General features: G+C 34.0%; 65 protein-coding genes, 1 rRNA gene and 1 pseudogene (1 of these 67 cut by a window edge). 37 read left to right on the forward strand and 30 right to left on the reverse strand.

All coding sequences use genetic code 11. The features are described from left to right. The 3 genes and pseudogenes from secA to katG all read left to right on the forward strand — a co-directional run. Positions 1-1,691: the 3' portion of a preprotein translocase subunit SecA gene (gene secA / locus C4S35_RS09045; protein WP_103999867.1), read on the forward strand. The gene continues 1,684 nt to the left of window position 1, outside the view; 1,691 of the gene's 3,375 nt are visible here — the last part of the coding sequence; its start codon lies beyond the left edge, outside the window; its stop codon occupies positions 1,689-1,691. 89 nt (positions 1,692-1,780) lie between these two features. Then, positions 1,781-2,298, forward strand: a pseudogene (locus C4S35_RS09050) (MepB family protein). Between the two features lie 439 nt (positions 2,299-2,737). Then, complete coding sequence (katG, locus tag C4S35_RS09055; RefSeq protein ID WP_103999868.1) at positions 2,738-5,005, forward strand: catalase/peroxidase HPI; 2,268 nt, start codon at positions 2,738-2,740, stop codon at positions 5,003-5,005. A 167-nt stretch (positions 5,006-5,172) separates the two neighbouring features. On the opposite strand, the gene C4S35_RS09060 is transcribed toward katG, so the two are convergent. Then, positions 5,173-5,979, reverse strand: coding sequence for a haloacid dehalogenase type II (locus C4S35_RS09060; protein ID WP_103999869.1), 807 nt, complete (start codon positions 5,977-5,979; stop codon positions 5,173-5,175). 125 nt (positions 5,980-6,104) lie between these two features. Further along, the gene (locus C4S35_RS09065; RefSeq protein ID WP_103999934.1) at positions 6,105-6,767 is read right to left on the reverse strand and encodes a TrmH family RNA methyltransferase; all 663 of its coding nucleotides are present in this window, start codon (positions 6,765-6,767) and stop codon (positions 6,105-6,107) included. Positions 6,768-6,984: 217 nt separating this feature from the next. Between C4S35_RS09065 and C4S35_RS09070 the strand changes: the two genes are divergently transcribed. The 4 genes from C4S35_RS09070 (at position 6,985) to C4S35_RS09085 (ending at position 12,357) form a co-directional block, all read left to right on the forward strand. Further along, positions 6,985-7,677: an SIR2 family NAD-dependent protein deacylase gene (locus tag C4S35_RS09070; protein ID WP_103999870.1), complete on the forward strand. Its 693-nt coding sequence runs from the start codon at positions 6,985-6,987 to the stop codon at positions 7,675-7,677. A gap of 68 nt (positions 7,678-7,745) precedes the next feature. Then, positions 7,746-9,092 carry an adenylosuccinate lyase gene (gene purB, locus C4S35_RS09075; RefSeq protein WP_091208041.1) on the forward strand — a complete coding sequence of 449 codons (1,347 nt, stop codon included), beginning with the start codon at positions 7,746-7,748 and terminating at the stop codon, positions 9,090-9,092. Positions 9,093-9,122: 30 nt separating this feature from the next. Further along, entirely contained in the window at positions 9,123-9,896 is a 774-nt protein-coding gene (locus tag C4S35_RS09080) for a polysaccharide deacetylase family protein (protein ID WP_103999871.1), read from the forward strand. Positions 9,897-10,116: 220 nt separating this feature from the next. Further along, entirely contained in the window at positions 10,117-12,357 is a 2,241-nt protein-coding gene (locus C4S35_RS09085; RefSeq protein WP_103999872.1) for a cation:proton antiporter domain-containing protein, read from the forward strand. A 59-nt stretch (positions 12,358-12,416) separates the two neighbouring features. Here the strand turns inward: C4S35_RS09085 and guaB are convergent, their stop codons facing one another. Next, a complete protein-coding gene (gene guaB, locus C4S35_RS09090) occupies positions 12,417-13,889 on the reverse strand; it encodes an IMP dehydrogenase (protein ID WP_103999873.1) in 1,473 nt (490 codons plus the stop codon). 157 nt (positions 13,890-14,046) lie between these two features. Here guaB and C4S35_RS09095 point away from each other — a divergent pair, with 157 nt between their 5' ends. Further along, positions 14,047-16,563 (forward strand): cation-translocating P-type ATPase, encoded by a 2,517-nt coding sequence (locus C4S35_RS09095; protein WP_103999874.1) that lies wholly within the window; start codon positions 14,047-14,049, stop codon positions 16,561-16,563. Positions 16,564-16,588: 25 nt separating this feature from the next. Here the strand turns inward: C4S35_RS09095 and C4S35_RS09100 are convergent, their stop codons facing one another. From C4S35_RS09100 to C4S35_RS09130, 5 genes are all read right to left on the reverse strand, one after another. Beyond that, positions 16,589-17,995, reverse strand: coding sequence for a DUF5723 family protein (locus tag C4S35_RS09100; RefSeq protein WP_103999875.1), 1,407 nt, complete (start codon positions 17,993-17,995; stop codon positions 16,589-16,591). After that, entirely contained in the window at positions 17,992-18,543 is a 552-nt protein-coding gene (locus C4S35_RS09105) for a hypothetical protein (protein WP_103999876.1), read from the reverse strand. Before C4S35_RS09105 ends, C4S35_RS09100 begins: the two co-directional genes overlap by 4 nt. Positions 18,544-18,652: 109 nt before the next feature. Next, entirely contained in the window at positions 18,653-19,516 is an 864-nt protein-coding gene (locus tag C4S35_RS09110; protein ID WP_103999877.1) for a hydroxymethylglutaryl-CoA lyase, read from the reverse strand. Between the two features lie 306 nt (positions 19,517-19,822). Next, positions 19,823-20,857 carry a quinone-dependent dihydroorotate dehydrogenase gene (locus C4S35_RS09120; RefSeq protein WP_103999878.1) on the reverse strand — a complete coding sequence of 345 codons (1,035 nt, stop codon included), beginning with the start codon at positions 20,855-20,857 and terminating at the stop codon, positions 19,823-19,825. An 840-nt stretch (positions 20,858-21,697) separates the two neighbouring features. After that, a complete protein-coding gene (locus C4S35_RS09130; protein ID WP_103999880.1) occupies positions 21,698-22,054 on the reverse strand; it encodes a DUF6799 domain-containing protein in 357 nt (118 codons plus the stop codon). A 961-nt stretch (positions 22,055-23,015) separates the two neighbouring features. Here C4S35_RS09130 and C4S35_RS09135 point away from each other — a divergent pair. From C4S35_RS09135 to C4S35_RS09150, 3 genes are all read left to right on the forward strand, one after another. Beyond that, positions 23,016-23,567 carry a hypothetical protein gene (locus C4S35_RS09135; RefSeq protein WP_103999881.1) on the forward strand — a complete coding sequence of 184 codons (552 nt, stop codon included), beginning with the start codon at positions 23,016-23,018 and terminating at the stop codon, positions 23,565-23,567. A gap of 177 nt (positions 23,568-23,744) precedes the next feature. Then, positions 23,745-25,025 carry a peptidase T gene (pepT, locus tag C4S35_RS09140; RefSeq protein WP_103999882.1) on the forward strand — a complete coding sequence of 427 codons (1,281 nt, stop codon included), beginning with the start codon at positions 23,745-23,747 and terminating at the stop codon, positions 25,023-25,025. Positions 25,026-25,895: 870 nt separating this feature from the next. Continuing rightward, positions 25,896-26,339 (forward strand): hypothetical protein, encoded by a 444-nt coding sequence (locus C4S35_RS09150; RefSeq protein ID WP_103999883.1) that lies wholly within the window; start codon positions 25,896-25,898, stop codon positions 26,337-26,339. Between the two features lie 66 nt (positions 26,340-26,405). Here C4S35_RS09150 and yajC read toward each other — a convergent pair whose 3' ends face one another. From yajC to C4S35_RS09165, 3 genes are all read right to left on the reverse strand, one after another. Continuing rightward, on the reverse strand, positions 26,406-26,690 hold the full coding sequence (yajC, locus tag C4S35_RS09155; RefSeq protein ID WP_103999884.1) for a preprotein translocase subunit YajC: 285 nt from the start codon (positions 26,688-26,690) through the stop codon (positions 26,406-26,408). A gap of 32 nt (positions 26,691-26,722) precedes the next feature. Beyond that, positions 26,723-27,634 carry a transcription antitermination factor NusB gene (gene nusB, locus C4S35_RS09160; RefSeq protein ID WP_103999935.1) on the reverse strand — a complete coding sequence of 304 codons (912 nt, stop codon included), beginning with the start codon at positions 27,632-27,634 and terminating at the stop codon, positions 26,723-26,725. Between the two features lie 209 nt (positions 27,635-27,843). After that, positions 27,844-28,953 carry a Glu/Leu/Phe/Val family dehydrogenase gene (locus tag C4S35_RS09165; RefSeq protein WP_103999885.1) on the reverse strand — a complete coding sequence of 370 codons (1,110 nt, stop codon included), beginning with the start codon at positions 28,951-28,953 and terminating at the stop codon, positions 27,844-27,846. Positions 28,954-29,155: 202 nt separating this feature from the next. Between C4S35_RS09165 and C4S35_RS09170 the strand changes: the two genes are divergently transcribed. The 3 genes from C4S35_RS09170 to C4S35_RS09180 all read left to right on the forward strand — a co-directional run bounded on the left by C4S35_RS09170 (position 29,156) and on the right by C4S35_RS09180 (position 32,243). After that, positions 29,156-30,916 (forward strand): ABC transporter ATP-binding protein, encoded by a 1,761-nt coding sequence (locus C4S35_RS09170; protein ID WP_103999886.1) that lies wholly within the window; start codon positions 29,156-29,158, stop codon positions 30,914-30,916. Positions 30,917-30,987: 71 nt separating this feature from the next. Continuing rightward, positions 30,988-31,368, forward strand: coding sequence for a PUR family DNA/RNA-binding protein (locus C4S35_RS09175; RefSeq protein ID WP_103999887.1), 381 nt, complete (start codon positions 30,988-30,990; stop codon positions 31,366-31,368). Between the two features lie 317 nt (positions 31,369-31,685). Continuing rightward, positions 31,686-32,243, forward strand: a complete 558-nt coding sequence (locus C4S35_RS09180; RefSeq protein ID WP_103999888.1) for an RBBP9/YdeN family alpha/beta hydrolase — start codon at positions 31,686-31,688, stop codon at positions 32,241-32,243. A 96-nt stretch (positions 32,244-32,339) separates the two neighbouring features. Here the strand turns inward: C4S35_RS09180 and C4S35_RS09185 are convergent, their stop codons facing one another. The 3 genes from C4S35_RS09185 to C4S35_RS09195 all read right to left on the reverse strand — a co-directional run bounded on the left by C4S35_RS09185 (position 32,340) and on the right by C4S35_RS09195 (position 34,178). Then, positions 32,340-32,831, reverse strand: a complete 492-nt coding sequence (locus C4S35_RS09185) for a YbhB/YbcL family Raf kinase inhibitor-like protein (RefSeq protein WP_244175231.1) — start codon at positions 32,829-32,831, stop codon at positions 32,340-32,342. Positions 32,832-33,148: 317 nt separating this feature from the next. Next, a complete protein-coding gene (locus tag C4S35_RS09190) occupies positions 33,149-33,475 on the reverse strand; it encodes a four-helix bundle copper-binding protein (protein WP_103999890.1) in 327 nt (108 codons plus the stop codon). A 367-nt stretch (positions 33,476-33,842) separates the two neighbouring features. Further along, a complete protein-coding gene (locus C4S35_RS09195; protein ID WP_103999891.1) occupies positions 33,843-34,178 on the reverse strand; it encodes a tRNA-binding protein in 336 nt (111 codons plus the stop codon). 160 nt (positions 34,179-34,338) lie between these two features. On the opposite strand from C4S35_RS09195, the gene C4S35_RS09200 reads away from it, so the two are divergent. Beyond that, positions 34,339-35,232 (forward strand): alpha/beta fold hydrolase, encoded by an 894-nt coding sequence (locus tag C4S35_RS09200; RefSeq protein WP_103999892.1) that lies wholly within the window; start codon positions 34,339-34,341, stop codon positions 35,230-35,232. 171 nt (positions 35,233-35,403) lie between these two features. Further along, entirely contained in the window at positions 35,404-35,958 is a 555-nt protein-coding gene (locus tag C4S35_RS09205; RefSeq protein WP_103999893.1) for a thioredoxin family protein, read from the forward strand. A gap of 231 nt (positions 35,959-36,189) precedes the next feature. On the opposite strand, the gene C4S35_RS09210 is transcribed toward C4S35_RS09205, so the two are convergent. From C4S35_RS09210 to C4S35_RS09220, 3 genes are all read right to left on the reverse strand, one after another. After that, positions 36,190-37,122 (reverse strand): peptidylprolyl isomerase, encoded by a 933-nt coding sequence (locus tag C4S35_RS09210; protein WP_103999894.1) that lies wholly within the window; start codon positions 37,120-37,122, stop codon positions 36,190-36,192. A gap of 686 nt (positions 37,123-37,808) precedes the next feature. Next, on the reverse strand, positions 37,809-38,615 hold the full coding sequence (locus C4S35_RS09215) for a hypothetical protein (RefSeq protein ID WP_146059531.1): 807 nt from the start codon (positions 38,613-38,615) through the stop codon (positions 37,809-37,811). Positions 38,616-38,942: 327 nt separating this feature from the next. Then, complete coding sequence (locus tag C4S35_RS09220) at positions 38,943-41,072, reverse strand: M3 family metallopeptidase (RefSeq protein ID WP_103999896.1); 2,130 nt, start codon at positions 41,070-41,072, stop codon at positions 38,943-38,945. 155 nt (positions 41,073-41,227) lie between these two features. Between C4S35_RS09220 and trmD the strand changes: the two genes are divergently transcribed. The 10 genes from trmD to uvrB all read left to right on the forward strand — a co-directional run bounded on the left by trmD (position 41,228) and on the right by uvrB (position 55,106). Beyond that, positions 41,228-41,905, forward strand: coding sequence for a tRNA (guanosine(37)-N1)-methyltransferase TrmD (gene trmD / locus C4S35_RS09225; RefSeq protein ID WP_091166587.1), 678 nt, complete (start codon positions 41,228-41,230; stop codon positions 41,903-41,905). Between the two features lie 211 nt (positions 41,906-42,116). Then, positions 42,117-42,335, forward strand: coding sequence for a four helix bundle protein (locus C4S35_RS16275; protein WP_341865129.1), 219 nt, complete (start codon positions 42,117-42,119; stop codon positions 42,333-42,335). 203 nt (positions 42,336-42,538) lie between these two features. Continuing rightward, complete coding sequence (gene rplS / locus C4S35_RS09235) at positions 42,539-42,889, forward strand: 50S ribosomal protein L19 (protein ID WP_103999897.1); 351 nt, start codon at positions 42,539-42,541, stop codon at positions 42,887-42,889. Positions 42,890-43,174: 285 nt separating this feature from the next. Further along, positions 43,175-44,398 (forward strand): NADP-dependent isocitrate dehydrogenase, encoded by a 1,224-nt coding sequence (locus C4S35_RS09245; RefSeq protein ID WP_103999899.1) that lies wholly within the window; start codon positions 43,175-43,177, stop codon positions 44,396-44,398. Between the two features lie 130 nt (positions 44,399-44,528). Next, positions 44,529-46,937 (forward strand): TonB-dependent receptor, encoded by a 2,409-nt coding sequence (locus C4S35_RS09250; protein WP_103999900.1) that lies wholly within the window; start codon positions 44,529-44,531, stop codon positions 46,935-46,937. 2 nt (positions 46,938-46,939) lie between these two features. Beyond that, entirely contained in the window at positions 46,940-47,764 is an 825-nt protein-coding gene (locus tag C4S35_RS09255; protein ID WP_341865128.1) for a DUF4249 domain-containing protein, read from the forward strand. Positions 47,765-48,032: 268 nt separating this feature from the next. Further along, on the forward strand, positions 48,033-48,695 hold the full coding sequence (locus C4S35_RS09260) for a thiamine diphosphokinase (RefSeq protein WP_103999901.1): 663 nt from the start codon (positions 48,033-48,035) through the stop codon (positions 48,693-48,695). Between the two features lie 96 nt (positions 48,696-48,791). Continuing rightward, positions 48,792-49,736, forward strand: coding sequence for a 23S rRNA (adenine(1618)-N(6))-methyltransferase RlmF (gene rlmF, locus C4S35_RS09265; protein ID WP_103999902.1), 945 nt, complete (start codon positions 48,792-48,794; stop codon positions 49,734-49,736). A 217-nt stretch (positions 49,737-49,953) separates the two neighbouring features. Beyond that, positions 49,954-52,986, forward strand: coding sequence for a TonB-dependent receptor (locus C4S35_RS09270; RefSeq protein WP_103999903.1), 3,033 nt, complete (start codon positions 49,954-49,956; stop codon positions 52,984-52,986). 128 nt (positions 52,987-53,114) lie between these two features. Beyond that, positions 53,115-55,106: an excinuclease ABC subunit UvrB gene (uvrB, locus tag C4S35_RS09275; RefSeq protein ID WP_103999904.1), complete on the forward strand. Its 1,992-nt coding sequence runs from the start codon at positions 53,115-53,117 to the stop codon at positions 55,104-55,106. Here the strand turns inward: uvrB and C4S35_RS09280 are convergent. Continuing rightward, positions 55,103-55,504, reverse strand: a complete 402-nt coding sequence (locus C4S35_RS09280; protein WP_103999905.1) for an excinuclease ABC subunit B — start codon at positions 55,502-55,504, stop codon at positions 55,103-55,105. The genes uvrB and C4S35_RS09280 overlap by 4 nt on opposite strands. Positions 55,505-55,555: 51 nt before the next feature. Here C4S35_RS09280 and C4S35_RS09285 point away from each other — a divergent pair, with 51 nt between their 5' ends. The 4 genes from C4S35_RS09285 to C4S35_RS09300 all read left to right on the forward strand — a co-directional run bounded on the left by C4S35_RS09285 (position 55,556) and on the right by C4S35_RS09300 (position 58,646). Further along, on the forward strand, positions 55,556-56,368 hold the full coding sequence (locus tag C4S35_RS09285) for an alpha/beta hydrolase (RefSeq protein WP_103999906.1): 813 nt from the start codon (positions 55,556-55,558) through the stop codon (positions 56,366-56,368). A 56-nt stretch (positions 56,369-56,424) separates the two neighbouring features. Beyond that, positions 56,425-57,444 carry a dipeptide epimerase gene (locus C4S35_RS09290; RefSeq protein ID WP_103999907.1) on the forward strand — a complete coding sequence of 340 codons (1,020 nt, stop codon included), beginning with the start codon at positions 56,425-56,427 and terminating at the stop codon, positions 57,442-57,444. Positions 57,445-57,519: 75 nt separating this feature from the next. Next, positions 57,520-57,987: a DUF1456 family protein gene (locus C4S35_RS09295; RefSeq protein WP_103999908.1), complete on the forward strand. Its 468-nt coding sequence runs from the start codon at positions 57,520-57,522 to the stop codon at positions 57,985-57,987. A 2-nt stretch (positions 57,988-57,989) separates the two neighbouring features. Continuing rightward, positions 57,990-58,646 carry a Rossmann-fold NAD(P)-binding domain-containing protein gene (locus C4S35_RS09300; RefSeq protein ID WP_103999909.1) on the forward strand — a complete coding sequence of 219 codons (657 nt, stop codon included), beginning with the start codon at positions 57,990-57,992 and terminating at the stop codon, positions 58,644-58,646. A gap of 63 nt (positions 58,647-58,709) precedes the next feature. Here C4S35_RS09300 and C4S35_RS09305 read toward each other — a convergent pair whose 3' ends face one another. Together C4S35_RS09305 and sucC are read right to left on the reverse strand one after the other, a co-directional pair. Continuing rightward, the gene (locus tag C4S35_RS09305; protein ID WP_103999910.1) at positions 58,710-60,275 is read right to left on the reverse strand and encodes a protein adenylyltransferase SelO; all 1,566 of its coding nucleotides are present in this window, start codon (positions 60,273-60,275) and stop codon (positions 58,710-58,712) included. 231 nt (positions 60,276-60,506) lie between these two features. Further along, complete coding sequence (gene sucC, locus C4S35_RS09310) at positions 60,507-61,700, reverse strand: ADP-forming succinate--CoA ligase subunit beta (protein WP_103999911.1); 1,194 nt, start codon at positions 61,698-61,700, stop codon at positions 60,507-60,509. Between the two features lie 406 nt (positions 61,701-62,106). Here sucC and gltB point away from each other — a divergent pair, with 406 nt between their 5' ends. The 3 genes from gltB to lysA all read left to right on the forward strand — a co-directional run bounded on the left by gltB (position 62,107) and on the right by lysA (position 69,495). Further along, on the forward strand, positions 62,107-66,624 hold the full coding sequence (gene gltB / locus C4S35_RS09315) for a glutamate synthase large subunit (RefSeq protein ID WP_103999912.1): 4,518 nt from the start codon (positions 62,107-62,109) through the stop codon (positions 66,622-66,624). 2 nt (positions 66,625-66,626) lie between these two features. After that, entirely contained in the window at positions 66,627-68,081 is a 1,455-nt protein-coding gene (locus tag C4S35_RS09320; protein ID WP_103999913.1) for a glutamate synthase subunit beta, read from the forward strand. Positions 68,082-68,268: 187 nt separating this feature from the next. Then, the gene (gene lysA / locus C4S35_RS09325) at positions 68,269-69,495 is read left to right on the forward strand and encodes a diaminopimelate decarboxylase (RefSeq protein ID WP_279627789.1); all 1,227 of its coding nucleotides are present in this window, start codon (positions 68,269-68,271) and stop codon (positions 69,493-69,495) included. Between the two features lie 68 nt (positions 69,496-69,563). Here lysA and pafA read toward each other — a convergent pair whose 3' ends face one another. After that, positions 69,564-71,180 (reverse strand): alkaline phosphatase PafA, encoded by a 1,617-nt coding sequence (gene pafA, locus C4S35_RS09330; protein ID WP_103999915.1) that lies wholly within the window; start codon positions 71,178-71,180, stop codon positions 69,564-69,566. Positions 71,181-71,402: 222 nt separating this feature from the next. Between pafA and C4S35_RS09335 the strand changes: the two genes are divergently transcribed. Next, the gene (locus C4S35_RS09335; protein WP_146059532.1) at positions 71,403-71,723 is read left to right on the forward strand and encodes a hypothetical protein; all 321 of its coding nucleotides are present in this window, start codon (positions 71,403-71,405) and stop codon (positions 71,721-71,723) included. A 346-nt stretch (positions 71,724-72,069) separates the two neighbouring features. Here the strand turns inward: C4S35_RS09335 and C4S35_RS09340 are convergent, their stop codons facing one another. The 6 genes from C4S35_RS09340 to C4S35_RS16195 all read right to left on the reverse strand — a co-directional run bounded on the left by C4S35_RS09340 (position 72,070) and on the right by C4S35_RS16195 (position 78,237). Next, on the reverse strand, positions 72,070-73,116 hold the full coding sequence (locus tag C4S35_RS09340) for a CaiB/BaiF CoA transferase family protein (RefSeq protein WP_159916703.1): 1,047 nt from the start codon (positions 73,114-73,116) through the stop codon (positions 72,070-72,072). A 30-nt stretch (positions 73,117-73,146) separates the two neighbouring features. Further along, positions 73,147-73,578, reverse strand: coding sequence for an acyl-CoA thioesterase (locus C4S35_RS09345; RefSeq protein ID WP_103999918.1), 432 nt, complete (start codon positions 73,576-73,578; stop codon positions 73,147-73,149). Further along, complete coding sequence (locus tag C4S35_RS09350; protein WP_103999919.1) at positions 73,578-74,750, reverse strand: acyl-CoA dehydrogenase family protein; 1,173 nt, start codon at positions 74,748-74,750, stop codon at positions 73,578-73,580. Before C4S35_RS09350 ends, C4S35_RS09345 begins: the two co-directional genes overlap by 1 nt. A 30-nt stretch (positions 74,751-74,780) precedes the next feature. Next, a complete protein-coding gene (locus tag C4S35_RS09355; protein ID WP_103999920.1) occupies positions 74,781-76,928 on the reverse strand; it encodes a 3-hydroxyacyl-CoA dehydrogenase NAD-binding domain-containing protein in 2,148 nt (715 codons plus the stop codon). Positions 76,929-77,038: 110 nt separating this feature from the next. Then, a complete protein-coding gene (locus C4S35_RS09360; RefSeq protein ID WP_279627787.1) occupies positions 77,039-77,839 on the reverse strand; it encodes an acetyl-CoA C-acyltransferase in 801 nt (266 codons plus the stop codon). Further along, positions 77,839-78,237, reverse strand: coding sequence for a thiolase family protein (locus C4S35_RS16195; RefSeq protein WP_279627788.1), 399 nt, complete (start codon positions 78,235-78,237; stop codon positions 77,839-77,841). Before C4S35_RS16195 ends, C4S35_RS09360 begins: the two co-directional genes overlap by 1 nt. 155 nt (positions 78,238-78,392) lie before the next feature. Between C4S35_RS16195 and C4S35_RS09365 the strand changes: the two genes are divergently transcribed. Both C4S35_RS09365 and C4S35_RS09370 read left to right on the forward strand, forming a co-directional pair. Continuing rightward, entirely contained in the window at positions 78,393-79,049 is a 657-nt protein-coding gene (locus tag C4S35_RS09365; protein ID WP_103999921.1) for a transglutaminase-like domain-containing protein, read from the forward strand. Further along, positions 79,049-79,618 (forward strand): TetR/AcrR family transcriptional regulator, encoded by a 570-nt coding sequence (locus C4S35_RS09370; RefSeq protein ID WP_103999922.1) that lies wholly within the window; start codon positions 79,049-79,051, stop codon positions 79,616-79,618. Before C4S35_RS09365 ends, C4S35_RS09370 begins: the two co-directional genes overlap by 1 nt. Before the next feature lie 105 nt (positions 79,619-79,723). On the opposite strand, the gene C4S35_RS09375 is transcribed toward C4S35_RS09370, so the two are convergent. Further along, positions 79,724-79,963 (reverse strand): integrase core domain-containing protein, encoded by a 240-nt coding sequence (locus C4S35_RS09375; RefSeq protein WP_279627790.1) that lies wholly within the window; start codon positions 79,961-79,963, stop codon positions 79,724-79,726. Between the two features lie 93 nt (positions 79,964-80,056). On the opposite strand from C4S35_RS09375, the gene C4S35_RS09380 reads away from it, so the two are divergent. Further along, entirely contained in the window at positions 80,057-81,286 is a 1,230-nt protein-coding gene (locus C4S35_RS09380) for an IS4 family transposase (RefSeq protein ID WP_103999924.1), read from the forward strand. Positions 81,287-81,531: 245 nt separating this feature from the next. Here the strand turns inward: C4S35_RS09380 and C4S35_RS09385 are convergent, their stop codons facing one another. Together C4S35_RS09385 and rrf are read right to left on the reverse strand one after the other, a co-directional pair. Further along, positions 81,532-81,804, reverse strand: a complete 273-nt coding sequence (locus tag C4S35_RS09385) for a transposase (RefSeq protein ID WP_103999925.1) — start codon at positions 81,802-81,804, stop codon at positions 81,532-81,534. Positions 81,805-82,074: 270 nt separating this feature from the next. Then, positions 82,075-82,184: ribosomal RNA gene (gene rrf / locus C4S35_RS09390) — 5S ribosomal RNA — on the reverse strand. Between the last annotated feature and the right edge of the window lie 215 nt (positions 82,185-82,399).

The raw sequence follows: 82,399 nt of genomic DNA on the forward strand, positions 1-82,399 counted from the left end.
TCAGAATGTATAACAAACTTGGTGGTATGACAGGAACAGCTTCAACTGAAGCTGGCGAGTTATGGCAAATCTACAAACTGGATGTGGTAGAAATTCCTACTAATAGAGGAATGGCTAGATTAGACAAAGAAGATTACATATATAAAACTACTCGTGAAAAATTCAATGCGGTAATCGAGGATGTAACTCAATTATCAAATGCAGGAAGACCGGTGCTTATTGGAACAACTTCTGTGGAGATTTCGGAATTATTAAGCCGAATGCTTAAAATGAGAGGTGTTACACATAATGTATTGAATGCAAAAATGCACAAACAAGAAGCTCAGATTGTTGAAGAAGCGGGGAAACCAGGTGTTGTAACAATTGCTACGAACATGGCTGGTCGTGGTACCGATATTAAATTATCTGCCGAAGTAAAAGCAGCAGGTGGATTAGCGATTGTAGGTACGGAACGTCATGATTCACGTCGTGTTGACCGTCAGTTACGTGGTCGTGCCGGTCGTCAAGGTGATCCGGGAAGTTCTCAGTTTTACGTTTCTCTTGAAGATAACCTAATGCGTTTGTTTGGTTCTGAAAGAGTAGCTAAAGTAATGGACAGAATGGGATTACAAGAAGGTGAAGTGATCCAACATTCGATGATGACAAAATCTATCGAACGTGCTCAGAAAAAAGTAGAAGAAAATAACTTTGGTGTTCGTAAACGTTTATTGGAATACGATGATGTTATGAATGCACAACGTGAAGTAGTTTACAAACGTCGCCGTCATGCTTTGTTTGGAGAGCGTTTGAAATTGGATATTGCCAACATGCTTTACGATACTTGCGAATTAATCGTAGCTGAAAATAAAGGGACTAACGATTTCAAAAATTTTGAATTCGAATTGATTCGTTATTTCTCTATTACCTCTCCGGTTTCTCAAGCAGAGTTTAGTAAATTGACAGAAATAGAATTGACTGGTAAAATTTACAAAGCAACTCTAGAATTTTATACCGAGAAAACAGAAAGAAGCGCCAGAGAAGCATTTCCTATTATAAAAGATGTTTACGAAGATAAAAACAATCAATTTGAGCGCATTGTAGTTCCATTTACGGATGGTATCAAAACCTTGAATGTGGTTACTGATTTGAAGAAAGCATACGATACCAAAGGGAATCAATTAGTAGCTGATTTCGAAAAGAATATCACTTTGTCAATTGTTGATGAAGCTTGGAAAAAACATTTACGTAAAATGGACGAGTTGAAACAATCTGTTCAATTAGCCGTTCACGAGCAAAAAGATCCATTGCTTATTTACAAACTGGAAGCATTCAATTTGTTTAGAGCTATGTTAGACAACGTAAACAAAGAAGTCATTTCATTTTTATTTAAAGGTGATTTACCGGCTCAAGAAAATCAGCAAATTCAGGAAGCAAAAGAAGTTCGTCAAAAAGAAGATTTTAAATTGAGTAAAGACGAAATTTTAAATTCTGATGAGCTGGCAGAAAAAAACCGTGAAGCCGGAGGCTCGAGCGAACAGGCGAAGCAAACGCAACAACGACAAGTAACCGAAACTATCGTGAGAGATATGCCAAAGATCAATCGTAATGACAATGTAACGATTCAAAACGTGGCGAACGGACAAACACAAGAAATGAAATACAAAAAAGCCGAAAGCTTAATTGCTTCAGGACAATGGGTTATCGTTAACTAATAACCGTTTCGATACCTTAAATTAAATTCCCCAATTACGAAAGTAGTTGGGGAATTTTTTTATATTTAAAAATAGTATAATCATATAAAATGTCTACGTCAAATTCTGTTACAATTCCTCACGACCTACTTGTCGCCAAAGAACTTATATATAATAAGTATCATTACAAATGTTCTTTTCCAATAAAAGAAAAAGAGAATTCTGAATATGGCGCTTACACTTTTGAGATTAGCACGTTGTCCGTTAAATTTCTTACTGCTAAAATTACTCCAACTATGATTGGACAATTCGTTACTTTATGAAAAGAAGCGGAAAAGGCCCGATTCAACCTTTTGATTTTACAGATCCAATTGATCTTGTTATTATAAACACTAGAAAAGATGATCGCCTTGGCCAATTTATCTTTCCAAAATCAGTGCTTTGTGAACAGGGTATTATTTATACTAGCAAAATAGAAGGCAAACGCGCAATTCGAGTCTATCCTCCTCGGGATATAGCAACCAATAAACAAGCACAAAAAACACAAAAATGGCAATTGGAATTTTTCTTAGAAATCCCATTTGATAAGAAAATCGATATAGAACGCGTAAAATTGCTTTTATTGTAAAGATTAGGGCTTGAAAAGAGATTTTTTTTATAAAGAAATCCAAAATTCTACTACAATTTTACGGATCAAAAAGTATCTTCTAAATTTTTAAAAAAAATAGATTAATACAACTTTATTGCTAGATTGCATTATTAAAAACCGAACTCATTTACCTTTTATCCAAGTATTTTCGTATTTTTGAGAGAAACAAAAGCAGCGTTTTTTTATCTTAGATTAAAGTTAAAAGTCAGTCCCAAAAACAAGTTAATTTTCACATTCTATCTATTAGATTCTTTTTCTTTAATTCGTTAATAATTATACGAATAATCTATTTTAATTTTTATTGTGATAAATAATATCTATAACGAAATAAAACATGAAGATGAATGCTATCGATTTATAAGATACATTATCGTTAATTTTGCTAAATAAGAAACACCGTAATTTTATAAAAACAAATATGGAAAATAATAACAATACAGATCTATCCAACGGTCAAGGTAAATGCCCAGTCAATCATGAACAGCTTCCACTAAACGAAGGCGCGACTATAGTTGAAGGCAACCATGATGCATCAACAGGAAAATGCCCAGTAATGCATGGTGGAAATACTTCAACCAAAGCAAATGTTACGGGGTGGTGGCCAAATGCACTTAACCTTGACATACTGAGCCAAAATGATACTAAAACAAATCCTTTAGGACAAGAGTTTAATTATCAAGAAGAACTTAAGAAACTCGATATTGAAGCCTTAAAGAAGGACATGCATGCCTTAATGACGGATAGCCAAGACTGGTGGCCTGCAGATTGGGGTCATTACGGTGGATTAATGATACGCCTTTCTTGGCATTCTGCTGGATCGTACCGTATTTCTGATGGTCGTGGCGGTGGTGGCTCAGGTAATCAACGTTTTGCCCCTTTAAATTCGTGGCCTGATAATGTTAGTTTAGACAAAGCCAGAAGGTTACTATGGCCTATCAAGAAAAAGTATGGTAATAAAGTAAGTTGGGCCGATTTACTTGTTTTGGCCGGTACAATTGCTTATGAAGACATGGGATTAAAAACCTTTGGATTTGCCTTCGGACGTGAAGATATTTGGAGCCCAGAAAAAGACACCTATTGGGGATCTGAAAAAGAATGGTTAGCACCAAGTGACGAACGTTATGCTGATGTAGAGAATCCTTCGACGATGGAAAATCCATTAGCTGCTGTTCAGATGGGGCTCATTTATGTAAATCCAGAAGGAGTAAACGGAAATCAAAACCCTTTGAAAACTGCTGGACAAATGCGTGAAACATTTGCTCGTATGGCAATGAATGATGAAGAAACGGTTGCATTAACTGCAGGTGGACATACAGTAGGTAAAACGCATGGGAATGGTGATGCCAGTCTCCTAGGTGATGATCCTGAAACAGCAGGAGTTGAAGAACAAGGACTAGGTTGGAAAAATCCAACTAATTCTGGTAAAGGCCGTCATACTGTAACAAGTGGACTTGAAGGCGCATGGACTACACACCCAACGAAGTGGGACAATGGATTCTTCCAAATGTTGTTCAATCACGAATGGGAATCTCGCAAAAGCCCTGCAGGTGCATTGCAATGGGAACCAATCAGTATTAAAGACGAAGACAGACCTGTAGATGTCGAAGATCCACGTATTCGCCAAAATCCAATGATGACTGACGCTGATATGGCATTGAAGGTCGATCCTATTTACAGAGAAATCTCTTTGAAGTTCATGAACGATCAAGAATATTTTTCAGACACTTTCGCTCGTGCTTGGTTTAAGCTTACGCACAGAGATATGGGGCCAAAAGTAAATTACTTTGGTACTGATGTTCCACAAGAAGATTTAATATGGCAAGATCCTATTCCTGCTGGAACTACCGATTACGACCAAAATGCTGTAAAAAATAAAATTGCTGCATCAGGATTATCTATCCCAGAAATGGTAAATACAGCTTGGGATAGCGCACGTACATTCCGTGGTTCAGATATGCGAGGTGGTGCCAATGGTGCACGCATTCGATTAGCACCACAAAAAGATTGGGAAGGAAATGAACCACAACGTTTAGCATATGTTTTATCTATTCTTGAACCTATTGCAGCTGAGTTTAGTATTAGTATCGCTGACACTATTGTCTTAGCAGGTAATTTAGGAATAGAACAAGCGGCTAAAGCGGCCGGCGTACCTATTACAGTCCCATTTTTAGCAGGTCGTGGAGATGCAACTGATGAAATGACAGATGCTGCATCTTTTATACCTTTAGAACCATTAGCTGATGGCTACCGTAACTATAGTAAAAAAGATTTCGCAGTAAGCTCTGAAGAAATAATGCTGGACCGCACACAATTATTGGGATTAACGGCACCAGAAATGACTGTTCTTGTTGGTGGAATGAGAGTATTGGGAACCAATTATGGCAATACAAAACATGGTGTTTTCACTAATACAATAGGCGCTTTAACTAACGATTTCTTTGTCAACCTAACAGATATGGGCAATACATGGAAACCAACAGAAAAAGGTGTTTACGAAATTTGCGACCGTAAGACCGGAGTAGTAAAATGGACTGCAACAGGCGTGGATCTGGTTTTTGGGTCTAATTCTATTTTACGTTCTTACTCCGAAGTTTATGCACAAGACGACAGCAAAGAAAAATTTGTAAATGACTTTGTAAAAGCTTGGTCCAAAGTAATGAACGCTGATCGTTTCGATGTAAGATAATATTCTTCCGCTGCTTATTCATAATAAAGATAACAGATTATCATCATATACTACTACAAATCCCCAATTACGAAAGTACTTGGGGAATTTTAGTTAAAATTTCTTCTAAAAAGTAGAATTTAATTTTAATAGTAAAGCAGAATAGATTGATTTTGCCAATGCAAATATCACACTAAGATTAATTTTTGGGCAACTGATAAAATATTTTTTTCATTAATTTCTGGCAAATTTGCAAGTGGAAACAATTGTTGTCCAGGGCGGCTAACAAATGCTGTTTGCCAACCTGCCCAATTTGCACCGGCAACATCCCAACCATGCGCCGCTATCAACATACAATCATTCGATTTTAATCCCATTTTTCTAGCAGCCCAATTATAAGTATCTACATGTGGCTTGAATTTACCTACGTCTTCTATACTTAAAACATCGTCAAATAGATCATGAATTCCCGCATATTTAAGTTGCGTTTCTACCGCTTTATTGGATGAGTTAGTGAAGGCAACCAATTTAAAACCTTCTTTTTTCAAAAGTAAGAGTGCTTCTTTCACTTCTGGATGTGCAGGCAATGATAAAATTGCGGCAACTGCATCTTTAGCTCGTTTATCCGTTATAGTAATCCCATTTTTGTGGGCAACCATTATAAGTGCAGCGGCTCCAATTGTTCCGAAATCTTGATATTGGTTTGCGACTGTTGTAACCAACGAATACTGAAGCATTGTAGTGAACCACAACGACATCAATTCAGGATGACCTCCAAGTGCTGTGCCAATACTTTTTTTCATCATATTAAGATCCAGCAACGTTTCATTTACATCAAAAAATAAAACCTTGGGTCTTTGTAAATAACCAGCGCTATTCTCCTCCTCATTGTCTGTCTCCTCTTTTACAATTAAAATAGGTGCGCTAATTTCTTCTTCTCCAACAGTCAATGTGGTATTTACTAAATCTTGGTTGCTATTTTTAAATTCTTTCATTGTTTTTCTTTTTAAATCATGCGTTAAATAAAATATACGACAAAGTGTCTTGTTTCGTGAAAACAGTACAAGTTACATGATATTTTTTAAAATAAAAAACATTACCGTACCATTATATGAAACAACTATTTCACGTTTTCAGAAAAATAGCGTTCTTCAATTCGCTTGATGTCTTTTATAGAATTTTTGACCCAAGCCAAACGCTTTTCTAAAATTTCGTTTTCAGATAAATGCCAATTAATTTCGGAGTTGCGCAATCGACTGGTCAAGTTTTGAATGATGATTGCCGCCGAAACCGAGATATTCAAACTCTCAGTAAAACCTACCATCGGAATTTTAAGAAAACCATCAGCGCGCTGCAAAATTTCTTCGGACAGTCCGTCTCTTTCTGTTCCAAAAAATAAGGCACTTGGTTTCGAAATGTCAAAATCTTCCAGCAAACAGTCAGTTGAATGTGGCGTCGTTGCAATGATTTGGTAGCCTTTACTTTTTAACGTATCTACACAATTCGTAATGCTGTCGAAGGTATTAATGTCAACCCATTTTTGGGCACCCATCGCAATTTCCTTATCTATACTTTTTCCGTATCGTTGCTCGATAACATTCAATTCCTGAATTCCAAAAATCTCACAACTGCGCATAACAGCACTCGTATTGTGCATTTGAAAAATATCCTCGACAACAATCGTAAAATGCTTGGTTCTGTTTTCCAATACTTTCAGAAATTTTTCTTTGCGGTTATCAGTCAGGATATTTTCAAGAAAAGCGAGGTAATCGATGTCGACCATTAGAATATTTATTTTTGCAAAAATAGTAAAAAAGACTAGCTTTATACCTTCAAAAGTAGATTCTGATTGCTGCTTTTGAGATTGTTCAATAAAAGCTGAATTAGGAATGTTTACGGAATTTGCGTGAGGGATAGAGGCGGTATCCTTTTTTGGCTTTTTAGCCAAAAAGATAAAGCCGAAAGCCCGACCCTTGTGGTCACGCCCAAATTGATATAAAATGAAAAAGAAATTAGTGGTTTTGACAGGAGCAGGAATTAGTGCCGAAAGTGGCATCAAAACCTTTCGTGATAGTGATGGGCTTTGGGAAGGCCATAATGTCAATGATGTGGCAACTCCAGAAGGCTGGCATAAAAACCCTGCTTTGGTTTTGGATTTTTACAATCAAAGACGAAAACAACTCAAAGAAGTGCAACCCAATTTGGGTCATCAGATTCTGGCTGAATTAGAAAATGAATTCGATGTTTTCATTATTACACAAAATGTAGATAATTTACACGAACGCGCCGGAAGTTCGAATGTGTTGCATTTGCACGGCGAATTATTGAAAGTAAGAAGTACCAAAAACCCAGATTACATTTTGGATTGGCAAGATGATTTAAATTTTGGCGATTTCGATGAAAATAAAAATCAATTGCGTCCGCATATTGTTTGGTTTGGAGAGGAAGTTCCAGCGCTTGAAGAGGCATTAACACTTACTCAAAGTGCGGATTATTTTGCCGTCATCGGAACTTCGTTGCAAGTATATCCTGCCGCAGGATTAATTGATTTTACAACTCGGGAAACGCCTATTTTTTATATTGATCCAAAACCCATTAAAATCCCGAATCTTCGAAATCCATTGGAAGTAATTCCACAAGTTGCATCCGAAGGAATGAAAATACTAAAAAAGATGCTGACTGAGTTTATTTAAAAAACCATTCGTTTTCTAGTTTGTCTCTAAAGGTTTATATTTGTGCCTTTCGAACAAACAACTAAACAATGACTACTTTAAACGAATTGAATGCTATATCGCCAATCGACGGAAGATATAGAAACAAGACTATTTCGCTGGCTCCATTTTTCTCGGAAGAAGCCTTAATCAAATACCGCGTATTGGTTGAAATTGAATATTTCATTGCTTTGTGCGAAGTTCCTTTGCCACAACTAAAAAACGTAAACCCAGATTTATTTGAAAGTTTACGCAATATTTATAAAAATTTCTCCACTGAAGATGCGCTTTGGATCAAAGAAACAGAAAAAGTGACCAACCACGATGTAAAAGCGGTGGAGTACTTTATCAAAGATGCTTTTGAAAAACTGGGCTTGTCCCAATATAAAGAGTTTATTCACTTTGGATTGACTTCTCAAGATATTAATAACACAGCGATTCCGCTATCTACAAAAGAGGCTTTCGAAAAAGTATACATGCCATCTTTGATTACTTTGACATCAAAATTGAAAGATTTAAGTGTTGAATGGCGCGATATTCCAATGCTCGCCCGTACGCATGGACAGCCGGCTTCTCCAACGCGCTTGGGTAAAGAAATTGGTGTTTTTGTAGAGCGTTTAGAAGAGCAAATGCGTTTGTTGTTCAACATCCCGTTTGCAGCTAAATTTGGTGGTGCAACTGGAAATTACAATGCGCATCATGTGGCGTATCCACAAATTGACTGGAGAAAATTCGGAGCGAAATTTGTGGAGGATAACCTTGGTTTACACCACTCCTTCCCTACTACACAAATTGAACATTATGATCATTTCGCTGCATTTTTTGATGCTTTGAAAAGAATAAATACTATCATCATTGATTTAGACCGAGACATTTGGACGTATGTTTCGATGGAATATTTCAAACAAAAAATTAAAGCAGGAGAAATAGGATCTTCGGCGATGCCACATAAAGTAAATCCTATTGATTTTGAAAATTCAGAAGGAAATTTAGGAATTGCCAATGCGATTTTCGAACATTTATCGGCTAAATTACCATTGTCAAGATTACAACGTGATTTGACTGATAGTACCGTTTTGAGAAATATCGGTGTACCAATGGGACACACGCTAATCGCTTTTGAAGCTACTTTGAAAGGATTGAACAAATTGTTATTGAACGAACCTAAATTCCATGAAGATTTAGAGAAAAACTGGGCTGTTGTTGCTGAAGCGATTCAAACAATTTTGCGTCGTGAAGGATATCCAAATCCGTATGAAGCATTGAAAGGATTAACCAGAACCAATGAAGCGATTGATAAAAAGGCAATTCATGGCTTTATCACAACCTTAGATGTTTCGGATGAAATTAAAGCGGAATTAATGCAAATTACTCCAAGTAATTTCTTGGGAATATAAAAACAAAACATTTACAAAGTACAAAGCAATATGAACAAAAACACCTACAAATTCATATTCCTTTGTACTTTTTTTTTATTTTCTTGTCAAAATAAAAACACTTCTCAAAAAAATAATTTTAAAGAAATTACGCCTGGAGTTGTAATCTCATTTGATGATGCGAGTATAAATGAATGGTGTCAGGCTGATAAAATATTGCGCCAATATTCCTGGAAAGCTACTTTTTGCGTTTCTAAAATAAATACTTTAAATCATTCTGAAATAAAGGAACTCAAGCAATTGCAGAAAGACGGACACGAAATTGCAGGACATGGTTTCCATCATTTTGACGCTCCTAAATTTGTTGCAAAAAATGGAATAGACGCCTACATTAAACAGGAAATAAATCCAATGCTTACTTTAATGCATTTTTATAATTTTAAAGTAACGGCATTTGTTTATCCTTTTGGTTTTAGAAATGCCAACATTGATAATGCCCTTTTGAAAAAATTTGAAATTATCAGAGGAACAACTTATGGCGCTGAAGATCCATTTTTTCAAAATTGCTATTTTAATAACTCCACGCTAGTTTATGGAATAGGTATTGATACGGACCATCCCAATTTCAGCATTCCGTATCTTTTAAAATTATTGGATTATGCTAAACGAAAGCATAAAATTTTAATCCTATTTGGACACAAACCGGTAAAGAAAATCACTGCCAATTATCAGACTACAATGGAAACATTAAAACTGATTTGTAATTATGTCAAACAACATAATATGACGTTTTATAAATTGTCTGAATTAAACAATTTAAAATAACATTTCATTGCAAGAGTGAAAAGCATTAATTTTATAAAAACACAAATGCTTCTGACAATTTAGCCCAGACAAAAGTAAAAAGCCTTGAGGGAAAAAATCATTTTTTCTTGCACTTGCAGAGCGACCAAAGGAAGCTCCTGCAAGGGGAATAGAAAAAACGATTTATGACTGAAAGCTTGAAACGGATGGCTGGAATAGCTCCTAAATTAAAACATAAACTATGGAAACTGCTGCAATAGTTACGGAAACGACACATCACCTACAACCATTGATAAGCGATTTGGGATTAATACTTATGACAGCCGGGATTGCCGTTTTATTATTTAAAAAATTAAAGCAACCGCTGGTTTTGGGTTATTTGATAGCGGGATTTTTGGCTGGAAATCATTTTGATTTTTTCCCATCGGTGACTGATATTAAAAGTGTAGATCTTTGGGCAGAGATTGGCGTAATCTTTTTATTGTTCAGCCTTGGACTGGAATTCAGTTTTAAGAAATTGATGAAAGTGGGCGGAACAGCTTCAATCACTGCGATTACACAAATTGTGACGATGGTCATAATTGGTTATTTTGTTGGTCAATGGATGGATTGGTCCAAAATGGACAGCATTTTTTTAGGGGTAATTCTTTCGATTTCATCGACTACTATTATTCTCAAAACATTTGAAGAATTAGGGGTTAAGGCTCAGAATTTTGCTGGTATTGTCATTGGTTCCCTTATTGTTCAGGATATTGTTGCCATACTAATGATGGTATTATTATCGACTGTTGCCGTTACCAATCAATTTTCGGGTGGAGAATTATTGCAATCAGTTTTGAAACTACTATTTTTCTTAACGATTTGGTTTGTTGGAGGCATCTTTTTTATTCCCACTTTACTCAAAAGAGCAAAGCATTTACTATCCGATGAAATGTTGCTTATTATTTCGCTGGCACTTTGTTTGATGATGGTTATTCTGGCTGCAGATGTTGGTTTTTCACCTGCACTTGGTGCATTTATTATGGGTTCTATCATTGCAGAGACCACGCAGGCAGAACATATAGAGCATTTAGTAAAACCGGTTAAAGATTTATTTGGAGCCGTTTTCTTTGTTTCTGTTGGAATGTTAATTGATCCTGAAACCTTGTATGATCATGCAATTCCTGTCCTCATTCTGTCCCTAATAACCATTTTTGGTCAATCGATAAGCTCTACTGCTGGCGCATTACTTTCGGGTCAACCCTTAAAACAATCCGTGCAAACGGGAATGAGTTTGTCTCAAATTGGGGAATTTTCCTTTATCATTGCGACGTTGGGAATGACATTAAATGTAACGAGTTCATTTTTGTATCCTATAGTGGTAGCGGTTTCGGCAGTAACGACATTCACGACGCCATTTATGATAAAATTGTCCACGCCGTTTTCAGAATATTTATCCAAAAAATTGCCTAGAAAATGGACTAAAAGAATTGAACGTTACAGTGCGAATGCCCAAGCCATTAAATCGGTTAGCAATTGGCAGATTGTAATTAATGCTTATCTCGTTCAAGTCATTGTTCACTCGGTAATAATCGTTGCGGCAATTTTACTCTCCTCTAAATATCTTTTGCCGTTGGTTACTGATTTTCAATTTGGTAATGCCTTAGGCGCATTAATTACTTTGGTGGTACTTTCCCCTTTTTTATGGGCGCTTTCTTTACGTCGTGTTGCGGTAAATGAAGTCGCTATATTGCTCGAGGAACGAAAATATCGAGGACCAATTCTGATGATGCTTCTCTTGAGAGTACTTCTCACCACATTTTTTATTGGATTTTTATTAAATATTTTCTTTTCTCCAATTTTTGCTTTTATTGCTCTGATTGTAGCTTTGGTCGTCTATTTTGTTTTCCAAAAAAAATTAAATGCACAATACCATCGGATTGAAAATCATTTCTTAAAAAACCTAAATGCAAGAGAAATCACAAAAGCCAAAAGAAGCCGAAGCGATTTATCTCCCTGGGATGGACACATGACTTTTTTCGATATTGCCACGGAGTCCAATATTGCAGGAAAAACATTGGAGGAATTAAAAATTAGGGAACAAATAGGAATAAATATTGCGTTTATTAAGCGAGGCGATATTATGATCAATATTCCCAATAAAAACGAACGATTATTTCCAAATGATGAAATATGCGTGATAGGCACTGATGCGCAGGTAAAAGAATTCAAATCGTATTTGGACCAACATGAAATTGATGTTCCTGATACGCTTACCGAAACCGAAATTGTATTGCGACAAATAGAATTGAAAAATGAATCCTACATTGGAAAAAGTATTCGGGATTCCAAATTGCGGGAGAAAACAAGTGGTTTGGTTGTAGGTATCGAAAAAAAGGGAAAAAGAATCTTAAATCCCGAATCAGATGTAGTATTAGAGAAGGATGATATTCTCTGGATTGTTGGAAATAAAAAATTATTAGCTGATTTGGTTCATAATTAGACATAAAAAAAGTGCAAGAAATGAATCTTGCACTTTTTTTATGTCTTTTTCAGACTATTTTATCTCGAGTAATTTGGAGCCTCTTTAGTAATCGTTACATTATGAGGATGACTTTCGTTGATACCACTTGCAGTGATACGAACAAAGCGACCTGTTTCCTGTAAAGTTGGAATATCTTTTGAACCACAATATCCCATTCCGGCGCGAAGACCACCAATGAATTGTTGCATGCTTTCATTCAATTCTCCTTTGTAAGGTACACGGCCTACAATTCCTTCCGGAACCAATTTCTTAACGTCATCTTCCACATCTTGGAAATAACGATCTTTTGACCCTTCCTGCATTGCTTCAACAGAACCCATACCACGGTATGATTTGAATTTTCTTCCTTCGAAAATAATAGTTTCTCCGGGAGATTCCATTGTTCCGGCTAACAAAGAACCTAGCATTACGCAGTCAGCACCTGCAGCAATAGCTTTAGGAATATCACCTGTGTAACGAATTCCACCATCAGCAATTACTGGAACTCCAGAACCTTTTATAGCAGCAGCAACTTCAAGAACAGCTGAAAACTGAGGAAAACCAACACCAGCAACGATACGAGTCGTACAAATAGAACCTGGTCCAATTCCTACTTTCACACCATCAGCGCCATTTTCAACCAAGTATTTCGCTGCTTCAGCGGTAGCAATATTACCAACAATAACGTCTAATTCTGGGAATTTAGCTTTCACTAATTTTAGTACATCCACTACTCCTTTTGTATGTCCGTGAGCAGTATCGATTATAACGGCATCTACTCCAGCATTAACCAAAGCGGTAGCTCTTTCTACAGCATCTGCAGTAACGCCTAATGCGGCAGCTACGCGTAAACGTCCGTATTTATCTTTATTTGCATTTGGTTTTTGGGTCAATTTAGTAATATCTCTAAACGTAATTAAACCCACTAATTTATAAGCGGCATCTACTACCGGAAGTTTCTCAATTTTATAACCTTGCAAAACTACCTCGGCTTGTTCTAATGAAGTTCCTTCGGCAACAGTTACCAAGTTTTCACTTGTCATTACCTCAACGATAGGTCTTGCATTATTTTTTTCGAAACGCAAATCACGATTAGTGACAATTCCTTTTAGCATTTTGTTTTCATCCACAATTGGAATACCACCAATACCATATTCCTTCATTGCGTTTTTAGCATCGGCAACGGTAGAGGTCAGCGGCAAAGTAACGGGATCGATAATCATACCGGATTCGGCACGTTTTACTTTTCTCACCTTGGCAGCTTGTTGCTCGATAGTCATATTTTTGTGTAAAACACCAATACCGCCCTCTTGGGCCATAGCAATTGCCATAGCGCTTTCGGTTACAGTATCCATAGCAGCGGATACTATTGGAACGTTAAGTGTAATGTTTCTTGAAAATCTAGATTTGATACTCACTTTGCGAGGAAGAACCTCTGAGTAATTAGGAACTAATAGTACATCATCGTAAGTTAATCCTTCACCGATAATCTTAGAATTGTGTGCGATCATTGCAATTGTAGTTAAATTGCATGCAAATATAAACAATCTTATGCAAAAAAACGACTACTTTTTATAATAAATGATTAAATTGCATTGTCAAGGGTATTCTCTCCTCCTATCAACTTTCATTGTTTGTAATCTATAAAATTTGATTAATTTCTTTTCAATGACAGAATCTAAACAAAATATCAAAGGGCTTTCAGAGGATCAGGTATTGAAATCAAGGGCTGAGAATGGCTCAAATTCTTTCGATCATCAAAATAAAAATAACTTTTTGACTTCCTTTATTGAAATGGTAAAGGAACCTATGTTTTTATTGCTGATGACGGCAACAGGAATTTATTTCATTACTGGAGATTATGGAAATGGAGTTTTCATGACGGTAGCAATACTATTAGTTTCAACGATTTCACTTTATCAGGAATCCAAAAGCAGAAATGCCATTGAATCCCTAAAAAAACTATCCCAACCCAAAAGCAAAGTTATTCGCAATAGCGAGATTATAGAAATCCTTAGTGAAGAAATTGTTTTGGGTGATTTCATTCAAATAGAAGAAGGTACATTTATACCGGCTGATGCCACAATTATTCAATCTAATGATTTTTCTGCCAATGAATCAATACTTACAGGCGAATCGCTTGCAGTTTTTAAAAATGAACAGTCTGAAAACAATAAGGTATTTCGCGGAACTATTGTAGCCACCGGCTTGGCCATTTGTGAAGTTAATGCTATTGGTGGCGAAACAAAAATCGGTAAAATCGGTAAAAGCATTGAAACAATTATTGAAGAAAAAACACCTTTACAATTACAAATTGGAAACTTTGTAAAGAAAATGTCTCTTGTAGGTTTAGTCATTTTTGGTATTGTTTGGGGTATCAATTATTACAATTCGAAAAACATTTTAGACAGTCTTCTGAAAGCATTAACCTTAGCAATGAGTATTATTCCAGAAGAAATTCCCGTTGCTTTTACCACTTTTATGGCATTAGGTGCCTGGCGTTTAATGAAAATGGGAATTATTGTAAAACAAACTAAAACAGTAGAAACTTTAGGGAGTGCCACCGTAATATGTACGGATAAAACAGGAACCATTACTCAAAATAAAATGAGTCTGGCGCAGTGGTACATTTTTTCATCTAATGAAATAAAAGATATTGGTACCGAAAATAACAGCTCCAATTTAAGTAAAGAAGAATTGGAATTATTAAGTATCTCGATGTGGGCCAGTGAACCTATTCCGTTTGACGGTATGGAGATTGCTTTGCATGAAGCGTATTCAAAATTAAAAATTACTGATGAAAGAACTAATTTCAAATTAATACACGAATATCCGTTGGATGGAAAACCTCCAATGATGACCCACGTTTTTGAAAACCAAGAAGGAACAAGAATTATTGCTGCCAAAGGCGCTCCGGAAGCATTAATTGCCTGTTCCAATCTATCACAAGAGGAAACCATACAAGTTTCCAAAGCTGTTGAAGCCATGGCAAATAGGGGCTTTCGTGTTTTGGGAGTTGGTGTAACTGAATTTTTGGGGGATAATTTTCCAAAAATTCAGCAAGATTTTGCTTTTCATTTTATGGGTCTAGTTGCTTTTTATGATCCACCAAAAGAGAATATTAAAGCCGTTTTTGAAACGTTTTATAACGCAGGAATTTTAGTGAAAATAGTTACTGGCGATAATGCAGTCACAACATCTACTATAGCAAAGCAAGTTGGTTTCAGAAACCATGAAAAAACAGTAAACGGAGATGAATTAATGGCAATGGATGACGCTACTTTGAAAGAAAAAGTAATGGAAACAACCATCTTTACGAGAATGTTCCCCGAGGCCAAACTTAAAATCATAAAAGCCTTAAAAGATAATACTCAAATTGTAGCCATGACTGGTGATGGCGTAAACGATGGTCCCGCATTAAAATCAGCGCACATAGGAATTGCTATGGGTAAAAAAGGAACAGAAATTGCCAAAGAAGCGGCTAATTTAATTCTGATTGATGATGATTTTTCTAAAATGACGGATGCAATTGCTATGGGAAGAAAAATTTATATCAATCTAAAAAAGGCGATTCAGTATATTATTTCCATACATATTCCCATTATCCTAATTGTCTTTATTCCTCTGGCATTGGGTTGGATTTATCCAAATATTTTCTCGCCAGTTCACGTTATTTTTCTGGAAATAATAATGGGCCCTACCTGTTCTATTATCTATGAAAATGAACCTATGGAACGAAATCTAATGTTGCTAAAGCCGAGGCCTTTTACTAAAACTTTTTTTAATTTGAAAGAAATCACCATCAGCATCATACAGGGACTTATGATCACTATTGGACTCTTATTTGTTTATCAATATTGTGTGGCGACGAATTGTATCGAAAGCGTAACGCGAACAACTATTTTTCTAACATTGATATCGTCTAACATCTTTCTGACCCTTGTTAATCGTTCTTTTTATTATTCAATATTTACAACTTTAGGCAATAAAAATAATTTAGTTTTAATGATTATTTCCTTAACCATTTTCATTACCGCTTTACTTTTATTTGTACCTGTATTTTCACATTTCTTTCAATTTGAGAAGGTTTCAGGAAGCCAAATAGGTTTGAGTATTTTAGTTGGATTTGTTTCGGTTCTTTGGATAGAAATATACAAATGGTTCAAACGCAGAAAAGACCAATAACTCAATATTAAACCAAAATATCAAACTAATTTGATGCTTCTTTATCCTTAAAAATAATATTTAGACCGAATTGAAAAGATAAACTGTTGGCTTTTGCAACATCTCTATATTCTAAAAGGTTATCAGCAAGAATATAAAAATTTACAGGTCCAAAATTACTGGACAATCCCAATCCTATATTTTTAAAAGAGTACGAATCTATTGTGTAAGTAGCCTTCATTTGTAATGCATTGAAAATTTTCCTTCTGTAATAGGTTGTAAAAGCGATCAATGGTATTCGTGGCGTTGACATAACAAATAACTGGGCACCAACGGCACTTTTATAAATAGTTTCTGAGTTATAATCCGTGCAATTACAGTCCGTAGCTCGTTCTTCTTTAAATGAATATTGAATAGAGGAGTTGAATTTTGCAGGTCGCCAAGTTGTATATTTCGCATTCAAAGTATCTAACTGAATGGCATCCTTAAATTCCTGATAGACATTCCCTCCTGAACTTTCGCCATTAAATTTAGGGTTTATTCCTTCGTACTTATAATATCCTTTGTATGTCAAATTCTCCACCTCTTTGGTGTGTTTAATAAAACCAACATCAACAATACTTGCCGTGAATTGGATATTTTTTTTAGGATAGTAGGTAAGCCCAGCATCAAAACCTAAGCCTAAATTACCACCAAATAAAGCTCTACTTTTAATGTCTTTTGCCACTTCACCATCATAATTCTGATCGTCATACTTAGCAATACCTGATGTATTGAGTTGCAAATTAGAGTAGATAACTTGTTCGTACATATTAACGTTCGAAGGAATTGTATAAATATATCCTGAATTTTTTGTTGACGAGGCATTAAAAATACTGGAATAAATTTTCCCTCTAAATCCTACTGTCAGCCTCTCATTTATATTTTTATGATAACCGATATGCAGCGCCGTCAGCATTTCTGCTTTTACATTCAAATCACCCAAATCAAATACTTTCCCCAGATATCCTTTATTTCCCTCTAAAGCCAGAATAGCGTGATCTTTAGGCATATAGCTCAGGAAATCGAATTCCTGATACATTCCAAAAGAAACATAAGAATCATATTGATCTTGTCCGCCTTTAATTCTAAAACCTCCACTGAATAATTCTATTTGTTCGTTTATTGCTGCTCTATCTTTTCTTGTGGTGGAAAACACGACATCGCGCAATTTTACGTTAAAATCTATTCCATTGTTTGCAAATAAATCATAAGCAGAGAAACCACTGGATCCTACATTCGCCGAAATTCCCGATAATAATGGAATTCCAAAATAGAATTTATATTTTACATCAGACCCTGGATTAGTCATCAAAGACTGAGGCACTGCCGTAAAATTATATAAAAGTTGTTTGTTTTGTGAAATACTTTTAACCGATACAAATAGAACAAAAAGCAAGATTAATTTTTTCATTGAACTATTAAGTGAGCGGTTACATCAGAACGTAATTTTAAATTCCCTGAGCTATTCTCAGTCAATGCGGCGCCTGGAAGCATTCTTAGAACAAAAGTCATTTTAGTGGTGCGTTTCAATAGATCCAGTTTAGAATTTTCAAATTTTTCAGTTTTTGTAATTGGATTTGCTAAACCAGTATAAGCCGGAATATTGAAGTTTATCTTATAAAGTGGCTGATTGTTTCTATCCTGCAATATAATATCTAATGTATATTCTCTATTAATTGTGTTGATTAATTCAAAAGATAATTCAGCTCTCGTTAAATGCTTTTTAAAAAAAGCGTCATTAAACACATCAACTGTTGGAGAACCAACCGTCAAATTCTGATCGTTTCCATTGGTCACAAATTCATGTGCAGGAATTTCAAAGTAGGCCAAATTAGCTACAAAAACAGGTTCTAATTTCAAATTATTAGCCTGATTGAAATCTAAATCACTTGAACATGAAAAAGTGAATAAGGATATAATAAGTAATAAAAAAATTCTATTGAAAGACACTCGTTTCATTATTTAAATTTATTAAAATCAGTCTCAATTATTACAATACGAACGCATCATTTCTTTAATTATTATTTTACTAACCAAATGTTAATATTGAAGCAATCATGCTTATTCATTAATGAAATTCCCCAAATAACTTAGAAGCTTCATTATAAGCACTTTCAAAACTCATTGGACTTAAGTTAGTATTTTCTTTTTTTGAAGTGAAATAGGATAATAATTTCTCTGTAGGCATATTACCTGTCAAATCATCGGTCGCCATAGGACAGCCGCCAAAACCTTGAATCGCGCCATCATAGCGACGGCAACCCGCTTTGTAAGCTGCATCAATTTTCTCAAACCATTTATCTGGCGTGGTATGTAAATGAGCTCCAAACTCTATTTCAGGATATTTTGGAATTAAATTCGAAAATAAATAGCTAATCGCATCAGGTGTTGAACTTCCTACCGTATCCGAAAGCGATAAAATTTTAACGCCCATATCAGATAATTTTTGGGTCCATTCCCCTACAATTTCAGTGTTCCATGGATCACCATATGGATTTCCAAATCCCATAGAAAGATAAGCTACCACTTCTTTTTTACTTTTATACGCAATTTCTAAAATCTCTTGTAAAGTAATTAATGATTCAGCTATTGTTTTATGGGTATTTCGCATTTGGAAATTTTCTGAAATCGAAAAAGGAAAACCCAAGTATTGTATTTCAGGATGAACAGCAGCTAATGTTGCGCCTTGCGTATTCGCAATAATTGCCAATAATTTACTTCGGGTTTGAGATAAGTCGAGTTGTGCTAGTACTTCGGCGGTATCCTGCATTTGCGGAATCGCTTTTGGCGAAACAAAACTACCAAAATCTATAGAATCGAATCCTACACGCAATAAAGATTGGATGTATGCCACTTTCCTCTCAGTAGGTATAAATGGCTTTATGCCTTGCATGGCATCGCGTGGACATTCTATAATTTTTATTGGCTCCATAGAAAGCCAAAGATAGAAAAACAATTATGAATTATAAATTTTGAATTTCTAATTTTATAAAAATTTCAACTATTATGTATTTTGGTAATAAAATAAAATATTACATTATTTGGTAATATAGTATTACACCACTTTTCTGTTTTTTGCTTCATAATTACCAATCATTTTGAAGCAATTGGCTTTTTATTGGCTGCAAAATCAATTTTTCTTTTTGGAGATTTGAAAGAAGTAAAAGACCAAAACTTACTCAATATCTTATTATTGGAACCTTACTGAGTTTTGAAATTGCTATGCTATCCGGGCTTTTTAATATCTCGGGGGCTGCAATCGTTTTAAAATTTCTTTGTTTATGGCTTTCACCAAAGCGGGACCTTCGTAAATAAAACCAGTGTACAATTGCACTAGACACGCTCCAGCTTCCAATTTTTCGATCGCATCTTCGGCAGAATGAATTCCTCCCACTCCAATAATTGGAAAGGCTTTTTTACTTTTTTGAGATAAAAAACGGATAACTTCAGTAGAACGTTTTGCTAACGGTTTCCCTGATAACCCTCCCATTTCTGATTTATTTTCGGATTGTAATCCTTCGCGAGAAATAGTTGTATTCGTTGCAATAACTCCGGCAATCTTGGTTTCTTTCACAATATCTATTATATCCAGCAATTGCTCATCAGTTAAGTCAGGAGCTATTTTTAGTAAAATTGGTTTTTGTTTTGGCTTAGCCAAATTCTTGTTCTGTAGTGTTTGCAACAGTTGAGTCAATGGCTCTTTATCCTGTAAGGCACGAAGATTTGGTGTGTTTGGCGAACTCACATTGACTACAAAATAATCTACATAATCATATAACGCATCAAAACAGATTTCGTAATCTAAGGTCGCTTCTTCGTTAGGAGTCAGTTTGTTTTTACCAATATTTCCACCAATTAAAACACCCTTATTTTTTTTCAATCGTTCTGCTGCTTCTTGAACACCACCGTTATTAAAACCCATGCGGTTAATTATGGCGCTATCTTCCTTAAGACGAAATAAACGTTTTTTGGGATTTCCTTCCTGACCTATAGGAGTAAGCGTTCCTATTTCGATAAAACCAAAACCAAAGTTGGATAATTCTTTATACAACTTGGCATCCTTATCAAAACCGGCAGCCAATCCCACCGGATTTTTGAATTTCAGTCCAAATACTTCCGTTTCTAGTCTTGAATCATTGACATCATAAAGTGATTTAAAAAGAAAAGAAAATCCAGGAATTTTAGATAAAAATTGAATCAGTGAAAAAGTGAAATAATGAACTTTTTCCGGGTCAAACCAAAAAAGTAGAGGACGAATTATTAATTTATACATGTTTGTTATGTTGGTAATGCAAAAATAGAACTATCTACTCGATATTTAAATATTTGTAAAATAATTTTAGTAAATCATTTTTATTTTTAAAAACAAACTTCAAATCAACTTCAATTTATAGTTTATCTAATAGGCTTTTTTTATTTTTTATAGAAACAATCTACATAGCTGCATTATATACCGTTTAAAATAAATTACCATTTCGTGTTTTAATATTTAACTTAAAAAAAAGCAATTAAAAAAATCTTAATTTGCGGAGATTCTTTTCTATTTTGTAGGATGTGTATTTATTGTAACAAGCTGTAAGCCTTTCAAAAAAGAAAATATAAAAAAACTTTTAATATGGCTCCTACAAAAAAAGGTATTGAAGAGCACAGTTTTTTTTCACCGAGGCAATAAACAAAAGTGACTTTTTATCTGCAGCCAATTGTTACAAAATAGATGCATAATTTATGCAACCCAATTCAAAAGCTGCCGCTGACAGAAATAACACACTTCACATTATGTCGGGTTTCATGAAATCAGGGATGCCAAAATTCAGCTTGAATATTATATAAGTTTGGAAAAATAATGATTTACTGGTATCAGAAGATAAATGGACATTTACCGATTAAGATGGCAAAGAAGTAGACATTGGAAAATCATAAGTCGTTTGGAAAATGGAAAATCTTCCGTGATTGTTATAAGTCTGATATGCCAATGCCTGAGTAAAATGAAATTATTTTTCTATCTAAAGAATAAAAAAACCGAAACTACAAAATATGGTTCCGGTTTATTAGTTTTTAAAATTAAAAAATAAAATTCACACTAAATATTTTGACTTTCGTGATTTTATTTTTCCTATTTCATTTTCGTTTTTTTCATCATCATTCCATTCATATCCATTTTATCTCCATTTTTCATCATCATGGTTTTGCCGTCTTTCATTTTTACCATTCCGTTTGGAGAAACCATTGAACCGTTAGACACCATCATTTCTTTTTCCATCCTCATCATTTTGCCGTCCTTCATCATCATCATTTTACCGTCTTTCATCTTAACATACTCTTTCATTTTATTCATCATAACCATTCCATTCATATCGATCATGTCTCCGTTCTTCATCATCATGGTTTTACCATTTTTCATTTTAACCTTCCCATTTAAATAGACAACATAACCATTTGACATGGTCATTTCTTTTACCATCATCATCATTTAATCCTCTTTCATCACCATCATTTTACCGTCTTTCATCATTAAATGATCTTTCATTTGCACCACTTTAGCACTATGCATTTTGGAATCATTCATTTTTAAATCCTTGGCCATAACTCCTAAAGAGCACATAAGCAATCCTACTAAAATAAATAAATTTTTCATAACTTTTTGTTTTTTAATTGTTTAGTTTAAAATTACAAAAAATATAATTATGAGAATTATTATATTTTGAATTTATTTAAATAAAAAAATAGTGTATTCTATTTAACAGCGTATCGAGAAATTCTATAAAAACACAATAAGGCTCAAATGGTATTATTCGCCCTTATTTTGTTTTAGCTTTATCTTAAATGTAAAAAATACAACAACGGTATCATAAGTACGATAGCCGGTTTACCTATCAAGCTATCTCCACCATTCCAATAATATTTGACATCATCGGTATAATAGGACATCCATCCATATTACCTTCGGTTAAAACCTCTGATGATTTTTTACCGATCTAGATATATTTAGCATCCGCAAATTCAACTGGTTATACTTTTGCATCAGCTGAAGAATTTACTGCTGGAGTTTCTTCCATCTTCATATTTTTCTTGCAACCTACAAGGAAAGAAAAGCACATAACAAATAGTACTAATTTTTTTATATTCTAAAAATTAAAGTTAGTAATCAAAAACATTTGGGAAATCTAAGATTAAATTTAATAATCAAAATATCACTTGCTTTTTTTAAATTTTACGATTCAAAATGCTGATTATCGAACTTATAAATTTCTTTAAGAAAGCCTAAAATTCAAAAAAATGTTTTGCAACAAAGTTCACTCGAAAGAAAATCCTTAATACTGAGGAAAATAGCATTCATTTCTGACAAACGGCACGATTTTAGAGTAAAATACATTAAATTAGCATTGAAAATTAACAACAAATTCCAATTTTACAATTAAATATCCCGTATCATGAAAATTAAAATCACGCTTACCTTATTATTCTTCTTTGGCGTTCAATCTTTTTTTGCGCAAGCTGTGAAAAATGACAGTGTTAAGATCGCTACAAATACCACGGTAGTAACCACGGTAACAACAACAAAAGACACTCTTAAAGTTGCAGGAACTAGCGCACTATTAAACAAAGACAATGGAGTAGTAAATCGGGATGAAAAAGCTTTGAATGACAGACTACGGGCTGAAAAGAAAGCACTAAAAGAAACTAAAAGAATTGAGAAGGAGAAAAAGGTCTTCGAAAAAAAGCAAAAACGCTTTGAAAAACAACAAGATAAAATCGCTTCAAATGAAAGATCTGTTGCTAAACTCAAAAATAAACTTGCAAATGAAAAACAAAATTTTGCGCAGCGAACAGCAAGATTAGAATCCAAAAAAGCAAGAGGAAAACTTTCATCTACAAACATTGAAAAGGAAAATATTAAAATAAGCAAAAGCCAGATAAAAATCAACAAATTAGAAGACGATTTGGAAAAAGCTGGAAATAAACTCACTAAAAGTAGAAATTAAAAGCAACCACCTTCGGGTGGTTTTTTTATGCAAAAAATAAAATTTTAATACAAATTACTTCTAATTTCACCTTTTGTCCCGATTTTAAAAATTTAAAAAAAATACAAAAATCTTGGCTAGTAACTACTCAAAAATGCTTTTTAAAAAATGATTATATTTGCATAAAACAAATAAAAAATGCAACATATTATAGATCGATTCATCAGTTATGTAACTATTGATACAGAATCTGACGCCAACTCAGAAACTACTCCAAGTACAGCTAAACAATGGGACCTAGCCAATAAACTAGTTGAGGAATTGAAAGCTATTGGGATGCAAGAAGTAACAATAGATGACAAGGCATACATCATGGCTACCTTGCCAAGTAATGTTATTCATGAAGTACCAACTATTGGATTTATTTCACACTTTGACACTACACCCGATTTTACCGGAGCCAATGTAAAACCTCAAATTATTCCTAATTATGATGGTAAAGACATTGTCTTAAATGCAGAACAAAATATCATATTATCACCTAATTATTTTAAAGATTTGTTATTGTACAAAGGAAAAACCTTGATTACAACTGACGGAACTACACTATTAGGAGCTGATGATAAAGCCGGAATCACCGAGATTGTTACCGCAATGGAATTCCTTATCAATAATCCAGAAATCAAACACGGAAAAATCAGAGTGGGTTTCACACCAGATGAAGAAATTGGCCGTGGCGCGCATCATTTTGATGTAGCAAAATTTGGAGCGGAATGGGCATATACTATGGATGGTAGCCAAATAGGTGAACTGGAATATGAAAATTTTAATGCGGCTGGTGCCAAAATTATTTTCAAAGGAAAAAGTGTTCATCCTGGTTATGCCAAAGGCAAAATGATCAATTCGATGCTGATTGCTAATGATTTCATCAATGAATTACCTTCTAATGAAACACCCGAAACTACAAAAGGGTATGAAGGTTTTTTTCATGTGCATCACCTTACGGGAAGTATTGAAGAAACCGTTTTAGAACTGATTATCAGAGATCATAACAAGAAAAAGTTTGAAAAACGCAAAGAATTAATCGAGAAAATTACTCGAAAAATAAACAAGAAATTCGCGAAACAATTTAGTGCTGATATTGTTACGGCCGAAATAAAAGATCAATATTACAATATGAAAGAAAAGGTAACACCTGTAAAACATATTGTGGATATTGCTGAAAAAGCGATGAAGGAAATAGGGATAAAACCACTAATAAAACCTATTCGCGGCGGAACTGACGGTTCTCAATTGTCATACAAAGGATTGCCTTGCCCAAATATTTTTGCCGGAGGACATAATTTCCATGGAAAATACGAATATGTTCCAGTGGAAAGTATGCAAAAAGCAGTAGAAGTTATTGTAAAAATTGCTGAATTAACAGCGATAGGAGATTATGTTAAAACGGATGAAACAGTTAAAAATAAAAATAATTAGAATCATCAAAAATCGATACAAATACTTGGGATAAAATCAATAGTTGATTAGAAGAATTAGAATTTCTGAAATCAATTATTGCCAAAACCGCATTCATCAAAACTGCCAAGTGGGGAAGTTGTGTTTATATCTTGGACAACAAAAATGTGATCGAAATTGAAGGATTTGAAAATTATTTTACGATTTGGTTTTTTAATGGCGTTTTCTGAAAGATGAAAAGAAAGTATAGTCAACGCACAAGAAGGGATTACTAAATCGTTGCCACAATGGCGATTTACATCACTAGACGAAATAGTTGAAGCTTTTGTAATGGAATACAATCATGCAAAAAATGAAAATGAAAAGTAGGGAAAAATTATAAAACCCAAAATGCCAGAGTAGCAATTGGAATGCCGGAAATTCTCCAAAAAGAATTACATTTTAACAGGTATTTATCAGAAACTTTTTTGAAATTTTCCCCATACAAACAAAAGGAGTTTTTATAATATATATTCAATGCAAAACGAGAAGAAACTGAACGCTGCTGGATTGAAAAAATAAAACCAATAATAATTGAAAACATTGGTTTAAACGATAAAAACTGATAAAATAAAGTCCCAATCCTAACTCAGAGTTGGGGCTTTTTATTTAAAGCCACACTAGACTAATACATTCTATTGTCGTAATCATTTATACAATCTCTTTTAAAAAAAGAAACACTTCCTACCTTGTTTACAATTTCCTGCCAATTAGAATAAATTATCTAAATCATTCTGAAAAGCTTAACATTGACTAGTGTATTAAATCACTATATTTACTTACAATCACTTAACAATTTAGTAACACTAAAACAACTATTCGTTTAATTGAATAAAACTAATACTATAAATTATGACACAAATGAAAGAAGCGGAAACTAATCCAGTACCTCCAGCAAAATCTGAAATTGAAAAGCCAATTAGTGCTCGAAGAACGAAAGTCGTTAAACCTGTAGCGGAACCCGTTAAAATTATAGAACCTGTAATTGAAGAAATCAAAACGGAAATTATAGAGATTTCGGATATTAGTCTGGATGAAGATAATACCGTTTCAAATAAGAAAAAAAGTAAAAATGAAACCAATAAAAAAGTAAAAATGAAAGATAAAGACAAGAAAAAGGCTAAAAAAGCCGACGCAAAAGAGAAAGCAAAACAAAAAGCGAAAGCAAAAGCCAAAAAGGCAAAAAAAGCCAAAAAGGATAAAGCTAAGAAAGCAAAAGTCAAAGCCAAGATAAAAGCTAAAAAGGCCAAAGCAAAATCTAAAAAAGCAAAAAAGAATAAAAAAAATAAAAAATAACCACATTATTATATAAAAAAATGCCTTGAAAAATCAAGGCATTTTTTAGTAGTTCGAAAACTATTACTATTTTTTTACAGCTGCAGTATTCATTGCTGCGCTCATTTCCATAGAAATGGCGGAACGCTCCATTTTTAATTTTCCTGACATTGTTTCAACGATAACTGTCGTGTCAGCAAGCTCAGAAACTTTTCCGTGAAGTCCACTTTTTGTAATGATTTTGTCACCTACTTTCAAGCTGCTTTCAAATTCTTTTTCGTTTTTAGCTTTCTTTTGCTGTGGTCTAATCATAAAGAAATAGATTACCACAAACATTAATAGAAACGGCGCAAATTGAGTTAATTGTCCCATAATTTTAAAATCTCTTTTTTTGTTTATAAATATTACATTAAACCACGACCAGCTTTAATCATCTTTTTGTTAGCCTGAAGCTCTTTTACTAAATTATCTAAAATTCCGTTGATAAAAATACTACTTTTAGGCGTAGAATACTCTTTGGCAACTTCTAAATATTCGTTAAGGGTAACTTTCACTGGAATCGATGGAAATTTTAGAAATTCACAAATAGCCATTTTAAGAATAATGGTATCAATTTCTGCAATTCTATCGCTATCCCAATTTGGTGTTTTATCAACATATTCTTTAGCAAATTCTGATTCGTTCAAAACTGTTTTTCTAAACAAATCTTTAACAAAATCCTTGTCCTCATTGTCTTTATACAATTTTGGAACTCTGAAATTATCATCTTCCCCAGATTTAATAGCTTTCAACTGCTTGATAATATGCGTATTCACCAACGGAATATCGTCTACCCAAGTTAATTTGTCATCTTCTAAATATTCGTACAGTTTTTCATTAGGAACAATTACATCCATAAATAAATCAACAATAAATTGTTTATCTTCTTCGAATGTGTTGATCGAATTACTCATGTATTTTTCATACAACGTGCTTGCTTTGATATCATTCAAAAGCAACAAGATATAATCATCGTTTAATGTCCAATTGTCAATTTTACGAGTTTCAAGAGCGATACTAAGTGAATTGTTTTCTGAAAGAATTTGAAAAATACTATTTTTAATGAATTTTTCATTTGGCTTACGCTCCTCAGCAGTAGCAAGATGTTTCAGAGATGATTTATGCAAAAAGATAGTTTCTTTTTTACAAATTTCAATCAAGGAAGAAAGCATTATTAGGTATAAATCTTGAATATTGTCGATACTGTAGAAAAGAAATTTTTCCTCTTTTTCCAGATTATCAGAACCGTTTTGATGCATCGCATAAATGGATTGCATAACTTTAACGCGTATGTGTCTTCTATTTACCACCTTGTAAGAACTTTTATTAATTAGACTGCAAAAATAAGAATTTCATCCTTGTAAATAAAATTAAAATACCAAAAAAAGATTTTGGTTCTAATTTACTTTGGCCTATTAAACAACAAATTCTAAAAAATCCAAGCAATGGACTTTTTAGAATTTGAAAATTAATATGAAAATTAGGACTATTTTTTTAAACTGTTTTCTATCTTTCTTTGATCAATACGATTTTGAGCAATAGTCAAAGCCGCATGATGCGTTGTAATTCCATTAGCAATAGCAAATGCAAAAATCTCTAAAGTTGTATTGTAAATATTCTCTGTTTTACGCATGATCTCTGCTTTATCGTAATGCTCTAATTCCGCATAAACATTGATAATTCCACCAGCATTGATTAAAAAATCCGGAGCATAAAGAATGCCTCTTTCCTGCAAAATAGCACCGTGAATATTCTCATTTGCTAATTGGTTATTTGCAGCCCCAGCAATTACTTTAGCTTTTATTTTATGCACAGTAGCATCATTTAAAGTCGCTCCCATTGCACAAGGCGCATATATATCAACATCTGCAGCATATAAATCATCGCCTGTGAATATTGTAGCACCGTACTTAGATCCTACTTCGTACAATTTTTCTTCATTAATATCTGTTATAATAACTATTGCGCCTTCTTTTGTCAAATAATCAACCAAAGTTTCTCCAACATGACCAATTCCTTGAACCAATACTTTTTTCCCACTAAGTACGTCTGAACCAAACTGTTGTTTCGCAGCAGCTTTCATACCAAGATATACACCATAAGCTGTTACAGGAGATGGATTTCCAGAACCTCCTCTTGATTCAGAAATCCCTGTTACATAAGGCGTCACGTCTCTAACGATATCCATATCTGCAGTTTCCATTCCTACATCTTCGGCAGTGATATATCTCCCGCTTAATGAGTGTACAAACTCACCAAACTTACGCATCAACTCAGGTGTTTTTTGGGTTTTGGCGTCGCCAATAATAACCGCTTTACCCCCACCTATATTCAATCCTGTAATGGCTGCTTTATAAGTCATACCGCGGGAAAGTCGTAATACATCATTTAATGCTTCCCATTCGTTAGCGTAATTATACATGCGAGTGCCTCCTAAAGCAGGACCCATAACCGAATTATGAATACCAATAATTGCTTTTAAACCTGTATCTTTGTCGTTACAAAATACAATTTGTTCGTGATTATCAAATGATAATTGACCAAAAACGGGATCCATTTTTTGAAGTTCCTTTCCAGTTGTGAAAGCTGCATTCATAGTATTGATTTTTTGATAGTGATAAAATTATGAATTTGTCAAAAAGACAAGCCAAATTTACATAAAAAATAAATAAGCACTAATATTTTAGCTTAAATTTATCAATATGATAATTATACGAAAGAAAAATAATTTTAATTTTGTCAAAAATTGATTAAAAATCAAAAAATAAAACTATTTCAATAAAGAATATCTTAAAAAAATGAAAGAATTACGTTATTTAAATAAATACTTTGTCAAATATAAATACAGCTTTTCTCTCGGTATCATATTTACCATTATTGCTCAAATATTTTCATTGTTTACACCCAAATTAATTAGCAAATCATTCAAAGTAATTGAATCCTTTTCTAAAGATAAAAATGTAGCAATTTCGGTAATTCGCGAAGAATTAATTTCGAATATTTTGTTGATTATTGCTACTACGATCATTGCTGGCTTTCTTACTTTTTTAATGCGACAAACCCTTATTGTTATGTCGAGACACATTGAATTCGATTTGAAAAATGAAGTATTCCGACAATATGAAAACTTATCGCAGAACTTTTACAAACAAAGTCGCACCGGTGATTTGATGAACCGCATTAGCGAAGATGTTTCTAAGGTCAGAATGTATGTGGGTCCTGCCGTTATGTACACTATAAATACTTTTATTCGTTTTACGATTGTAATCGTATATATGTATAATGTTTCGCCTCGATTGACTTTATATACCATTCTTCCTTTACCAATATTATCGTATTGCATTTTCAAATTAAGTTCCGAAATCAATAAAAGAAGTACCATTTTTCAACAATATTTATCTAAAGTTTCCAGTTTCTCACAAGAAATATTTTCTGGAATCCGTGTGATAAAGGCCTATTCTTTAGAAGATCAACATCAAAACAACATGGTGGATTTAGCGAATGAGAGTAAAAGCAAAAGTTTAAACTTAGCCAAAGTGCAATCTCTATTCGGACCATTAATGCTGGCGTTGATAGGAATAAGTAACTTGGTTGTGATTTATTTTGGAGGTTTAATGTACATTGATGGTACGATAAAAAGCATTGGAACTATAGCAGAATTTATTTTATATGTCAATATGCTTACTTGGCCAGTGGCTTCTCTAGGATGGGTATCTTCTATGGTTCAAGAAGCCGAAGCCTCCCAAAAACGTCTCAACGAATTCCTGAAAATTGAGCCTGAAATAAAAAATAACAATCCTAATAAATCTATAATCGAGGGTACTATTTCTTTTGAAAATGTTAGTTACACTTACGAAGACACCAACATAGAAGCATTAAAAAATGTAACTTTTACAGTCAAAAAAGGAGAAACACTAGCGATTCTTGGAAAAACAGGATCCGGAAAATCAACCATTTCCTCATTAATCTCTAGATTATATGATGTAACAGCAGGAAAAATAAACATTGACGGAAATGAAATAAGTACCGTGAACCTTTATGATTTGCGAAAAAGCATCGGGATTGTACCACAAGATGCCTTCTTGTTTTCGGACAGTATCAAGAACAACATAAAGTTTGGTAAAGAAAACGCAACTGACCAAGAAGTACAATCAGCTGCCAAAAATGCTGTGGTTCATGATAATATCATTGGCTTTAACAAGCAATATGATACTATATTGGGCGAAAGAGGAATTACACTTTCCGGGGGACAAAAACAACGCGTTTCTATTGCCAGAGCAATTATCAAAAACCCTCCTATTTTACTTTTTGACGATTGTTTGTCTGCTGTTGATACAGAGACCGAAGAGGCTATTTTGAATAATTTATCTGAAATTTGCAAGGATAAAACTACCATTATTGTAAGTCACAGAGTTTCATCAGCCAAAAATGCAGACAATATTATCATCCTGGAAGACGGAAAAATTATCCAACAAGGTTCTCATAATCAATTGATAAATCAAGAAGGGTATTATGCATCCCTATATTTAAAACAACTTTCAGAAAAAGAATTGCTTTAATTGTTGTGTAATACATATATTTTTAAGATTTTTGAGTACTACTTAACAACCATAAATTGATAGAAAGGATTATGAGAGAAAATGACATGTTAGAAAAAGAAGAGATATTTTCAAAAGTTTTACGAGCTGGAAGAAGAACTTATTTCTTTGATGTGAGGGCTACAAAAGCAGATGATTATTATATTACGATTACCGAAAGTAAAAAATTCACAGAAGAAGATGGTTCATTCCATTTCAAGAAACACAAAATTTATTTATACAAAGAAGATTTTGCTGCTTTCGCAGAAATCCTAGGCGAAATGACCTCTTACGTTTTGAACCATAAAGGAGAAGAAGTAATTTCTGAAAGACACCAAAAAGATTTTAAAAAAGAATATACTTCTGATAAAGTGGAAGACGAATTTATTCCAAAAACATCATCTTTTACTGATATTGAATTTGATGATATTTAATTCTTAATTACCTATTTACAAACCTAAAGAGTCTAAAAGTCAATTGATTTTTGGACTCTTTTATGTAATTCTACAAAGAAACACTACCTGAAATTATTAAAAAAAAGAAAAGATAGAGTAAATTAAATGTTAAAAATATTCTGGTAAATAATAAAAATTTAGGCAACTTTTATTAAACTTAAAATCTCTTAAGTAATTGCTCTTTTTTCTGAGCAAACAATAGTTTTTATTTCGATTAAATGCATAATTTTATTCCAAAAAAATAGCAATAAACATGTTTTTTTTTAGCAAGACTTATATTAGGTAAAATATTAAAAATGGATACGAAATTATTAATACTTGCAGGGCTTGGCGATTCCGGAGAAAAACATTGGCAGAGCTACTGGTTACAAAAATTTAAAAACAGTTCTAAGTTGGTTCAGGGAAACTGGCAAGAACCTGTACTTGAGGAATGGCTAAGTAATTTAACAGAAGTTATTTCAAAATTAGATTCTCCAACTATTTTGGTGGCGCACAGTCTTGCCGTTTCAATGGTTTTGCATTGGGCTACAGTCAATAATAATCCCAACATAATTGGGGCATTATTGGTTGCTCCTGCCGATGTTGATTCCCCAGATCACACTCCTGAAATAATTTGGAATTTTTCTCCGATACCAACTAAAAAATTAGGTTTCCCATCAATTCTTGTCACCAGTGCTAATGATCCGTATATTTCAACGGAAAGAGCACAATATTTTGCTAAAATGTGGGGTAGCGATTTTGTAAACATTGGTCAAAAAGGACACATCAACTCCGATTCAAATCTCGAATTTTGGGAAGAAGGCCAATTAATTTTAGAAAAATTAATTGATAAAATCAATTCTAATTCCTACTGATAACAATTTAGAAGAAAATATTTTAAATTTAATATTCTCTTTTTAAATTCTTAGGTAAAAAAAAGTTCTGCTTAAATAACAGTTTCTCTTTTTTAATCAAAAATGTTCCTTTACCCTATACAAACCTATTAATTCTCCCCAGGCAATACTATGCCCAACAATTGCTTTTTCAAATTCTTTTTTATCTGTATTAGAAGGCAGAAAACTTAGCGTAGTATCCAAAGCGTATACCTTAAAATGATAATGATGTTTACCACTTGGAGGACATGGACCAGAATATTTATTTTCACCCATATTATTTCTACCTTGGATTCCTGGTGCAGAATCCTCTTTTATACTGCTTTTTGGCAAAATGTCCCATAAAAGCCAATGGCAAAAAGTTCCATTTGGGGAATCTGGATCTTCCATTATAATAGCCAGACTTTTTGTGTTTTCAGGAATTTCGTCTATGATAATATCCGGATTAATATTTAGTCCATCACAAGTATATTTTGAAGGAATAAATTCATTGTTATTAAAAGAAGAACTTTTTACAACTAATGTGTTAATGATTGTTACTGACATGATATATGGAATAACGAGGTTCATAATTAGAATCGTAAAATAGAATTATTTTGATTCATTTTTTCGAGCTATTTTTTTATGGTATCGTCTTATTAGATAAGAATCTACCATTTTTAATTCATAATTTTACACAACTTAGTGCTTATCGTGATAATTCTTTGCTCTTTTAGGTTTCCTTTGTAAACAATGTATTAGGAAATTCAATAGCAATCTCGCAAAGTGCCTAATAAGATTCTTAAGAGCGTTTGGATAATATTTTTTTTACTAAAGCATCGTATATTATTTAGCTTATAACACAAAAAGCAAATATGGTTAAACTGTAAAATAACGATAGCTTTTTATTAATGCGCCATTTGTTGTTCTTGACACATTGTGGCACATTTACGACATGCTTCAGCACATTTTTTACAATGTTCCATTTCCGGATACTTTTCACATTCTGTGGCACATCTTTCGCACATTTCACCACATAATTTCAGAAAAATATCAGTATTTTCTGAATCTCGTTCCATCAACTGTCCTGTTAATCGGCATATATCCGCACAATCCTGGTCGTTCATCATACAGCGATCCATCTCCATCTCTTTTTCTAAATGGCATGCATCATAACAATGTGTGCATTGTGCAGCACAAAAATTCAATACATCAATCATTTTTTGCTTTTCCATTTTTTATGTAACTTATAATTAATAATCTGCTTTTTAAATTCTGAAATGAAATGATATCTAAATTTAATTTATATCTGGTTAATTTATATTGTAAACAATGCAGCTGTTTATCGATATAAAGAAATGCATCCTGACCATTTGGTATTTTGCTTTAAATAGCTTTGGGGAAACTTTAATGCAAATTATAATCCTAAAAATTATTTTAAAATCTTTGTTAATTAAACAACAATTTTATGCCGAAAAAAAACCTTAATTAAGAAACAAGTAAATTTACAATATTTTTTACTTTAAATAACTAAAAAATAGGTTATTAACATTTTAATAACCTATTTACTTTCAAGTATATCAGAGCCGTTTTTTTTTGGAGTTACCCAATTCGCAGTCCGTTTTCAATTTTAAAATCTGGTGCTAACAAAATAACATCACCTTCCTCCCCGACAGCACCCAACACCAGACATTCACTCATGAATTTACCAATTTGTTTTTTGGGAAAATTTACAACAGCGACGATTTGTCTGTTGACCAAATCTTCCTTTTGATATCGCCTTGTAATTTGTGCCGATGTTTTTCGAATTCCAATTGTGGAACCAAAATCTATTGTAAGCTGGTAAGCCGGTTTTCTTGCTTCAGGAAAATCGTTAACTTCTAAAATAGTTCCAACTCGCATTTCTACTTTTACAAAATCTTGCCAAGTTAATTCCACTTTTATATTGTATTTATGGTTTGTAATTAAATGTTATTGTTTAACAAACCTATCAATTTTACAACTATTAACACTAATTTCATAAGACATTTTTTGTACTATGACTATAAATTTACAATTCAAGAATACTATTTAAAAACTATAAAAAACTATTAGTAAGATGGAAGAAAATCAAACAAGTGGAAACGAATCATCAAGGAATGATAGTTTTTCTACATCAAAAAGGGAAACGGATAGATATATTGAGACAGAATTAAACGTAAAATTATATTTAAAGGATTACGGTCAAGGAAAACCGGTAATTCTTATTCATGGTTGGCCCCTTTCTAATGAAATGTGGGAACATCAAATCGATGCTTTGGTTGAAAATAACTTTAGAGTAATTGCTTATGATCGCCGTGGTTTTGGAAAATCTTCGCAACCTTGGAACGGATACGATTACGATACCTTAGCAGATGATTTAAAAGCAATTATTGATCAGTTAGAGTTAGACGAAGTCACTCTTGTTGGATTTTCTATGGGTGGTGGAGAAGTCGTGCGCTATTTCAGTCGCCATGGAGGAAAAAATATTGCAAAAGCTATACTAATCTCTTCTGTAACACCACATTTATTAAAAACCGATTCTAATCCTGCCGGAGTTCCTCAAGAAAAATACGATGCAATGGCGGAACAAATTAAAGAGGACCGAATTAGTTTTCTGGATGGTTTCGGAAAAACATTTTTCGGAGTGAGTTTTATCAGTAAGCCTGTTAGTACACCATTGTTGGATTATTATAGAATGCTTGGTTCTCTTGCTTCACCGCGTGCGACCTTGGAGTGTGCAAAATCTTTTTCCACTACTGATTTTAGTCGTGAAATGGCCTCTGTAAATGTACCTACATTAATCATTCATGGCGATGAAGATAAAACTGTCCCCATAGAAATCACTTCTGAAATTGCTACAAAATTAATTCCTGATAATATTTTTATTATCTACGATGGTGCGCCACACGGATTATTTTATGTAGAAAAAGAAAAATTAAATAGAGATTTAATTAAATTTTTAAACTCTTAAATTTAAATTGAATCATTCAAAAAGTACGACCTGAAGTGTTCGCTGTTTATAGACAAAGCACTTCAAAGCGTACTTTTTCTCATTTGAATTCTAAAATATTTTAGTAAAAAGGCGAATCTTTTTCAATACTGCATTTTTTATTGTAATTTGGTAAAAGCAATATCAACTTCAATGACACGAACCACTTCAAATACAGTAGCACTGGGAACTTTGGCTCCAAATTTCAATTTAAAAGACACCAATTCAAGCGAATGGTTTTCTTTTCAGGATTTAAAAAAAGAAAAGGGGACTTTAGTACTGTTCATTTGCAATCATTGCCCATTTGTTCATCATGTAATTAATGAAATTGTTATGATTGCCAATGATTATCGGGTGCAAGGAATCGGTATCATTGCCATTTCCAGTAATGATGTGGTGAAATTTCCACAAGATACCCCTGAATTGATGACCGAGTTTGCTTTCCAAAATAAATTTGAGTTTCCCTATCTTTATGATGATACACAGGATGTGGCAAAAGGGTATGATGCAGCTTGTACGCCTGATTTTTTCTTATTTGACAATCAAGATAAATTAGTCTATCATGGACAATTAGACGACAGCCGACCGGGAAATGGAATTCCGTTAAGCGGAAACGATTTGCGTGGTGCAATTGATAGCGTGATATACAATAGGACTATTAATCTAGATCAAAAACCAAGTATGGGTTGTAATATTAAGTGGAAATAATACCATTTAACCTTTCTTTTACTGGAATAAATATAGTTCATTTCGACGAAGGAAACTCGAACAAAGTGAACAGGTGAAACAAATTACATTAGTTGCTCTCGTTATGAGATTTCTCCCCTTGGTCGAAATGACAAAATAAAATGGTAAAAAAAATCCCAAAACTCTCGCTTTGGGATTCTAAATTAATTCGATTGTTCAATACTGCAAACTGCGACTGAACACTGAATACTATTACTTCACGTCCATTAATTCGACATCAAAAATCAAAGTAGCGTTTGGTGGAATTGCTCCTCCAGCACCACGAGATCCGTAACCTAAATGAGATGGAATTACAAAACGTGCTTTATCACCCACGCGTAATAAGGCAATACCTTCGTCCCATCCTTCGATTACATTTCCTTCTCCTAATGGAAATTCAATCGGTTTTTTTCTTGGGTAAGAACTATCAAAAACTTTTCCGTCTGGAAGTTGTCCTGTATAATGCACAGAAACTATTTTACCGTTCGCTGCTTTTTTACCTTCACCTCTTTGGATAAATTGGTAACGCAAACCGCTTTCTGTTTTTTCAAAACCAGCTGCTAATTTATCCATTTCAGCTTCTGCATCTGCTTTTAAAGAAGCGTCACGTTTGTTACGCGCACCTTTTAACCCTACAAATGCTTCAATAGCATTCCACTTTTTAGCTTCATCCCCTACTCTGATGATTTCAACTGACTCTAGAGCATCTCCTAGAGCAATAGCGTCTACAACATCTTGGCCTTCTATAACATTTCCAAAAATAGTGTGTTTATCATCTAGCCATGGTGTAGCCACATGTGTGATAAAAAACTGTGACCCATTTGAGCCTGGACCTGAATTTGCCATTGACAAAACACCAGGTGCATCGTGACGTAAATCTTTGTGGAACTCATCCTCAAATTTGTAACCTGGATCTCCTGTTCCCGTTCCTTGAGGACATCCCCCTTGAATCATAAAATCAGGAATAACTCTATGAAAATTTAAACCATCATAGAATTTTTGTCCTTGAGGTTTTATTTTGTTTTCCATATTTCCTTCAGCAAGAGCTACAAAGTTCCCTACTGTTCCTGGTGTTAAATCGTGTGTTAGTTTTACTAAAATAGCACCTTTTGCGGTGTTGAATTTAGCGTATATTCCGTTTTCCATTGTGTTTAATTTTTATTGAAAGGCAAATTTACGAAATTAATTTTAAAAAGGGAATTGGGGATTCGATGATTTAGTTATTCGTTAATTTGGTTATTTGAAAGTTTGAAAGTTTGAATATTATCTCAACATAATTTTTTAGCAAGAGAACGATTTGTTCATAATATCTGACTGTTTCTTTAATTTGCTTTTTTTGTTCTGAAGAAACTAAATATTGTCAGCAAAAACCAATCGTTTCATTTATCCCGTTAGGGACTATACAACCTTAAGTCAATTCTTTAAAAATAAACTTTTCGTCATAATTGATTTCAAATTTTTCAAAATAATAAAGATATTTTTCTGAAAATAAAAATAATTATTCCAATTACTGTAATAATAACTATGGCTAACAACCTATAATGCCTAGAATTTTGAAGAATATTATACGCATCATTATTTTCCAGCTTTTTAAAATTCCGCAACTCTTTTATTGAGATAAATAATAATATACAAATCATTATTATCCAAAAAATATCCATTATAATTAAGTTCTTATTTTATGCGAGGTTCTCCAAATGTCGTACAAACGTACCGCGCCTCGCGCAGTTTGCAACTTGCGAAAACGAGTATTTTCGGCTAAACGAAAATACGATAAAAAACGGCAATTCCACTAAATTTGTAAATTGCGCGAGACGTGTGTTAGCTGTTGTTTAAATTTGGTGAAGCATCTTTATAAATCCATTTTTATTAATTGTCAGCGCAAATTTATCATCTTCAATCATTATTGGATTATTTGCATTTCGACGATAGTCCTCCATTAATTCAGGTTTTCCTAAATCCTTATTTACTGCATTTTCAATAAAATGTTCTTTGATATTTTCTTCATCTATTTTGATTATTGTTGTAATTAATGTCCAAATTTCAGAACTTTCGTAATTAAAAAAAGTTCTTGTTTTAAATTGTCCATCACCAAACTTTGTTTCTTCAACATGTTTTATAAAAATATGTACCAATCTTTCGTATGTTAAAACTATTGGAATAAAGTAGTCCAAGATTGTCACATCAACAAATTGATTAGTTAAGGTTAGTAATTCTCTGTAATAGTCTGAATTTTTATAATTTATTTGATTTAATATTTTTCCCTTAATATTTGTTCTGCCGATTTCATTTTTAATAATTTCTTTTCGTTTATCTACTAATATTCGTCTTTCGTTATTAAAAAATAATTTTTCTGCTTCAGTAATCCCTTGACTATCTAATATTTTTAGGCGAATTAATTCGTATTTTATTTCACGTTTTATTTCACCGTCTTCTAAAATATAATTGACAATTTTTGGATGTAAATTTTCCAAACCTTCTCTTTTTATTTTTAATCCGCAATAACAATTAAAATCCATAATAGAAAAAGAATAACCGTGGCTTATAGTTCTTTCACATCTCCATAAAAATAAATTCTCGGCTTCTAACGGAGTATATTCTGTATTTATTCTAATTAAGTTTGGTACTATTTTTTTCAAAAATTAAATATTTTAGATTCTGGATTTTGCAGTTAAGTAATAACTAACTTGCAGATAGGTCTGACAAATGTGCGAGTACTAGCATTTCAAATGTATAATAAATTTATTTCAAACCAACGAAGTACTTTTTATTTTTTTTGAATTCTTTTCGTACTAATTTAGTTATTTAAAAACTATAATTCCACAAAATCCTAGCCCAGATAGCAGTGGAAATCCTTTTATACGCCTTTTGAGCGGATACAAAGATTGCAACGAATAGCTGGAAATAGCTCCAAAAAAAAATGGCATCCTTTACGAATGCCATTTGTATTATTAAATGAAATATGATTATTTGTCTGAAAGTCCCGCGTTTTTCAAATACGGTTCTATTTGCATGTCATGCCCAATAAAATCCTTGAAAGCTTTGTTTAAATCAACGCTGTTTCCTACTGATAAAATATATTTTCGGAAACGTTCGCAATTCTCTCTAGTCATACCACCATTGGCTTGCATCCAATCGAAAGCATTATAATCCAGGGTTTTTGACCATGTGTACGCGTAATAACCCGCTGAATAACCGCCACTCCAAATATGTGCAAAATAAGGTGTGTGGTATCTGGTTGGAACTTCATTAACCAACAAACCATATTTTTGAAGTGCTTCTTTCTCAAAAACTAAAGTTGGTTTGAAATCTGCTTCCTTTTCTACGCTATGCCAAGCCATATCAAGCGTTGAAGCGGCTAATAATTCGGTCACTACATATCCTTTATTAAATGTCTCTGCTTTTTTGATTTTATCAATTAACGCTTGCGGAATCACTTCTTTAGTTTGGTAATGAATGGCATAATTTTTTAAAACTGCAGGATCCAATGCGGCATGCTCGTTAATTTGAGACGGGAATTCCACATAATCACGAGGTACAGATGTTCCTGAAATACTTGGATAATTTTGATTGGCAAACAAACCATGCAAGGTGTGCCCAAACTCGTGGAACAGTGTTGTCACATCATCAAAACTGATTAATGACGGATTTCCATTAACCGGTTTAGAAAAATTATAAACGTTTACAATAACTGGCTTTTGTTTTAAATAATGAGACTGAGTCACAAAATTATTCATCCACGCTCCTCCGTTTTTGTTATCTCTGGTGTAAAAATCCAAATAATAAATCGCCATTGATTTCCCATCATTGTCAAATACTTCGTAAGCCACGACATCCCGATTGTAGACTGGCAAATCTTTCCTTTCTTTGAAGGTGATGCCATACATTTGTTTTGCTGCAAAAAATACCCCTTTTTCTAAAACAGTCGTTAACTCAAAATAAGGTTTTACCTGACTTTCATCTAAATCATATTTTGCTTTACGCACTTGCTCTGAATAAAAATCCCAATCCCAAGGCTCCAGTTTGAATCCTCCGTTTTGAGCATCGATCAGGTCTTGAATTTCCTTGGCTTCCACCTTCGCTTTTGCGACAGCTGGTTTTGCAATTTTTGCTAAAAGGTCCATGGCAGTGCTTGGTAATTTTGCCATTTGGTCTTGTAATCTCCATTCAGCAAAACTTTTCTTACCCATTAAGTTTGCTTTTTTCAAACGTAATTTGGCCATTTTTTCTAATACTTCTCGAGTATCACCATCGTCATTTTTCTCTGCACGAGTCCAAGATGACTTGAATATTTTTTCTCTTGTAGCTCTATTTTTAAGACTGGACAACAAGGGTTGCTGTGTTGTATTCAATAATCCTATCAAATATTTACCATCTTGACCCGCCTCGGTAGCTTTTGCCTTTGCAGCGGCAATTTCGTCTGAACTCAAACCTGCTAAATCGTTTATATTGTCAAATAAGATAGCCCCATTTTTACGAGCAATTAATAATTTGTTTCCAAAGAGTGTACCCAAACTTGCCAACTCTTCGTTTATTTTTTTCATTTTTTCTTTATCTGCCGGAGACAAATTTGCACCTGCCAATTCAAACAATTGCAAGTAATATTCGGTCAATCTCTTGTCTTCTCCTTTTAGAGCATCCAAGTTTAACGCTTTGAAACGTTTGTATAATTGGCTGTTCAAATATATTTTATCATTGTGAGCCGAAAAAATTGGAGCATATTCTGCTTCAATTGCTTGCAAAGTCGGATTCGTGTTTGAACCCGTTAGATTATAAAAAACTCCTGTGGCCCTTACTAAATCGACTCCACAAATTTCTAGTGCCAACACAGTATTTTTGAACGTTGGTTTGGCAGGATTGGTTGCGATTTTTTTTATTTCTTGATCATGACTTTTTAAGGCATATTCGAAAGCAGGCTTAAAATTTTCGTCTTTAATTAAATTAAAAGGCGGTGCTTGATACTGCAACGCGCTTTTTTGCAAAAGTGGATTAGTCATTTTAATAGAATTGTTTTGAGCGTGAAGCGCTTGATTTTGCACGGTAGCAATAAAAATAAGCATTGTACTTGCCTTGATTATTTTTGAAAAAAATTGCATAGTTTAGGATTATTTGTTTCTAGCGATAAAAGTAGTTGAAATAAGCTTATAGTTAAATGTTACAATTAAATAATTTAATTTCAATCTTTAAATCTTTAAATTTTGACTCTTGAAAACTTTGTACCTTTGCATCTTTCAAATTAAGTTTTAAAATTATGCGTATTGATATTGTTACCGTTTTACCTGAATTATTGCGAAGTCCTTTTGAGGCCTCGATTATGAAACGTGCCATCGATAAAGGATTGGTGGAGGTTCATTTTCATAATTTGCGAGATTACACCACGAACAGACAAAAAAGTGTAGACGATTATCCCTATGGCGGTGGCGCCGGTATGGTAATGACGGTGCAACCCATTGATGCTTGTATTACACATTTGAAAAGCGAAAGAACCTACGACGAAATCATTTATATGTCGCCGGACGGAGAAACTTTGAACCAAAAAATGGCCAATACAATGTCGATGTATGAGAATATCATCATTTTGTGTGGGCATTACAAAGGTGTTGATCAACGTGTTCGCGATCATTTTATAACCAAAGAAATTTCTATTGGAGATTATGTTTTGTCTGGTGGAGAATTAGGCGCTTTAGTTTTATCGGATGCATTAATCCGATTGATTCCGGGTGTTTTGAGTGATGAAACCTCAGCATTGACGGATAGTTTTCAGGATGGATTATTATCCGGTCCAATTTACACTCGCCCTGCAGATTACAACGGCTGGAAAGTTCCTGAAGTTTTAACAAGCGGGAATTTTGCCAAAATTGATAAATGGCGAGAAGATATGGCGTATGAACATACAAAGAATAGAAGACCAGATTTGCTGGAGGATTAGTTTTCAGTCACAGTTTTCAGCGTGAGATTCAATAAAGAATTACAGTTTGTATTCTCTGTTAACTGAAACTGACACATAAAAAACTTAAATAAAATCAATAATGGAATTCAAAGAATTATTAGCATTTCAGAAGTCGTTTCAGTTGGCAATGGATATCTTTTAGTTATCGAAATCATTTTTAAAAGAAGAAAAATATTCTCACCCAGACCAAATTAAACATTCTTGGAGAAGTGTTTCTGCTAACATTGCAGAAGGATGCAGAAAAAGACGCTATACTAATCATTTCATCAGTAAATTAACCGATAGTGATGCTAAAAATTCAGAAACAAATGTCTGGTTGGAATTCTCTCTAAAATGTGAATATATAAATATTGAAACCAATAATAATTTAAATACCAAAACTATTGAAATTGGTAAATTACATGATTAGTAACCCTGATAAATTTGGATGTAAAATTTAATCTATTACTCTAATTGAAGTCAATTGTGACTGAAAACTGCGACTGCGACTGAACACTTAAAATAAAAGTTGTAAATTAAAACAAAAGTCGTATTTTTGCACCCAAATTCAGATTAACCTCTGGCGAGATCCGCGAATGTTGATTTGATACAAAAACCATAATTAAAAATATCATGGCAGATTTAATGAAATTCGTTCAAGACGAATTAGTAGCTAGAAAAGATTTCCCTGTATTCGGAGCTGGTGATACAATCACTGTTTACTACGAAATTAAAGAGGGTGAAAAAACTAGAACTCAGTTTTTTAAAGGTGTTGTTATTCAAAGAAGAGGTTCTGCTAATACAGAAACTTTTACTATTCGTAAAATGTCAGGTGCTGTTGGAGTTGAGCGTATCTTCCCAGTTAACTTGCCAGCTTTGCAAAAAATTGAAATCAACAAAAAAGGTGCAGTTCGTAGAGCTAGAATTTTCTACTTCAGAGAACTTACTGGTAAAAAAGCTAAAATTAAAGACAAAAGAAGATAGTTTTATATCTCTTTATTATAAAAAAGTCTCGACATTGTCGGGACTTTTTTTTTGGCACAAATTAAAATATGTTCCTTTATACTTTTTATAAGTTTTATTGAGTTTTTATTTGATAAAAAAATAATATTATATTTTTCATATTCTCTTTTAATTAGAACAAAAACAATAATTTCATAATTCAATATAAACAAAAAAACTTAATGAAAACGTATTTCCTTTTACGATAACGTTTTATTATATTTGTAGCCACGTAGTTAAAATAAATAAATTACACATCAATACATTATGACAAAAATTAAAGTAGCCAACCCAGTAGTTGAATTGGATGGAGATGAAATGACACGAATTATTTGGTCTTTTATTAAAGAAAAACTAATTCTTCCTTATTTAGATTTAGACATTAAATATTACGATTTAGGAATTGAAAATAGAGATGCAACTAATGATCAAATTACTATTGATTCTGCAGAAGCAATAAAGAAATACAATGTAGGGATTAAATGTGCTACCATTACTCCTGATGAAGATCGTGTAAAAGAATTTGGTTTAAAGAAAATGTGGAAATCACCAAACGGAACTATCCGTAATATTGTAGGTGGTACAGTTTTCCGTGAACCAATTATCATGAAAAATGTTCCTCGTTATGTACAAGGATGGACGCAGCCGATTGTTATTGGTCGTCACGCTTTTGGAGATCAATACAAAGCAACTGATACTGTTATTAAAGGTAAAGGAAAATTAACCATGACTTTTGTTCCTGAAGAAGGCGAAACAAAAACTTGGGAAGTTTACGACTATGAAGGTGATGGAGTTGCTATGGCAATGTACAACACGGACGAAAGCATTTATGGTTTTGCTCATTCTTCTTTCCAAATGGCTTTGACAAAAAAATGGCCATTATTTCTTTCTACTAAAAACACAATTTTGAAAGCGTATGATGGGCGTTTCAAAGATATTTTTGAAGAAGTTTACCAAAAAAATTATAAAACTCAATTCGTTGACGCAGGAATTACTTACGAGCACCGATTAATCGATGATATGGTTGCTTCTGTAATGAAATGGAGTGGCGGTTTTGTTTGGGCTTGTAAAAACTATGATGGTGATGTACAATCTGACACTGTTGCACAAGGATTTGGTTCATTAGGATTAATGGCTTCTGTATTAGTAACTCCTGATGGAAAAACGGTAGAGGCTGAAGCAGCTCACGGAACAGTTACAAGACACTTTAGACAACACCAACAAGGAAAAGCAACTTCTACTAATCCAATTGCATCTATTTTTGCTTGGACTAGAGGATTGGAGCATAGAGGTAAATTAGACGAAAATCAACCATTAATTGATTTCTGTCATGCCTTAGAACAAGTTTGTATCGACACTGTTGAAAGCGGAAAAATGACTAAAGATTTAGCGATGTTAGTTAAACCTGAAGGATTGACTGAAGCTGATTACTTGACTACTGAGAATTTTTTAGCAGCTATAAAAGAAAATTTAGATGCTAAATTAGCATAAACTATTTTCTTCATACATCACAAAAGACAACCCGAAACGGTTGTCTTTTTTTTATCTTAGCAATACATTAACATTTGTTAAACAAGAATTAGCTTCCGTTTAATGACCTTTGTAAATCTAAATCTAAGAAATGATTACTAAGCAAAATATTGCCTTTTTTATTCTTTTATTATCTTCTCTGACTTCTTTTTCACAAGACACAAACATACGCGACCTCGCGAAGCAAAAATTCACGTTAAGCGGAATCATAACAGATGCGAACAGTAACGAAACGTTAATTGGCGTAAACATTATTATCCCAGAGTTAAAAACTGGCGTTACTACCAATGAATATGGGTTTTACTCCATTACTTTACCACAAGGAATTTATGCAGTTCAAATCAGTTATTTGGGATACCAGAACATTGACGAATCCATAAATTTAAACCAAAACATAAAAAATAATTTTAAGCTATTCAGTAATGAAACGGCGCTGAAAGAAGTTATAATTATCGAAAATAAAACTAAAACTGACATTCGAAAACCAGAAATGAGCGTCAACAAACTCTCAATTTCCACCATTAAGAGAATGCCGGTTGTACTTGGTGAAGTTGATGTTCTAAAATCTATTTTATTGCTTCCCGGTGTCACGAATGCTGGCGAAGGGGCTTCCGGATTTAATGTTCGCGGTGGCGGTGCAGACCAAAATTTAATATTATTGGACGAAGCAACCATATTTAACTCCTCCCATGTTTTTGGTTTTTTCTCTGTTTTTAATCCGGATGCAATTAAAGATTTAAAGTTATACAAAGGTGGAATCCCAGCTCGTTTTGGAGGAAGGGCTTCTTCTGTATTGGATATTTATCAAAAGGACGGCAGCAGCAAAGGATTTCATGTCAATGGAGGAATAGGATTAATCTCCAGCAGGATTTTGGCCGAAGGACCATTAGTAAAAGACAAGGGTTCTTTCCTTATTGGTGGCAGAAGTTCCTATGCTCATTTATTCTTGAAACTGTCCGAAGAGCAAAAAAATAACGCTGCTTATTTCTATGATTTGAATGCTAAATTGAGTTATAAACTGAATCCGAAAAACAACTTGTATTTATCAGGATATTTTGGAAGAGATGTTTTTAGCTTAAACAAAAGTTTTACTAATATTTATGGAAACTCCACTTTAAATCTTCGTTGGAATCATTTGTTTTCAGATAAATTATTCTCTAATTTATCCCTGATTTATAGTGACTATTATTATGGTTTAGATCTTGATTTTGTAGGTTTTAAATGGGATTCCGGCATCAAGAATTATAATATTAAATACGATTTCAAAAATTATATTTCAGATACATTCAAATTGAATTATGGTGTAAATGCTATTTATTACGATTTTAATCCGGGAACCATCAAACCATCTGATGCCAATTCTGGAATTAATTTTGATCAATTAGATAAAAAATACGCTTTTGAACCCGCCTTATACATTAATGCTGAGCATGAAATATCGGATAAAATATCACTTTCTTATGGACTTCGTTACAGCATGTTTTACCGTTTAGGACAATCAACCGTAAATATTTATGAAAATGGGAATCCGGTAACATTCAATCCAAATTTACAGATTTATGAAAAAGCGACTCCTACAGGAACTAAATTCTATGACAAGAATAAAGTTGTGGAAAGTTTTAATAATCTGGAACCTCGTTTTTCATTTGCCTATCAAATCAATGACGACCAATCTGTAAAAGCCAGCTACAACAGAATGATTCAATATTTACAATTAATTTCAAATACCTCATCTCCTACTCCACTGGATGTCTGGACGCCAAGCGACAATTTTATAAAACCACAAATTGCTGATCAGGTAGCTTTGGGTTATTTCAAGAATTTTAAAGACGGCATGTATTCACTTGAAGTAGAAACGTATTACAAGAAAGTGAAAAATCGATTGGATTATATTGACGGCGCAAATTTGATTGCTAACAAAGCCATTGAACAAGTGATCCTTAACGGCCAACTACGATCGTACGGATTAGAAGTGATGTTAAAGAAAAATGAAGGCAAATTGAACGGTTGGATTTCCTATACTTTATCCAAATCAGAGCAACAAACTCCCGGACGAACAGCAGTTGAAACAGGAATTAACAACGGAGCATGGTACAATTCAGTATATGATAAATTACATAATATTGCCATTACCAGTTCGTATAATTTGAATGAAAAATGGTCTTTTGGAGCCAATTTTTCTTTACAAACCGGACAACCCGTAACGTATCCAAATGGACAATACGACTACCTTGGAATAACTGTTCCAAGTTATGGTTTGAGAAACAAAAATCGACTTCCGGCTTACCATCATCTTGATATTGCAGCAACATTGACACCAAGAAAAAATGCCGACAGAAACTGGAAAGGAGAATGGGTTTTTAGTATTTATAATTTGTACAATCGTAAGAATGCGGCCTCCATCAATTTCAGACAAAATACAGATACAGGAGCTAATGAGGCGGTGAAAACTTCCATTTTCGGAATGGTTCCAGCCGTTAGTTATAACTTCAAATTTTAATTATGATGAACAAAATAATACTCTTTTTAGTAATTGTAATGGCCCTGTTTTTAAATAGCTGTGAAGATGTTATTCCAGTAGATTTGAATAAAGCTGCGCCAAAATTAGTAATAGAAGCATCTATAAACTGGAAAAAAGGAACGTCAGGAAACCAACAAAAAATAACGCTGACTACAACGACTGATTTTTACAGCGCTATAATTCCAAAAGTTTCAGGAGCCATTGTTTACATAAAAAATAGCTCTAACACTATTTTTAATTTTACTGAATCGGTAATAAAAGGAGAATACGTTTGCACTAATTTTATTCCTGTCTTAAATGAGATGTACACGTTGACTATCATTAGTAATGGTGCAACTTACAGCGCCAGTGAATCTTTAAAATCGGTCGCTCCAATAACAGAAGTCATTCAAAACAACAATGGTGGATTCACAGGAAATTCCATAGAAATCAAAACTTATTATCTTGATCCAGCTAATGAAAAGAATTATTACCTCTACAAATACGTCTATTCAAACCAGGTAAAGTCGAATTTTTACGTAGATCAGGATGAATTTTTTAATGGAAACAAATTCTTTAGCATTTCCCAAAATAATGATTTGAAAGTTGGCGACAAGATAGAAGTCATCCATTATGGTATTTCAAAAGCTTATTATAATTACATGAGCGTTCTGGTCAGCATTGCCGGAAATAATGGCGGAGGTCCGTTCCAATCTCCGCCCGCAACAGTTCGAGGAAATATCGTTAACACCACCAATTCTGCGGATTATCCTTTGGGTTATTTTTCGGTTAGCGAAGTTGACATCAAAAATTACACGATACAATAAGGAGCTTTTTTCAGCTATTCATTATACAAAACAGGTTCTAAACAGTTTTCTAGCCCGTATCAGGAACTTCCTTTGGTCGCTCTTCTACTGGCACAAAACTAAAGTTTAAAACCTATTTTTTTTTAATGCAAACCTAGTTCACTGAACTCCGATAAAAATAGATGCATAATGCAGTAATCCAAGTTATTTCCATGAGGAGTAAAATGATAACTTTTATTTACTTTTACATCATAAATTTAAAATCAGCCACCCTAAATCTTACACCTTCATGTCCTCACACCACATTGTTCGCGACGACCAAGAACCAGCTTTAATAATTGCTAATGGCGCTGCATGTCATCCGGAATTATTAGGGCAATTATTAGAATGGTCTCCCTTGGTAATTGTATTAGATTCTGCAATGGAAAGAGTCATGCAATTAGATATCAAAGTCGATGTGCTTTTAGGTGATTTCGACCGAGGATTTAATCCAGAAAAATATAAAACCTCCCAATATCCCATAGAGATTATCCATACTCCGGATCAGGATAAAACTGATCTGGAAAAAGCATTTGATTATTTAATTCAAAAAAAAATTCCAGCCGTAAATGTAGTTTGGGCAACTGGCAGAAGAGCAGATCATACGATAACCAATTTGACAAACATTGTCAGATATCGAGATTTATTAAAAATTGTTATTCTGGACGACCATTCAAAAATATTTTTGTTACCCAACAAATTTGAAAAATGGTACACAGCAAATACGCCTATTTCTCTAATTCCTATTGGCCATGTCACTGGAATTCATTCTGACAATTTATTTTATCCATTGAAAGATGACAGTTTAACTATTGGCTACAGAACCGGAAGCAGCAATCATGTCACCAAAGATGGAATTGTCACTATTGAACATCAACAAGGTGATTTATTGATGATGGAATGTATAGATTGATATTAAAATAGAAATTTTTATCCTCTTTTGTTTATTAAATTCATCTTCTGATTTTGACAAAAAGAGATTGCCTACCTTTGCACCGAAATATAAAAAATGAAACCGAAAACAATTACCGAAAAAATTAACATACATCCGAGAAATCTTGATAGATTTGGGTATAATTTTGAACAATTGATCAAAGAAAATCCCGAATTAAAAAATTTTGTTGCTGTAAATGAACACAATATAGAAACTATCGATTTTAGTAATCCAGCTGCTGTAAAAGCATTAAACAAAGGATTATTGATCAATCATTACGACATAAAAGATTGGGACATTCCTAAAAACTATCTTTGTCCCCCCATTCCTGGAAGAGCTGATTATATTCATTATCTAGCTGATTTATTAGCTTCAAGCAATAACGGAATCATTCCAGAAGGAGAATCAGTTCAAGGTTTAGATATCGGTATTGGTGCGAATTGTATTTACCCGATAATAGGCAATGCTGCTTACGGCTGGAGTTTTGTCGGTACTGACATTGATGAAAATGCTATTCAAAATTGTAAAAAAATTATTGCTGCAAATCCAAAGTTAATTGACACGGTTAGTTTACAATTACAAACGGAATCCCGTTTTATTTTTAAAAATATAATCACTCCCGAAGACAAATTTACTTTCACTATTTGCAACCCTCCTTTCCATGCTTCGCAGGATGAAGCTACAAAAAGTTCGGTGCGAAAAATAAACAATTTAGAAAACACAAAAACCACAAAACCCGTTTTGAATTTTGGCGGACATAATGCAGAGTTGTGGTGTGAAGGTGGCGAGTTAGGTTTTGTTACACAAATGATTTACGAAAGTGCTAAATATCCAATGCAATGTTTGTGGTTTACTACTTTGGTTTCCAAAAAAGACAATCTTTCCAGTATTTACAAAACGTTAAATAAAGTTAGTGCGGTAGCGGTAAAAACAATTGATATGGCTCAAGGCCAAAAAACAAGCCGGATAGTTGCCTGGACTTTTTTGAGCGAGACCCAACAGAAAGCGTGGAAATTTTAAGCAACATTTTTCATTCTCATTATTATTGCTTGTTCTCAAAAATTATCTACCATAAGATAATTATCATATTTTAAAATAACGAACAAATCTTTTTATTTTTCCTATTAAATAATTCAAAAAATTGATAATATATCAATTAGCATTTTTAGTGATTATTTTATAAAAATTAACGTTATTTTAGTAGTAATTTAGCCGTTACAATCTTAAAAAACCAAAAATGAAAAAATTATTTTTTATTCTAACCTTTCTTTTTTCGGCAGGCTTAACTGCCCAAGAAATGAAAGTTTCAGGAGTCGTAACTGATGAGTCTAATGGTACTTTGCCAGGTACCACTGTACTCCTTAAAGGAACTACCAAGGGCACAACTACAGATGCTGACGGTAAGTTTACAATTACTGCAAAAACAGGGGATGTTTTACAATTTTCATATGTGGGACTGGAAACTAAATCGGTAACCGTAACAGGAATTACATTAAACGTTACTTTGATGGGAAGCGGAGAAACATTACAGGATGTTGTAGTAATAGGTTCCCGTAATCCTACAAGAACGGTCACAGAATCTGCTGTACCAATTGATGTGATCAGCATGAAAGAAATTGCTTCACAAGGACCACAAGTTAACTTAAATCAAATTTTGAATATGGTTGCACCATCGTTTACATCAAATACTACGACTGTAGCTGATGGAACGGATCACATTGACCCTGCGCAACTAAGAGGTTTAGGTCCAGATCAAGTATTGGTATTGGTTAACGGAAAAAGAAGGCATACTTCTTCTTTAGTAAATATTAATGGTTCCCCTGGAAGAGGTTCTGTAGGAACGGACTTAAATGCAATTCCTGCTTTTGCTATCGAAAAAATCGAAGTATTAAGAGATGGAGCTTCCGCACAATATGGTTCTGATGCTATTGCAGGAGTAATCAACATTAATGTAAAGAAAAATACCAATAAATTAGATGTCGCTCTTTTTGGAGGAGGAAATGCTTCAAAAGGAGCTAATGACCACACTGGTGGTATTGACGGTGCTAATTACCAATTAGACTTAAATTATGGAACAGGTCTTGGTAAAGAGAAAAGTTTTATCAATGCAACCGCAAGCTTTCAACTTAGAGATGCAACAAGTAGAGCTAACGATGTCACAGGAAATTTATTAAATGCCTATAATGCGGTTGAACAAAGAGCCACTGCTGCTGGAACTAATATTAATGCTCTTTTCGGGAACATTACCAATACTCCAAATACTGCTCAAATACTTACAACAATAAAGCAATATGCTCCACAAGTAAGCTATTTTACAGCGGCGCAACAAACGGCCATAACCGGAGCTGCCACTATTTCTCAAATGCAAACGGCATTAAATTTTGATGCTACAGCTGGAGAATTAGCGTATAGAGGTCTTGAAAGAAAAGATTTTAATATGAGAGTGGGACAATCTTCTTTGAAAAGCGCGCAATTCTTTTTGAACGCCGCTTACCCAATCAATGATAAATTAGAAGTGTATGCGTTTGGCGGAACTAGCTATAGAACTGGAGAAGCTGCAGGTTTTTACAGAAAACCAAATCAAGCCAGATCATATACCGGTTTATATCCAAACGGATTTTTGCCAGAGATTCATTCTACAATCGGCGATGTATCAGTAGCCGCTGGTCTTAGAGGTCTTTTATTCGAAAATTGGAATTTTGATTTAAGTAATACTTTTGGAAAAAATACTTTTGACTATAATATTGAAAACACGGTTAATGCTTCCTTAAGAGAAAAATCTGCTACTCAGTTTGATGCTGGAGGTTTAGGTTTCTCTCAAAATACTACCAATTTTGATATGAATAGAAAATTTGATGTTATGAAAGGGCTGAACGTTGCGTTTGGTGCTGAATACAGACATGAAAACTTTAATATCACTGCTGGTGAACCAGATTCATATAACCTATACGACATCAATGGAACAGTAGTTACGGGGACAACACCTGCTAATATTAAAGTTACTGATTTTTACGGTGCTAATAGACCAGGTGGAGCACAAGTATTCCCAGGTTTCAGACCCGCAAATGCAATTGACAAGGGACGTAATAGTGTAGCTGTTTATACTGATTTAGAATTAGACCTTACTGACAAATGGTTAGTTAATGGCGCGCTTCGTTTTGAGAATTATTCTGATTTTGGAAATACAACTAATTTCAAAGTGGCATCTCGTTACAAACTGACGAATAATATCAATTTACGTGGGGCCGTTTCAACAGGATTTAGAGCGCCATCGTTACATCAGATCTATTTTAATTCAACAGCGACTCAATTTGTAGGCGGTGTCCCATTTGAAGTTGGAACTTTTAGCAATGATTCTCCAGTTGCAAAAGCTTTAGGAATTCCAACATTAAAACAAGAAGAATCTAAAAGTGCCAGTGTTGGATTTACTGCAAAAATACCTGACGCAAATATTACTTTAACAGCTGATGTCTATGTTGTTAAAATAAATGACAGAGTTGTTCTTACGGATCAATTTACTTCCAATGCTGTTACAAAACCTTATTTTGATGCCGCAGGAGCAACTGCAGCAACTTTCTTTGCGAATGCAATTGACACGGAATCAAAAGGAATTGATGTTGTAATTAGCCATAAAACAAGTTTAGGTGAAGGCTTATCTTTAAAAACTGATTTATCTGGTACTATTTCTAATACAAAAAGAGTCGGTTCAATTCACGCATCACCAATATTAGAAGCAGCAGGCCAAATAAACAAATACTATTCTGAATCCTCAAGAATTTATCTTCAAGAAGCAGTGCCAAGAGTTAAAGCAAATTTAACCAACTCACTTGCTTATAAAAAATTTGATTTCTTCTTGAGAAACGTTTATTTTGGTGAAGTAACTGATCCAAACATAGCTGATGCAAATGGAGACGGAACTATCAATGCAATTGTTGTAAATGGAAAAGTAGTTGAAAACGAGCACCCAGTATGGGCTGCAAAAATCATTACTGATTTGTCAGTAGGATTTAAAATTACTACTGCAACAAAAATTGTTGTAGGAGCAAATAATATTTTTGATATTTTTCCAACTTTCAATTTAGGACCTCAAACAATTGCAAAAAGAGCTTCTGGAATTGATGCAAATGGAGCTGTAACTTATTCCCCAACTACTTCTTCAAATAATTACATTGATTTATCTAATGCAAATCAATTTGTATATTCAAGAAACACATCTCAATTTGGTCAAAACGGTCGTTTTGTTTTTGCCAGATTAAGCTTCAGTTTCTAGAAAAACATCTTTTATATAAAGGAAAGCCATCAACAAAAAGTTGATGGCTTTTTTTTGGCTTAAACTTAGGTAAAAAAAGAATCCAAACGTTGTACCTTTGTTCCTCTAAACCTTTGTCCTTGTTTTAAATGAATTTCCAAGTAGTATCTGATTACCAGCCGAAGGGCGACCAACCTCAAGCGATTGAAAAATTGACTCAAGGGATTATTGATGGTGATAAATTCCAAACACTTTTAGGAGTTACCGGATCTGGAAAAACATTTACCGTTGCCAATGTGATTCAGGAGGTGCAAAGACCAACATTAGTTTTAGCACACAACAAAACGTTGGCAGCACAATTATATTCGGAATTCAAACAATTCTTCCCGAATAATGCTGTGGAATATTTCGTTTCTTATTACGATTATTACCAGCCCGAAGCTTTTATGCCCGTAACCGGTGTTTTTATTGAGAAAGACTTATCCATCAACGAAGAACTGGAAAAAATGCGAATGTCAACCACTGCTTCGTTGCTTTCCGGACGAAGAGATATTTTAGTAGTGGCATCAGTTTCGTGTTTGTATGGTATTGGAAATCCTGTTGAATTTCAGAAAAACTTAATTCCGATTGAGAAAGGACAAATTATTTCTAGAACCAAATTATTGCATCAACTGGTGCAAAGTTTATATTCCAGAACAGAAGCCGATTTTAACCCTGGAAGTTTCAGAATAAAAGGAGATACAGTAGATATTTATCCCAGTTATGCAGATGAGGCATTTCGAGTTCATTTCTTTGGTGATGAAATCGAAGAAATTGAAAGTTTCGACCCAAAGAATTCTAAAGTCCTTGAAAAATTTGATAAACTAACGATTTATCCAGCCAATATGTTTGTGACTTCCCCAGATGTACTGCAAGGTGCCATTTGGGAAATTCAACAGGATTTGATAAAACAAGTTGATTATTTCAAGGAAATTGGCAAACATCTCGAAGCAAAACGATTAGAAGAACGAACCAATTTTGATTTGGAAATGATTCGTGAACTTGGTTATTGTTCCGGAATTGAAAATTATTCCCGTTATCTTGATGGACGTTTACCCGGAACCAGACCTTTCTGTTTATTGGATTATTTTCCAAAAGATTACTTAATGGTTGTCGATGAAAGCCACGTCACACTGTCACAGGTCAGCGCCATGTATGGCGGAGACAGAAGCCGAAAAGAAAATTTAGTGGAATATGGTTTTAGACTTCCGGCAGCAATGGACAATCGCCCTTTGAAGTTTGAAGAATTTGAAGCCATGCAAAACCAGGTGATTTATGTTTCGGCAACACCAGCTGATTATGAATTGCAAAAAACAGAGGGCGTTGTTGTAGAACAAGTAATTCGTCCTACTGGATTATTGGATCCCATAATTGAAATCAGACCAAGTTTAAACCAAATCGATGATTTAATTGAAGAAATTCAAGTTCGAGCCGAAATTGATGAACGTGTTTTAGTGACTACTTTAACCAAAAGAATGGCGGAAGAATTGGCCAAATATTTGACTAAGGTCAATATTCGTTGCCGTTATATTCACTCTGAAGTAGATACTTTGGAACGAATAGAGATCATGCAAGATTTGCGAAAAGGAATTTTTGATGTATTAATTGGCGTGAATTTACTTCGGGAAGGTTTGGATTTACCAGAAGTTTCATTGGTGGCAATTTTAGATGCAGACAAAGAAGGTTTTTTACGAAGTCATCGTTCGCTTACGCAAACAATTGGTCGTGCAGCAAGAAACTTGAACGGAAAAGCGATAATGTATGCTGATAAAATTACCAATAGCATGCAAAAAACCATTGATGAAACTAATTATCGCAGAACCAAGCAAATTAATTATAATACTATAAATAATTTGGTACCTCAAGCCTTAAATAAAAAAATCGAGAGCGCGTTTACCAAAAATCCTCTTGCGGATTATGAATTAGGTTACGCTTTGAATAGTGCCGCAGAACCTGAAAATTTATATCTATCGAAATCTGAGATTGAAAAAACTATCAGAGAAAAACGAAAATCAATGGAAAAAGCTGCCAAAGAATTGGATTTTATGCAGGCAGCAAAACTACGTGATGACATTAAGAGATTACAGGAACAATTGACTTAGTTTTGCTGCTCTTGAAAAACATTCAATAAAATCTCTCCATCAATAATTGCATTTGGTGCTTGCTTCATCAACTTAAGAATCCGTTTTGTAGCTATTGGATTTAATCCCATATCGACTGCTATTTGCTGAATAGCAGTTTCTTCTTTTTTATGCAAAATATGGTCCGCGTGCATCAATAAAGCCAAACGATAAAATTGTTGAATGCGTTGAAACTCTGTTTTAATTACTAGTTTAGGAAGTTCTTGGTGAAATAAATCCTTGAAAACGTCTTTTTCAATATTCAATTCATTAGCTACTATGTACAAAAAATCATATTCTCTTTTGTGCAAATGTCCGTCAACAGTAGAAAACGCAATCATTTCTAAAAGTAAACTTCTTTTTTCTTCGTAAGTATTCATCAAATTATTATTTTTAGCTAAAATATTGTTTTTAAATTAAATCACAAATTAATGATTCGAATACTTACATTACTAATCCTTTTCTTTTTAATATCTACCAATATAATAGCTCAGGAGAGTACTGCTTCAAAACAAGTTTCTACTTTTAGTATTGATGCACCCCAACTTCAAACTTCTAAGAAAATTTGGATTTATTTACCGAAAAATTATTCGACCTCAAAAAAGAAATTTTCAGTAATCTATATGCACGATGCCCAAAATTTATTCGATGAAAAAACTTCCTATTCGGGTGAATGGAATGTCGATGAAAAACTGGACAGCTTAAAAGCACAAGTTATTGTAGTAGGAATTGAACATGGAAATGAAAAACGTTTAGCAGAATTAACTCCCTATAAAAATGAAAAATATGGCGGCGGAAAAGCGGATAATTATTTACAATTTATTGTTAAAACGCTAAAGCCGCAAATTGACAAAACCTACAGAACCAAAACCAAAAAGAAAAACACCATTATTATGGGAAGTTCTTTAGGAGGTTTGACTTCCTTTTATGCCACTTTAAAATATCCCGAAGTGTTTGGTAAAGCAGGTGTTTTCTCGCCCGCTTTTTGGATTAACCGCAAGGAAATTTTTGAATTAGAAGAAAAAAATAAAAAACAAAAAACGAAATATTATTTCCTTTGTGGAGATAAAGAAGGAGATGATGATTCTATGGTTAGCGACCTCAATAAAATGGAATATATCATTAATAGTAAGAGATGTTATTGCCTTAATTTAAACGAAAAGAAAATTGTAAAAGGAGGACAACACAATGAAAAGTTATGGCGCGATGGTTTTGTAAAAGCAATTTTATGGCTCGGCTATTAAATACTTATTCATTTAAAGAAAAATACATTGATTTAAAATTTTAAAATCCCATTCAAATGGAACTAATCTTGAGAGAATACAACCTCAAATTAAAACATACATTTACGATTTCAAGAAAATCTATAGACTTTCAGCCGTCTATAATTGTTGAATTAAAAAATGACGGTTTTTCAGGTTTTGGCGAAGCAACTTCTAATCCCTATTACAAGACAACGGTTCCAGTGATGATGCAGGATTTAGAGAAAATCCGCAGCATCATCGAAAACACTACAGATGAAACTCCGGAAGAATTTTGGGCAAAAATTCACCCGCATTTAAAAGAAGATATGTTTGCTTTGTGCGCTTTGGATATGGCGTATACTGATTTATACGCGCGCAAAAAAGGAAAGAAATTATACGAGTTATGGAATTATACCACAGACAAAAATCCATTAACTGATTATACAATTGGAATTGGATCTATAGAGAAAATGGTTTCTAAAATGAAGGAATTGCCTTGGCCAATTTATAAAATAAAACTGGGTACCAAAGAAGATATTGCCATTGTTAAAGAGCTTCGAAAACATACCAATGCTATTTTTAGAATCGACGCTAATTGTGGTTGGGGAGTTGAAGAAACTATTAATAATGCAATTGAGTTAAAAAAATTGGGAGTAGAATTCTTGGAACAACCTATGAAAGCGGACAATTGGGAAGGACACAAGGAAGTTTACAAACACTCTGTTTTACCAATTATAGCTGACGAAAGTTGTATTATTGAAGAAGACGTGGCCAAATGTCACAAGCATTTTCATGGAGTGAATGTCAAATTAATGAAATGTGGCGGATTAACTCCCGGAAGACGAATGATCGAGGAAGCAAAGAAATTCGGTTTGAAAACAATGGTGGGTTGCATGACCGAATCAACTGTAGGGATTTCTGCGATTGCTCATTTATTACCCCAATTAGATTATGTAGATATGGACGGCGCATTACTTTTAGCAGAAGATATTGCAACTGGAGTTATAATTGATTATGGTAAAATAACCTATTCTGAACTAAATGGTACCGGTGTAACTTTAATTAAGGTCCTTTGAAAGTGCACCAATTCTAAATCTAAAAATGTGGTCTAATTGCTTTTAAACCGTACCTTTGTAAAAAATTAGAATATGATGACAAATAACGATATCTTTAAAAAACTTCGTGTAGCTTTAATGTTACGTGATGATCAAATAGTTGAAATATTAGAATTAGTAGATTTTAGAATCACTAAATCAGAATTAGGTGCTTTTTTCCGTGATGAAAAACATGAAAACTATATGGAATGTGGTGACCAGGTGTTGCGTAACTTCCTAAATGCTTTGGTAATTCACTTGCGTGGAACGAAAGAAAATCCAAAAAACCCAAATGATGTTTTAGCCAAACACAAAGCTCAAATTCCTGCAAAAGAAGGATCTAAAGACAGACCCGAATTTAAGGCAAAACCAAGAGACGAAGAAAAATCAAGAGGTGATGAAGCACCTTCAAAATCAAGACCTGCAGCTAAAAAACCGTTCAAAAAACAATTTTCAAAGGGAGCTCCAAAAGTTCAGGTTGTAGAAAAAGTAAAATTCAACTTCGGTAAAAATAAAAAATCATAACAGTGAAAACAGCTTTGATTATTGGAAGCACCGGTTTAATAGGTTCAGAACTATTGAATTTACTTTTAGATAGCAATGATTATCTAAAAGTGATCACTTTTGTAAAAAGAGATGCAGGAATAAAGCATCCAAAATTAACGCAACACATCATTGATTTTGACAAGCCGGAAACCTTTAAAGATTTAGTTATTGGCGATGATTTCTTTTGTACCATTGGCACAACAATCAAAAAAGCAGGAAGTAAAGAAGATTTTAGAAAAGTAGATTTTGGATATCCAAAACAGTTTGCCGCTTTTGCTTTGCTAAATAAAGTCAAACAATTCTTGATTATTTCATCTCTTGGTGCTCATGCAAATTCCGGAAATTTCTATTTGAAAACAAAAGGAGAAATTCAAGATTTTCTTAAGGATTGTAATTTTGAAAGCGTTGCAATATTACAACCTTCCCTTCTTTTGGGAAACCGAAATGAATTTAGATTAGGAGAAAAAGTAGGTGCCTTTTTTATGAAAACACTTTCCTTCTTATTTCTTGGAAACTTAAAAAAATACAAACCTATCGAAAGCAAAATAGTGGCCAAAGCACTTTTGAAAATTGCTCAAACAAACAATAAAGGTTTTAAAATTTATGAATCAGATGTGATTCAAGAAATTGGAAACTAATACAATATCAAAATCCTGAATGAGAGTTCAGGATTTTTTATATAATATTTTGTCATAAAAACTTTAAGAACTACAGCTTAACATAGAACACCCTACTTTATCTCTGGCCCAATCGGGTCTTTTGGCAAACCATTTTTGCGAATTCGGTTGTTCGTCGTACGGATTTTTAAGCATCTCAAATAATTCGTTTAGCAAAGCATAGTCACCCTTATCCGCGTCATCAATACACAATTGCGCCATATAATTTCGTAATACATATTTTGGATTCACTTGATCCATTTGCTCTTTTCTTTCAGAATTTGAATGAGCTTCTTCATTGATTCGAATGGTGTACATCTCAAACCAATCGTGCCAACCTTTCAAGATAGTTTCATCCAAATCCTTTTCGTTATAAAAAGCGTCTTTTATGGAATTGAAAGCGGTTAGTATGGTATTATTTTTAGTAACATTACTCAAGTTTCTAAAGAAAATGGTCATGTCTGTTTCTACCTTTTCAAGTAATTGAGTTAAACTCTGAATCAAAACTACATCTTGTTCTTTTTTGATTTGGAAACCGAGTTTGTTTTGCATCATATTCAAATACTGTTTTTCGTAATCAATGCTAAAAGTATCTAAAATAGCTTCAAGCGGTTTTGCATCTTCAATCAATGGATACAAAGAATTGGCCAATTGATACAAATTCCATAACGCAATTTCAGGTTGATTGCCAAAACGGTATCTTTTATGTTGGCTATCCGTTGTATTAGGCGTCCAACCGGAATTGTAGTCTTCCAACCAACCGTAAGGTCCATAATCAATGGTGATGCCGTGAATAGACATATTATCAGTATTCATAACTCCATGAACAAAACCTACGCGTTGCCAGTGTACAATCATGTTCAGCGTAGTTTGGGTAACTTCTTGAAAAAAAGCAAGATATTTTTCGACACCTTCTATTTTAATATGAGGAAAATGATGTTTGATGGTGAAATCTGTCAATAATTTGAGATTAACATGATCTTGTCGGGAAGCAAATAATTCGAAACTTCCAAAACGGATAAAAGATGGAGCCACTCTACAAACAATGGCGCCTTTTTCATAGGCCGGATTTCCATTGTACATTACATCACGCAATACTTGATCTCCAGAAAGCATTAGCGAAAGCGAGCGTGTTGTTGGAACATCCAAATAATGCATCGCTTCAGCACATAAATGCTCCCGGATGGAAGAACGCAAAACCGCAAAACCATCTGCTGTACGCGAATATGGTGTTGGCCCTGCTCCTTTTAGCTGCAATGTTAATGTCTTAATTTCATTAACAACTTCAGTAAGATTAATGGCACGACCATCTCCTAATTGTCCTGCCCAATTTCCAAATTGATGTCCGGCATAATTCAAAGCATACGGTTTCGTGCCTGAATAAACGGTACTTCCTGAAAAAGTATTTAAAAAATCAGCTGAAAGTAAATCTTCTTGAGAAAGACTAATAGCATTCGCCACTTCGGTTGAAGCATGAATTAGCGAAGGATTTGAAGGTTTTTTTGGCAACACATACGAATAACAAGCTTGATGAACCTGTCTTGGAACATTGATTTCATTGGAATCCGCAGGCAATTCAGTCGTGAAATTATTTTGAATATGGAGTTTCATTTGGTAACAGATTAATATGAACTAGAAATACTTAATGTTAGAATAATGTAAAGGTATTGGATACGCTACACATAAATGAATTCTTATAATAACTTTATTTTATAACCAAAGTAATTTTATTTATAAACAGAAAAAACTTACTATACTATATTGATCAGCATATAAATTTATAACAAAAAAAATCCTGTTCGCCGTAGCAAACAGGATTTTATATATATAACTATTTTCTAATTAAGAAAGTGCTGCTTTAACTTGATCAGCTGCCTCTTGAAATTCAACAGCAGATAAAATTGGCATTCCTGAATTATCAATTAATTCTTTTGCGATAGCTGCATTTGTACCTTGTAAACGAACAATGATTGGTACTTTAATTGCATCACCCATATTTTTGTAAGCATCAACAACTCCTTGAGCCACGCGGTCACAACGAACGATTCCACCAAAAATATTAATCAAAATTGCTTTTACGTTAGGATCTTTTAAGATAATACGGAAAGCAGTTTCAACACGTTTTGCATCAGCAGTTCCACCTACGTCAAGGAAGTTAGCAGGCTCAAAACCAGCATATTTAATTAAATCCATTGTTGCCATTGCTAAACCAGCTCCGTTCACCATACATCCTACTGTACCGTCAAGATCTACATAGTTTAATCCTACTTCTTTTGCTTCCACCTCGATTGGGTTCTCCTCACGAATGTCACGCATATCAGCATATTTCTTTTGTCTGTATAAAGCATTATCATCGATATTTACTTTAGCATCTACAGCCATAATTTTATTATCAGATGTTTTTAAAACCGGATTGATTTCAAACATCGAAGCGTCTGATCCAATATATGCATTATATAAAGAATCAATAAATTTTACCATTTCTTTAAAAGCATTTCCTGAAAGGCCTAAGTTAAAAGCAATTCTTCTTGCTTGAAAACCTTGCAATCCAACAGAAGGATCAATTTCTTCCGTAAAAATCAAATGAGGAGTGTGTTCCGCAACTTCTTCAATATCCATTCCACCTTCAGTAGAATACATAATCATGTTACGACCTGTAGCTCTATTCAATAAAACAGAAACATAAAATTCTGAAGTTTCACTTTCGCCAGGATAATATACATCTTCCGCGATTAAAACTTTGTGTACTTTTTTACCTTCAGCAGAAGTTTGAGGTGTAATCAATTGCATTCCGATGATTTGCTCTGAAATCTCTTCAACTTGTTGTAAATTTTTGGCAAGTTTCACTCCACCACCTTTTCCACGTCCACCTGCATGAACTTGGGCTTTTACAACATACCAACTTGTACCCGTTTCGGCAGTTAATTGTTTTGCAGCAGCAACAGCTTCTACTGGGCTATTAGCAACGATTCCGCGTTGAATGCGAACTCCGTAGCTAGCTAAAATCTCTTTTCCTTGATATTCGTGTATGTTCATAATATAGAATTTGTCTGGCTTCTGAATTTCTTTCAGAATAAAAGTGCCACAAAAATAGCAAAATTAAACAGAACTGTTATTTTTTTTTCAATTTAATATGCAACATTTAGTATGTTTATTTTACACTAGCCCAACCTTGGATTAAAAAAATAAAATTTAAAATTTGTGCGCTAATTTGTTATAAAACTTTTAAAGAAATAGGAAGTAAACTATTTCTTTCAAAATAACAAGCGTTAATGCTTTTTGTGGGTTCCCTTTTTATCAATAAATCATTTCGGAAGTGTTATAATATCGTTATTACGATTTATTAAAGTGTTTTCTGTTATTCCTGTAAAAATAGACCTGTTTTGGCATTTACACCCATTATATGCTAACAAATATTTAATTTTGTAAAAAAATATTTAGCATGAAAGTTAAAGAACAAGGCCTTTATTTGCCCGAATTTGAACACGACAATTGCGGCGCAGGATTTATTTGCAATTTAAATGGAATTAAGTCCAATGACATTATACACAAAGCATTAGATATTTTAATAAAATTAGAGCATCGTGGAGCTGTGAGTGCTGATGGTAGAACTGGAGATGGAGCAGGAATTTTATTTGATATTCCTCATGCTTTTTTTAAAAAAGTTTGTGATTTTGAAATCCCAGAAGTAAGACAATATGCAGTAGGAATGGTTTTTATGCCAAAAAGTACAAACCAAGTAGCTTTTTGCAAAACAACTTTTGAAACTTCTATACAAGATCAAAATTTAGAAATATTAGGATGGAGAGATGTTCCTGTAGATGCTACTAATTTAGGGCAAATTGCAGGGGAGAAAGAACCAACAGTTAAACAAGTCTTTGTTGGCAAAAATGGATTAGATCTTACGGAACAACAGTTCAATGCCAAAATGTTTGCTGCCAGAAAAATTGCAGAACACGCTATTGGAAATTCAAGAATTTCAGAAAGCCACATGTTCTATTTTTCCAGTTTTTCTACAACCACAATAATATATAAAGGTTTGTTGATGCCGGAAGACATCAGCAGATACTATACTGATTTATTAGATGATGACTTAGTGACCAGACTGGCTTTAGTTCACCAACGATTTTCGACGAATACCTTTCCTTCATGGGAATTGGCTCAGCCCTTCCGATATATGTGTCACAATGGAGAAATAAATACGCTTCGTGGTAACATCAGCAGAATGCGTGCTCGTGAAGAGTTGATGAAAAGCGATGTTTTTGGTGACGATATCAAAAAACTGTTTCCTATTATATTAGAAGGTAAATCAGATTCAGCTTCGATGGACATGGTAATCGAATTGTTATTAATGACTGGACGTTCCTTACCCGAAGCGATGATGATGGTTGTCCCTGAAGCTTGGGAAAAACACCAAACCATGTCGGAAGATAAAAAAGCATTTTACGAATATAATGCTTGCATCATGGAACCTTGGGATGGGCCCGCTTCTATTCCGTTTACAGATGGAAATGTTATTGGTGCTTTATTAGACAGGAATGGTTTGAGGCCTTCTCGTTATACATTGACAAAAAGTGGTTTCGTTATCATGTCTTCAGAAATTGGTGTTCTTGACATCAAACCAGAAGATGTGATTAAACATGGTCGTTTAGAACCCGGAAAAATGTTTTTGGTGGACATGAACGAAGGTAGAATCATTGAAGATGATGAGATAAAAAATGCTGTCGCAACGAAACGTCCATATAAAAAATGGTTAGACGAAAATTTATTGCAATTATCTCAAATTCCTTATACTGATAATGCAATTCCAATAGAGAATGTCGATTTTGAAACGAGACAGCGCTTATTTGGTTATACCATAGAAGATTTAAAAACAATCATAAACCCAATGGGGATTCAAGGTGTTGAACCTTTGAGCTCTATGGGTAATGATACGCCACTAGCCGTTTTATCTGATCAGCCACAACTTTTGTACAACTACTTCAAACAATTGTTTGCTCAGGTTACTAATCCGCCATTGGATGGTATTCGTGAAGAAATTATTACTGATATTAGTTTAGCAATTGGTGGCGATTATAACATTTTTGATATTGTTCCAAAACATTGCAAGAAATTAAAAATTCAAAATCCGGTTATTTCAAATGAGGATTTGGATAAAGTACGAAATATCAATCATACTGATTTCAAATCGGTGACGATTTCTACTTTATACGATATCGAAAAAGGGGTAAATGGTTTAGAACGAGCGTTGGAAAGAGCGGTTCAAGCTACTTTTAAAGCAGTTTCAGAAGGTTGTAATATCGTAATCATTTCTGATAGAGGCGTGAGTGAAAAAATGGCTCCAATACCAATGTTATTAGCTTGTTCTTACATTCATCATTCACTTAATATTTTAAAAGTTCGTTCGAAATTTGGAATTATAATTGAATCTGCGGAACCACGTGAACCACATCATTTTGCCTTACTGTTTGGTTACGGCGCAAGCGCAATAAACCCTTACATGGTAAATGAAATCATTCATAACCAAGTTAACCAAGGTTTTATTACTAATGTAAAAGCGGATTATGCTATTAAAAATTACAATAAAGCTATTGCAAAAGGGATTCTGAAAATCATGAACAAGATCGGTATCTCTACTTTACATTCGTACAGAGCGGCACAAATTTTTGAAATTTTAGGATTAAATAAAACATTCACTTCGAAATATTTCCCTTATACACCTTCCAGAATTGAAGGGATTGGTCTAATGGAAGTGGAAAAAGAAATCAAAAAAAGATACCAAAAAGCTTTTCCAGATTCAAAAGTGGCTAATTTATTGTCGCTTGAAATTGGAGGAATCTACAGATGGAGAAGAACTGGTGAAAAACACATGTTTAACCCAACGACGATTTCTAAATTACAACAAGCTGTGCGATTAAACAGTCCGGAAAGTTATAAGGAATATGCAAATATGGTCAATGACCAAAGCAAAAATCTAATGACTATTAGAGGTTTATTTGAATTCAATAATTTGGATCCAATTTCTATTGACGAAGTAGAACCTTGGACAGAAATTGTAAAAAAATTCAAAACCGGAGCGATGTCTTATGGATCTATCAGTCAGGAAGCCCACGAAAACTTGGCAATTGCCATGAATAGAATTGGCGGAAAAAGTAATTCTGGAGAAGGTGGAGAAGATCCTAAACGTTTCCAAAAAGACTTAAATGGTGATTCCAGAAATAGTGCTATCAAGCAAGTTGCTTCAGGAAGATTTGGAGTGTCTATCAACTATTTGACAAATGCCAAAGAGATTCAGATAAAAATGGCTCAAGGTGCAAAACCGGGTGAAGGAGGACAGTTACCAGGTGAAAAAGTAGTGCCTTGGATTGCTGAAGTAAGAAATTCAACGCCTTATGTTGGATTAATTTCTCCACCGCCACACCACGATATTTATTCTATTGAAGATTTATCACAGTTAATTTTTGATTTAAAAAATGCCAATCGTGAAGCGAGAATTAATGTGAAATTAGTTTCTGAAGTCGGTGTTGGAACAATCGCTGCCGGTGTTGCTAAAGCAAAAGCCGATGTAATCTTGATTTCTGGATACGACGGTGGAACCGGAGCTGCACCATTAACATCTTTACAACATACCGGTATTCCTTGGGAACTTGGTTTAGCAGAAGCGCAACAAACATTAATATTAAATGATTTAAGAAGTCGCGTAGTTTTAGAATGTGACGGGCAATTGAAAACAGGACGTGATGTAGCCATTGCTGCTTTACTTGGTGCTGAAGAATTTGGTTTTGCAACCGCGCCTTTAGTAGCGTCCGGCTGTATAATGATGAGAGCGTGTCACTTGAACACCTGTCCAGTTGGTATTGCAACACAAGATCCCGAATTGAGAAAAAATTTCAAAGGAACGCCGGAACACATCATCAACTTTATGTATTTTATTGCTGAGGAGTTGAGAGAAATCATGGCACAATTAGGATTCCGAACATTAAAAGAAATGGTCGGACAATCGCAAAAATTGAATGTCAATAAAGCCATCAAACATTATAAAGCAAGTGGATTAGATTTGTCTTCCATTTTATACAAACCAGAAAAAGCTAAAGTGGTTCCAAACCACAATACCATCTCACAAGACCATGCACTGGAGCACGTACTTGATTTTGATATTATTAAAGCAGCTATTCCTTCTATTTATAGAAAAGAAAGAACCAGAGTTACTTTTAAAATTAAAAATACTGATCGTTCCGTTGGAGCTATATTAAGTAATGAGATTTCTAAAATATATGGTGCTCAAGGCTTGCCTGAAGACACGATATTAGTTGATTTTGAGGGCTCAGCCGGACAAAGTTTTGGTGCTTTTGCAACCAATGGTTTATCCTTTAAAATACATGGAAACTGTAATGATTATTTAGGAAAAGGCCTTTCTGGAGCTAAATTAATTATTAAAGTACCACCATCTGCCACTTTCAAGCCAGAGGAAAATATTATCATTGGTAACGTTGCACTTTATGGAGCAATTACTGGTGAAGCATACATAAATGGAATGGCAGGTGAACGTTTTTGTGTGAGAAATTCTGGAGCAACAGCAGTTGTTGAAGGAATTGGAGATCATGGATGTGAGTACATGACTGGAGGAACTGTTGTAGTTCTAGGAAAAACAGGAAGAAATTTTGCTGCAGGAATGAGCGGTGGTATTGCCTATGTTTTTGATCCAAATAAAAAATTCGACGCCACCTTATGTAATATGGAAATGGTCGCTTTTGATATATTCGAAGAAGATGATTTTACTAAATTGAGACGCTTGATAAAAAATCATTCTATGTATACCAATAGCCCTTTGGCAAAAAGGATTTTAGAAGATTGGGAAAATCAACGCCACTTTTTTATTAAAGTAATGCCGACTGATTACAAAAAAGCATTGCAGAGATTGTCACAAGAAAAAAAAATTGAAGAACTAATAGCACTATAGTTATGGGAAAGATAGGTGGATTTAAAGAATATAATAGAACTGACGAAAGTAATATAGTTGTAGAAGAACGTGTATCAAATTATAAGGAGTTTACAATTGCTTTAGATAAAGATAAAATAAAAGAACAAGGATCCAGATGTATGGATTGTGGTATTCCTTTTTGTCACAGTGCCTGTCCATTAGGAAATTTAATTCCTGATTTTAATGACATGGTGCATCAGGAAGAATGGCAAAGTGCATTGGAAATTTTGCAATCAACCAATAATTTTCCAGAGTTTACAGGAAGATTATGCCCTGCTCCATGCGAAAAATCATGTGTTTTAGGTATAATCAGTGAACCAGTAGCTATTGAAAATATTGAAAAAAATATTATCGAAAGAGGTTTTGCAGAGGGATGGATAAAACCACAACCACCCGAAGTTAGAACAGGGAAAACAGTCGCTGTAATAGGTTCCGGTCCTGCTGGATTAGCAGCTGCACAACAATTAAATCGCGCGGGACATACCATTACTGTTTTTGAAAGAGACAATGCAATAGGAGGTTTATTACGTTATGGAATTCCAAATTTCAAATTAGAAAAAGGGATTATAGACAGACGCGTTAAAGTACTGGAAGCCGAAGGAATTACTTTTAAAACTAATGTAAATGTTGGCGTAAATTATAGTGTTGAAGAATTGAATTCTTTTGACTCAATCGTATTGTGTGGTGGTGCAACGGAAAGAAGGAGCTTACCAACAAAAGGAATTGAAAGCAAAGGCGTTGTTCAGGCAATGGACTTTTTAACACAACAAACTAAAGTAATATACGGAGAATCAATTCCGGATCAAATCAAAGCAACTGGTAAAGATGTTATCGTTATTGGTGGTGGAGATACAGGTTCAGATTGTGTTGGGACCTCAAACAGACACGGTGCTAAATCGGTAACTAATTTTGAGATTTTACCAAAACCACCAGTCGGAAGAAGCGAAACCACTCCTTGGCCTTTTTGGCCATTACAATTAAAAACGTCCTCTTCTCATGAGGAAGGTTGTAATAGAAATTGGCTGATTAATACCAAAGAATTCATTTCAAATGAAAAAGGGGAATTAACAGGATTAAAAACGGTTGAAGTAGCCTGGAAAATGACAGCAGGACAAAGACCTGAACTGATTGAAAAAGAAGGATCCGAAAAAATATGGCCTTGTGATTTAGCTTTATTAGCTCTTGGATTTACTGGTCCTGAAAAAACATTAAGTGATCAATTAGGATTGGAAGTAGACTTTAGAAGCAATTACAAAGCAAATAATTATCAAACAAATGTTCCTCATATATTTACTGCTGGCGACATGAGAAGAGGACAATCTCTAATTGTTTGGGCAATATCTGAAGGTCGTGAAGCCGCCAGAGAAGTAGATAATTATTTGATGGGATTTACTAATTTGCCAACTAAAGGTAATGGTGATTTACCTAGTTTATAATAAAAAACAGTTTTTTACAGTCCCTTGATAAAAATATTTATCAAGGGATTTTTACTTAAATAAAAGTTGCAAATAATAAATAAATGAGACTAGTTGTTATAATAACAACATTTTGTTACAATTTGTTATATTCAATGTTTTTATTTGCTTGTGTTGATAAAGAATAATAAATTTGCATAAAAATAGAATCAAAATGCAATCAAAAGACTTACTACAATTAGCGGAACAATTCGGAAATCCATTATACGTTTATGATGCCGAAAAAATACAATCTCAATATAACAGATTATCAAAAGCTTTTTCTAAGGTTAATAAGTTGCGCATTAATTACGCGATGAAGGCTTTGTCAAATGTCGCTATACTTCAATTACTAAAAGAAATGGGGTCTGGTTTAGACACTGTATCTATTCAAGAAGTAATGTTGGGACTTCATGCCGGTTATGAGCCAGAAAAGATATTTTACACTCCAAATGGAGTCTCCTTAGAAGAAATTGAAGAAGTTAATGCCATGGGAGTTCAAATAAATATTGACAATTTGTCAATATTAGAACAGTTCGGAACAAAATATCCAGACGTTCCTGTATGCATTAGAATAAATCCACATGTAATGGCAGGTGGAAATGCTAATATATCTGTTGGTCATATCGATAGTAAATTTGGGATTTCTGTTCATCAATTACCGCATTTAGTTCGCATTGTTGAAAATACAAAAATGAATATTGTAGGGATACACATGCATACTGGTTCTGATATTCTTGACATCGAAGTGTTTTTATATGCTGCAGAAATATTATTCGACGCTGCAAAAAACTTTAAAAATCTAGAATTTTTAGACTTTGGAAGTGGATTTAAAGTACCGTATAAAAAAGATGACATAGAAACCGATATTGAAGAATTAGGTAAAAAACTTTCAAAAAGATTCAATGCCTTTTGTGTCGAATACGGTAAAGAATTAACATTAATATTTGAACCTGGGAAATTTTTAGTGAGCGAAGCTGGTTTCTTTTTAGCAAAAGTTAATGTAGTAAAACAAACAACATCAACTGTTTTTGCAGGAATCGATAGTGGTTTTAATCACTTAATACGACCAATGTTTTATGGTTCACAACATCATATTGAAAATATTTCACACCCAAAAGGAAAAGAACGATTCTATTCCGTTGTTGGATATATTTGTGAAACGGATACTTTTGCAAATAACAGAAGAATCTCCGAAATAAAAGAAGGTGATATTTTATGTTTTAGAAATGCAGGAGCGTATTGCTTTTCTATGGCATCTAATTATAATTCAAGATACAAACCAGCCGAAGTATTGTGGATGAACGGTGAAGGGCATTTAATCAGAGCACATGAAACCTTTGAAGATTTACTTAAAAATCAAATTCCGTTACCCGTAGCAATACCAACAGTTTAAAATACAAATCCCGCCTCACTTTTAAGGAGACGGGATTTTTTTTGTTCAAAAATAAATAAAACCAATTTTTATTTTTTATCTAAAAGAGTTTCCAACACTTCGGACTCTGTCCCATTTGGAAATGGAATTTTCAACATTTGTGAAAGCGTTGGTGCAATTTGGGTAATGTATTTTTTAGTGTGTAATTCTCCTTTTGGAACTTGCCATCCATAAAAAAGTAAAGGCACATGGGTATCATAACTATTAGGTGAACCATGTGTAGTTCCTGTAGCTTGATATTGCATATAACCTGCTTTATCAAGTATAACAATATCGCCATTTTGTTTAGGATCATAACCCTTAGAAATGAAACTTAAAAAATAATCATCTCCTGATGAAGCTAAAATTTCCTCTTCAGTGTACACTCTTTTAACTTGTTCTTGTGTCATCAAAAAGTCCTTAAAACTTTGTTTCACTTTCGCCAATTCTAATCCTTTCTGTTTGATAATTTCTTTATTGAAAAAAAGATTAAAGTTAGAATAATCTAATATCAAATCTGAACCAAAGGTTTCATTTGAATGTTTTTTTAATGCCTCAACAATGTCTTTCGAAGGAATGTTTTTTACATTGTATTTGTTATCTTTTAAATAATTAGGATTCTCAGCTCCAGCGTGATCAGCAGTCAGAAAAAGCAAGTAATTATCCTTTCCAACGGTTTTATCTAAATAGTTTAAAAACTGAGCAATCGTTTGATCTAACCGTAAATAAGTGTCTTGTAACTCCACAGAACGCGGTCCAAAAGTATGTCCTACATAATCCGTTGAAGAAAAACTAACCGTCAAAAAATCTGTAATATCATCTTTTCCTAATTCTTCTTTTTCTATAGCTTTCATAGCTAATTCTGCCAAAATATCATTACCAAAAGGTGTAGTTCTCAAAACATCTGCTCCTTTTTCTTGATACATCTTACTTAAATCATATGGAAAAACGGGTGCCTTAGCTTTATCTAATTTACCTTCATACGGATTGTCATCAGGAAGACTTTCGTTGTAAGTGGCTATCGGCTTCAATAAATCCCAACCTTTATTAATGTAATTCATGTATCGTTTATCTTCGTTGAATTCCGTCACCCAATTAGGCAATGCTGAACCATAAAAAGTACTTGAAATAAAAGCTCCCGTTTTACTATACCAAAATGCCCAATTAGCAAAATGACCTGCCGGTAAAATAGCACCACGATCTTTTATACTCATACCAATTACCTTACCTTTAAAATTAGTTGCCATACGCAGCTCATCAGTAATTGTGGTACTTAATAAATTTTTAGGAGACATTGCCCCCTCTTTTTCTGTACCGTTACCTAGAATTGAAACAGATGCATCATCCGTACAATACATATCTTTTCCTGTAGCTTTGTTGAACCAATCATTTCCAACTATTCCATGTGTAGATGGCGTAGTTCCTGTATAAATACTAGCATGGCCTGGAGCTGTATAAGTTGGTACATAATTATAATGCATATTGTGAAATGTGTAACCCTTATTCATTAATCTTTTGAAACCATCCGCAGAAAAATCATCTGAAAAACGATATAAATATTCCATCTTCATCTGATCCACTACAATACCGACAACCAATTTTGGTCTCTTTTGAGCTTGCATACTTAAAGCCATAAAAAATGCCAAAAACAAAATAATTCTTTTCATATTATATTTTTTATATAGTTCCCCAAAAATACAATTTTATGTTTAAAAATAGGACGGGACAAAAACTTAAACATAATAAATTAATATTCTCTTAACGCAATTAAAATACGACTTCGAAAAATGTAAGCGCTTAAATTTAAAGGACCTTTCTACTTGCATCATAACAGTGGATATTCTAATTTAGCAAGGAGACAGCGTTAAGATAAAAACGACAACGCAACCTTGGCAGATCTGCTCTTAAGTCTTTTAGGATATTGGATTGTGAACACGATTAGACACCAACTAAAAATAAAAAAAATAAACCACGATTGGAAAGTGGTTTTGAGAATATCCAATACTCAAAAACTAGTTACAACTTCGATTGTCGATGACCAAGAAAACACAATCACCATAAAAAAATGCTGTGAACCAAACTCAAAATTACAAGATAATTTTCATGCTTTAAAATACAAATCAAAACCCTGTAGAATCAAAAAATTTGTGGTCCCCAAACCAGAACATACAAAACCCGAAATGGAGCAAATTAAATACTTGACGGGTTAATTCCTGCAAATGGGTTAAGTATTGACTATATAGACAATGAAAATACAAAACTAAAACAAGAGCTATTCTATAAAAAAAATGGGAATGACTATAATAACAGATGGTAAAGATAGTTTCACGGTTACAAAAGCAAGATTTTAGTCACAAAGACTTACACTAGAAAAAATATACGTCTATTTTAAATATTTAAATCGTGAAAAAATATCATTTACCTTACTTGACACCTATAATTACGCTATGCAAGTTCTAATAAAAAAATAATAGGTTTCCAATTAACCTATCAGTCAATATGTTTTAAAACAAAACGTTCATTTGTAAAACTAGATTCAACTAATTAATGCAACTTTTAGGGTTTAGCATAAATTTTTATCTTTTTATCATCAATCTCAACATCCTTAAACAACCCCCTTTCTTTAGTTTGTTTTTGACCATAAACTTCGTTTACCTCTGGTACAGGCGTCAGACATACATCAAAATTTATCGATTTATTAACCCATTCATCCCGCGTTTCTGTTTTAAATAAATCTTCAAGTTTTTGTTTGTCAAAAACACCGATTATGAGATCCGTATTTTTAGCTGTTTTCCATGATGGCCGGCCCACCATATTGAAAAACGAGTTCCAAAATTTTAGTTCCAAAGCCCCTAAGGCGATCCATTTTTTATCGGCACATTCATATATGTTATAATTGACCATATAGCCGCTTAAAAAAGGCGTTTGCTCGTAATCGGCATTTCCTTGCAACATCCCCTGGGCTATTGCTCCAATGGCGAGTGTGGCGTCATACATGGAAACATCGATATATTGCGCTTTTTGTTGTATACTTTTTGCCAGCAAACCAGTACTGCAGGCAGCAACCAACATAAACGAACCGCCCGCAATATCCGCTACTTGAAATCCGGGAATTACCAGTTTTCCATTTTCATCCCTGTTCATGCTCAACAAACCGGTTTCTGCCATAGAATTTAAATCATGACCTGCAGCGCGTTTTTTATCACCAGTTTGTCCATAACCCGTTACCGAAACATATACTATTTTAGGGTTGATTTTTTTCACCGTTTCAAACGACAGATTAAATCCTTCCATTGCTCCGGGACAAAACTGTTCGACCAATACATCAGCTGTTCTTATCTGTTCCACAATCTGTTGGTAACCTTCCGGGGTTTCATAATCTACCACTATCTGCTTTTTGCAATCATTCAATGTATGAAATAAGGTGGAAACCCCATTAATTTGCGGCCGATAAAAGCAGCAGTAATCCATACGTTTGGAACTCTCAATTTTTATAATCTCGGCACCCATCTGACTCAGCATATGGGTGCCGAGAGGACCGGGCAATAAACGGCTAAAGTCTAAAATTTTATTCCTTGTAATGGCAAAATTTCTTGCATACAAATTAATTTACGTGTTATTAATTGTAAAAAATTATAGACCTTCTAGATTATTTATTTCAATAATCAGTTCTTTTGGGACAGGGATTTTCATTTGGCTTTTGTAATCAAATGGAATTATTTCCTGTGTTTTAATGGCCACTAACTTCCCCATATTTTCACTGTAATAAAATGACTTCAGTATTATCCTATCTGTTTTAATTTCCTCCATTTTGGTTCCAATGTGAATCGTGTCAGGGTAAATCACAGGAACAATATATTTAATCGATTGAAAACCTAAAATGGGAGCGAATTTAATTTGCTTTTTTTCGGGAGAAAATAGCCCAAGGGCAAAAAAATAATCAATCCGGGCCGTTTCACCCCATTTGACATAGACCACATTATTAACGTGTTGCATCGCATCCATATCACCCCATTGTACTTTAATGGTTGAAATGACTTTATATTCTTTTAATAGCTCTTTCATTATTTTAAAATATCTTTAAGCAATCCACGTGCAATTAATATTTTCATGATTTCATTGGTTCCAGCATAGATTCGTGCTACACGATTATCAGCATACATGCGAGCAATCGGGTAATCCCACATATAACCGTAACCTCCAAATAATTGCAAACATTCATCAATAACTTTACAGCACATGTCGGTCGCTGAATATTTAATCATCGAAGCACTTTCCGTTGTTAATTTATCTTCCGTCATTAATTCAATGCACCGATCCAGAAAAGCCTGATGTATTTGCATTTGTGAGGCGCATTCCGCTAATTTAAATTGCGTGTTTTGAAATCCGGCAATAGGTGTTTTAAAAGCAGTACGTTGCGTTGTATAAGTGACCGTGTTTTCGATGGCACCTTCTGCACCCGCAACGGCATAAATACCAACTGTTAGTCGCTCTCGCGCCAATTCTTTCATCATGATTTTAAACCCCATTTTTTCGTCACCAAGTCGGTTTTCCTTTGGCACTTTTACATTATCAAAGAATAACTCTGCGGTATCCTGAGACTTCATTCCAATTTTTTTAAATGGAATTCCTTTATTGAAACCCTCCATTGATGACTCCATAATAAGCAGCGTGACTCCCTCATTTTCGGTTTTGGGATTGGTTTTTACGGCCACAATTGCCATATCACACATAAAGCCGTTAGTAATGAAGGTTTTTTGCCCATTCACTAAATAATGGTCCCCCTTATCTTCTGCCGTTGTGCGAAGTGCTTGCAAATCACTTCCACAATTAGGCTCTGTCATTCCTATAGCGGTAATAAAATCCCCTTTAGCCATTATGGGCAAATACTTTTGCTTTTGTGCCTCAGTTCCATATTTTAAGATATAGGGTGCCACAATATCGGAATGCAAAGAAAAACCGGGACCACTGATTCCTTTTTTGGCTAATTCTTCGATGAACAAAGCATTGAATGTAAAATCTAATCCTGCACCACCATATTGTTCTGGCATATCCAAACACAATAACCCCAATTCTCCGGCTCGCTTCCATATTTCACGACTTACCATTCCATTTTTTTCCCACTCATCTATTTGATCCACAATTTCATTTGCAATGAATTCTTGAATCATTGCTTGCATCATTTTATGTTCTTCTGATGCATAAATCTTACGTTCTAATAATATATTCTGAAGCATTTTGTTTTATTATTTATAGTTTATACTCTTTTAATTCTTGTAGAAAACACGATTCGTTCCAGCTGTTTTTATTCTCTCTTTTAACCTTTCCGGTAGGGCAAATCGTTCTCCATATTTAAGTGCTAATTTTTCGCTGTACAAAGCAAACTCCGGTGCTCCCACATAGTCAATGTACGACATCACACCTCCGGTATGAATGGGGAAACCCAATCCCAAAATGGAACCAACGTCAGCGTCTTTAGCCTCTCGAATTAGGCCTGAGTCTAAACACTTATATGAATCGATGACCATGGCGAATAGCAACCTTTTACCCACTTCCTCTTCATCAAAACTGGCTTGGGGTCGATAAATAGTTGCCCATTCTTTCCAAATTAATTTTTTTTCATTTTTAGGATAATCATAAAAACCTTGACCTTCCTTTTTACCGGTTCTGCGATGAACTTTGATAATGTTAATTAATGTATTTTTCAATTGAATTTCATGCGTGGTTAAATTTGGGTCTTCGCTCATAATTGCCAGCATCAATTGTAAATTAACTTCATCTGAAACAGCTAAAGGCCCCACTGGCATCCCTATTTTTTTTGCCACATTTTCAATAACTGCGGGTGGTACCCCTTCGGTGAGCATTGTAATTCCTTCATTTATATATTTTCCAAATACTCTTGACGTGAAAAATCCTCGACCATCGTTTACTATTATGGGTACTTTTCTAATTGAGGTGACATAGTCAATTGCTGCTGCCAATGTTTTTTCGCTTGTTTCCTTACCTACAATAACTTCCACCAACTGCATTTTTTCCACCGGGGAAAAGAAATGCAATCCTATAAATTTATCCATATTGGTCGATGCTTTGGCAAGTTGCGATATGGGTATCGTTGAAGTATTGGATGCATAAATAACCTCTTTTTTAATCACTTTTTCGGTTTCAAAGGTCACTTGATTTTTAAGTTTTTCGTTTTCAAAAACGGCTTCAATGATCAATTCACAACTGGCCAAATCAGTATCCGAATCAGACGGCTGAATTTTTTCAAGCAACGCCTCTATTTTGCCTTCAGTTGTTAATCCGTTTTCTAGCTTTTTCTGTTCTTGTGCTTTTACATAGTCTTTGCCATTTTGTGCTTTTGACAGACTCACATCTTTTAAAACGACCTCAATACCGGCTTTGGCATTTACATAAGCAATACCTGCCCCCATCATTCCAGCCCCTATAATGCCCACTTTTTTGAAAGAAGCATTGTCGTATCCTTTTGGCTTTGATTTGCCTTTGGCCGCATCGTTAATAAACAAGAAGGAAGCCCTAATTATATTTTTGGTCTCCTTGCTAAATAAGGTATCCACAAAATACCTCGCCTCGATTTCCAACGCTTTATCGATGTTACAAGCAGCGCCGTAATAAATGGCGCTTAACACATTTTTGATATGCGGCAAATTCCCATGCGTTGTTTTATAAACCATCGCATTAGCGACACTAAAAAACTCGCTGATGCCCGAGACTTGTCCTACACCCAATGGGGTTCCTGGAACTTTAAATTTTTTATTATCCCAAGGTTGCTCCGTTGTTCCCTTATTTATTATCCAATTTTTAGCCAAGGAATTGATGTCCTCTTGTGGGGTACAAACCGCATCGACAAGCCCATCTTTCAATGCTTGCTCTGCTGTTAATTTTTTAGATTGTGTGATATATTGAATCGTTTTTTGGGAGCCAATCATTCTCAAAAAGCGTTGTGTCCCTCCTGCTCCAGGAAATAGACCCACTGAACATTCCACTAATCCAATATAGCTTTTGGGATGATTGCTCATAATTCTGTGATGGCAAGCCAATGCGACTTCACAACCACCACCAAGCGCTAGTCCATTTATTGCAGCCACAACCGGCTTGCCGCAGCTTTCCATCTCCCTCAAATTGGTATTGGTCTGCATCAGCATATCAAAACATTCTTCTTTGGATTTGTCATAATTTAAAAACCACTTTAAATCGCCACCGGCTATAAAATCCTTTTTGGCAGAATTAATAACAATCCCTTTTACGGCATCGTCATCTATGGCTCTTTTTATCGTTGAAAAAAACTCCGCCATCGTATATTCATTCATCACGTTAACGGGCGAATCCGCTACATCCCAAGTGACAAAAGCAATTCCGTCATTGTCGACATTATATTTTATATGTTTCCCATTCATATTTTTCTATTTACTTTTTTTAATCGATCATATGCAATTTGCACATCAACATTCGTGTTAGCATCAAATATTCGTTATGCTCATTTCACAATCTAAAGGATAATACTTTTTTAAATACGTTCAATAATAGTTGCTATCCCCATTCCGCCTCCCACACATAAAGTTGCTAAAGCCGTACTTTTATTTTGGCGCTCCACTTCATCCAAAGCGGTTCCTAAAATCATACAACCTGTTGCCCCTAAAGGATGGCCCATGGCAATTGCGCCTCCATTGACATTTACTATATAATGATCTACCTTTAGATGATCCATCAGGCGCAAGGGAACCACTGCAAAAGCTTCGTTAACTTCAAAAATATCTATATCGCCAACGCTCATATTGGCATTTCGCAACGCTTTTTTAGTGGCCGGAATTGGACCTTCAAGCATGATTAGCGGTTCGCTGCCAATTACAGCACCCATTTTTATTATCGCTCGTGGTTTCAAGCCAAGTTTTTCTCCAATTTCTTTGGAACCAATTAACATTAATGATGCGCCATCAACAATTCCAGACGAATTACCGGCATGATGTACGTGATTGATTTTTTGAATCTCTAAGTATTTATCGATGGCCGTTTGGTCAAACAACATTTCCCCCATCTTTTGAAAAACTGGAGATAAGTTGGATAGGATTTGTAAAGTGGTATGTTCCCTAATATATTCATCATGCGCCAAATGGATCAAACCATTGACATCCGTTATGGGGATAATAGATTTATCAAAAAATCCGTTTTGTTGGGCAATGGCTGCCCGTTTTTGTGAAGCTACGGCAAAGCTGTCTACATCGTTTCGAGAATAGCCAAACTTAGTGGCTATCAAATCGGCAGAAATCCCTTGGGGCACAAATTTTCCAAAAGCGGCGTCGGGTTCCATTACCATGCAGAACCATCCAAACCCATAGGTACACGAGACATGGATTCTACACCGCCCGCAATAATTAAATTAGACCATCCTGATTTAATCATGGCAGCCCCTTGATTAATGGCCTCTAAGCCTGATGCGCAATACCGATTTAAAGAAACTGCTGATAAATGGTCTCCATAATTAGAACACTGAGCAGCAACTTTCGCAATATTCCCCCCTTGTTCGCCAATCTGGGTAACACAGCCCACTATTAAATCCTCAACTAAGGTAGTGTCTAAATTATTTCTTTCTTTTAAAGCGCTTAGCAAAGTCGTTAATAATTGAACCGGGCTAACCGGCGCTAAAGAACCGTTACCTTTTCCAATTCCCCTTGGCGTTCTCACTGAGTCATAGATATATGCTTCCATTTTTTACATTTAAAGTTACCATACGGTAACATATATTAAAAAATGTGACCATACGGTAACAAATATAGTTTTATTTATTTAATTTTGAATTATTAATATAAATAATTAAAGTCTTAATATTGCAAATAAACATAAGGCTACATTTTTAATTCCATATGAAACAATACACCGAAGAAACATTTCATTTCGATTTGTCAAATGAAAAAATACAAAGCGCTGTTATTTTTTTAAATAGTGAGGGAGCGTTAACGAATAAAGAGTTTGCCATAAAAGCCTATTTGTATGTTCGTGATACCTGGTCCTATTATCCCTACCGATTTAGTTTAATCAATGAAGATTGGAAAGCCTCGGAATTAATAGCGCATAAAAAGGGTCACTGCATAGACAAAGTAGTAATTTTGATTGCGATTCTAAGAGCGGCCCATATTCCGGCAAGATTGGGATTGGCGAAAGTAAAAAACCACATCGCAGTTGATCATATTGTCGAAAAATTTGGTTCAGATGTTTTGGTCCCGCACGGATACATAGAAATTTATCTGGACCACAAATGGATTAAAGCAACCCCTGCCTTCAATAAGGAATTATGCGAGTTACTGAACGTTCATGTCCTTGAATTTGACGGAGAAACCGACTCTATATTCCAAGAATTTGACCAAACCGGGAATCAAGTTTTCATGGAATATCTGGAGGATTACGGAACTTTTAACGAAGTCCCATTACCATTTATGTTTGAATTAATGAAAGAACATTACCCCAAAATAAAAGAAACAGGAATCACTTTGGGAAGTGTTTTAAACTTAGACAATTTATAATGAAAAAAGACAGAGCTGCAACAGAAGAAAAAATTTACAAATCATTTTTATACATTCTTGAGGAAAAAGGACCACAAGGCGTTGGAATTAATGCGATTGCAAAAGAGGCCGGTGTTTCAAAAACACTTATCTATCGTTATTTTGGAGGAATGAAAGGTTTGCTACTCAGTTTTGCCCAAAAAGGCGATTTTTTTAAATCGCTTTTAGCCATTGACGCACAAAAAGATAATCTGGAAAATTTAAAAAATTTCGTCAAAGAAGGAACAAAAGAACTTCGGGAAAATGTTTTAACGCAGGAAATTTTGCGTTGGCAACTACTTGAAAACAATGATGACACGAAAAGTCTTTTCAAATATTTTAATGCCCAAGTTGGAAAAACATTTACGATAAACGAAAAGGATGACTCGCTGAATTCTGCATTTCAACTCATGATTGGGGGATATGTTTATTTTACCTTGTTGTCTAAATTTAATAAAACATTTATTACAACCGATTTAACGTCAGAAGCTACATGGAAAAACTATGACGATGCTATTTTAAAAACAATAGAAATGTTCAGTAAATTATAAAGCTCAGGAAATCATAAATATTACTGACACAAATTTATCTCATAATGTTATATTTTCCATAAGCAATTGCAAAGGTGGATATGCAAATAAAATATAGACATTAAGTTAAGCTACATTTTTGTAATTAAATTGATTATTAAATTCGTCAACATTTTTATAATTCAAAGCTGAGTGTCTTCGTTTTTTGTTATACCAAATTTCGATGTGTATAAAGATTTCTAGTTTCATTTGATCTTTAGAGATGAGTTTGTTACCGTAAATTAATTCAGTTTTTGATGATTTAAAGAAACGTTCTGCTACAACATTATCCCAACAATTACCATTTCTTGACATAGTTCGAGTAATTTTTTTATAAGAATTCCACTGTCATCCGAAAGTCTAAAATAAAAAATGTCTGAGAATCCCGTATTTTTGTTTTTGCAAAATAAATAATACGTAATGGGACTCTTCAGACGCAACAAAAATACCAAAAAACCTGTCATTCGCCAAATTATTGACTTGGTACCTCGCTGGATGCTTGAATCTTGTGCCAATCAACACAAAAGCGATAAAGGGTGCAGTAAGTATAAGACTTATGATCAATTTGTAGCTCTAACTTACGGACAGCTGAATAAATGCTATACTTTGGGAGATATTTCCGCTGGAATCGGGGTCAGCGAGATCTTTATTGGGGATTTAGGATTAGTGCAAAGTCCAGCACGTTCCACCATGAGTGATGGTAATAAGAAACGCAATTGGCAAGTATATGAAACCTTGTATTATAGGCTTTTAAAGCATTATGAAAGGACACTAAAAAATGATAATCAGCGTAAGATTATCGAAGAAATCAAAGACCAAAATATTAAATTGATTGATAGCACCACAATCAGCTTATGTTTAAACATGTTTGATTGGGCAAAGTTTCGGACAGCTAAAGGCGGCATAAAAATACACACTTGTTGGGACGATCATTTTCAAATTCCAGACTTAGTAAACATTACAGATGCTAAAACTCATGACAGATACGGTTTGGGTCAGTTAATTTTTCCTAAAGGGACAATAATTGTAGAAGATAGAGCTTATTTTGACTTTACATTAATGCTAAATAGAATTCATGCAGAGAATGTCTTTGTCACTCGAATCAAAACCAATACAACCTACCAAACGCTCGAAGAATTAGTCTTGCCAGAGCAGAAGGATCAAGATATTCTCAAAGATGAAATTATAACATTAATAGGCATCAAAGCAGTAAAAACAAAGATTAATGAGCAAAAATTAAGGATTGTTTCTCTTTACAAAGAAGATGAAAATAAGGTTATTCATATCATAACCAATAATTTAGAATGGTCTGCGAGAACAGTCGCAGATTTGTATAAGAAAAGATGGGATATTGAGTTGTTTTTTAAAGCAATGAAGCAAAATCTACAGATAAAATCCTTTGTTGGAACTAGCGAAAATGCAGTTAAATCGCAAATATATGTATCCTTGATCTGTTATTTGCTGATCGAATTGGTAAATAGAGTGATCTCTAAAAAGGCAAAATCATTTACTAATTTGGTTGAAAAAATTAGAATCTGTCTGGTGTTCTATCTGAGCCTTAGTTATGTTTGCAACCAAGTGAGTGAGGGTGCTAAAAAAATAAGGAAGGAATCTGAAATTATATTTAAACCAGACTTATTTTCAGTATAATAAAATATTTAAAGCCTGTTTATATGGCCTAGGAAGGAAAATTTTGATTTTTATCAAAACTTTCGGATAGCTGTGGCCATTTATATAGAATTCAAACACATACACCAAGTTCTCTGGTTAGTTCAGTAATGTTTGATTTATCATTACTAAACTCGATTGCTTTTGTCTTAAAACCGACATCATAAATTTTTCGGATTGTTTTCATTTATTAAAAGTAAGATTTTTATCTTAACTCTGTCTACTTGCTAAATTAGTATATCCACATTTTCTATCCATCTCTTAACAACCGGCTCATTACTCTCTTTGAACATATTTTTTAAAAGCAATAAACCTGCAATTTTTATAATAGGAATTGAGAATCTTCCTTGCTCCGAATATAAATTTTGGAACGCCAGCTCAATTTTATCCCAAGAAAGCTCGTTTGCCAATTTCACCAATGGATGCCCAAGGTTTATAAAGTCTGCTAGCCTTGTTTTTAATAAATTTTGCTGATTATTGGGTCTTATTTTTCCTAACATATTGCCAATTTTTTATACTTACATATACACTTTTTGGCAATTTAACTCATTCCATTTAACTAATTTTTACTAATAAGTCATTAACAATCAATATATTAACTTGTTTTTAAGGATTGACTAAATAATATTAATGCTAAATTTTACTGCTCCACTGGTTTGGAACCTGATCCTTCTGACATTTTAAATAAAATCATTGATTTATAAACAAAAAAAAATCCTCATCAAATGAATGATGAGGATTTAATTGAACCTGAACAAGTTCAGATTAAAGAAAGGCGACGACATACTCTCCCACATAACTGCAGTACCATCTGCGCAGGCGGGCTTAACTACTCTGTTCGGGAAGGGAAGAGGTGAGCCCCGCCGCAATAACCACCTTAAGAGGTTATAATTGCTTTGGGCAATCATTTTGCAATTAATAATTTTGAATTAAAAATTAAAAATTACAAATTGCAATAATATCTTAACATACTGAGATAAAGAAAATAAAAAGTGTTGAGAAAGTTTCTTCCTCCCGCCGTAGCGGGAGGAAAAGCGTACATAAGCTTACGGGTTATTAGTACTACTCGACTATGACATTACTGCCTTTACATCT

The sequence above is a fragment of the Flavobacterium urumqiense genome, from assembly GCF_900108015.1.
GTDB lineage: Bacteria > Bacteroidota > Bacteroidia > Flavobacteriales > Flavobacteriaceae > Flavobacterium > Flavobacterium urumqiense.

Coding starts and splice junctions, on each gene's coding strand:
- C4S35_RS09245 (WP_103999899.1), top strand. CDS start 43,175: ATGACAAAAATTAAAGTAGCCAACCCAGTAGTTGAATTGGATGGAGAT.
- C4S35_RS09175 (WP_103999887.1), top strand. CDS start 30,988: ATGAGAGAAAATGACATGTTAGAAAAAGAAGAGATATTTTCAAAAGTT.
- C4S35_RS09100 (WP_103999875.1), bottom strand. CDS start 17,995: ATGAAAAAATTAATCTTGCTTTTTGTTCTATTTGTATCGGTTAAAAGT.
- C4S35_RS09105 (WP_103999876.1), bottom strand. CDS start 18,543: ATGAAACGAGTGTCTTTCAATAGAATTTTTTTATTACTTATTATATCC.
- C4S35_RS09170 (WP_103999886.1), top strand. CDS start 29,156: ATGAAAGAATTACGTTATTTAAATAAATACTTTGTCAAATATAAATAC.
- C4S35_RS09270 (WP_103999903.1), top strand. CDS start 49,954: ATGAAAAAATTATTTTTTATTCTAACCTTTCTTTTTTCGGCAGGCTTA.
- C4S35_RS09285 (WP_103999906.1), top strand. CDS start 55,556: ATGATTCGAATACTTACATTACTAATCCTTTTCTTTTTAATATCTACC.
- pepT (WP_103999882.1), top strand. CDS start 23,745: ATGCAACATATTATAGATCGATTCATCAGTTATGTAACTATTGATACA.
- purB (WP_091208041.1), top strand. CDS start 7,746: ATGACTACTTTAAACGAATTGAATGCTATATCGCCAATCGACGGAAGA.
- rplS (WP_103999897.1), top strand. CDS start 42,539: ATGGCAGATTTAATGAAATTCGTTCAAGACGAATTAGTAGCTAGAAAA.
- C4S35_RS09355 (WP_103999920.1), bottom strand. CDS start 76,928: ATGAATGGGAAACATATAAAATATAATGTCGACAATGACGGAATTGCT.
- C4S35_RS09120 (WP_103999878.1), bottom strand. CDS start 20,857: ATGTATAAATTAATAATTCGTCCTCTACTTTTTTGGTTTGACCCGGAA.
- C4S35_RS09365 (WP_103999921.1), top strand. CDS start 78,393: ATGAAACAATACACCGAAGAAACATTTCATTTCGATTTGTCAAATGAA.
- C4S35_RS09185 (WP_244175231.1), bottom strand. CDS start 32,831: ATGAACCTCGTTATTCCATATATCATGTCAGTAACAATCATTAACACA.
- trmD (WP_091166587.1), top strand. CDS start 41,228: ATGCGTATTGATATTGTTACCGTTTTACCTGAATTATTGCGAAGTCCT.
- C4S35_RS09320 (WP_103999913.1), top strand. CDS start 66,627: ATGGGAAAGATAGGTGGATTTAAAGAATATAATAGAACTGACGAAAGT.
- C4S35_RS09095 (WP_103999874.1), top strand. CDS start 14,047: ATGACAGAATCTAAACAAAATATCAAAGGGCTTTCAGAGGATCAGGTA.
- C4S35_RS16195 (WP_279627788.1), bottom strand. CDS start 78,237: ATGGAAGCATATATCTATGACTCAGTGAGAACGCCAAGGGGAATTGGA.
- yajC (WP_103999884.1), bottom strand. CDS start 26,690: ATGGGACAATTAACTCAATTTGCGCCGTTTCTATTAATGTTTGTGGTA.
- C4S35_RS09220 (WP_103999896.1), bottom strand. CDS start 41,072: ATGCAATTTTTTTCAAAAATAATCAAGGCAAGTACAATGCTTATTTTT.
- C4S35_RS09260 (WP_103999901.1), top strand. CDS start 48,033: ATGTCCTCACACCACATTGTTCGCGACGACCAAGAACCAGCTTTAATA.
- gltB (WP_103999912.1), top strand. CDS start 62,107: ATGAAAGTTAAAGAACAAGGCCTTTATTTGCCCGAATTTGAACACGAC.
- C4S35_RS09065 (WP_103999934.1), bottom strand. CDS start 6,767: ATGGTCGACATCGATTACCTCGCTTTTCTTGAAAATATCCTGACTGAT.
- C4S35_RS09345 (WP_103999918.1), bottom strand. CDS start 73,578: ATGAAAGAGCTATTAAAAGAATATAAAGTCATTTCAACCATTAAAGTA.
- C4S35_RS09305 (WP_103999910.1), bottom strand. CDS start 60,275: ATGAAACTCCATATTCAAAATAATTTCACGACTGAATTGCCTGCGGAT.
- C4S35_RS09130 (WP_103999880.1), bottom strand. CDS start 22,054: ATGATGATGATGGTAAAAGAAATGACCATGTCAAATGGTTATGTTGTC.
- C4S35_RS09360 (WP_279627787.1), bottom strand. CDS start 77,839: ATGGAACCCGACGCCGCTTTTGGAAAATTTGTGCCCCAAGGGATTTCT.
- katG (WP_103999868.1), top strand. CDS start 2,738: ATGGAAAATAATAACAATACAGATCTATCCAACGGTCAAGGTAAATGC.
- C4S35_RS09135 (WP_103999881.1), top strand. CDS start 23,016: ATGAAAATTAAAATCACGCTTACCTTATTATTCTTCTTTGGCGTTCAA.
- C4S35_RS09165 (WP_103999885.1), bottom strand. CDS start 28,953: ATGAATGCAGCTTTCACAACTGGAAAGGAACTTCAAAAAATGGATCCC.
- C4S35_RS09150 (WP_103999883.1), top strand. CDS start 25,896: ATGACACAAATGAAAGAAGCGGAAACTAATCCAGTACCTCCAGCAAAA.
- C4S35_RS09350 (WP_103999919.1), bottom strand. CDS start 74,750: ATGCTTCAGAATATATTATTAGAACGTAAGATTTATGCATCAGAAGAA.
- C4S35_RS09180 (WP_103999888.1), top strand. CDS start 31,686: ATGGATACGAAATTATTAATACTTGCAGGGCTTGGCGATTCCGGAGAA.
- C4S35_RS09370 (WP_103999922.1), top strand. CDS start 79,049: ATGAAAAAAGACAGAGCTGCAACAGAAGAAAAAATTTACAAATCATTT.
- C4S35_RS09385 (WP_103999925.1), bottom strand. CDS start 81,804: ATGTTAGGAAAAATAAGACCCAATAATCAGCAAAATTTATTAAAAACA.
- C4S35_RS09060 (WP_103999869.1), bottom strand. CDS start 5,979: ATGAAAGAATTTAAAAATAGCAACCAAGATTTAGTAAATACCACATTG.
- C4S35_RS09380 (WP_103999924.1), top strand. CDS start 80,057: ATGGGACTCTTCAGACGCAACAAAAATACCAAAAAACCTGTCATTCGC.
- sucC (WP_103999911.1), bottom strand. CDS start 61,700: ATGAACATACACGAATATCAAGGAAAAGAGATTTTAGCTAGCTACGGA.
- C4S35_RS09200 (WP_103999892.1), top strand. CDS start 34,339: ATGGAAGAAAATCAAACAAGTGGAAACGAATCATCAAGGAATGATAGT.
- uvrB (WP_103999904.1), top strand. CDS start 53,115: ATGAATTTCCAAGTAGTATCTGATTACCAGCCGAAGGGCGACCAACCT.
- C4S35_RS09205 (WP_103999893.1), top strand. CDS start 35,404: ATGACACGAACCACTTCAAATACAGTAGCACTGGGAACTTTGGCTCCA.
- nusB (WP_103999935.1), bottom strand. CDS start 27,634: ATGCAATCCATTTATGCGATGCATCAAAACGGTTCTGATAATCTGGAA.
- C4S35_RS09280 (WP_103999905.1), bottom strand. CDS start 55,504: ATGAATACTTACGAAGAAAAAAGAAGTTTACTTTTAGAAATGATTGCG.
- C4S35_RS09085 (WP_103999872.1), top strand. CDS start 10,117: ATGGAAACTGCTGCAATAGTTACGGAAACGACACATCACCTACAACCA.
- C4S35_RS09295 (WP_103999908.1), top strand. CDS start 57,520: ATGACAAATAACGATATCTTTAAAAAACTTCGTGTAGCTTTAATGTTA.
- C4S35_RS09190 (WP_103999890.1), bottom strand. CDS start 33,475: ATGGAAAAGCAAAAAATGATTGATGTATTGAATTTTTGTGCTGCACAA.
- C4S35_RS09255 (WP_341865128.1), top strand. CDS start 46,940: ATGATGAACAAAATAATACTCTTTTTAGTAATTGTAATGGCCCTGTTT.
- C4S35_RS09080 (WP_103999871.1), top strand. CDS start 9,123: ATGAACAAAAACACCTACAAATTCATATTCCTTTGTACTTTTTTTTTA.
- C4S35_RS09070 (WP_103999870.1), top strand. CDS start 6,985: ATGAAAAAGAAATTAGTGGTTTTGACAGGAGCAGGAATTAGTGCCGAA.
- C4S35_RS09250 (WP_103999900.1), top strand. CDS start 44,529: ATGATTACTAAGCAAAATATTGCCTTTTTTATTCTTTTATTATCTTCT.
- guaB (WP_103999873.1), bottom strand. CDS start 13,889: ATGATCGCACACAATTCTAAGATTATCGGTGAAGGATTAACTTACGAT.
- rlmF (WP_103999902.1), top strand. CDS start 48,792: ATGAAACCGAAAACAATTACCGAAAAAATTAACATACATCCGAGAAAT.
- C4S35_RS09110 (WP_103999877.1), bottom strand. CDS start 19,516: ATGGAGCCAATAAAAATTATAGAATGTCCACGCGATGCCATGCAAGGC.
- C4S35_RS09210 (WP_103999894.1), bottom strand. CDS start 37,122: ATGGAAAACGGAATATACGCTAAATTCAACACCGCAAAAGGTGCTATT.
- C4S35_RS09290 (WP_103999907.1), top strand. CDS start 56,425: ATGGAACTAATCTTGAGAGAATACAACCTCAAATTAAAACATACATTT.
- pafA (WP_103999915.1), bottom strand. CDS start 71,180: ATGAAAAGAATTATTTTGTTTTTGGCATTTTTTATGGCTTTAAGTATG.